91 protein-coding genes, 4 tRNA genes and 1 pseudogene are annotated in these 88,881 nt (G+C 29.7%); 42 read left to right on the top strand and 54 right to left on the bottom strand.

What is annotated here, in order from left to right; all coding sequences use genetic code 11:
- The 4 genes and pseudogenes from H2280_RS02460 to H2280_RS02445 form a co-directional block, all read right to left on the bottom strand.
- A pseudogene (locus tag H2280_RS02460) lies at positions 1-201 on the bottom strand (ankyrin repeat domain-containing protein); the annotation flags it as partial.
- 158 nt (positions 202-359) lie between these two features.
- A complete protein-coding gene (gene radA, locus H2280_RS02455) occupies positions 360-1,700 on the bottom strand; it encodes a DNA repair protein RadA (protein WP_337215570.1) in 1,341 nt (446 codons plus the stop codon).
- Positions 1,701-2,567, bottom strand: a complete 867-nt coding sequence (gene ftsY / locus H2280_RS02450; protein WP_137623999.1) for a signal recognition particle-docking protein FtsY — start codon at positions 2,565-2,567, stop codon at positions 1,701-1,703.
- Complete coding sequence (locus H2280_RS02445) at positions 2,567-3,118, bottom strand: TlpA family protein disulfide reductase (RefSeq protein WP_137623998.1); 552 nt, start codon at positions 3,116-3,118, stop codon at positions 2,567-2,569. The genes ftsY and H2280_RS02445 overlap by 1 nt, the downstream gene beginning before the upstream one ends.
- Before the next feature lie 82 nt (positions 3,119-3,200).
- Between H2280_RS02445 and H2280_RS02440 the strand changes: the two genes are divergently transcribed.
- Genes H2280_RS02440 through H2280_RS02425 form a run of 4 tightly spaced genes read left to right on the top strand, consistent with a single transcriptional unit; the run spans position 3,201 to position 7,127 of the window.
- Positions 3,201-3,815 (top strand): 5-formyltetrahydrofolate cyclo-ligase, encoded by a 615-nt coding sequence (locus H2280_RS02440; RefSeq protein WP_337215569.1) that lies wholly within the window; start codon positions 3,201-3,203, stop codon positions 3,813-3,815.
- On the top strand, positions 3,748-5,301 hold the full coding sequence (gene rny / locus H2280_RS02435; protein ID WP_337215568.1) for a ribonuclease Y: 1,554 nt from the start codon (positions 3,748-3,750) through the stop codon (positions 5,299-5,301). Before H2280_RS02440 ends, rny begins: the two co-directional genes overlap by 68 nt.
- 9 nt (positions 5,302-5,310) lie before the next feature.
- Positions 5,311-5,868, top strand: coding sequence for a DedA family protein (locus H2280_RS02430; RefSeq protein WP_337215567.1), 558 nt, complete (start codon positions 5,311-5,313; stop codon positions 5,866-5,868).
- Positions 5,865-7,127, top strand: a complete 1,263-nt coding sequence (locus H2280_RS02425; RefSeq protein WP_442862337.1) for a ComEC/Rec2 family competence protein — start codon at positions 5,865-5,867, stop codon at positions 7,125-7,127. Before H2280_RS02430 ends, H2280_RS02425 begins: the two co-directional genes overlap by 4 nt.
- Here H2280_RS02425 and H2280_RS02420 read toward each other — a convergent pair.
- Genes H2280_RS02420 through H2280_RS02410 form a run of 3 tightly spaced genes read right to left on the bottom strand, consistent with a single transcriptional unit; the run spans position 7,071 to position 10,003 of the window.
- Positions 7,071-7,877: a YihY/virulence factor BrkB family protein gene (locus tag H2280_RS02420; RefSeq protein WP_337215565.1), complete on the bottom strand. Its 807-nt coding sequence runs from the start codon at positions 7,875-7,877 to the stop codon at positions 7,071-7,073. The two genes, H2280_RS02425 and H2280_RS02420, sit on opposite strands and share 57 nt — an antisense overlap.
- Before the next feature lie 12 nt (positions 7,878-7,889).
- Positions 7,890-9,272 carry an FAD-linked oxidase C-terminal domain-containing protein gene (locus tag H2280_RS02415; RefSeq protein WP_337215564.1) on the bottom strand — a complete coding sequence of 461 codons (1,383 nt, stop codon included), beginning with the start codon at positions 9,270-9,272 and terminating at the stop codon, positions 7,890-7,892.
- Positions 9,272-10,003, bottom strand: a complete 732-nt coding sequence (locus tag H2280_RS02410) for a plasminogen-binding N-terminal domain-containing protein (RefSeq protein ID WP_337215563.1) — start codon at positions 10,001-10,003, stop codon at positions 9,272-9,274. Before H2280_RS02410 ends, H2280_RS02415 begins: the two co-directional genes overlap by 1 nt.
- A 121-nt stretch (positions 10,004-10,124) precedes the next feature.
- On the opposite strand from H2280_RS02410, the gene H2280_RS02405 reads away from it, so the two are divergent.
- Positions 10,125-11,285 carry a M23 family metallopeptidase gene (locus H2280_RS02405; protein WP_137623991.1) on the top strand — a complete coding sequence of 387 codons (1,161 nt, stop codon included), beginning with the start codon at positions 10,125-10,127 and terminating at the stop codon, positions 11,283-11,285.
- Here the strand turns inward: H2280_RS02405 and H2280_RS02400 are convergent.
- Genes H2280_RS02400 through H2280_RS02385 form a run of 4 tightly spaced genes read right to left on the bottom strand, consistent with a single transcriptional unit; the run spans position 11,282 to position 15,289 of the window.
- Positions 11,282-11,485: a hypothetical protein gene (locus H2280_RS02400; protein WP_137623990.1), complete on the bottom strand. Its 204-nt coding sequence runs from the start codon at positions 11,483-11,485 to the stop codon at positions 11,282-11,284. The genes H2280_RS02405 and H2280_RS02400 overlap by 4 nt on opposite strands.
- Before the next feature lie 4 nt (positions 11,486-11,489).
- Positions 11,490-12,170 carry a polyphenol oxidase family protein gene (locus tag H2280_RS02395; RefSeq protein ID WP_337215562.1) on the bottom strand — a complete coding sequence of 227 codons (681 nt, stop codon included), beginning with the start codon at positions 12,168-12,170 and terminating at the stop codon, positions 11,490-11,492.
- Positions 12,134-12,742 carry a riboflavin synthase gene (gene ribE / locus H2280_RS02390; protein WP_337215561.1) on the bottom strand — a complete coding sequence of 203 codons (609 nt, stop codon included), beginning with the start codon at positions 12,740-12,742 and terminating at the stop codon, positions 12,134-12,136. The genes H2280_RS02395 and ribE overlap by 37 nt, the downstream gene beginning before the upstream one ends.
- A gap of 9 nt (positions 12,743-12,751) precedes the next feature.
- Positions 12,752-15,289 (bottom strand): hypothetical protein, encoded by a 2,538-nt coding sequence (locus H2280_RS02385; RefSeq protein WP_337215560.1) that lies wholly within the window; start codon positions 15,287-15,289, stop codon positions 12,752-12,754.
- A 165-nt stretch (positions 15,290-15,454) separates the two neighbouring features.
- Here H2280_RS02385 and groES point away from each other — a divergent pair, with 165 nt between their 5' ends.
- Together groES and groL are read left to right on the top strand one after the other, a co-directional pair.
- A complete protein-coding gene (gene groES, locus H2280_RS02380; protein WP_137623986.1) occupies positions 15,455-15,715 on the top strand; it encodes a co-chaperone GroES in 261 nt (86 codons plus the stop codon).
- Positions 15,716-15,734: 19 nt separating this feature from the next.
- Positions 15,735-17,372, top strand: a complete 1,638-nt coding sequence (gene groL / locus H2280_RS02375) for a chaperonin GroEL (RefSeq protein WP_137623985.1) — start codon at positions 15,735-15,737, stop codon at positions 17,370-17,372.
- A 43-nt stretch (positions 17,373-17,415) separates the two neighbouring features.
- On the opposite strand, the gene dccS is transcribed toward groL, so the two are convergent.
- Both dccS and dccR read right to left on the bottom strand, forming a co-directional pair.
- Entirely contained in the window at positions 17,416-18,606 is a 1,191-nt protein-coding gene (gene dccS / locus H2280_RS02370; RefSeq protein ID WP_137623984.1) for a two-component system sensor histidine kinase DccS, read from the bottom strand.
- Positions 18,599-19,264, bottom strand: coding sequence for a two-component system response regulator DccR (dccR, locus tag H2280_RS02365; RefSeq protein WP_337215559.1), 666 nt, complete (start codon positions 19,262-19,264; stop codon positions 18,599-18,601). Before dccR ends, dccS begins: the two co-directional genes overlap by 8 nt.
- Before the next feature lie 143 nt (positions 19,265-19,407).
- Here dccR and H2280_RS02360 point away from each other — a divergent pair, with 143 nt between their 5' ends.
- Positions 19,408-20,004: a bacteriohemerythrin gene (locus H2280_RS02360; RefSeq protein ID WP_337215558.1), complete on the top strand. Its 597-nt coding sequence runs from the start codon at positions 19,408-19,410 to the stop codon at positions 20,002-20,004.
- Between the two features lie 151 nt (positions 20,005-20,155).
- On the opposite strand, the gene H2280_RS02355 is transcribed toward H2280_RS02360, so the two are convergent.
- From H2280_RS02355 to htrA, 4 genes are all read right to left on the bottom strand, one after another.
- Positions 20,156-20,230 (bottom strand) — tRNA-Asn (locus H2280_RS02355).
- Positions 20,231-20,308: 78 nt separating this feature from the next.
- On the bottom strand, positions 20,309-21,556 hold the full coding sequence (locus H2280_RS02350) for an ArsS family sensor histidine kinase (protein WP_337215557.1): 1,248 nt from the start codon (positions 21,554-21,556) through the stop codon (positions 20,309-20,311).
- On the bottom strand, positions 21,553-22,227 hold the full coding sequence (locus H2280_RS02345; RefSeq protein WP_137623981.1) for a response regulator transcription factor: 675 nt from the start codon (positions 22,225-22,227) through the stop codon (positions 21,553-21,555). The genes H2280_RS02350 and H2280_RS02345 overlap by 4 nt, the downstream gene beginning before the upstream one ends.
- Before the next feature lie 75 nt (positions 22,228-22,302).
- The gene (htrA, locus tag H2280_RS02340; protein WP_337215556.1) at positions 22,303-23,712 is read right to left on the bottom strand and encodes a serine protease HtrA; all 1,410 of its coding nucleotides are present in this window, start codon (positions 23,710-23,712) and stop codon (positions 22,303-22,305) included.
- Between the two features lie 231 nt (positions 23,713-23,943).
- On the opposite strand from htrA, the gene H2280_RS02335 reads away from it, so the two are divergent.
- The 8 genes from H2280_RS02335 to H2280_RS02300 are packed head-to-tail and all read left to right on the top strand — an operon-like array spanning position 23,944 to position 31,618.
- Positions 23,944-24,831, top strand: a complete 888-nt coding sequence (locus tag H2280_RS02335) for a J domain-containing protein (RefSeq protein WP_337215555.1) — start codon at positions 23,944-23,946, stop codon at positions 24,829-24,831.
- 10 nt (positions 24,832-24,841) lie between these two features.
- Positions 24,842-25,216 (top strand): heat shock protein transcriptional repressor HspR, encoded by a 375-nt coding sequence (locus H2280_RS02330; RefSeq protein WP_137623978.1) that lies wholly within the window; start codon positions 24,842-24,844, stop codon positions 25,214-25,216.
- A 6-nt stretch (positions 25,217-25,222) separates the two neighbouring features.
- Positions 25,223-26,845, top strand: a complete 1,623-nt coding sequence (locus tag H2280_RS02325) for a cation:proton antiporter domain-containing protein (protein WP_337215554.1) — start codon at positions 25,223-25,225, stop codon at positions 26,843-26,845.
- An 8-nt stretch (positions 26,846-26,853) separates the two neighbouring features.
- Complete coding sequence (locus H2280_RS02320; protein WP_337195428.1) at positions 26,854-27,186, top strand: hypothetical protein; 333 nt, start codon at positions 26,854-26,856, stop codon at positions 27,184-27,186.
- Positions 27,179-27,799, top strand: a complete 621-nt coding sequence (locus H2280_RS02315) for an HAD family hydrolase (protein ID WP_337215553.1) — start codon at positions 27,179-27,181, stop codon at positions 27,797-27,799. Before H2280_RS02320 ends, H2280_RS02315 begins: the two co-directional genes overlap by 8 nt.
- A gap of 60 nt (positions 27,800-27,859) precedes the next feature.
- Positions 27,860-29,851, top strand: a complete 1,992-nt coding sequence (gene glyS, locus H2280_RS02310; protein ID WP_337215552.1) for a glycine--tRNA ligase subunit beta — start codon at positions 27,860-27,862, stop codon at positions 29,849-29,851.
- Entirely contained in the window at positions 29,848-30,678 is an 831-nt protein-coding gene (locus H2280_RS02305) for a M23 family metallopeptidase (RefSeq protein WP_337215551.1), read from the top strand. The genes glyS and H2280_RS02305 overlap by 4 nt, the downstream gene beginning before the upstream one ends.
- Positions 30,668-31,618, top strand: coding sequence for an SAM-dependent methyltransferase (locus H2280_RS02300; RefSeq protein ID WP_337215550.1), 951 nt, complete (start codon positions 30,668-30,670; stop codon positions 31,616-31,618). The genes H2280_RS02305 and H2280_RS02300 overlap by 11 nt, the downstream gene beginning before the upstream one ends.
- On the opposite strand, the gene H2280_RS02295 is transcribed toward H2280_RS02300, so the two are convergent.
- Positions 31,613-32,572: a Ppx/GppA phosphatase family protein gene (locus H2280_RS02295; protein WP_337215549.1), complete on the bottom strand. Its 960-nt coding sequence runs from the start codon at positions 32,570-32,572 to the stop codon at positions 31,613-31,615. The genes H2280_RS02300 and H2280_RS02295 overlap by 6 nt on opposite strands.
- A gap of 56 nt (positions 32,573-32,628) precedes the next feature.
- Here H2280_RS02295 and H2280_RS02290 point away from each other — a divergent pair, with 56 nt between their 5' ends.
- From H2280_RS02290 to H2280_RS02260, 7 genes are all read left to right on the top strand, one after another.
- Positions 32,629-33,417, top strand: a complete 789-nt coding sequence (locus tag H2280_RS02290; RefSeq protein ID WP_337215548.1) for a pyridoxine 5'-phosphate synthase — start codon at positions 32,629-32,631, stop codon at positions 33,415-33,417.
- Complete coding sequence (pdxA, locus tag H2280_RS02285; RefSeq protein ID WP_337215547.1) at positions 33,395-34,522, top strand: 4-hydroxythreonine-4-phosphate dehydrogenase; 1,128 nt, start codon at positions 33,395-33,397, stop codon at positions 34,520-34,522. The genes H2280_RS02290 and pdxA overlap by 23 nt, the downstream gene beginning before the upstream one ends.
- The gene (locus H2280_RS02280) at positions 34,509-35,699 is read left to right on the top strand and encodes an MFS transporter (RefSeq protein WP_337215546.1); all 1,191 of its coding nucleotides are present in this window, start codon (positions 34,509-34,511) and stop codon (positions 35,697-35,699) included. Before pdxA ends, H2280_RS02280 begins: the two co-directional genes overlap by 14 nt.
- Positions 35,700-35,741: 42 nt before the next feature.
- Complete coding sequence (gene ciaC / locus H2280_RS02275; RefSeq protein WP_337215545.1) at positions 35,742-36,059, top strand: invasion antigen CiaC; 318 nt, start codon at positions 35,742-35,744, stop codon at positions 36,057-36,059.
- Between the two features lie 2 nt (positions 36,060-36,061).
- Positions 36,062-36,571 (top strand): hypothetical protein, encoded by a 510-nt coding sequence (locus tag H2280_RS02270; protein ID WP_337215544.1) that lies wholly within the window; start codon positions 36,062-36,064, stop codon positions 36,569-36,571.
- A 71-nt stretch (positions 36,572-36,642) separates the two neighbouring features.
- Positions 36,643-37,665 carry a uroporphyrinogen decarboxylase gene (gene hemE, locus H2280_RS02265; RefSeq protein ID WP_337215543.1) on the top strand — a complete coding sequence of 341 codons (1,023 nt, stop codon included), beginning with the start codon at positions 36,643-36,645 and terminating at the stop codon, positions 37,663-37,665.
- Positions 37,662-38,564 carry a radical SAM protein gene (locus H2280_RS02260; protein ID WP_337215542.1) on the top strand — a complete coding sequence of 301 codons (903 nt, stop codon included), beginning with the start codon at positions 37,662-37,664 and terminating at the stop codon, positions 38,562-38,564. The genes hemE and H2280_RS02260 overlap by 4 nt, the downstream gene beginning before the upstream one ends.
- Positions 38,565-38,566: 2 nt before the next feature.
- Here H2280_RS02260 and uvrC read toward each other — a convergent pair whose 3' ends face one another.
- Positions 38,567-40,384, bottom strand: coding sequence for an excinuclease ABC subunit UvrC (gene uvrC / locus H2280_RS02255; RefSeq protein ID WP_337215541.1), 1,818 nt, complete (start codon positions 40,382-40,384; stop codon positions 38,567-38,569).
- Positions 40,377-40,850, bottom strand: coding sequence for a hypothetical protein (locus H2280_RS02250; protein WP_337215540.1), 474 nt, complete (start codon positions 40,848-40,850; stop codon positions 40,377-40,379). Before H2280_RS02250 ends, uvrC begins: the two co-directional genes overlap by 8 nt.
- Before the next feature lie 139 nt (positions 40,851-40,989).
- On the opposite strand from H2280_RS02250, the gene guaA reads away from it, so the two are divergent.
- Positions 40,990-42,525 carry a glutamine-hydrolyzing GMP synthase gene (gene guaA, locus H2280_RS02245; protein WP_137623961.1) on the top strand — a complete coding sequence of 512 codons (1,536 nt, stop codon included), beginning with the start codon at positions 40,990-40,992 and terminating at the stop codon, positions 42,523-42,525.
- On the opposite strand, the gene H2280_RS02240 is transcribed toward guaA, so the two are convergent.
- Positions 42,526-43,083, bottom strand: a complete 558-nt coding sequence (locus H2280_RS02240) for a class I SAM-dependent methyltransferase (protein ID WP_137623960.1) — start codon at positions 43,081-43,083, stop codon at positions 42,526-42,528.
- A 160-nt stretch (positions 43,084-43,243) separates the two neighbouring features.
- On the opposite strand from H2280_RS02240, the gene H2280_RS02235 reads away from it, so the two are divergent.
- From H2280_RS02235 to H2280_RS02210, 6 genes are all read left to right on the top strand, one after another.
- Positions 43,244-44,704, top strand: a complete 1,461-nt coding sequence (locus tag H2280_RS02235) for a hypothetical protein (RefSeq protein WP_337215539.1) — start codon at positions 43,244-43,246, stop codon at positions 44,702-44,704.
- 235 nt (positions 44,705-44,939) lie between these two features.
- Complete coding sequence (gene purD, locus H2280_RS02230; RefSeq protein WP_337215538.1) at positions 44,940-46,190, top strand: phosphoribosylamine--glycine ligase; 1,251 nt, start codon at positions 44,940-44,942, stop codon at positions 46,188-46,190.
- On the top strand, positions 46,187-46,639 hold the full coding sequence (locus H2280_RS02225; protein WP_137623957.1) for an RDD family protein: 453 nt from the start codon (positions 46,187-46,189) through the stop codon (positions 46,637-46,639). Before purD ends, H2280_RS02225 begins: the two co-directional genes overlap by 4 nt.
- On the top strand, positions 46,629-48,680 hold the full coding sequence (locus tag H2280_RS02220) for an LPS-assembly protein LptD (protein WP_337215537.1): 2,052 nt from the start codon (positions 46,629-46,631) through the stop codon (positions 48,678-48,680). Before H2280_RS02225 ends, H2280_RS02220 begins: the two co-directional genes overlap by 11 nt.
- A 68-nt stretch (positions 48,681-48,748) precedes the next feature.
- Entirely contained in the window at positions 48,749-50,917 is a 2,169-nt protein-coding gene (locus tag H2280_RS02215) for a polyribonucleotide nucleotidyltransferase (RefSeq protein ID WP_337215536.1), read from the top strand.
- Positions 50,914-51,399, top strand: a complete 486-nt coding sequence (locus H2280_RS02210; RefSeq protein WP_337215535.1) for a DNA-deoxyinosine glycosylase — start codon at positions 50,914-50,916, stop codon at positions 51,397-51,399. Before H2280_RS02215 ends, H2280_RS02210 begins: the two co-directional genes overlap by 4 nt.
- Here the strand turns inward: H2280_RS02210 and H2280_RS02205 are convergent.
- Positions 51,396-52,559, bottom strand: a complete 1,164-nt coding sequence (locus tag H2280_RS02205; protein WP_337215534.1) for an MFS transporter — start codon at positions 52,557-52,559, stop codon at positions 51,396-51,398. The two genes, H2280_RS02210 and H2280_RS02205, sit on opposite strands and share 4 nt — an antisense overlap.
- Before the next feature lie 54 nt (positions 52,560-52,613).
- On the opposite strand from H2280_RS02205, the gene H2280_RS02200 reads away from it, so the two are divergent.
- Positions 52,614-53,069 carry a low molecular weight protein-tyrosine-phosphatase gene (locus H2280_RS02200; protein WP_337195446.1) on the top strand — a complete coding sequence of 152 codons (456 nt, stop codon included), beginning with the start codon at positions 52,614-52,616 and terminating at the stop codon, positions 53,067-53,069.
- A gap of 3 nt (positions 53,070-53,072) precedes the next feature.
- Here the strand turns inward: H2280_RS02200 and H2280_RS02195 are convergent, their stop codons facing one another.
- The 5 genes from H2280_RS02195 to H2280_RS02175 all read right to left on the bottom strand — a co-directional run bounded on the left by H2280_RS02195 (position 53,073) and on the right by H2280_RS02175 (position 58,286).
- Complete coding sequence (locus H2280_RS02195; RefSeq protein WP_337215533.1) at positions 53,073-53,930, bottom strand: 1-aminocyclopropane-1-carboxylate deaminase/D-cysteine desulfhydrase; 858 nt, start codon at positions 53,928-53,930, stop codon at positions 53,073-53,075.
- A gap of 11 nt (positions 53,931-53,941) precedes the next feature.
- A complete protein-coding gene (locus H2280_RS02190; RefSeq protein WP_337215532.1) occupies positions 53,942-54,895 on the bottom strand; it encodes an OmpA family protein in 954 nt (317 codons plus the stop codon).
- The gene (locus H2280_RS02185; RefSeq protein ID WP_137623949.1) at positions 54,885-56,309 is read right to left on the bottom strand and encodes a MotA/TolQ/ExbB proton channel family protein; all 1,425 of its coding nucleotides are present in this window, start codon (positions 56,307-56,309) and stop codon (positions 54,885-54,887) included. The genes H2280_RS02190 and H2280_RS02185 overlap by 11 nt, the downstream gene beginning before the upstream one ends.
- An 89-nt stretch (positions 56,310-56,398) precedes the next feature.
- Positions 56,399-57,463 (bottom strand): class II fructose-bisphosphate aldolase, encoded by a 1,065-nt coding sequence (fbaA, locus tag H2280_RS02180; protein WP_137623948.1) that lies wholly within the window; start codon positions 57,461-57,463, stop codon positions 56,399-56,401.
- Position 57,464: 1 nt separating this feature from the next.
- Complete coding sequence (locus H2280_RS02175) at positions 57,465-58,286, bottom strand: peptidylprolyl isomerase (protein ID WP_337195449.1); 822 nt, start codon at positions 58,284-58,286, stop codon at positions 57,465-57,467.
- A gap of 82 nt (positions 58,287-58,368) precedes the next feature.
- Between H2280_RS02175 and nth the strand changes: the two genes are divergently transcribed.
- From nth to H2280_RS02155, 4 genes are all read left to right on the top strand, one after another.
- Complete coding sequence (nth, locus tag H2280_RS02170) at positions 58,369-58,992, top strand: endonuclease III (protein WP_337215531.1); 624 nt, start codon at positions 58,369-58,371, stop codon at positions 58,990-58,992.
- Positions 58,992-59,642, top strand: coding sequence for a DNA/RNA non-specific endonuclease (locus H2280_RS02165; protein ID WP_337215530.1), 651 nt, complete (start codon positions 58,992-58,994; stop codon positions 59,640-59,642). Before nth ends, H2280_RS02165 begins: the two co-directional genes overlap by 1 nt.
- A 9-nt stretch (positions 59,643-59,651) precedes the next feature.
- Positions 59,652-60,293, top strand: coding sequence for a trimeric intracellular cation channel family protein (locus H2280_RS02160; RefSeq protein ID WP_337195452.1), 642 nt, complete (start codon positions 59,652-59,654; stop codon positions 60,291-60,293).
- A 64-nt stretch (positions 60,294-60,357) separates the two neighbouring features.
- The gene (locus H2280_RS02155; protein WP_137624005.1) at positions 60,358-60,564 is read left to right on the top strand and encodes an EexN family lipoprotein; all 207 of its coding nucleotides are present in this window, start codon (positions 60,358-60,360) and stop codon (positions 60,562-60,564) included.
- A 3-nt stretch (positions 60,565-60,567) separates the two neighbouring features.
- Here H2280_RS02155 and cmoA read toward each other — a convergent pair whose 3' ends face one another.
- From cmoA to H2280_RS02105, 10 genes are read right to left on the bottom strand one after another with little or no spacing between them, the layout of a single operon-like run.
- A complete protein-coding gene (cmoA, locus tag H2280_RS02150) occupies positions 60,568-61,272 on the bottom strand; it encodes a carboxy-S-adenosyl-L-methionine synthase CmoA (protein ID WP_337215529.1) in 705 nt (234 codons plus the stop codon).
- Positions 61,269-62,117: a bifunctional riboflavin kinase/FAD synthetase gene (locus H2280_RS02145; RefSeq protein WP_337215528.1), complete on the bottom strand. Its 849-nt coding sequence runs from the start codon at positions 62,115-62,117 to the stop codon at positions 61,269-61,271. Before H2280_RS02145 ends, cmoA begins: the two co-directional genes overlap by 4 nt.
- A complete protein-coding gene (tlyA, locus tag H2280_RS02140) occupies positions 62,083-62,829 on the bottom strand; it encodes a 23S rRNA (cytidine-2'-O)-methyltransferase TlyA (RefSeq protein WP_337215527.1) in 747 nt (248 codons plus the stop codon). The genes H2280_RS02145 and tlyA overlap by 35 nt, the downstream gene beginning before the upstream one ends.
- Complete coding sequence (locus H2280_RS02135) at positions 62,826-63,800, bottom strand: hypothetical protein (protein ID WP_337215526.1); 975 nt, start codon at positions 63,798-63,800, stop codon at positions 62,826-62,828. The genes tlyA and H2280_RS02135 overlap by 4 nt, the downstream gene beginning before the upstream one ends.
- Positions 63,797-65,737, bottom strand: coding sequence for an NAD-dependent DNA ligase LigA (ligA, locus tag H2280_RS02130; protein ID WP_337215525.1), 1,941 nt, complete (start codon positions 65,735-65,737; stop codon positions 63,797-63,799). Before ligA ends, H2280_RS02135 begins: the two co-directional genes overlap by 4 nt.
- Position 65,738: 1 nt before the next feature.
- Complete coding sequence (folP, locus tag H2280_RS02125; protein WP_337215524.1) at positions 65,739-66,881, bottom strand: dihydropteroate synthase; 1,143 nt, start codon at positions 66,879-66,881, stop codon at positions 65,739-65,741.
- Position 66,882: 1 nt separating this feature from the next.
- Positions 66,883-67,488, bottom strand: coding sequence for a DNA polymerase III subunit delta' (locus H2280_RS02120; protein WP_337215523.1), 606 nt, complete (start codon positions 67,486-67,488; stop codon positions 66,883-66,885).
- Positions 67,489-67,494: 6 nt separating this feature from the next.
- Positions 67,495-68,031, bottom strand: coding sequence for a HobA family DNA replication regulator (locus tag H2280_RS02115; protein ID WP_137623936.1), 537 nt, complete (start codon positions 68,029-68,031; stop codon positions 67,495-67,497).
- A complete protein-coding gene (locus tag H2280_RS02110) occupies positions 68,028-69,230 on the bottom strand; it encodes an aspartate kinase (protein ID WP_337215522.1) in 1,203 nt (400 codons plus the stop codon). Before H2280_RS02110 ends, H2280_RS02115 begins: the two co-directional genes overlap by 4 nt.
- Complete coding sequence (locus tag H2280_RS02105; RefSeq protein WP_337215521.1) at positions 69,230-69,700, bottom strand: RNA pyrophosphohydrolase; 471 nt, start codon at positions 69,698-69,700, stop codon at positions 69,230-69,232. The genes H2280_RS02110 and H2280_RS02105 overlap by 1 nt, the downstream gene beginning before the upstream one ends.
- A 98-nt stretch (positions 69,701-69,798) precedes the next feature.
- Here H2280_RS02105 and hemW point away from each other — a divergent pair, with 98 nt between their 5' ends.
- Complete coding sequence (hemW, locus tag H2280_RS02100; RefSeq protein ID WP_337215520.1) at positions 69,799-70,860, top strand: radical SAM family heme chaperone HemW; 1,062 nt, start codon at positions 69,799-69,801, stop codon at positions 70,858-70,860.
- Here hemW and H2280_RS02095 read toward each other — a convergent pair.
- Positions 70,849-71,412, bottom strand: a complete 564-nt coding sequence (locus tag H2280_RS02095; protein ID WP_137623932.1) for a GNAT family N-acetyltransferase — start codon at positions 71,410-71,412, stop codon at positions 70,849-70,851. The two genes, hemW and H2280_RS02095, sit on opposite strands and share 12 nt — an antisense overlap.
- 109 nt (positions 71,413-71,521) lie before the next feature.
- On the opposite strand from H2280_RS02095, the gene tatB reads away from it, so the two are divergent.
- Genes tatB through queA form a run of 3 tightly spaced genes read left to right on the top strand, consistent with a single transcriptional unit; the run spans position 71,522 to position 73,684 of the window.
- Positions 71,522-71,932: a Sec-independent protein translocase protein TatB gene (gene tatB, locus H2280_RS02090; RefSeq protein ID WP_137623931.1), complete on the top strand. Its 411-nt coding sequence runs from the start codon at positions 71,522-71,524 to the stop codon at positions 71,930-71,932.
- Positions 71,925-72,656: a twin-arginine translocase subunit TatC gene (gene tatC, locus H2280_RS02085; RefSeq protein WP_137623930.1), complete on the top strand. Its 732-nt coding sequence runs from the start codon at positions 71,925-71,927 to the stop codon at positions 72,654-72,656. The genes tatB and tatC overlap by 8 nt, the downstream gene beginning before the upstream one ends.
- Positions 72,656-73,684, top strand: a complete 1,029-nt coding sequence (gene queA, locus H2280_RS02080; RefSeq protein WP_337215571.1) for a tRNA preQ1(34) S-adenosylmethionine ribosyltransferase-isomerase QueA — start codon at positions 72,656-72,658, stop codon at positions 73,682-73,684. Before tatC ends, queA begins: the two co-directional genes overlap by 1 nt.
- On the opposite strand, the gene lpxD is transcribed toward queA, so the two are convergent.
- The 3 genes from lpxD to H2280_RS02065 form a co-directional block, all read right to left on the bottom strand.
- Positions 73,685-74,638, bottom strand: a complete 954-nt coding sequence (lpxD, locus tag H2280_RS02075) for a UDP-3-O-(3-hydroxymyristoyl)glucosamine N-acyltransferase (RefSeq protein WP_337195460.1) — start codon at positions 74,636-74,638, stop codon at positions 73,685-73,687.
- Positions 74,639-74,739: 101 nt separating this feature from the next.
- Positions 74,740-75,183: a GatB/YqeY domain-containing protein gene (locus H2280_RS02070; protein ID WP_337195461.1), complete on the bottom strand. Its 444-nt coding sequence runs from the start codon at positions 75,181-75,183 to the stop codon at positions 74,740-74,742.
- Between the two features lie 11 nt (positions 75,184-75,194).
- The gene (locus H2280_RS02065; protein WP_137623927.1) at positions 75,195-76,214 is read right to left on the bottom strand and encodes a bifunctional 3,4-dihydroxy-2-butanone 4-phosphate synthase/GTP cyclohydrolase II; all 1,020 of its coding nucleotides are present in this window, start codon (positions 76,212-76,214) and stop codon (positions 75,195-75,197) included.
- 120 nt (positions 76,215-76,334) lie between these two features.
- Between H2280_RS02065 and H2280_RS02060 the strand changes: the two genes are divergently transcribed.
- Both H2280_RS02060 and H2280_RS02055 read left to right on the top strand, forming a co-directional pair.
- Positions 76,335-76,410 (top strand) — tRNA-Gln (locus tag H2280_RS02060).
- Positions 76,411-76,422: 12 nt separating this feature from the next.
- Positions 76,423-76,498 (top strand) — tRNA-Met (locus H2280_RS02055).
- Positions 76,499-76,572: 74 nt separating this feature from the next.
- Here the strand turns inward: H2280_RS02055 and H2280_RS02050 are convergent.
- The 13 genes from H2280_RS02050 to H2280_RS01990 form a co-directional block, all read right to left on the bottom strand.
- Positions 76,573-76,649: transfer RNA gene (locus tag H2280_RS02050), tRNA-Arg, on the bottom strand.
- 33 nt (positions 76,650-76,682) lie between these two features.
- Positions 76,683-78,758 carry an elongation factor G gene (gene fusA / locus H2280_RS02045; RefSeq protein WP_137623926.1) on the bottom strand — a complete coding sequence of 692 codons (2,076 nt, stop codon included), beginning with the start codon at positions 78,756-78,758 and terminating at the stop codon, positions 76,683-76,685.
- A gap of 12 nt (positions 78,759-78,770) precedes the next feature.
- The gene (gene rpsG / locus H2280_RS02040) at positions 78,771-79,241 is read right to left on the bottom strand and encodes a 30S ribosomal protein S7 (RefSeq protein WP_137623925.1); all 471 of its coding nucleotides are present in this window, start codon (positions 79,239-79,241) and stop codon (positions 78,771-78,773) included.
- A gap of 69 nt (positions 79,242-79,310) precedes the next feature.
- A complete protein-coding gene (gene rpsL, locus H2280_RS02035) occupies positions 79,311-79,697 on the bottom strand; it encodes a 30S ribosomal protein S12 (RefSeq protein ID WP_002782934.1) in 387 nt (128 codons plus the stop codon).
- A gap of 212 nt (positions 79,698-79,909) precedes the next feature.
- Positions 79,910-81,349, bottom strand: a complete 1,440-nt coding sequence (aldA, locus tag H2280_RS02030; protein ID WP_337215519.1) for an aldehyde dehydrogenase — start codon at positions 81,347-81,349, stop codon at positions 79,910-79,912.
- A gap of 12 nt (positions 81,350-81,361) precedes the next feature.
- On the bottom strand, positions 81,362-81,679 hold the full coding sequence (locus tag H2280_RS02025) for an L-rhamnose mutarotase (RefSeq protein WP_137622512.1): 318 nt from the start codon (positions 81,677-81,679) through the stop codon (positions 81,362-81,364).
- Positions 81,680-82,450 carry an amidohydrolase family protein gene (locus tag H2280_RS02020; protein ID WP_337215518.1) on the bottom strand — a complete coding sequence of 257 codons (771 nt, stop codon included), beginning with the start codon at positions 82,448-82,450 and terminating at the stop codon, positions 81,680-81,682.
- A gap of 1 nt (position 82,451) precedes the next feature.
- On the bottom strand, positions 82,452-83,693 hold the full coding sequence (gene fucP, locus H2280_RS02015) for an L-fucose:H+ symporter permease (protein WP_337215517.1): 1,242 nt from the start codon (positions 83,691-83,693) through the stop codon (positions 82,452-82,454).
- Between the two features lie 16 nt (positions 83,694-83,709).
- A complete protein-coding gene (locus H2280_RS02010) occupies positions 83,710-84,498 on the bottom strand; it encodes an SDR family oxidoreductase (protein WP_337215516.1) in 789 nt (262 codons plus the stop codon).
- A 47-nt stretch (positions 84,499-84,545) separates the two neighbouring features.
- Complete coding sequence (locus H2280_RS02005) at positions 84,546-85,709, bottom strand: UxaA family hydrolase (RefSeq protein ID WP_337215515.1); 1,164 nt, start codon at positions 85,707-85,709, stop codon at positions 84,546-84,548.
- Between the two features lie 4 nt (positions 85,710-85,713).
- Positions 85,714-85,977 carry a UxaA family hydrolase gene (locus H2280_RS02000; RefSeq protein ID WP_137623919.1) on the bottom strand — a complete coding sequence of 88 codons (264 nt, stop codon included), beginning with the start codon at positions 85,975-85,977 and terminating at the stop codon, positions 85,714-85,716.
- A gap of 4 nt (positions 85,978-85,981) precedes the next feature.
- Positions 85,982-86,941 (bottom strand): 2-keto-3-deoxygluconate permease, encoded by a 960-nt coding sequence (locus tag H2280_RS01995; RefSeq protein ID WP_337215514.1) that lies wholly within the window; start codon positions 86,939-86,941, stop codon positions 85,982-85,984.
- Positions 86,942-86,951: 10 nt separating this feature from the next.
- The gene (locus H2280_RS01990; protein ID WP_137623917.1) at positions 86,952-87,860 is read right to left on the bottom strand and encodes a dihydrodipicolinate synthase family protein; all 909 of its coding nucleotides are present in this window, start codon (positions 87,858-87,860) and stop codon (positions 86,952-86,954) included.
- A gap of 240 nt (positions 87,861-88,100) precedes the next feature.
- Between H2280_RS01990 and H2280_RS01985 the strand changes: the two genes are divergently transcribed.
- The gene (locus H2280_RS01985) at positions 88,101-88,868 is read left to right on the top strand and encodes an IclR family transcriptional regulator (RefSeq protein WP_137623916.1); all 768 of its coding nucleotides are present in this window, start codon (positions 88,101-88,103) and stop codon (positions 88,866-88,868) included.
- Positions 88,869-88,881: the final 13 nt, after the last annotated feature.

The following is an 88,881-nucleotide window of genomic DNA, read 5'->3' as shown; positions in this document are numbered from 1 at the left end:
TCTTTGGTATGGAGATAAATCATAAACATCTTTACCTTTTGGATTTTCTATAATATACATTGTATTTAAATCTGTTTTTTTAACATATTCTTGCCATTCTTGATAATATTTATCTTTGACACTACATTCTTCATAAAAAAACCATTTAAGCATGGGATTTGCTTGAACTTCTTCATAAGAGATGAATTTTTCTTTAGTCATTTGTTTTCCTTTTTTTGTATATTTCATATTTATCATTGTATATTAATTTTATAATATTTCATTTTGATTCTTTATAAAATACTTTAATCACACTATTTTATTTTAATTATAGTTTTTTTAGAGAATGATAAAACATTAAAAATTGATAATATTTTATTTCACATCCATTCTAATACTTGACTAAGTTCCTTAGCCACAAAACATTTTAAACCCACATCTTCAATAGGTTTTGAAGGAATAATAGCATTTTTAAATTTTTGCATTTTTGCTTCTTTTAAACGAGTATCAAGGCTAAATACTTCTCTAATTTCACCATTTAAACTAAGCTCTCCGATAAAAACGCTATCTTTACTTAAAGGACGATTTTTAAAACTCGAAATTATAGCCGCAACCACAGCCAAATCAGCTGCAGTTTCACTTACCCTAACGCCACCGCTGATATTTACAAACACATCATAATGCCCTAATGGAATTTCAAGCTTTCTTTCAAGTAAAGCCAAAAGCATATCGAGACGATTTTTTTCATAGCCTGTAGCACTGCGTTTTGGATAAGCACTTTCACAAACTAGAGCTTGCACTTCCAAAACTAAGGCACGAGATCCTTCCATCACTACACCTAATGCACTTCCTGAAATAGCTCTTCCGCGAGTAAAAAAACGATTTGCGAGATCTTTTGCACTCACTAAACCCTTAGAAGTCATTTCAAAAATTCCCACTTCGCTTGTCCCACCAAAACGATTTTTAAAGCCTCTTAAAAGCCTGATTTCTTTTGTTGCATCGCCTTCAAAATAAAGCACCACATCCACCATATGTTCTAAAACTCTAGGACCTGCTATAGATCCCTCTTTGGTAATATGCCCTATAATAAAAGTACTTATATTAAAAGCCTTGCTCACTCTCATAAGTTCAAAAGTGATCTCACGCACCTGAGTAATGCTTCCTGCTGCGGAAGAAATTTTATTAGAATATAAAGTTTGTATGGAATCAATGATTAAAATTTCATAATCTTTTTTATGTAATTCTTCTAAGATATTTTCAAGGCATAATTCAGTCAATAAAAATAAATTTGAAGCATTTGCCTCAAGTCTATCTGCCCTTAGTTTAATCTGTGCTTTGCTTTCTTCACCACTTACATAAAGAACTTTTTTACCTTTTTTGGCTAAATTTGAAGCAATTTTTAACAAAAGTGTTGATTTGCCAACACCAGGACTTCCACCAATAAGAATCAAAGATCCCTCAACTAATCCTCCGCCTAAAACTAAATCAAGCTCATCATCTCCTGTACTTGATCTTGAAAAATATTCAAGCTCTACATCTTCAATACATACAGCTTCACTAGCTTTTGAACTTGCTTTAGCAATTTCTTTTAAGACTTGAATTTGTTCAGTTTTTAACTCTACAAAGCTATCCCAAGCTCCGCATTCTGGACATTTTCCCAACCATTTACTTTGTTGATTTCCACAAGCTTGGCATTCAAAAAGAATTTTATTTTTGGCCATTTACTCAAAAACGCCCTCTAATAAAATATCTAAAAAATTATCCGGATTAAATTCGATCAAATCTTCCATTTTTTCGCCCACTCCTATATATAAAATAGGAAGTTCAAGCTCTCTTGCTATACCCAAAAGTGCTCCACCTTTAGCTGTGCCATCTAGTTTGGTAATGATAACTCCATCAAGTTTAACAATTTCATTAAAAGCTTTAGCTTGTAAAATTCCCGCATTTCCTTGAGTACCATCAAGAACTAAAATTTTTCTATGAGGAGCCCCTTCTAAAGCTTTGTTTGAAATTCTTACAATTTTTTCAAGCTCATTAGCTAAATTTTTTTGATTTTGCAAACGACCTGCCGTATCTATAATAACTTGATCAAAATTTTTAGCCTTGGCTTTACTGATCGTATCAAATGCAACCGCTGAAGGATCGTGTCCTTGGCTAGTAAGCACGATATCCACTCCAATTTTTTCAGACCAAAGGCGTAATTGTTCGATCGCACCCGCTCTAAAAGTATCACAAGCACCTAGTATCACTTTTTGTTGTCTATTTTTATAAAGATAAGCAAGTTTAGCAATAGTTGTTGTTTTTCCTGCCCCATTAACCCCTAAAATCAATTCCACAAAAGGCTTAGAATTTACAATTTCAGGTTTATCATAAAGAAAATAAGAACTCATCACTCGTTTTAAATCTTCTTTTTTAACCTCATTGCTAGGCGGTAAATAATAAATAATTTCTTCAACGATTTCATAACTTACATCAGATTCTAATAAAATTTCCTCAAGTAAATCTTTAGTTATTTTTTTATTATCACCCTTAATACCAATAATTCCTTCAAGGGTTTTTGAAAGTCCTTTTTTTATAAAATCAAACATTAAAATACAGCCTTTTGAATATCAATTTCCAACATTTCTTGAGGAATAAGACCTAAATATTCATTGATTAATTTAGAATATTTATCATATAAAAACATGGTAGGAATGCCATTAACACCGCCTAATGATTTTGCTAAAAGATAATTATTTTCTCCATTAGCTATTTCATATACAATCTTATTTTTATCTTTAAATGCCTTGATATCTTCATCGCTTTTATCTTCGAGTAAAACACCTACTATATTGATTTGATCTTTGTATTTATTTTGAAGATTATTCAAATAAGGAATTTCTGCGACACAAGGGGTGCACCATGTAGTAAAAAACACAAATAAAGTTGCCTTATCAGTATCAAAAGTGATTTTTTCATTGCTTTTTTGAACCGAAATCGAATTTCCATCAATCAAATGAATATCGAAATTCACATCTTCACCTTGTTCCAAATTTGCTTCTATATTTACACTTGTATTTTCATCCTTATCTTTTTGTTTATCGTTGCTACAGCCTACAAAAAAACAAATCATCAAAGTCAATAAAAATATTTTTTTCATAATCTTTTATTTCCTTATTCTCATTTAAAAAATGGTAAAATTATAACACAACTAAGATAATAAGTTTTTAAAAAGGCATATGATGCAAAAAATCCATTTTAGAGCTTTGCAAAAAACTAAATTAAAACACCATCCAAATTTATATTTTAAACAAGATTTTCAAATATTTCAAGAATGCTTTCATATCATTAAAAAATTAAAGGCAAAAAGAATTCTTATTTTTATTCCTTTAGCTTATGAGCCAAATTTGGTTAAATTTCGTCATTTGCTTAGCAAAAAATGCATACTTTTTGTTCCATTTATGCAAGATAAAAGTTTAAAAATTGTAAAATTAAGGCTACCTTTTGTTAAAAAAAGGTTTGGAATATTAGAGCCTATGAATTCTTTTTTAGAAGCTAAAATTGATCTAGCTATTGTCCCTGTTATTGGGATAGATAAAAATTTAAAAAGAATAGGACATGGGCAAGGTTTTTATGATAGATTTTTCTCAAATTTACATTATAAGCCTAATATAATTTTTACTCAAAGTATCCATGCTTTGAGTGAGAAAGAAATCACTCAAGAACATGATATTATGGGTGAATTTTATATCAATCCTTATAGAAAATATTATAGGAAAGAAAGAAAAAATGATAGAGTCGATAATCGCATTTGTATCCGCTATAATAGGCATCGCAATCGGATACCTAATTGTTAAAAAAATTAACGATGCTAAATATGAAATTTTTGTTGAGCAAGCTAAAGCAAGAGCAAGAGCTATAGAGCACGAAGCTGAACTTACTCTTAAAGATGCTAAAAATTCTATACTCAATGCAGAACTTGAAGCAAAGAAAAAATATGAAGATAAAATTCATAAAATTCAAAGAGACTATAATCAAAAATTTGATGAGTTATCCAAAAAAGAACAAAAACTTCAAATTCAAGAAGAAAAAATAAAAGAAAATGAAGAAAAACTCACGCATACTAAAAGACAAATTCAAGATTTGCACCTAGATGCTGAAAAAGTAAAAACTCAATATGAGTCAAAACTTCATGATTTGCTTAATATTTTAGAATGTTCTGCAGGACTAACTCAAGATGAAGCACGTGAAATTATCCTTAAAAAAGTTGAAGAAACTTCACGTAGCCAAATCGCACACGTAGTAAGAAAATATGAAGAAGAAGCCAAAAATGAAGCCAAAAGAAGAGCTAATTATATCCTAGCTCAAGCGACTTCGCGTTTTGCAGGAGAATTTGCCGCTGAAAGACTTATCAATGTGATCAATATCAAAAGTGATGAGTTAAAAGGACGCATCATAGGCAAAGAAGGACGTAATGTAAAAACTTTAGAAATGGTTTTAGGGGTTGATATTATTATCGATGATACACCTGGAGCCATCATAGTAAGCTGCTTTAATCTTTATCGTCGTGCTATTGCTACAAAGGTGATAGAATTGCTTGTTCAAGATGGAAGAATTCAACCTGCACGTATAGAAGAAGTTCATGATAAAGTGTGTCAAGAATTTGACAATGCTATTTTAGAAGAAGGTCAAACCATCGTTATGGATTTGGGATTGAGTAAAGTTCATCCAGAGATTGTTAAATTGATTGGAAAACTTAAATATCGTGCAAGTTATGGACAAAATGCTTTGGCACATTCTTTAGAAGTCGCTCATTTAGCAGGAATTATTGCGGCTGAATGCGGGGGTGATGAAAATTTAGCTAGAAGGGCTGGAATTTTACACGATATTGGAAAAGCTTTAACGCATGATTATGAAGGCTCACACGTTGATTTAGGTGGAGAGCTTTGTAAGCGTTATCAAGAACACCCTGTGGTGATCAATGCGATTTATGCCCATCACGGACATGAAGAAGCAACAAGCATCGAAGCAGCTGCTGTGTGTGCGGCTGATACCTTAAGCGCAGCAAGACCTGGTGCAAGACGAGAAGTCTTAGAAGCCTTCTTAAAAAGAGTCACAGAACTAGAAGATATCGCTAAAAGTAAAGATGGGATTAAAAATGCTTATGCTATCAATGCAGGTAGAGAAATTCGCGTCATTGCTAATGCAAGATTGATCAATGATGATGAAAGTGCTTTACTGGCTAAAGAAATTGCCAATGAAATTCAAGAAAAAATGCAATATCCTGGAGAAATTAAAGTTAATGTCATACGGGAATTAAGATCTATAGAATACGCCAAATAAGGACTTATAATGCAAGATATGGTTGATACCTTGATCCAATATGGCTATATAGTCCTGTTTTTTTATTCTTTAGGTGGCGGTATGGTTGGAATTTTAGCCGCTGGAATACTTTGCTCTCAAGGAAAAATGGAAATTAGCCTATGTATTTTTCTAGCTTTTTTAGGAAATACCTTAGGTTCTACTTTATTATTTATACTTGGAAAATATTACAAAAAAGACATCATGCCCTATTTTAAAAACCATCGACGCAAACTTGCACTAGCAACAATAAAAATCAAACAATACGGCACGATTTTACTTATCGTGCAAAAATTTATTTATGGATTAAAAACTTTCATACCTATAGCGGCTGGAATAGCAAAATATAATTTTACAAAATTTGCATTCATTAACGCTTTTGCAAGTTTGATTTGGTCAATCATCTTAGGTTTAGCAGCATATATTTTTGGTCATATTATAGAAGAAATCTTTACTCAATTAGGAAAATATCCTTATATTGCTCCTCTTTTTTTATTAGCATTAGCTGGAATTATTTGGTTTTATTTGGCTAAATTTTCTAAAAAATAATGCTTTGGCGAAATTCTTTTTTTAATCATTTTAAAGAATTTCGCTATATATTTTTGTTTGGAATCATTATTTTTGCTTTCAACATAGCTTTACAATATTACAATTTTTCATTGTTTAAAAAAAATAAACACTATCTCATAGAAAACGCTATTCTTTTGCAAAATTATACAAAATACAACAAAAAGAATAAAAAATATTGGATTTTAAAAATACAAACAAAAGATTTTACTTTTTACACGACAAGTTTTAAAGATCTAAATTTAAGCAATAATCAACTTTTAAATTTAAAAATCATTGCTGAAAATGTCACTTTTAAAGATTATCTTAGTCAAATTTTTTATGTGCCTAGTTATGATCTTGAAAAGCTAAAAATAAAAGAACAAAATGCTATTATTTCTTATTTTTTAAATCAACATACAAATGAAAAAATTCGCGAATTTTATGGGGCTTTATTTTTTGCATTGCCTATATCTAAAGATTTAAGAAATGATGTTAATTATTATGGAATTGCTCATTTAATCGCCATTAGCGGATATCATATCGGTCTTATTTTTAGTTTGATATTTTTTATCCTAACTCCAATTTATAGCTTTTTTCAAAAAAAATATTTTCCTTATAGAAATCTGCGTTTTGATTTAAGTATTTTAATTTTTATTTTGCTTTTTTCTTATACCTATATTATAGGCTTTGTTCCTTCCTATGTGCGTTCTTTAACTATGGCTATTTTTGGATTTTATCTTATTTGTAAAAATATCAAAGTGCTTAATTTTTTCACACTTTTTGCCAGTGTTTTTATTTGTATTTGTTGCTATCCTAAGCTTTTATTTAGCGTGGGATTTTTATTTTCCATCATGGGAGTTTTTTATATTTTTTTATATTTACATCATTTTTCAAAATCTTTTAACGCTTTTTTCAATGTACTTTTTTTAAATATATGGACTTTTTTTGCTATGACTTTACCCGTTATTTATTTCTTTCCATTGATTAGTTATCAACAAATTTTATCCATATTTTTAAGCGCTATCTTTGTAATATTTTATCCCTTAAGTTTGATTTTACATTTTATTGGAATTGGAGATCTATTTGATTTTGCATTGAAAGAATTTTTTGATTTTAAATTTTATGCAAGCAATGTTCAAATTCCGTTTTGGATTTTTATCAGTTATCTTGGAGCTTCACTTTTGTCGATTCGTTTTAAATTATTAGCTCTTTTTTGTATTTTTTCTAACCTTCTTCCCTTCATTATCATTGTGATTTAGAAAAAAATAAACCTTAAGTCCAAAAAGGTAAATTATCCAGGAAATATAAATCCAAATAAAGAAAAAAAGTATAGTAGAAAAAGATCCATAAACACTTGCATAGGTTTTATTATAAACTACATAATAAACAAATAAATTCTTTCCGATATACCAAATAGCACTTGCACTAAAGGACACAAGAAATAAACTTTTCAAAGAACTTTTATGCACAGAACTTGAATAAGATATAAAAAACAAACCCCAAACAATCACAAAGGGTAGAATTTCAAAAAAATTAAATCCTATTTTATAATCATCCAAAGTTTGCTGAATAAAACCAGAAATATAAAAACTAAGCCCGAGTCCCAAAGGAACGAGAGTCAATAAAGTCCAATAAGAACTAATGCTTTGCCAAATTCCTTTAGGTTCGCTTTTAGTGATACGATTGATAACAAAATCATAACCAGAAAAAAACGCTAAGGAAGTAAAAGTCATCGCTATAAGACCCACTATGCCTAGATTAACACTATTTTTTAAAAAAGTATCTAAATAAGTAGCCACTATATCTTGTTGAGCAGGAATTAAAAAAGCAAAAATAACACGCTTAGCTTTTTCATAATATATTTTAAAACTTGAAATTTGAGTAAAAACAGAAAAACATATAAATAAAATCGGAATTAAAGACAATATAGTATAAAAACTAAGCGCAGCAGCATAATTTAAAATTTCTTTATCGCGAATACTCAATAAAATATTAAAAATTCTTTTCAAATTTTCATTCCTTTAAAGTCCCATTTTAAAAGGGTTAAGTATATTATTTGGATCAAAGGCTTTTTTTATATTTCTCATCAAATTCATTTCAGCATTAGAAAATGCCAAATTCATAAAAGACGCCTTTGAAATTCCTATACCATGCTCCCCACTTAAAGTCCCACCGAGTTTGATCGTGAGTTTAAAAAGCTCTTCTACAGCCAAATATCCTTTTTTAACCTGCTCTTGATCGTTTTTATCTTCAACCATAATATTAGTATGCACATTGCCATCACCTGCGTGACCGAAACAAGGAATTTTAAAACCATATTTTTTTGAAATTTCAGCAATGCCTTCTAACAAATCAGGAAGTTTTGATCGCGGAACGGTGATATCTTCATTTAGTTTTAATTTTCCATACATAGCAATACTTTGAGAGCAATTTTTTCTAGCAAACCATATATCTTTAGCCTCTTTTTCATCTCTAGCGATCTTAAATTCACTTGCATTTTCTTCTAAAAAATAATGCTTTATTATTTTCAAATCCTCATCGATAGACGCCTCAATATTGCCATCCACCTCAACAACCAAAATCGCTCCAGCTTTTATAGGCAATCCTATATTAAATTTAGTCTCCACTGCACAAATGCTAAGATTATCTAAAAATTCCATTGAAGCGGGAGTAACTCCACTTGCTAGAGTTTTAAAAACGGCATTCATAGCACTTTTTACATTTGGAAAAATTCCCATGGCTGTTTTTTTAAATTTAGGCAAAGCGGCCAATTTTAATGTCAGCTCACTAAACACCGCTAAAGAACCCTCACTAGCGATTAAGATTCCTGCTAAATTATAACCTGCAACGTCTTTTACAGTCCGTTTGCCTGCAGAAATTATCTCCCCATTAGGCAAAACCGCTCTTAAAGCTAAAACATAATCTTTTGTAATTCCATATTTTGTTGCACGCATTCCACCGGCATTTTCACTGACATTGCCACCTAAACTTGAATGCTCCATACTAGCAGGATCAGGCGGATAAAAAAGTCCGTATTTAGCAATTTCTTTTTGTAAATGCATATTTATAACGCCTGGTTGAACAACGGCAACTAAATTATCCAAATCGATTTCTAAAATTTTATTCATATGCTTTTCAAAGGCTAAAATTAAACCACCATTAACAGCCAAAGAACCCCCACTCATACCGGTTCCAGCACCGCGTGGGACTACGATGATATCTCTATTATTGCAAAATTTTAAAATATCGGAAATATCTTCTTCATTTCTTGGAAAAAGCACACCATCGGGTAGATAATGATTTTTAGTTGCATCATAACTATAAGCAATTTTGTGCATTTGATCAAAATAGGCATTTTCTTTGCCTAAAAGCTTGATAAAATATTGCTTAAACTCTTCTTTCATTAATCCGCTAAAACCTTAGAAAAATCAATCAAAGCATTATAATAACGGTAATAATCACTCATCTCTTGCGCATTAAAATCAAAAAAATTAGTCCTATATCCACTCACGCGAGAATAAAAAGGAATTTGCACACTAGATGCTTTTTCAATAGGAAATTCATAAAGTTCATTGAAATTTTGACAATCAATTATTTTAGCTTTATCTTCTAAGGCAAAAATTAAAATACCCACCGCATTATCCGCACAAAATTTTCTAAAATCACTACGCTTTGGCGCAACGGTAGAACTTCTAATCAATTGTGCTCCAAAGATATCTATATGGGTAAAATAAATTTGAGGAAAATCTGACACCAAATCATTATAAGTTTTTTCATCTGGAGCAACAATCACCCCTCTATCATAAAGAAAATTTAAAACCACCTCATCGCCACTTTTAGGTAAAACATTTGGTAATGGTAAAGCTTCTTGTTTCAAATCTGAAAAAACACTAAATTCTAATTTTGCAAGACCATTTTCTTTAGCGATCACACTTGCTCTAGCAATAATGCTTTTAGAATTTTTAAATTGCTGTAATACAACGCCACTAGAATTGATTTGAATTTCTGGACTATCTTTAATATAGCCATAGATATCATTCACTTTTAAAAGCTCGGTTTTAAAAGGTTTTAAGTCGAAATTTGCGGCAAATAAAGTGAGATTTAATGTTAGAAAAAGTGCTATAAATCTAAGCAAACTTTACTCCTTATAAAAATAATTTTGTATTATTATATTCCTTTTTTGTTAAGCAATTGTAAGAAAAATAAAGTAAAATATAGATTTTAAATTTTCAAATCTATAAAAATCAAGGTTTTTTATGAGAAAAATTTTACTTTTATTTATATTTGTTATTCAAAGTTTTGCCGCCTTAAGCGTTGAAGAATTAACTTGGGATAATGGAGATACTTTACTTAAATTTTTACAACGAAATTCTATTCCGATGTCGCTTTATTATGGACTTGATAAAGAAGATCAAGAGCTTGCTTCTGATATACTTTATAAAACAAGATATCAAATTTTAAAAGACGATAATAACAATATAGAGCAAGTTTTAATCCCGATAAGTGATGATTTGCAAATTCATATTTATAAAAATGAAAATAATCAATATGTACTAACCTTTACTCCAATTATTTATCAAATTGACAATAGAATTTTACATCTAACCATTAAAAATTCAGCCTATCAAGATGTTTATGAAGAAAGTGGAAGTAGCACTTTAGCTCGTGCAATGGTTCGAGCTTTTAAAGGGATCAATTTTAGAAATATCCAAAAAGGAGATGAAATAACGCTTTATTATGAGCAAAAAAGACGTATGGGAAAACTATGGGGGGATATTACAATTAAAATGGCCACGGTGGAAATTAATAAAAATATCCAAGAAGTTTTCTCCTACAATGATACTTTTTATGATCGACAAGGTAGAGAATTAGATAATTTTTTACTGACAAAACCTGTTAATTATATAAGAATTTCTTCTCCTTTTAGTACTGCAAGATATCATCCTATACTTAAACGTTACCGCGCACATCTTGGTATAGATTATGCTGCACCTACTGGCACACCTGTTAAAAGCGCTGGCAAGGGAACGATTATTTTTGTTGGAACAAAAGGAGGATATGGAAACGTTGTGCAGGTAAAGCATGAAGGAGGATATACAACTTTATATGCACATTTAAGTCGTTTTGCTAAAATAAAAACAGGTCAAAGAGTCAATCAAGGACAAATCATTGCCTATGTAGGATCAACAGGAATGAGTACAGGCCCTCATTTACATTTTGGAGTATATCTTAATAACAAAGCCATTAATCCAGCATCAGTTGTAAAAATTGCCAAGTCTGAATTAAAAGGAAAACAAAAAGAGGAATTTGAAAACACTATAGCCCAATATGAAAAAACTGTTCAAGAGGCTTTAAACAATCATCAACCAAATCCTCCAAAAGAAGAAGATTTTGAAAATTATATAGAATTAAATTAATTGCTAAGCAAAGCCTTGTCTTTAGCTTCTATTAAAGAATTTAAAAGAGCGATCAGCTCTTCTTTTTCTTTAGACTCTATTTCATTAAAAACTGAATTAACAAGCTGATGAACTAAAATTTCATTACATAGATCCAAATCACCAAATTCTCTAGCCTTTTGAATGATCTTTAAAACCCTTAAATCTTTTTTTTCATACATTAAATCAATCCTTTAAATAAATCACACTCACAAAACGTTTTTGTGTTTTATTTCTACGATAAGAAAAAAAATCTTTGTTTTCAAAGCTACAAATTTCAGAGTCTAAAATATGATTTATATTTAAATTTTTAGCTTGAAATTTGACTAAAGATTTCAAATCTAACCGATTATCTAATAAAAAATCTTTTAAATTTTGCTTTGCAAAATTTAAAATATCTCCACTAATTTCATAATTTTTCCAACAAATACTTGGCATAATAAAAAGATGAAATTTAGTTTTATCTAAATTTGGATTTTCTAAAATAATCTTATCTACACATTTTTTTAAAATATTTTCAAAACTTCCTTTTCTACCAGAATGTAAAGCCGCTATAATGCCATCTTCATGATACAATAACAAAGGTAAGCAATCAGCACTTAAAACACAAAGTGCGGTATTTATTTTCTTAGTGATTAAACCATCGCAGGTTAGATCTTTTAAATTTGTATCATAATTTTGTACCAAATCAGAATGAATTTGATCCATAAAAACACATTCTAAAATACCCTCAAAACCCAGATGGGAAAATAAATTTTGCTTAAAAGAGTTAGCTCTAAAAATATTATAATCTTGATCATAAGCACAAAAAACACTTACTTTTTCATTGTCTAATAAAGATAAGAAATTTTGTCTATTTCTTTCCATGATATTTCCTTAGTGTCTTTTAGTTGTGCGTGTATATATCTAGCAAGTAAATCAGTTTCGATATTGATTTTTCTACCTACTTTATATCCTTTAAAAAGAGTTTCTCTAAAAGTAATAGGAATAATAGTCAATCTGATCTGATTTTCAAAAACCTCATTCACAGTCAAACTCACCCCATCAATCCCTATACTACCCTTAGAGGCAACAAATTTCATCGCATCCTTAGGTAAGGAAATAAAAAAATCCACCCCATTTTCATCTTGATGAATTTTTTCTAGTGTTCCTATAAAATCAATATGTCCTTGCATTAAATGTCCATCGATTCTATCTCCAAACCTTAAAGCCGGCTCTATATGGACATTTTCTTTTAAATTTTGCACCGCTATATGCAAACGACTTTCATGAGAAAGCTCAACCTCAAAACCATCATGATGAATTTTTGTTACACTTAAACAAGCCCCATTAACGGCTATACTATCTCCTAAATTCGGTTTATAATGCGCTTTTAATCTTAAAATATTATTCTGATAAGATACAACCTGTGCAATTTCTCTTATAAGACCGTTAAACATTAAATTTCCTTAAAATATCTTGTTTATTATCTTATTAATTGCTTTATCCACTTTTTTATTTTTATCCGTAGCATCATTGTTTTTTACACCAAATATATTTTTTACAGAATCAACAACACTGCTTGCATCTAATTTTATTTTAGGATTATCAGTCGTTCCTGTAATATTTCCTTTAAAATCAACTTTATCGATTTTAGCATTAAAAGGAAGATTTAAAGAACCACTTTTTGAATTAAGCTCTCCTGAATTTATAAGAATACTAGCATTATCAGCTTGCATATTTAAATTCAGCTTTATATTTTCTTTATTGATTAATGCTTTTGCGTTTGCCGTATGAAAAACTTTTTGAGTAAAATCTTTAAAAGTTAAAACTTTTAACGCCGTAGTAATTGCATTTTGCTTAAGCTTTCCTTCTTTGATATCTAAATTGACCTCACCTTTTTCATTTGATATATCATAATTTGCTTTTACATTAGCCTTGCCTTGATAAACATCCATAACACCTATTCCTTGGGCTAAAGTATCCAAATCTACATTGTTTAAATCAGCATTAATAATATTATCTTTTAAAATTGCGTTTAAAGCTCCGTTGAATAAATTTTTACTCATGATATTAAAATTTAAAGTTTTATCATAGCTAACATCACCATTAAAACTCGCAGAACCTTTAAGTTTTCTATCTAGCAAAAATCCTAATTTAGAAAAATCATTAACGTCTAAAACAAAATTGGATTTTAAATTCATTTTATTGATATCAAAACTGCCTTTGAAATGTGTAAGATTGGCTAAGGTAGAATTTAAAGCATTGTCAAATTGAGCGATATTATTTTTTAAAACTATATTTGAATTTAGATCATAATTTACATTATTTGGAAATTTTTTATTTAAAATTTTACTTAAAATTACAGAATTTAAAATACCCTTGACTTTTAAATTCAAATTACCATTTAAATTTTTAAAATCAACATTATCCAAATGTGCTTTTGCATTAATATCTCCACTTGCATAATTTGGCATGCCTACAATCACCAAAAGCTTTGAAAGATCAAGTTTATTAATATCTAAATCCAATTTTTCACCATTAGAATTTGCTTTTATAATTCCATTAGCAATATTTGCATCCGCGCTTAAATTTTTTATCTTAGATCCTATAAGATGAGCTTTTGCGTTTAACTCTGCATTACCTTGTAGTTTTTGTCCTGCAATAGCACTAAATTGGGATAAATCATCGATAAAAGAATTTAAATCTGTATTGAGTTCTTTATTTTTTAGATTATAAGTTCCAGATAATTTTTTGATATTTAATAAATTAGAAGCCAAAATTGCATTGTAAGCAATATTGCTATTTTTACCAACCGCTTTTGCATTAAAACTAAAACTTGTATTTGGAAGTTCTATATGGGCGATTTTTTTAAGCTCCTCGGTGTTTATTTTTGCATTATTGACTTTTGCTTCAGCGTTAAAATTTGCAAAATCAAGCCCTATGCTGCTTAAATTAGCATTCAAACTACCATCAATCAAGCTGCCATACCCAGCAATGGCTAAAATTTTTCCTAAATCTGCATTATCAATTTGAGCGAGTAATTGATTGTTTTTAAAACCGGCCTTAATTTCACCGCCCAATCCTATAACATTGGCATTCAAAGTTTGTAAGGAATTGTTCGCCAAACTTAAGTCTCCTATGGTTTGTAAATTACCATTTAATTTTGTTTTTGTCAGTTTTTCAAGTTTAGCCAGACTAGGAATTTTTAAATCAAAATCAGTAAAAAGAGTATTATTAGATAAATTATATAAAGTTTTTTGAGTTTGCAAATTTAAATAATCATTATAAACCTTACTTATAGCATAAATTTTATCGTCTTTTATATTTGCCAAAATTTGAGCTTTTAAATTTGAATTTTCAGGCAAGTCTAATCCGAATTCTTTTTTAATCATGGCATAGTTTATATAACTATTATCAAGTTTTATTATAATATTCCCATCAGGTTTTAAATCTTTTGCACTGATTTTACTTGCTATATCTAAAGTTCCTTTTGCTAAATTTGCTCGACCAAAAAGCCCTAACAATTCTGAAATTTGCATATCTTGAGCACTTAAATTTAAAGCAATAGGAGAATAATCATAAATGCGTGCATTTAATAAAACATCAGATCCAAACAAATAACCCTTACCATTAGCAGTAAAATCACTTGCTTTTCCTTGAATTTTCCCTCCAAAAGCTAAATTTTCTTTTAAATTTAAACCTAAATTTTGAGCATAATTTTTATTTAATTTAACGATATAATCAAGATCAAAACCTAATTTAAAAAGATTTAATTTTCCATACAAATCAAGATTAACCATATTGGCCAAACTAAGCTGAAGATCAACACTAGAAAAACGAAGTTTAAAACGCGTAATATTTACATCAAGTCCAGAACTTTCTTTGATCTTATTTTGAGCTATATTGGCAACGATACCATTACCAAAGCCTGTAAATAATATCACATAAGAAGCTATTATAAGCACCGCAATTAAAGCAAATATTGTATAGAAAATTTTTTTCATTTTTTTATCCTTATAAGTTAATTTATAAAAAAACTTTAGTCAATTTAACTAAAGTTATATAAATATTTTTACTAAAAGTATTGACAAAATTCATTTTTTATAGTATGATTTTATCACTCTAAATTAAAGAGTGCTAGAAATCAATATTATATAAGGATGGACAAAATGAATTTTCAACCTTTAGGAAAACGTGTTTTAATCAAACGCGTAGAAGAAACTAAAACAACATCTTCAGGTATAATTATACCAGATAATGCTAAAGAAAAACCACTAATGGGAGAGGTAATTGCAGTAAGTAAAGAAATAAGTGATATATCAAGTGGTGATAAAATTATGTTTTCCAAATACGGCGGAACTGAAATTAAACTTGACAATGATGAGTATCTAGTACTAAATATAGATGATATTTTAGGAATTTTAAAATAATTTAAAAAAAGGATTAACGATGGCAAAAGAAATTATTTTTTCAGATGAAGCAAGAAATAAACTTTATGAGGGCGTTAAAAAATTAAATGACGCTGTAAAAGTAACTATGGGGCCAAGAGGTCGCAATGTTTTAATCCAAAAAAGCTTTGGTGCTCCAACAATCACAAAAGACGGTGTTAGTGTTGCTAAAGAAGTTGAATTAAAAGATTCTTTAGAAAATATGGGTGCTTCTTTAGTAAGAGAAGTTGCGAGCAAAACAGCTGATCAAGCAGGTGATGGAACAACAACGGCAACTGTTTTAGCTCATGCTATTTTCAAAGAAGGCTTAAGAAATATCACAGCAGGAGCTAATCCTATCGAAGTTAAACGCGGTATGGATAAAGCTTGTGAAGCTATCGTAGCTGAACTTAAAAAACTTTCTCGTGAAGTTAAAGATAAAAAAGAAATAGCTCAAGTTGCTACTATTTCAGCAAATTCTGATGAAAAAATCGGAAATTTAATCGCTGATGCTATGGAAAAAGTAGGCAAAGACGGCGTAATAACTGTTGAAGAAGCTAAGTCAATTAATGATGAATTAAATGTTGTTGAAGGTATGCAATTTGATAGAGGATATTTAAGCCCTTATTTTATCACAAATGCAGATAAAATGTTGGTAGAACTTTCAAATCCTTACATTTTACTTTATGATAAAAAAATATCAAGCTTAAAAGATTTATTGCCAATTTTAGAGCAAATTCAAAAAACAGGTAAACCTCTTTTAATCGTCGCTGAAGATATTGAAGGTGAAGCACTTGCAACTTTAGTTGTTAATAAATTAAGAGGTGTTTTAAATATTTCAGCTGTAAAAGCACCTGGTTTTGGCGATAGAAGAAAAGCTATGCTTGAAGATATTGCTATTTTAACAGGCGGAGAAGTGATTTCTGAAGAGCTTGGAAGAACTTTAGAAAGTGCAACTTTAGAAGATCTAGGACAAGCTTCAAGCGTGATCATCGATAAAGATAATACAACTATCGTAAATGGTGTAGGTGAAAAAGCAAATATTGATGCAAGAATCAATCAAATCAAAGCTCAAATCGCTGAAACAACAAGTGATTATGATAAAGAAAAATTACAAGAAAGACTTGCAAAATTAAGCGGTGGCGTAGCTTTAATCAAAGTTGGAGCTGCAACTGAAACTGAAATGAAAGAGAAAAAAGACCGCGTTGATGATGCTTTAAGCGCAACAAAAGCTGCTGTTGAAGAAGGTATAGTAATTGGTGGTGGCGCTGCACTTATTAAAGCAAAATCAAAAATCAAACTAGATCTTAAAGGCGATGAAGCTATCGGAGCTGCAATAGTAGAAAGAGCTTTAAGAGCACCTTTAAGACAAATTGCTGAAAATGCTGGTTTTGATGCAGGCGTTGTTGTTAATACTGTAGAAAATACAAAAGACGAAAATACAGGTTTTGATGCTGCTAAAGGCGAATATGTAGATATGTTTGCTTCTGGTATTATCGATCCTGTTAAAGTAGAAAGAGTTGCCTTACTTAATGCAGTATCTGTAGCAAGTATGCTTTTAACGACTGAAGCAACCATCAGCGAAATTAAAGAAGACAAACCTGCTATGCCTGATATGAGTGGCATGGGTGGAATGGGAGGCATGGGTGGAATGATGTAATTTCTACCTAAGCTAAAATCAAGTCAGCTTTCTGGCTTGATTTTCACCAACTTAATTTAAAAACACTTCCTTCATTCTCTATAGATTCACAAACAATCTTTATATTATTATCATGGCAAATCTTTTTTACTAACGATAAGCCTATACCAAAACCTCCTTGATCTTTGTTAAATCTTGCGTAGCGATCGAAAATAAATTTCAAATTCTCTTTTGAAATGCCACAACCCGTATCAGCGATACTTAAAAAATTATCTTTTAGTTTTATAAAAATAGTTCCATTTTTTTTATTGTATTTAATGGCATTGCTTAAAAGATTATCCAAAAGTTTTGAAATTTGATTTTTAGTAGCAAAAATCATAACTTCATTATCCAATTTAAGATCTAAATTGATCTTTTTTTGCTCAAAAAATAATTTAAAATATTCTATCCTTTCTTCAAGTAAATTTTTGAGATTAAATTCTTCTTTTTCACTTTCTAAAGTATTAGGAAAATTATAAAAAACCAAATCAGAATATACTTGAGATAAACTTTTTGCTGCAATTTTTATACGTTTAAATTTATTGTTATCTAAATTTTGCCGTTCGAGTTGCTCTATACTCATTAAAATAACACTTAAAGGCGTATTTAATTCGTGTGTAGAATCTTTGATAAATCGATTTAAAACAGTAATTTTATCCTCTAAAGGCCTTAAAGCAATTTTAACTAATATATAAGCAATGAGTCCTAAAACAAAAAAAGCTAAAAAAGAAAAACTAAAAACCTTAACTCTAATCCAAAAAAGTTCCTTGCTAACATCTTCTCCTTGAATTAAAACCTTTAAGCCATTTTCTTGGGTTAAATCCTCATTTCTTGAGTATTGCAAATAATACAAATCCGTACTCATAGGAAAAATAAAAAATACCTTTCCATCATAAATTCCCCTTCCTTTAAATTCAATTTTTGCTTTTCTAAAATCAAAATTTAGATTATTAAAAATCGTATGATTATTGTCAAAAATTGCAAAATTCAATCCTGAACTTTCTGCTATATTTTTAGCACTTGTAGCGATCGGGGTAAAGCGAGAATTGATAATATTAATCACGATATTTCTATGAATTTCTCTTAAAGAACCACTCCTTAAAATCACCAATTCTTCATACAATTTTTGATACCAAATGACAAAAAAGAAAGCTAAGAAAAAACCTGTTGTTGTAAGATAAATGAGTAAAATTTGCCTGATAACTTTTTTACTCATAACGATAACCTCGACCTCTTTGATTGATAATTTTTTCTTTGCCTAATAATTTTCTTAAATTTTTAATATAAGCTCTTAAACTAAGTTCGCTTGGCTCTTCATTGTAATCCCAAAGTTCTTCAAAAATCTTTTCTGCACTTAAAAAAATATTTTTATTTTTTAACAATAAAGATAAAAGTTTAATCTCTTTACTTGGCAAAGATAAGGGTTTATCAAAATGAAAAAGAATTTGAGATGTAAAATTAAATTTAAAACCATTGCCCAAATCTTCAAAATCTTCATTCTTATGAGAAAAAGATCTTTTCAACAAGGCTTTTATACGTATAGCAAGTTCGGCTAATTCAAAAGGCTTTTTTATATAATCATCACAACCTGAACTAAAGCCTTCTTTTAAATCATCTACTGTATCTAAGGAAGTCATAAAAATAGCGGGTGTTTCTTTTCCGCAACTGCGTAAATCTTTAAGCAAGGAAAAACCATCTCCTAATGGAACTTTAACATCTAAAATCCACAAATCAAAATACTTTTCATAGGCTAAATTTAAAGCTTCTTGGGCATCAGCACAAACACTAACTTCATATCCTTCATCGCTTAAAAATTCTTCTATAATTTCGCTTAAGCTTAAATCGTCTTCTAAAAGCAAAATTTTTGTTGCCATAATTTTAAATCTTTCCTAATAATTCTAAACTCTTTCATATATTAATTATAACAAAATGCTTATTAATTCTTTAAATAAATTTTTATTTAAATTTTTTTATAATGTTTATTACAAAAAAATAATTTTTTATTACTAGGATTAAAATGCTTCCAAAATGGATTAAGAAATATAGCGTCAATAATGCTAAAATTGATGACCAGCATAAAAAACTTTTTCAACTTGCAGCAAAAGTTGAGGCTATATCAGAAAAATCTGTAAGCAGAAATGATATAAAAGATCTTTTAACTGAATTTTTTAATTATATGAAAGATCATTTTAGCGATGAAGAAAAATATATGCAACTAATTGATTATCCGAATTTGGAAGAACATCGTAAAATACACAAAGTAATTATTCAAGATATGATAAAAGCAATTAAAAATATTAAATCAACTAACGATCTTAAGGAGAAACTTTACACAATCACCAAACAATGGCTTTTAGAGCATATATTATGTGAAGATATGAAAGTTAAACAATGGAGGAATTCTTTATTAGCTACAGATAATAATAAAGATGTTGATTTTAAAGCAGAAGATAAAGAAAACAAGCTTCCTCAGTTTTATCTTTATACTTGTAACTGCTTAGGTAAATTTCATGATGTTCCTTGTAATATTCATCAAGAAATAATATCACAAGGGCATAATTTTACTTGTAAAATTTGCAAACAATCTATAAAATTTTATAAAGAGTATTCTTAGTTTGTAAATTTAAAAATCTCAAAAACTAATTTTAAAATAAAAAATTTTAAAAAAATAATCTAAAATAATTGTTTTATTACTAATAATCAATAAATCTAAAAACACATAAAGAAAAAAAATAAATAGAATATTAATTAAGTTAAATAAAAAGTGGCTCCGGATGTAGGATTCGAACCTACGACCAATCGGTTAACAGCCGACTACTCTACCGCTGAGCTAATCCGGAACATCAAAGTTTTAAAAATGTAATTATATTTAAAATTAATGCCTTTGTCAAGATTTTTTGCAATTTTTTTTAAAAAAATTATTCTTTTACTATAATATTATCTAAACCGATAAAATAAAAATGATTCGCGCCATCTTTATAATCATAATCAAGTTTCATATCATGGGCTTCTAAAATCGTATTAACTATATAAAGCCCTAGCCCGAAACTTGATTTTTGCTTTGTGCCTTGAGTAAAAGCTTGAGTGTAATATTCTAAGGTATTATTAAGTTCAGGGCCACAATTTTTAAAACATATATAATTATCTTTAATGCAAATTTCCACAAAACCATCTTGAGAATGTTTGATGCCATTATCGATCATATTTTTAATCGCTGTTGTAAAAAGTTTAAAATCCACATTAACAAAAAAGCTTTCACTCATAAAAATACGAATATTATTATCATCACGCATCGCTATTTCTTTAGCCTCATCTAAAACATCTAAAATATTGTATTTTTTTCTATTGATGAAGGCGGCTCCTGAAGTTACCTGCTCTATCGCAGCAAATTCATTGATTAAAATTTCAAGTCGATTAAATATGCCATCCAATCTTTCCTTATATTTATTATCCTCTAGCATTTCAAGAGTAATAAGTCCTTTTGTAATTGGAGTTTTTAATTCATGCATAATATTTCTTAAAAAAAATTGGCGTGATTGATTGAGTTTTCGAATTTGCAAAATAGCTTGATAAAAAGCTTCACTTACTTGAGAAATTTCATCTGCTCCCGTGCTAACATCCTCAATATCACTAAGTCTTCCTTCTGCAAATTTATCAATTTGTTTTTTCAAAGCTTTTAAAGGTTTTAATTTTTTAAAAATAAAAATATAAAGCAAAATAAGTATGCAAATAACAGCTACTGCAATCGCTTTTATAATAAAATATCTATAAGTTTGATAATCTTGATCTTTATAAAGATTAATCTTTCCATCATAAATAATATTTAAATAAACTTGATTGTCATAAGAAATAATCTCTATTAAACCATTATTAACTTCAACCCGAGCAAGAACATCTCCGCTAAAAAGAATTTTTCGAATTTGCTTTGGCTCTTCAATTTGCTGCATTTTATTATAATTTTTTGTTTGCTCTTCAAATTCTTTTTCATTGATAACTCCAGCAAAATACAAAAGTCTAGCGTTAGCAATTAAAGAATATTTTGTATTTAACTCTCTTGTATAATTTTGCTGATCGTATTCAATTAGCCATAAAAATCCTAAAACAACACTCACTCCAGCAAAAATAAAAATAAAAGTGATGGTATAAAAAATCGAAGATTTATTCATTGAGTTAATTTATAACCTATCCCTCTGATAGAATGTATATATTTTGGCGTTTTTGGATCATCTCCCATTTTTTGACGAATTCGGCTAATGATAACATCTATACTTTTATTGCTAGAATCTTCACTGATAGAAGAACAATTATACACAAGCTCTTCCCTACTTACAACCCCGCCTTCTTTTTTGATCAAATAACTTAAAATATCAAATTCAGCATTGGTTAAAATGAGTTCTTGTCCCTTCATTGAAATTGTGTGTTTATATTGATCATAAACAAGATCTTTAACACTTTTAGCAAGAGTGCTTTTTGTATTTGAAATCCTTCTTAAATGACTTTTAATGCGTGCTTGAAGTTCTTTAGGATTATAAGGCTTTGGCAAATAATCATCCGCGCCAAGCTCTAAAGCATTGACTTTATCTGTAATATCATGTCTAGCACTTGAGATGATAATAGGAGTATCATACTTTTTACGAATTTCCTCGCACACTTCAAGTCCGTCAAGTCCTGGCAAAGAAAGATCTAAAATAATCAATTGATATTCTTTTAAAGCAAGTTTTGAAAGTCCTATATAAGGCTCATGAGCTATATCGACTTTCATATCAAATTTTTCTAAGTATTCAGCAGTAATTTCAGCTAATTCTAAATCATCTTCTATCATAAGAATATTTGTCATTATATTCCTTTTAATTAATCTTAAAATATAATTTTAAACTAAAATTTATAACGAAAGGAAAATCCTTTCGTAAAATTATCTTAGCACCAATAAAGTAGTAAAGCCGTTTCTATACACCCAAATTTTCATAAATTCTTTTTTATTGACTTGCTTTAAAGCTTGATCTAAATCTTTTAAATTTTTAATTTCATCTTGCCCTATACCTATAATCACATCTCCTTCTTTAAATCCAACCTCTTCTGCTTTACTTTTACTCTTAACCTTCTCTACCAAAACTCCGTTAATATCTCTTGGAAGTTGTAAACGATCTTTTAATCTAGGATCTAAATTCCTTAAACTCAATCCTTCGATTAAATTATTCTGCACCCCTTTATTTTCTTTTTCTCCCTTAAGAGTAAAGCTTGTTTGCTTATTGCTTCCATCTCTTTCATAATCAATTACTACTTTTTCTCCAATCTCAAGAGTTCCTATGTAATTTTTTAAATCAATTGGACTTTTAATAACCTTACCATTTACCTTGATCACCAAATCTCCTCGTTTCAATCCAGCTTCATCAGCACTAGATCCTTTTTGAACATCTGTGATTAAAGCACCTTCTTGATTTTTGTAAGCTTTTTTAGTTTCTCCTTGCAAGGCTGAAATGGTTACCCCTAAAAATCCTCTTTCAATTTTACCTTTTTCAATGAGTTTTTTCGCTATATCTTCAACCATATTGGAAGGAATAGCAAATCCTATACCATTATTGCCACCTCCACGAGAAAGTATAGCAGAGTTAATCCCTACTAAAAATCCACGACTATCAACTAAAGCACCACCTGAATTTCCTGGATTAATAGACGCATCTGTTTGTATGAAATTTTCATACTGATTAAGGCCGATATTATCTTTATTTAATGCTGAAATAATTCCACTTGTAACGCTAAAGCCAACCCCAAAAGGATTTCCCAAAGCAAAAACAACATCACCCTCCATTAAATTATCTGAATTAGCAAAAGTAATAGCTGAAAGATTTTTAGCTTCTATCTTAATCACCGCTAAGTCTGTTTTTGGATCTTTTCCTATTAATTTAGCTTTATATTCTGTATCACTTCCTGGTAAATTTACAGTGATTGTATCCGCATCTTCTACAACGTGATTATTAGTTACTATATAACCATCCTTTGAAATGATCACTCCAGAACCTAAAGAACTAATCACCTCTTTATCACTTTTGTTTTTTCTTTGAGGGATATCGAAAAATTGTTTAAAATAAGGATCATCAAAAAAATCATCCAAAGGACTAAAATTATTTGTTCTTGTTATGGTTTTTGAGGTTGAAATATTAACAACTGATTTTTTAGCATCCTTAATAGAATCATGATAACTCAATATAACCCCACCATCTGCTGGATTAACACGATTAGCTGATGAAGTTGATTCATTAAAATTGATACTTGCTGCAAATAAAGCACTTGCTAAACCTATTGATAAAAAAATCTTTTTCATAATTCTTCCTTTCTATATTAGAAAATTTACATGTTCTAATTATGATTTTATTTGTAAAAATATTTTTACATAAGTTATAGTATAAAATCAAAAATTTACAAAATTGTAAATAAAAAACTTGAGTGATAAAAATTGATAAAACTTGATTGACTTAGACTAAAGTTTTTGATATAATTTTTAATCCTAAAAATAAATTATTTTATTAACTAAACAACCAAAGGAAGATAAAAAATGAATAGTTTATATGAAACTCTTGGAGTATCTAAAAATGCAAGTTCTGATGAAATAAAAAAAGCCTATCGTCGCTTAGCAAGACAATATCATCCAGATATCAATAAAGAAAAAGGAGCTGAAGAAAAATTTAAAGAAATTAATGCCGCTTATGAAATTTTAAGCGATGAAAAAAAACGTGCTCAATATGATCAGTACGGAGATTCTATCTTTGGTGGGCAAAGTTTTCATGATTTTTCAAGAAATACGGGTGGCATCAATTTAGATGATATTTTAAAAGATTTATTTGGAGGAGGATTTGGAGGATCTTCTCGCGGAAGTCGTTTTGGCGGATTTTCTTCTAAAGGATTTGGAGGATTTGGAAATTTTGAAGAAGAAAATTTGGATACAACTATAGAATTAACCATTCCTTTTGAAAAAGCCATCACAGGTGGGGAACATCATTTTACCTTTCAAGGAGAAAATATCAAATTTAAAATTCCTCATGGAATCAAAGAAGGTGAAAAACTTAGAATTCGCGGCAAGGGAAAAAGTGCTTACAATAAGGCGCGTGGAGATCTTATCATCATCGTTAAACTTGAGGAAAGTAAGATATATCAAAGAGAAGATGATGACTTATATCAAAAAATAGATATTCCACTTAAAACCGCTTTATTTGGTGGAAAAATCACAATTAAAACATTTAAAGAAGATAAAAAAGAAGCAAAAATCACCATAGCTCCAAATTCAAAAAATGGACAAAAAATACGCCTAAAAGGATATGGAGTACAAAATAGAAAAAATAATATTTACGGGGATTTGTATTTAATTTTAAATGTTATTTTACCCAATACAGAAACATTGGATGAAAAATTTATCGAACTTTTAAAAGAAAAACTTCCAGAATAAGGAGAAAATGATGGATCACCATTATGACGAACCTGTATATTTAATAAGCGTTGTTGCTAAGGTTTTAAGCATACATCCGCAAACCTTAAGACAATACGAAAGAGAAGGATTAGTAGAACCAAGCCGGACTGATGGCAAAATAAGACTCTATTCTCAAAGAGATATTGATCGTATTAAATTGATTTTGCGTTTAACTCGCGATATGGGAGTTAATTTAGCAGGAGTTGATGTTATATTAAAATTAAAAAATCAAATCCATGAATTTGAAAATTTAATTGATGAATTGCGTTTAGAACTTAGCAAACAAAAAAATCCAGGTGCTGCCTCAAAGGCTGTCGTTAAACATAAAAATAGTTTTGATTTAATTTTTTATGAAAAAAAATAAAAAAATATGGATAATTTTCTAGAAATTTTTCTGATTGCAGCAGCAATAGCTATCGTCTTAAATGTCATTTTAAAAAAATTTGAAATTCCTACTATTATTGGCTATATAGCAGCAGGAGAAATTATTTCTGAAATTTATCATTTAAGCGGCAAAGGTGAAATAACTCATATTGCTGAATTTGGTATTGTTTTTTTGATGTTTACTATTGGACTTGAATTCTCTTTTAAGCATTTGATGGCTATGAAACAAGAAGTTTTTCTAAATGGATCTTTGCAAATGCTTACTTGTGGATTTGTATTTACTTTAATTGTTATGGGAATTTTTTCCCTTGAAGATAAAAGTGCAACAGTAGTAGGTTTTGCCTTAGCACTCTCTTCCACAGCTGTAGTTTTAAAAATTTTAAATGACAATGGGGATATCAATGAGCAATACGGAAGAAAAGCTTTAGGAATTTTACTTTTTCAAGATATAGCCGTTATCCCTTTGCTTTTGCTTGTTGATATACTCTCATCTAATAATCAAAATATAGAACAAGTTTTACTCACATCGCTTGTTTCTGCTATCCTTTTAATCGCTTTGCTTTTTCTCATAGGAAAATATTTAGTCGATCGAATTTTTAGACTTATTATTAGAACTTCTTCTCAAGAAATTTTCATAGGTACCATTTTATTTATGGTTATTGGAGCAAGTTTTTTAGCAAATTATTTTGGATTTTCCTATTCTTTGGGTGCTTTTATAGCTGGAGCATTGATCGCAGAAACAAAATATAAACATAAAATTGAAGCGGATTTGATTCCTTTTAGAGATTTGCTTTTAGGGCTTTTTTTTATGACAGTAGGTATGCAAATTCAACTCAATGTTATAGCGGAAAATTGGTTTTTAATTTGCATCTTGACCCTAATTGTTATGCTTATGAAATTTAGCATAATCTTTGGATTTTTATTTCTTTATACCAAAAAAAGAGTTGCTCTAAAAACCGCCTTTTCTATTGCACAAATTGGAGAATTTGCTTTAGCGATTTTTTCTCTTTTGCAGGCTAAAAATATGCTCGATGTTAAAACTTCACAAATTTTAATTGTAGTTTCCATAATCACGATGATTATTACACCTTTTATACTCAACAATATACGAAAAATTACCAATGTAGTTGAAGATATTACCCTAAATACAAACACAATCCAAAGCACCCATCAAAGCAATCTAAAAAATCATCTTGTCATTTTTGGATACGGTCGTTTAGGTCAAGAAATGGTACAAAGAATCAAAAATACTGGGGTGCCTTATTTGGTTTTAGAAAGTGATTTAAATCTAGTTGAATTAGGAATTAGTCGCGGAGAAAATGTGATTTTTGCAAATGCAGCCCAAGAAGAAACTCTAAAAATTGCCAATATTGAAGAATGTGCAGTCGCAATTATCACCATCACTAACGAAGCAAAACTTGAAATGCTCTGTCAACTTTTATCATCTTATCCAAAACCTATAGATACTATTATCCATGTTAATGGAAATCTTAAAAAAATGCTTTTTTCAAGCATTGATGATAATATTCGCATTGTAAGATCAGAAAAAATTCTAGCTAGAAATTTAGTTCAAGAAGCATTAGAATGCAGAATTCATAAAAACACCTAAGGATTATTTTGACAAAAATCAATGAAAAAACATTAAGAGTAAAATATCTAAGATTATTAGAAAAATTTGCTAATACAGCAAAATCTTGTCTAAAAAGAGAGGATTTTGATTTAGAAAAATTTCAAGAAAGAATGCAAAAAAACAAAAAAAACTTAGAAAAATGTCAAGCAGTGATTTTAAATTCAACCTATGGTAAAGCTTTGGAAAATTTTGTTAATGCTTGTCTTGATTTTTCACTAAAAAAAGAAGAACTCTTAAGCCTTGCAAATGCTTTAGATAAGCTAAAAAATCAAAATCATAAAGAAAAACACAAAAACTATTTAAAGGATTATAATGATTAATGTATTTTTTGATATGGATGGAACCTTAATTGATAGTGCAAATGCAATTTCTTGCGCCGTTAATGAAATTCGTGCAAATCTCAATCTAAGCGCCCTAAAAAAAGAAGAAATAATTAAGATCATTAATACTCCAAATATAGATTGGGGTAAAGAACTTTATAATATAGACAATTTCCATCATTCTAGCTTTAAAGATGGTTTTGAAAAATATTTTATCAAACACTATGAACAAAGCGTGATACTCTTTGAAGGAGTTATAGATCTTTTAAAATTTTTAAAAAGTAAAAATTGCTTTTTAGCCATCGCAACAAATGCGCCTCAAAGCTCGCTTACAAGCATTCTTAAAAAGCATGAAATCATTCCATATTTTGATAAAATTTTAGGTGTAAGCGTAGGCATAGAACCTAAGCCAAGCCCACAAATGCTTCAACTTCTTATGGATGAAGCCCCTTATCAAACTAGTATTTTTATAGGCGATAGTCAAAAAGACAAAGAATGTGCTAAAAATGCAAAAATTCCGTATTATCACGCTAAATGGTATCAAAAAAATTTACAAGAAAATGAATTTGGCGATGTGCAAACTTTAAAAGAATACTTATTAAAATATTTATGAGTTTTTTAAAAAAATATAGCTAAAATAACGCAAATTCAATAATATTAAAGAAAGTAAAATATGAGTGAATTATTAATCGAAATTGGCACAGAAGAATTACCGGCTATACCTTTATTAAAAGAACTTCCAAATATAGAAAAAAAATGGCAAAATATTTTAGATGAATATCATTTAATGAGCGAATTTGAATTTTATTACACTCCACGTCGTTTAGTATTTCTTCATAAAAATTTTCATCAAAAGCAAGAAGATACCACAGCTGAATTTATAGGAGCACCTAAAAACATAGCTTTTAAAGAAGGCAAATTAACTCCCGCGGGTGAAGCATTTTTAGAAAAAGCGGGTATTAAAGAAAATGAACTTGAATTCAAAGAAATCAAAGGAAAAGAGGTTTTATACTATCAAAAAACCTTGACAGGAAAAAATAGTGTTGAAATTTTAGGAGAAATGATCAATAAATTCCTCAAAAGCTTAAATTTTGGAAAAAGTATGCGTTGGGGGGATCATTCTTTTGAATTTATACGCGCTATTAGAAATATTGCTTGTGTTTTAGGCGATCAATTGGTTGAATTTGAAATTTTTGGAGTTAAAAGTTCTAAAAAAACCTTTGTTCATAGAAGCGTAAGTTATGATTTCTTTCCTTTTCAAAATATCAAAGAATATTTTCAAATTTTAGAAAATAACTTTATCATTCTTGATCCAAAAAAACGCGAAGAAAAAATTTTAAATGAATTTAAAGAACTCGAAATAAAACACAATATCACTATTAGTGAAGATAAAGAACTCTTAGCTGAAGTTGTAGCCATTACAGAATATCCAAAAGCTCTTTTTGGAAGTTTTGATAAAGCCTTTTTAGAAATTCCTAATGAAGTCATCATCACTTCAATGAGAGAAAATCAACGCTATTTCGCTGTTTTTAACAACAATGAATTAAGCAATCATTTTATAGTTGTTAGTAATGCGGTTTGTGAGGATTATTCTAAAATCATACATGGTAATGAAAGAGTTTTAAGAGCAAGATTAAGCGATGCAATGTTTTTTTATCAAAATGATTTACAAAAAGGCTTAGAACCTGAAAAGCTTAAAAAAATCGTTTATCTTGAAAATCTAGGAACAATGAGTGATAAAAGCTCAAGAGAAATTGAGCTGGCAAAAATTTTATGTGAATTTTTAAAAAATAATGATTTTGAAAAAATTTCTAAAGCTATTTACTATGCCAAAGCTGATTTAACCACTCAAATGGTTTATGAATTCACAGATTTACAAGGAATTATCGGGGGTTATTATGCTGCCAAAATGGGACTTGAACAAGAAATTTGCTTAGCTATAAAAGAGCAATACTTGCCAAATTCTGAAAAATCAGATCTTCCTAGCACAGAATTTTCAAGCATAGTTGCTTTAGCTAATAAATTTGATACTCTTTTAGGACTTTTTAGCATAGGTAAAATTCCAAGCGGGACAAAAGATCCTTATGCATTAAGACGTGCTGCTAATGGAATTTTAAAAATACTTTTAAAATTAAATAAAAATTTCGATATCAATGCGTTTTTAGAAAAAGCTTTAAAAAATTATCAAAATTTTAATTTGCAAATTTTAAAAGATTTTATTTTTGAAAGAATTTATACATTTTATGATTTAAATCCTAGCTTTATCAAAGCTGTTCTTGTTTCAAAAAATTCTGATATTATTTCCATTGATGAAAGCATTAAAGCTTTGGCAAAAATCAGTCAAAAAAGCAATTTTGGTGATTATTTTAGCACCTTTAAACGCCTTGCTAATATCGCTCAAAAAACTACAAATACCATCGATGAAAGTTTATTTGTAGAAGCAGAAAAAAAACTTTATATAGCATTTAAAGAAAGTTTAAAAGCTCTTACGATTGAAGAAAAACTTAACAAATTATTTGCTTTAAAACCTGAAATTGATGCCTTTTTTGAAGCTGTTATGATTAATGATAAAGATGAAAAACTTAAGAACAATCGCCAAGCTTTAGTATTTAGCATCTATCAAGAATTTCTTAAAATTGCAGACATTAAGGAACTTAGCTTATGAAAAAAATATTGACTTTACTTTTTTGTTTCTTTACTTGTGTTTTTGGAGCCCAAGAAATAAAACTTATCAAAGGGCAAGCTATATTTTTAGAGCTTGATAAAAATAATTTTATAGAATTAAAAAACCAAAATAAAACAATTCCAACCTTTAATCATCCAAAAAATAAAAATAAAATCCTTGCCATTTTTGCCCTACCCTATAAAAATCCTCCAAAAAGCACAAAATTAATCGCTATTTATAAAAACAAACAGCAAGAATTCATCATCAACACATTAGAAGGAAATTATAAAAGCGAACAAATACAAGTAGCAAAAAATAAAGTTTTTCCGCCTAAAAACGTTCAAGAACGCATTAAAAAAGAATTTCAAGAAGCGAATGAAATCTATACTTCCTACACTCCAAAACCTTTATACAATGGGACTTTTGCAATACCTCTTGCAAGTTTTATTACAAGTGATTTTGGTAAAGCTAGAATTTTTAATCACAAAGTCGCAAGTTACCATAGTGGGACAGATTTTAGAGCCTTAAGTGGAACTCCAATTTATGCTGCAAATTCGGGCATAGTAAAAATCGCTAAAAATAGATATTATGCGGGAAATTCTGTGGTTATTGATCATGGTTTAGGAATTTATTCTCAATATTATCATCTTTCAAAGATCAATGTAAAAAAGGGACAAAAAGTTAAAAAAGGAGAACTTATTGGGCTAAGTGGGGCTACTGGAAGGGTGAGTGGACCGCATTTGCATTTTGGAATACTTGTCGCACAAAAACAAGTGGATCCTTTGGATTTTATAAAAAAATTTAACGCACTGTTTGATGAAATTTAGTCAATTTTTTAACATCTGGCTTCATGAAAATTACTATAAAAATGTTAGCAAAATAGGTAAAAATGGAGATTTTTTCACCGCAGTAAGCGTGGGAAATCTCTTTGGAACCTTACTGGCAAAACATTTTTTAAAACTCATTGATGAAGGCGCATTAAAACTTCCTTTAGAAATCGTTGAAATTGGAGCCAATGAAGGCTATTTGAGTCGTGATTTTTTATCCGCTTTAGTTGAATTTAGGCCTGAAATTTTTTCTCAAATTTCTTTTTTTATCATAGAACCTCATGAAAAATTACAAATTTTACAAAAGAAAACCTTAGATGGCATAGATTTTATCCATAAAAATAATTTAGAAGAATGTCATTTTAAAAACGCTTTCTTTTTTTGTAATGAACTTTTTGATAGCTTTGCTTGTGAGCTTATAGACAATGATACAATGGCTTATGTAAAAGATTATCAAATCATTTTTAAGCCTATAGATGAAAGCTTACGGCAAAGATGTCAAAAACTTGGATTAAAAAAAGGAGAATTAAGCTTAGAGCTTGAAAATTTTCTTAAAAAACTCGATCAAATCAGTGAAAAATTTATCTTTGCGGGTTTTGATTATGGAACTTTCGATAATGATCGTTTCAGTATAAGAATTTATCAAAAACACGAAGTTTTTAATCCTTTTGAAATTTCTTTAAAAGATTTTTTTGGCAAAAGCGATATAACTTACAATGTGAATTTTAATCATCTAAAAACTACTATTGAAAATTTAAATTTCAAACTTTTACATTTAAAAAAACAAAGTCAAGCTTTAATCGATTTTGGTTTTGAAGAATTGTTAGAATATACTAAAAATAAAAATATAAAAAGTTATGAAAATTTACTCTCTCAAAGCAAAATTTTATTTTTTAATTTTGATGAAAAATTCCATTTTTTTGAATTTGCAAAATTATAAATTTGCTATGCAAAGCCCCTCTCTTAAACCCTCATCGATAACTATAAATTCTTCTTTATCAAAAATAGCAAAAAACAAAAAACAACCTGCGGCTAAATATTTTTTACGCGTTTTTCCAAGATAAAAATTAGCCTCTTTTTCACTCATGTTCCAAATTTTTAATGCATATTTGAAAAAATCTTGAGTGTGTAAAATTTGGCCATTAATTTTTTTATCGTCATATCTTTCATAATCTAAACCGCATTTTAAAGCAGCCAAGGCTGTAGGAACACCTGAATTTAAAACCACTTTTTTTATTTTACTTTTTTTAAAGACTTTTTTAAGCTCTTTAACCTCATCAAAAGCTTTAAACGCTATATTTTTTAAATTTCTATCTTGAATTAATAGGTGAATTTTTAATTTTTTATCTTTGATTTTATGAAAGAAATTAGGATATTTTTTCAATATTTTTTTAAAAGAAAAAGTAGAAAAATCATCTTTAAAATTACATTTTTCATAAAAACTTATAATCCCAAAATCAAAACTTTGAAAATGTTCATTAAAAGATAACTCGCAAGAAGCACCCCCTAAATCACAATAAGCAAAACGCCCTTTCATGCCCAAATTAGCAAGAGCATTTTTCATCCCTAAAACGCTGATTTTGGCTTCTGTTTTAGCATCAATAACCTTAAAATTGATCCCAAATTGCTCTTTTAAATCTTTAAAAATTTCATCCGTATTGCTTGCCTTTCTAAAAGCTGCCGTTGCAACAGCTTTTGCTTTGCATAAATTTTGCTCTTTAGATAAAACATTTAAAGCTTCTTTGATTTTTTCTATAGCCTCAGTTGAAATTTGCCCACTTTTAGATAAATTTTTTGCTGCACCTATGATAAATTCATACTCTTTTATTTTTTTAAAATTTTCATCCATTTCAACCACTCTTAAAGTATTTGATCCCAAATCAATACCTAACATTACTCTTCCTTTTAAATTTTGGAGTATAATAACAAAAACTTATTAAAGGAATTATTATGCTTTTGGGTGTAAATATCGATCATATTGCTGTTTTAAGACAAGCAAGAATGGTTAATGATCCTGATCTTTTAGAAGCAGCATTTATCGTAGCAAAATTTGGAGATCAAATCACTTTACATGTAAGAGAAGATCGTCGCCATACTCAAGATTTTGATTTGAAAAATCTTATCCATTTTTGCAAAAGCCCTATTAATCTAGAATGTGCCATTAATGAAGAAATTTTAAATTTAGCCCTTACTCTAAAACCCTCACGCGTTACTTTAGTGCCAGAAGAAAGAGAGGAACTTACCACAGAAGGAGGCTTAAATTTAAACCATCCCGATCTAAAAAAAAGCATCCAAAGACTCAAAAATGAAAATATAGAAGTTTCTCTTTTTATCAACCCAAAATTAAATGATATTGAAAAATCTTATGAATTAAATGCTGATTTTGTAGAACTTCATACAGGACTTTATGCGAATTTACATAATGCTCTTTTTACCAATATCTCACATACAGCTTTTGCACTTAAAGAATTGCAAATGGATAGAAAAAAACTTCAAAATCATTTAGAAGAAGAATTAAAAGAATTAAAACTTTGCGCTAAAAAAGGAGCAGAACTTGGCTTAAAAGTTGCTGCTGGACATGGACTTAACTATAAAAATGTAAAAGAAATCGTAAAGATGAATGAAATTTGTGAATTAAATATAGGCCAAAGCATCATAGCAAGATCCGTATTTGTGGGACTTAAAAAAGCCATTTTAGAAATGAAAGCTCTTATTGATGAAAACAAAAATTGCAATTAGCATTGGCGATCTTAATGGAATAGGTCCTGAAATTTTAATACGCTCTCATGAAAGCTTATGTGAAATTTGCGAACCTTATTATTTTATCCATGAAAAATTATTATATCAAGCTTTAAAGTTGCTCAATTTAAATATTTCAAATGCCAATATTGTTTATTTTAAAGAGAGTCAAGAATTTAGTTTTGAGTTAGTTAAAAGTCAAAATGGATTAAAAATTTATTGCTTTTCTTTGCCCTTAAATTTTCAAGTCAATGAAAATTTTACTATAAGCCCTGGAAAGATTGATGATAAAAGCGGACTTTATTCTTTCTTAAGTTTTAAAGCTGCAAGTTATTTCACTTTTAAAAAATATGCACATGCCCTATTAACCCTGCCCATACATAAAAAAGCTTGGGAATTAGCAAATATAAGCCATAAAGGACACACAGACGCTTTAAGATCTTTTTTCAAAAAAGATACTATTATGATGTTAGGTTGTGATAAACTCTTTGTGGGATTATTTACTGAACATATTCCACTAGCAAAGGTGAGTCAAAAAATCACTTTTAAAAAATTAAGTATCTTTTTAAAGAATTTTTATGAACAAACTCATTTTAAGAAAATAGGAATTTTAAGTTTTAACCCTCACGCTGGAGACTATGGAGTTATAGGTGGAAAAGAAGAAGAAATTATGATCAAAGCCATCAGTTTTGTCAATGCTTATTTGCACTCAAAACGAGATGAGAAATTTTTTTATCAAGCTTTAAAAGACGAAAATTTACAAAAAGAATTGACTCAAAATTTTAAAGGAAAAGAAATCTACCTACCTTATCCTTTAGTTGCTGATACCGCTTTTACTCGATCAAGTTTAAAAAAATGCAATCGTTTAATTGCCATGTATCACGATCTTGCCTTAGCTCCTTTAAAAGCTTTATATTTTGAAAAAAGTATCAATGTAAGTTTGAATTTACCTATCGTTCGCGTTAGTGTTGATCATGGAACCGCATTTGATAAAGCCTATAAAAATATGAAAATTAACACTCAAAGCTACTTTGAAGCTGCTAAATTTAGCATACGATACCACCAAATTAAACTTGATAAAGAGTCTAAAAATGCAAAATTATAAAAAAGCTTTATTTGCTTTAGCCTTAAGTGCTTTTTGTATGGGAGTAACTGAATTTGTTATGGCTGGAGTTTTAATTGATGTACAACATTATTTCAAAATCAATGCAAAAACTGCTGGTTATCTTACAACCTTATACGCTATAGGAGTTGTTATAGGAGCTCCTATTGTAAGTATTGCTTTAAGCCATTTTTATAGACATATACAACTTTTGATTAATCTTGGAATTTTTGCTTTAGCCAATTTAACAATCTTTTTTAGTAATAATTTTTATTTAACAGCTTTTGCTCGTTTTATTGCCGGAACTCAACACGGTGTATTTTTTGTTATTGCTACACTTGCTATTTCAAGCATAACTCCAAATGAAAAAAAATCTAGTGCCTTAGCTATTATGGTGACAGGGCTTACAGTTGCACTTGTTACAGGTGTCCCTTTAGGAACCTTCATAGGATATCATTTTGGCTTTAAACTTATTTTCTTATTGATCTTTATCATTACAGTTTTTGCCTCCTTAGGAGTTTGGCATATGATGCCTAAAAATTTATATCCTAATCCTACTAGTTTAAAAAACCTTGCACCAGCTTTTTCGCATCGTAATTTACTTAAAACTTACACTATCACCCTTTGTAGTTGCGGTGCGCAATTTATTCTTTATACCTATTTGCAAAAACTGCTCGTAGATATAAGTGGATTTAAAGAACAAAATACAACCTATATTCTACTCCTATATGGAATATGTGCTATTTTTGGAAATTTATGGGGTGGAAAAATGGTAGATAAAAAAGGTGCTATTTTTTCTTTGAGACTAATTTTAAGCATACAAATTTTTGTATTTTTAAACTTTTTATGGACGATTTATATTCCAATTTTAGTTATTTTAAATATCGCTTTGATGGGATTTTTTTCTTTTTCAACCATACCGGCTTTAAAAATGTTAAGCATTGCAAAAGCTAAACGACACACACATAAAATAATGGATAGCACCATCAGTGTGAATGAAGCAGCTTTTAATGTAGGTATAGCCTTAGCAAGTTTTATAGGAGGTCTTGTTTTAACAAATATAGGTATCGAATTTAACGCACTTTTTGCATCAATTTTTGTCTTACCTGCTTTGATTTTTACATCAGTATTTCCAAAAGATAAAATTAACTATAATCACTTTAAAAGAAAAGTGGAATAGAATTTGCTTGTATTTATAATGTATAAAAATTAAAGGAAAGCAATGACCATAGACAATACCAAACAAATATCCAACGCTGTTTTTAGCACAACTAAAATTAAAGAAAAAACTTCTTCAGCAGATGAATTTCAAGCTAATTTAAATGAAGTCAAAAATAAAGAAAAAAAGGAAGATAAAGAAAAAACAACTTCAAGTGAATTTAGCAATAAAGACCTAGATCTTGGAGCTATTAGAGAAGATTTTAGATCCTATGCGTGGCAAAAAATGAGAGAAGATCAATATAAAAAAAATGAAGAAACCTTACTCAATAAACTTTTTGCAACCATAGACGCAGGAAATGCTGCAAGTAAAAAGATTTAAGTGTGAAAATAAATTCAAATTATATAAACGAGAATTTCAATAATTCTCGTCAAAATTCCAAAACTACTAAGCAAGATAAAAATTCTTTATGGGATGTTTCGTTTAAAACTTTACTTAAAGAAGTAGAGGAATTTGTTGAGTCTAAAATGAAAAAATATAAAGAAGAGCTTGTCCTAAATAAAAAAACTGGAGAATATGAAAAGAAAAAAGTTCTAGATGAAGAAGCATATAAAGAACATTTAAGATTAAAACTTGAAGAACAAACTAAAGAAAAAATAAGCACTCAAATAAATGAAAAGATAGAGCAAAAGCTTAATTCCAATCTAGAAAAACAAGCCTCAATAAATAATAATCTAAATCTTAAAACTAAAGAAAATATAAGCTATATGCAAATACAAGCTCAAGAAAAATATCATGCAAAAAATAGTCCCACCGTATTTAGTAAAAAACAAGAAAAGAATAATAAAAATTTATTCAATACTTTTTCAGCTCCTGTAGGATCTTCTGTATAAAGTAGATATAAAAATTAGTGATTTAATTTTCAATAATTTTTGTTATAATTTTACAAAAATAAAGGAAAATTATGATTTTCATTGATGCTTGTTTTAAAAAACCAACACCCTATACTCCTATTTGGATGATGCGTCAAGCCGGACGCTATTTACCTGAATATATGCAAGTCCGTGAGCAAGCAGGAGATTTTCTTTCTTTATGTAAAGATTACAAAAAAGCATCTGAAGTGAGTTTGCAACCTGTAGAAATTTTAGGAGTGGATGCAGCGATTATTTTTTCAGATATTTTAGTCGTTCCTCTTGAAATGGGAATGAATTTGCGTTTTGAAAAAGGAGAGGGGCCTGTATTTGATGATCCAATTTCTAGCATAGAAGATTTAAAAAAACTAGATACTCAAAAAGCTCATCAAAAATTAAATTATGTTTATGATGCCTTAAAACTTACTCGAGAAAAACTTCCAAAAGATAAAGCACTTATAGGATTTTGTGGAAGTCCTTGGACTATAGCCACTTATATGATAGAAGGTGGCGGAAGCAAAAACTACGCAAAATGTAAAAAAATGCTTTATCAAAACCCCGAACTTTTGCATTTGATTTTATCAAATCTTACAGAAGTTTTAAAACTATATTTAGAAGAACAAATCAAAGCAGGAGCTAATGCTGTGCAAATTTTTGATAGTTGGGCAAGTGCTTTAGAATATAGTGAATTTTTTAATTTCTCTTTTAAATATATGCTTGAAATTTCTAATTTTATTAAAAATAAATATCCTAATATACCTATTATTTTATTCCCTAAAGGAATCAGTGGCTATTTAGATAAAATCGATGGAAATTTTGATGTTTTTGGGGTTGATTGGAGCACTCCTTTAGAATTAGCACGAGATAAATTATCACACAAATATACTCTTCAAGGCAATATGGAACCTTGCAGATTATACAATAAAAACTCCATTAAAGAAAGTGTGGGGCAAATTCTGCAAACTATGAAAAATAAAGCCCATATTTTCAATTTAGGACATGGAATTTTACCGGATATCCCTGTTGAAAATGCTAAATATTTTATCAAGCTCGTTCAAGAAAGCTCGGCCAAATGAAAGTTGTTTTCGGACCTGTAAGTTCTAGACGCTTTGGGCGATCTTTAGGAATTGATTTAAGCCCGAGTAAAAAACAGTGTAATTTTGATTGCGTCTATTGCGAACTTGAAGCTAAAAAAGCGCAAGAAAAACAAGATGAAATTATAGAAGTTGCACAAATCATTTCAGAAGTTCAAATGACTATGGATAAAGGTATCGAATTTGACTTTCTTACACTAACTGCTAATGGTGAACCAAGTCTTTATCCTCATTTGGATGAATTAATTAATTCTTTGCGTCAAATCGTTAAGAATAAAAAACTTCTTATTTTAAGCAACGGCACGGCCGTACTTGATCAAAATAAATTTCAAAGTTTATTGAAACTTGATGTGGTTAAATTCAGTCTAGATAGTGCCATTTCTAAAACTTTTTATCGTATAGATAGAGCTTTAAAAAATATCAATTTAGAATTAATGATACAAAAAATGGCAGAATTTAAAACAAAATTTCAAGGCGATCTTATAATGGAAATTTTAGCAGTTAAAGATCTAAATGACAATGAAGAAGAATTTATAGCTCTTAATAACGCTTTAACTACAATATCACCAACAAGAATTGATCTAAGCACTATTGATCGGCCTCCATCTTATCCAGTCAAATCAATTGGTGAAGAAAAACTTTATGAGCTTTCAAAATTAATCACCTGCGCGCCAGTTTTTTTAGCAAAAAGAAATTATAAAGAACAAAAACTTGATTTAAATAAAGAAGAATTGCTAAAATTTCTTCATTTAAGAGCACAAAGTCAAATCGATGTAGAACACACTTTTAATGAAAGTTCTAAAATTCTTTTGCAAGAATTAATCCAAAAAAATGAAGTAAAAATCATTAATCTTGCAGGTATCCGATTTTACAAAGCTTGATTTCATTTTATATCTTTTAATTTTTGCGCTGCCTTTTTACCTATAAGAGTGCAAAGTTCATCAAAATTTGCTTTATAGATAGATTCAAAATTCCCATAATAAGCTAAAAGTTTATGTATTACTCCTACGTTTAAGCCCAATTTAACCAATTTGGAACTTTCTAAATCTTGTTTTTTCTTTGTTTTTTGATGAAAACTTATAGCAAAACGATGTGCCTCATCTCTTAATTTTTGCAAAAATTGCAATTTTTTATCATCCACACTCAAAGAAAACTCGCCACTAAAAGAATGAATTTTATCTTTAGCGCCTCCTTTAGCTCTATGCGCTTTTGCATCAATTTTTTCTTTAGAAATGGCTAAAATATCTATATTGGCACCACTACTTAAAACAATATCTTTTGCTAGTTCCAATAAAACTTTTCCACCATCTATAAGCCATAAATCAGGTGGGGTGTTGTTTTGAAAATCCAAAGCCCTACGCGTTAAAACTTCTCGCATCTGCTCATAATCATTTTTATATTCAAGATGAAATTTTCTATATGAATTTTTATCCCATGCTCCAAATTTATAAACCACCATAGCTCCGACATTTGCAATCCCTTGTAAATGAGAATTATCAAAAATTTCAATATGATTTGGAAAATTTTCAAGTTCAAAATATTCTTGAATCTCTTTTTGTATTTTAAAATTGCTATTTTTTTGTTCTTTTTCTATATTTAAAAGTGCATTTTCAAAAGCAAGATCACAAATTTTTCTTTTTTCCCCTATTTTTGGCATCTTGATACTGATTTTTTTCTCAAAGCGTTTGCTTAAAATTTCCTCTAAAAGCTCTCTATCGTCAAATTCTTCATAAGTATAAATAGTATTAGCTATTAAAGGCGTATCGGTATTAAAATTCTCTAAAATAAGTTGTTTATAAATTTCATTTTTTTCAAAACTTAAAGCATTTTTTAAAAGAGTTGTTTTAGAATTTACACTGATAATCTTTCCATTTTGCACCACAAAACGAATCGTTGAAAGCATAGAATCTTTAAAAGCAACCGCAAAAATCTCAAAATCCTCCAATTTAGCAATATCAATTTGGATTTTTACCTCCAAATCTTTAATGGTAGCAATTTGATCTCTTACCTTAGCTGCTTCTTCATAATTTTCATTTTGAGCTAGACTAAGCATTTGTTTTTCTAAATTTTTAATTAAAATACTAGGATTTAAAAGCGCATTAATAGCGTTATCTAGGATTTTTTTATATTCTTCTTGAGTAACTCCATTATCACAAGGTGCTAAACAACGATGAATTTGATAAAAAATACAAGGATTTTTACAATTTGCTTTTTGTTTCAAAGGATAATACAAATAAAGGGCATTTAAAAGCTCTTTAGCTCCTTTAAAAAAGGGGCCAAAATATCTAATTTTAGTTTTTTTTATAAGTTTTCTTGTGCTTTGAAAACGTGGAAAATCTTCATTAAAATCAACATAGATATAAGGGTAAGTTTTATCATCTCTTAAAAGTATATTGTATTTTGGATGTAATTGCTTGATAAAAGAATTTTCCAAAATTAAAGCATCAGCTTCTGAATTGGTTGTGATAAATTCTAAATGAACTGCCTCTTCTATCATTTTTTGTATTCTTAAAGAATTTTTACTATTTGCACACAATTTAGGACGAAAGATAAAATAACTCCTAACTCTATTTTTTAAATTCTTCGCCTTGCCCACATACAAAAGTTTTCCATTTTGATCAAAATACTGATAAACACCTGGTTTTTGAGGTAAGGTTTGCAATTCTTTTTCTAAAATATTTTTGGATGATTTTTCAAGCATTTTTTATAATTTGCCTTAATTCTTCAAATTTATTTGCTAACACTTTATTTTCTAAAGTATTTTTAAAACAGCCTAAACTTAATTCTATGTATGGATTTTTTTTGATATTTTCTTCCTTTTTAACACTAAAGCTATATTTTTGCGTCATCACTCTGATATCTTTTATGTTTGAAAAACCACTTAAAGGATACACTTGGGCGTATTTTTTTATGAGAATTTTAATATAAATTTTGCTATTATCATGATTTAATTCTTGAAAGCCTGCAGGATGCGAAGTAATGATATTTAAAATATCATTTTTTATATAAATCCTAGCTATTAAACGTTGCTTTGCGGGTGGTAAAGAATTTAAAAAATCCTTACAAAAAAACAAGGTTTTTAAAGGTTTATAATGAGATTTACTCATCAAATCATTAACAATAGCGCTAACATTTCTAATCGTTTTTTGATTTTGAATTTTTACCATAAAATAATTTTATCATTTTTTTTCTTAATTTTTTTGTGCTCTTGTGGATATAAAGGCGATCCACAATACACGACTTATGAACAAAATGGCTCTATAAAAAGCATTAAAAAATATGAACAACTCAATAGGTGGTGATATAATGAAAAAAGCAGATATTTTAGTTTTAGATTTTGGCTCTCAATACACACAATTAATCGCTAGAAGATTAAGAGAACAAGGGGTTTATGCGGAAATTTTACCCTTTAATGTAAGCTTAGCTGATATTAAAGCAAAAGAACCTAAAGGCATTATATTAAGCGGTGGTCCAGCAAGTGTTTATGCAACCGATGCTTATTTTTGCGACAAAGGTGTTTTTGATTTGGGCTTACCTATTCTTGGAATTTGTTATGGTATGCAACTAATGGCACATCATTTTAGCGCTAGTGTTGCTCCAGCAGGACACAAAGAATATGGAAAAGCAACCATAGAAATTCAAAAAGATAGTGCATTATTTAAAAATTTACCTAAAAAACAAACCGTATGGATGAGTCATTCTGATAAAGTAGAAAATTTACCTCAAGGCTTTGAAGTTTTAGCAACGAGTGAAAATAGTCCTTTTTGCGTCTTTGCTAATGAAGAAAAGAAATTCTTTGCTTTACAATTTCACCCAGAAGTTCAGCACAGCGAATTTGGTAAAAACATTTTGAAAAATTTTGCCAAATACGCTTGTAATTGCGAAAGTGTTTGGAATATGGGCTCTTTTGCTAAAACTCAAACAGAAAAAATTCGCGAAGAAGTTGGAAATGATAAAGTTTTATGTGCTGTAAGTGGTGGGGTTGATAGTAGTGTTGTGGCAGCACTTTTATCAAGTGCGATTAAAAAACAAGTCATCGTTGTTTTTGTAGATAATGGCTTATTACGCGCTAACGAACGTGAACAAGTAGAATTTATGTTTAAAAACACACTAAAAACAGATCTTATAAGCATTGATGCGAGTGAAATTTTTCTAAGTCGTTTAGCCGGAGTAATCGATCCTGAACAAAAAAGAAAAATCATAGGAAACACCTTTATAGAAGTTTTTGAACAAGAAGCAAAAAAACATAGCGATGTTAAATATCTCGCTCAAGGCACTCTTTATACCGATATCATTGAAAGTTCAGTCATCGGCGCTAGCAAGACTATTAAAAGTCATCACAACGTCGGAGGCTTACCTGAAAAAATGAATCTAAAACTTATCGAACCTTTGAAAGAAATTTTTAAAGATGAAGTAAGAACCTTAGGTTTGGAACTAGGTTTAAGTAAAGAAGTTGTCTATCGTCATCCTTTTCCTGGACCTGGCCTTGCCATACGCATTATGGGTGAAGTTAATCGCCCTAGTTTAAATCTACTTAGACAAGCAGATGTTATTTTACTTGAAGAATTAAAAAGTACTGGTTGGTATGATAAAACATGGCAAGCATTTTGTGTGCTCTTAAATGTAAAAAGTGTCGGCGTTATGGGAGATAATCGCACTTATGACAATACTATTTGTGTGCGTATTGTAGATGCAAGTGATGGAATGACCGCAACTTTTTCACATCTACCTTATGAAATTTTAGAAAATATCAGTCGTCGTATTATCAATGAAGTAAAAGGAATCAATCGCGTAGTTTATGATATATCAAGCAAGCCACCCGCAACAATAGAATGGGAGTGATTATTTCTTACAATAATACACTATAGCCGGTGGGATATTTTGCCACACTATTTTTGAAATTTTAACTTCACTAAAAAGTTCAAATATTTTTAAACGAAAAGCCCTACTCGAAGGGCTTGGAATTATATAAGCAAAAGTGGTAAAATATCCACCTTTGGATAAATTTTTATAAATTGCGTTTAAAAGCTTTTCTTGTTCATGATTTTTTAATAAAGCCCAAGGAATTCCAGAAACTACAACATCTACATTTGACATAGATCTTTGATATAAAAAATACTCTAAATTCTCGGCATTTCCAATTTGCAAATCTAAATTTTCATATTTTTTAGAAAGTTTTTGTGCCATTTGATCATTAATTTCTATCGCAAAAAATTTAGCATCCTTATGTTTTCTTTGAAGTATGGCTTCTGTAAATGCTCCTGTTCCTGGTCCTATTTCAACTATATTTTTAACACTTTCTAAACCTATATTTTGAGTGATTGCTTTTCTTAATTTTTTAGAACTAGGACACAAAGCTCCCACTTGTTTAGGATTTTTTAAATAATAATAAAAAAACATAATTATCCTTTAAAAAAATAAAATATCCTAAAAAAAATAATAATTATAAAAAAATATGTGAAATTAATGTGAATTTTAATAATAAAAATCTTAAATCTATTATTAAAATTTTATAAAAATAAGGTTAAAATATCCTTTTAAAACATTTCAAGGATGAAATATGCACGGAAAGATAGCTATCTATATGGACTCTACAGGACGAGGGACTGTTACAAATTCAGCAAATACCTTTTTTGATTTTAATCGTCAAATTTGGAATGATAAGAAAAGTATGCCTACAGTTGGAATGTTTGTGGAGTTTAGAACTCTTTCAGCTGAAAATAAAAATGCAAATGGAGCACCTGCACCTGTTAATAAAACAATTACAAGTATAAGACCTTCTAAATTTCAAGAATTTAAAGAAGGAGATTTTATTACAGAAAATGATTTTTGGAAAACAAATGATGATGATGAATTGGAAGATTTGCAAAATTCAAGAAGAAGTGCTTATGTTACAGAACTTTATAGAACCATAGATTTTGATTCTATTGAGAAAATTCCTTTATCTTTTACCATTCCTCAAGCTATACAAAAATATTTTGCTCACGAAATTTTATCTGTAGAAACTTTACAAACAAATTTAGAAGATGAAAAAGATATTCCATGTATTTTAGATTATGTAATCATTAAAAGATTTTTATTTAAGGCTTATGATACCCTTATTTTCATGGATAATTCTATTGACCAAACTCAATTTAATGCCTTAAAAAGCATTATGATGCACCTAGAAAATTCTTATAAACAAATAATTGCAGATCGTAAGCCTAATATAACTAAAATTTTTAACGAAACTTTTTTATCTTTACAGTGTCATTATCAAGCTCTTATAGCAACTATAGACACCAAAAAGAATAGACTCGCATCCATTGAAGCTCAAATGAAAACCTTACAATCTGAAATTAATCTTAAATCTAAAGCGGCCAATCCCGATCAAGAAAAAATTAAAGCACGTCAAGAAAGATTAGAAAATCTTCAAAAAGAATCAGAAGGCTATAAAACCTCACTTAAAAGATTACAAGCTCTTCAGGAAGACTTTTATAAAAAAAATTATAATATTTTTGAAAATGCTTTTAAACTTTCTCGTGAAAAACTTTTTAAAAAAATAGTTACAGGGCTTAATCTATGTGCTACAATTATGGATATTAAAATTTGGCATTTATCAATAAAATCTTCAGGGGTAAAAAATTCTTATTTTTCAATGGCTAATATAGAAAATTCTTTTTGTTCTCTTTCTTTTGCAGAGCATTATTTAAGCAGGTTAAATAAATCAACTCTTAATCCATTCGATCAAAAACTTTTAATTTATATTCAAAAAATCGCAAAGGAACAAAGGAGAAAATTTTTAGTTGTCACTTCAGATTTGGATTTGCTTTGCAAATTAAAAATTGAAAATTTTGCTCAAAATCCTTATTATATCGTAAAATATGCTCCTAAAAAAGTTAATTATCAATCCTTAATGCGTGATAATACTTTTGATATTGTTTATATTGACGAAAAGCACGTTTGGGAAAGTGTGGCAGATATTATATTACAAGGAAAACATTTTGATAAAACAGGAAAAACCAAATTTAAGCTTATTTAAAACGTAAGTTTAAGCTAAATTAAGCTATAATTTCATGCCTAAACGGTACGCGAATTTTTAGTGATCCAACACATTTTTAATTACTGTGAGTGTGCGGTTTACCGTGTCTGTGGCGTCGTTTGAATTTCGAAAGAAGTGAGAAGTTGCAGCCTTTAAAAATCGCCTAACGGTTTTCTTTTGACTTTTTGGGGTCAACTTTAATAGCGGCTGTTTGGGTTTTATTAAAGGAGAATAAATGAAAATAATGATTTTAGGCAGCGGTGCTAGAGAATATTCTATCGCTTTAGCTTTAAAAAATATAGATCAAAATTTAGATTTTTTCTTCTCTCCTGGAAATGGTGCAACCAAAAGTCTTGGCACAAATATCAATCTTGAAAAACCTTTAGAATTAGCAAATTACGCAAAAGAAAATGAAATTGATCTTTGTATAGTAGGAAGTGAAAATTTTTTAGCCCAAGGGATTGTAGATATTTTTAAACAACATAATCTTGCTATATTTGGACCAAGCAAAGCTGCTGCTATGCTTGAAACATCAAAATCCTTTATGAAAAATTTTCTTCAAAAATATCAAATTAAAACGGCTAAATTTTTAAACACCAATAATTTAGAAAAAGCCAAAGAATTTATTTCAACCTTAACACCACCTATAGTTGTAAAAGCAGATGGGTTGTGTGCTGGAAAAGGAGTGATTATCGCACAAACTCATGAAGAAGCTATTGACTCAGCTTCTAAAATGCTTAGTGGCGAAAGTTTTGGAGATGCTGGAAAATTCATAGTAATAGAAGAATTTTTAGATGGATTTGAACTTAGTATTTTTGCAGTCTGTGATGGGGATGATTTTGTTTTATTACCTGCAGCTCAAGATCATAAAAAACTTCTTGATCAAGATAAAGGTCCAAACACCGGTGGAATGGGAGCTTATGCACCTAGTTCTTTAGCCAGTGAAGATTTGCTTGAAAAAATCAAAAAAGATATCATTATTCCTACTTTAGCTGGAATGAAAAAAGAAGGTAGTGAATTTAGTGGGGTTTTATTTATAGGAATTATGGTTGTCAATCAAGAACCTTATGTTTTAGAATTTAATGTGCGTTTTGGCGATCCAGAATGCGAAGTTTTAATGCCTTTAATTGAAAATCCTTTGGAATTAATTTTAGCCACAACCCAAAAACGTTTAAAAAATACAAAAATCAATATAAAAAAAGAATACGCCGTCGGAGTTGTTTGTGCTAGTGAAAATTACCCATATAAAAGTTCTAAAAAAACAGAAATCTCTATAAAAAATATTCCAGAAAATACCCATATTTCTTATGCTGGAGTTAGCTTAGATAATGATAAATTAATGGCCGATGGAGGGCGTGTTTTAGTCTGCGTTGGTGTAGGAAAAGATATAAAAGAAGCACAAAAAAAGGCTTATGAGCTTTGTGAAAATGTTGAATTTAAAGGAAAACAATTTAGAAAAGATATTGCTTATCAGGTTATCCAATGAAAGAAGATTTAGCCACTCGTTTAGAACGTGAAAATTTAAGTATTGCTAGTTTTAAAAAAAGAGTTTTAGCTTATTTTATAGATAATTTTATCCTTTCTTTTATTATTTATATCATCTTTTATACTCCTTTATCTCAAGCAAAAGATTTAATGGAAATGATTGAAGTATCACGTAATTTCAGCTTTAGCTTTATTTTAATTCACTTGATATATCAAATCATTTTTACCTATTTATACGGTGCAAGTTTAGGAAAAATGATATGTAAGATAATCATTTTAGATGAAGATCTTTTAGATAAACCCAACTTAATTCAAAGTTGCATAAGAGCTAGTGTTAGTGAGCTTAGCAATAGCGCATTTTTTTTAGGATTTGCATGGGCTTTAGGCAATGATTTGCGTAAAACATGGGAAGATTATGCAGCAAAAACAGTAGTGGTCAATGTGGCGTAAATTTTTATTTTTATGTTTTACAAATATTGCTTTAAATGCAGCACAAGTTGATATTTATGCGCTAAATGCAAAGAAAGAAGGAGATATACTCACAGCAAAAAATGATGTAGTTATCTTTTCAGATTTTTATTTCATCACTGCAAATAAAGCAATATATAACGAAAAAAGTGGAGATATAGAGCTTTTTGGTGATGTTAATATTTTAAGAGGACAAAATGAACGATCGCATTCAAATTATGCAAAAATAAATTTAAACTCCAATGAAGCACATTTTGACAATTTTTTCTTTTCTAATAACAATTTAGAAGTTTGGTTTCAAAGCAAACAAAGTTATTTAAATGATAAAGTTTTTGAAAGCAAAATTTCTTCAGTTTCTAGTTGTAATGTTGAAGATCCAGATTGGGAAATTCGATTTTCCAAAGGCTGGTTAAATAGAAAAAATAATTTTGTTCATCTATATAATGCAAGATTATATGTTAAAGATATACCTATATTTTATTTGCCTTATTTTGGATTTAGTGCTGATACACACAGACAAAGCGGACTTTTAATCCCTAAAATTGTTCTAAAAAGAGGCGAAGGTCTATACTATGAACAACCTATTTATATAGCAACAGATGAAAATTGGGACTTACAATTTAACCCTCAAATTAGAACCAATAGAGGTTTTGGACTTTACTCTACTTTAAGATTTGTAGATTCGCCTTATTCCATGGGAGAACTTAATTTCGGAGGTTTTAGAGAAAAATCTTCTTATTATCACAAAGAAAATTTAAAAAATAAAACTCATGCTGGTATTGAACTAAAATATACTAGGGATGATTTAGTTAAATCTTTATTGGGGGATAATTTTCAAGAAGGGCTATGGATTGATGGAATTTATATTAATGATATAGATTATTTTAATCTTAGCTCAAAAGATACTTACGATCTTAATTCATTAGTCACCTCTAGAGTCAATTATTTTTTAGCTGATGAAAATAATTATTATGGAGCTTATGGAAAATACTATATTGATACCTCTAAATTAAACAATAAATCAACCTTGCAAGAATATCCAAGCTTTCAGTATCACCGATTTTTAAATAATTTATTTGATGAGCGTTTGCGTTATTCTTTTGACGCAAGCTTTCATAATTTTTATCGCCAAGTAGGTCCTTATGCTAATCAAATTAATTTAGAATTGCCAATTTCATACCATAATGCTTTTTTTAATGACTTACTTCATTTCACTTTTACAGAGCATCTTTTTGCCTCTTTTGTTAATTACACCCATGATCCTAGAAAAGATCATGAACACTATTTTCAAAATACCCATAGCTTTAATTTTTATACAGATCTTTCAAAAAATTATGGATATTTTTTTCATACTTTAAATTTTGGCTTAGAATATTCACTGCTTGGGGCAAAATCTGGAAATATTAGCGAAAATTATCTTGAAGAATCCACCACTCAAAAAGACGATCAGATCAATTTTTATACAGTTCAATATTTCTACAATGATTTGGGTCAAAAAAAATTAAAACATAAATTCAATCTCGAATACTTAAGCAAACAACACCACTTTGATCAATTAAAAAATTTAATAACTTATTACTATAATGATTATATCAATTTAAGCAATGAAACATTTTATTCTTATGAAGAGCAAAGATTTACCAATGTTATCAATCAAATCGAATTTAGCACTAATTTTGATTTTAATTGGAATTTTTCTCATGCTTATCAAAATAACGAATATGGTAAATATAATTTCATAGGAACTCACGCAAATTATATCATAACACCAAATTACAATTTATTTGGAGGAATTTGGCTTGACACTCAAAGAGCACATGCAAATATGTGGGAATTTGGATATACTTTCCAAAGAAAATGTTGGAATTATTCTTTGATGTATAGAGAAAGAATTGATCCACAGCTTACAAGTGCTGGAATTACTGCTAAAAATCAAAGCGGAGTTTATTTTGTATTTAATTTTTACCCAATAGGTGGAATTAAATATGATTTTTCATTAGCTGAAACTGAAAATAAAATTTAAAGGAAAGATACTTGCTGAATATTTTTAAAAATTTAACCCATTTATTATCTGGAAAAAAAGGACAAACAATGCAATACGAAATTCAAGTGAATAAAAATATAGAAATCTTTGATATAGATAAAGTGGCAAAACAAGCCTCCGGTGCTGTTTTAATGAGACAAGGAAAAAGTGTTATATTAGCAACAGTTGCAAGAGAAGAAAAACCAGTTGAAGAGGATTTTTTACCCTTAACCGTTCAATACGTAGAAAAAGCTTATGCCGCAGGTAAAATTCCAGGAGGTTATGTCAAAAGAGAAACTAAGCCAACTGATGCTGAAACTCTTACAGCTAGAATCATAGACAGATCTTTGCGCCCACTTTTTCCAAAAGGATATGCCTATCCAACTCAAATTGTCGTTATGGTTCTTTCAGTCGATCCCCAAACAGACTTACAAGTAATGAGTTTAAATGCTGCTAGTGCGGCACTTTATTTGAGTGATATTCCTATAAAAGCTCCAGTTTGTGGGGTTCGTATAGGACGCATAGATGGTAACTTTATCTTAAATCCTAGCCATGAAGAACTAAAAAAAAGCACTTTAGATCTTTATGTTTCTGGAGTAAAAGATGAACTTTTAATGATAGAAATGAGAGCTTTACCAAGTGATGAATTTGCAATGATAGAAATCAAATTTCCAGATAATCAACCACCTATTCAAATCGTACCAGAAAATACTCAAGTTATGAATGAGCTAAGTGAAGATGAAACTTTAGAAGCTTTAAATTTGGCTCAAAAAGCCATCTTAGAAGGATCAAGTATTTATGAAAAAACTTTCATGAAACACAAAAAAAATAATCCTATAGAATTAAAAGATGAAATCGAATATCCAGAAATTTTCACCTTTTTAGAAAATAATTTTTATAATGATATCAAACAAGCTATCAATCAAATGGCGAAAAGTGAAAGAGCCGGCGAATTAAATAAAATTGCTAAAGAAATTATGAAATTAGATATCGCCAAAGATTGGGACGAAGAAAGCGTGCTTAGTACTTTAAATAAAGTCAAACGCAATATTATACGCTCTCAAATTCTAAATGAGGGAAAAAGAGCTGATGGTAGAGGTTTAAAAGAAGTAAGACCTATTAGTATAGAAACAAATATACTCCCTAACGCCCATGGATCTTGTCTTTTTACACGGGGTCAAACTCAAGCTTTAGTTGTAGCAACTTTAGGCGGGGATAATGACGCCCAAATGATAGATTTACTCAATGAAAAAAATCCTGTAAGCGAGCGTTTTATGGTAAATTATAATTTTCCAGGTTTTTCAGTGGGCGAAGCTAGTCCTATTAAAGCACCAAGCAGAAGAGAATTAGGACATGGAAATTTAGGAAAAAGAGCTCTATATCCAAGTGTGCCACAAGATTATCCTTATGTTATCCGCTTAGTCAGTGAAATTTTAGAAAGCAATGGATCAAGCTCTATGGCTACAGTCTGTGGAGGTTCTTTAGCCTTGCGTGCTACAGGAGTTCCTAGCTTAGATCTGATTGCTGGAGTTGCAATGGGCTTGATTTTTGAAAACGATCAATTTGCAGTTTTAACCGATATCATGGGGCTTGAAGATCACGATGGGGATATGGATTTTAAAGTTGCTGGAAATAAAAATGGTATCACTGCTTTACAAATGGATATTAAGCTTGGTGGAATAGATCAAGAAAAATTAAAAATCGCTCTTTATCAAGCCAAAGAAGGAAGACTCCATATTTTAGATATTATGGAAAAAGCGGCAAAAGAAATTGTTGTTAATGAAGAAATTTTACCAAAAATAGAACTGTTTAATATTGAGCCATCTAAAATTGTAGATATTATAGGTCAAGGTGGCAAAACCATCAAAGAAATTATAGAGAAATTTAATGTATCCATTGATCTTGACCGAGATAAAGGTGAGGTAAAAATTTCAGGCTGCGATAATGAACAAATTATGGCTGCTAAAAATTATATTCTAAATATCACAACGTCTCATAAAACTCATAAAAAATCACTAAAAGAAAAGAAAATATCAGAATTTGAAATCGGCCAAGAATTTGAAGGAATGGTTAAAAAAATCACTCAATTTGGAGCTTTTGTAGAGCTTAAAGACGATATAGATGGTTTGCTTCATCATTCTAAAATAAAACATTTAAATATCAAAGAACAAGATATTTTAAAAGTAAAAGTAAGTGAAATCAAAAATGGCAAAATTTCTGTGGATTTATGCGAATGAGTGATTTTCTCACTCATCCTTTAAAACCTTTTTTTGATAAAAATTCTAAAATTTTAATCCTAGGATCTTTTCCTTCAATCCAATCTAGAAAAGATGGCTTTTACTATCAACATCCAAGAAATAGATTTTGGCCTATTTTTGAAATTTTATTCTCGGTAAAATTATCAAGCATAAAAGAACAAAAAATATTTTTAAAAAATCAGAAAATAGCCCTTTGGGATATACTTCAAAGTTGTAAAATAAAAAATTCCGATGATAAAACCATAAGTTATGCTAAGGCTAATGATTTAAATATTATTTTTAATCATGCCCAAATAGAACACATCTTTACTACAGGAAAAAGTGCTTATCATTTTTTTAAAAAATTCTATCCCAAATTAGATGCTATTGCTTTACCATCCACTTCCCCTGCAAATTTAAATTTTTCCCTTGAACAGCTTATAGCTGAATATGAAAAAATCAAAGAAATTTTAAAAAATTAAATATGCCTTCTAAATAATAAAAAAATTAAAGCATTGAGTATAAAAATAAAACACATGAGAATAAAAACCATTTCTATTTTAAAATAAGCTGTTATTACTCCTCCTCCAAAGGCTCCGCAAAAATTGCCTAAAAATTGAAATGTTTGATTAAGGCCGAAAATAACACTCAAATTTTTTGCACTCACGCTTTTTTTAAGCAGAGCATTCACACAAGGTAAAAGACCGCCAAGTGCTACCCCTATTAATAATCTTATAAAAATCAACATATAAACATTTGTGGCTAAAGACTGCAAATAAAAACAAATTCCACAAAATATCAAAGAAGAAAAAATTATCTTAACCGGATTTATTTTATCCGCAAAACTACCAATTCTCGGTGCAAAAAACAAATTACTCACACCACTTGAAGCCACAACAATTCCAGCCCAAAGAGCTAAATTACCCCCTTGGTGAATTTTTTCTACAAAAATACTTAAAATAGGCATAACCCCAAAAGTTCCAAACTGAATGATAAAAGTTGTGATAAAAAGGATAACAATAAGAGTTTTATTTTCTTTTTTCTTATGAGTGTATTGCTGAATTTCTTTGTTTTTCTTATCCTCATGGATGAAAAAATAAATTGTCACAAAAGAACAAGCGATCAAAAATGCTATCAGATCAAAAACAGTGCTGATGCTTAAAAACTCAGCGACAAACCCACCAAACAAAGGTCCTATCAAACTACCACTAACCGAAGCAGTAGAAAGAGTGCCCAAAGCGTAAGCTACTTTTTCTTTAGGTGCAATCACTGCTATAAAAACAACACATGCGGATGTAAAACCAGAAACAATTCCCGTTAAAGCACGTATTAAAACTACTTCTGTAGCACTATGAGCAAAGCTAAGCCATAAGGTTAAAATTGACATCCCTAAACTCGCACGAAGCAACATATTTTTATAACCATATTTTGCACCTAAAAAAGCCCAAAGAGGTGAAAAAATAGCCATTCCAAGCGGAGTTACGCCAAAAGCAAGTCCTGAATAAAATGCAATATCATTGGGATTAATATGCCCTAATTCTTTTATATATAAAGGCAAAATAGGAGCAATTTGACTTAGCCCCATGCTTGTAGTAAAAACTCCAAACCAACATATCCACAAAGTTTTATTGAATTTTTCCATAGTTTTATTGTATGATACTTTTTATAATTTTTGATTAAAACACAAGGAAAAAATGTGAAAAAAATAACCTTTATATGTTTAGGAAATATATGTCGCTCTCCTATGGCTGAATTTGTCATGAAAGATTTAATCAAAAAAAATAAATTAGAAGAACTTTTTTTCATTACCAGTGCAGGCACTTCAGGAGAACACGATGGTGAAGGGATGCATTTTGGTACAAAAACCAAACTTCAAAGTCTTAATATCGAGCATCCAAATTTCAAGAGTAAAAAACTCACGCAAAAACTCTGTGACGAAAGTGATTTTTTAATCACTATGGATAATTCTAATTTTAACAATGTTTTAAAAAAATTTAATAATACTCAAAATAAACTTTTAAAAATGACTGATTTTGCTTCTGATTTGGGTTATGATGAAGTTCCTGATCCCTGGTATAGTGGAAATTTTGATGAAACATATAAAATCATTTCTCTAGCTTGTAAAAACCTATTGGTATATCTAAGAAAATAAAAACTATTTAAAACCCCTAAAAGCATATCTTTGCAGCATGGAAGCATTGCCCAAAATGCCTCCTTGATGTATATAAAGCAAAGGCTTTTCCCATTTTCTTTTTAACGCAACGCTTAGGCCTATCATATCATAAAGCAAGTCAAATTCTATAGAACATTCTTGTTTTAATTCTTTATAAAGTTGGTAAATTTCTTTATAAGGCTTTCCAAAATGGTATTTTTGATTTTTTTGCAAAATTTGTAAATTTTTAAAATCATAATCTTGCATTAGCTCTATAATTTGTTTTTTTAAATAATCCTCATCGCCAACACACGCACAAGTAAAAACTTTAAATTGAGAATGTTTAGCCAAAAAAGCGGCAGAAGTTCCTGTGCCAGATGGCAAAAAAATATCAAATTCTAAATTCAATTCTAAACTTTGTTCTTTAATTTCACTTGCTAATTCTTTATAGCCTTGCTCTGCATTTAAATTAGCCACACCTTGTTCTATAAAAATATCATCTTTATTACACAAAGACAGGGCATATTCTTTTAGATTATCATCAGTTTCTATGATTTCAGTCTTATTTTTTAAAGCTAAAGCATAGTTGCCGCATGGATTTTCTTTAAGATAGGATGGAATTTTTTTACAGATAAAAATAAATTTTATATTTCTTTGAAAACAAAAAAAACTAAGCGCAGCCATTGCATTACTCTGAATGCCACCATAACTAATAAAACGCTGATGTTTGGTATAGGTTTTAGAAGAATAAAAAGCAAGTTTTCTAGCCTTATTACCATTGATTTCACCTAATAAATCATCACGCTTTACATAAAATTCAAAACCTTTAAAACAAATTTTATCAATGGTAGATTTTAGCATCTCATGAAATTTTAATGGAATTCAAAAAAATTTTCTACATCTTTTAAGGCATTATCATTTTTAATACTAAATTTGATTTCTATACGGCGACTTTTGTCTTTATCTTCTACTCCATTGATCATAATAGGATCAGAAAAAGAACGCCCACTTGCCATCAAAAGTTTTTGCAATCTTGGATCTTTATAGAAACTATAAATAAAATTCATCACTTCATAAGCTCGTTTTTGAGATAAATCTAAATTATAAATATAAGAACCATCACTATCTGTATGCCCTTCGATAATAATATTTTCAATATTAGATAAAATTTTTGGATCATTCATAATCGCATCAAAATATTCACTTAAAATTTTTCTCAATCTTGCCTTTGCTTCATTTTTTAAAACATAAGAATCCTTATCAAACAAAACCTCAGCAGGTAAAGAAATTGCTCCTGTTTTATCATTGATCGTAATATTACTATCAAGCTTTTTTTGTAATTCTTTGCTCAAATTCTCACGCATAAGTCCTAAATTTTGAATTTTTTCCTTAGCTTGTTTAAATTCTTCTTGCAAATTGGATAATTCTTCATCTTTTTTTTCAAGCTGTCCAAGCAAAATAAGAATTTGCTTGTCTTGATTGTCAAGAGTTGAATTTAAGTCTTGACTTAATTGTTTATAGTTAGTTATATTTGCTTCAAGTTCTGCTTTTTGTAAATTTGCAAGATCTAAAGCACTTGAAGCATTGTTTAAATCAGAACTCAATTTAAAAACAATTGCTTCTTTATTTTTTAATTCTTGTTTATTTTCTTCCAAACGTGCTTCTTGTTTAGTCAGACTATCTTTAATCTCTCTTAGATCGCTTTGAGTTAAAACATATTTAACCACAATAGCACCTATTAGTAAAATAAAAACAAAAAGTAAGCCTGCCATTAAATCAGCATAGGCTATCCAAAAATTATTATCTTCTTTAAAATCATTTTTCATGATTTTTTTCTTCACTTGTTTTTTCTAGATCCGATTCTTTTTCTTGCTCATCTTCTTTAGCAAGATCTAATTGCTCTGTATTTTTATTTTCTTCAATATTAACTTCTTTTTCTTCTACTTCTTTACCAATTTTTTTCATCACTTCATTGGTTTCTTCATTGAGATCTTGAATTTCTTTCTTAAATTCTCCCATCATTTTAATTTTTTCATCAATATTTTTTTCTTCTTCATACACTTCTTTAAATTTATGCATTCCCTCAAAAAGACTTGTTTTAAATCCTTCAAAGATCTTCTCTTGACTTTGAAGCATTTCTTGCTCATAAAGTTTAAAATTATGACTGAAACGCTCTACTTCCTCTGTAAAAACACCTAAAGTTTTATCAAAATGTTGAATTTTTTCATTGCTAATATCCAATAAACGATTATATTGTTCTGACATACGCATATTAACTTCTTTAAGATTTTGATTAAGTATGCCAATACCATTAAGCATTTCACTATATAATTTACCGAGATCTCTTTGATCTCTTTGTGCTCTACTTAATTCTCCCATAGTCTGTTTAATATGTTCACCACTTAATCTTATGGCTTTTTCTTCAACATTGATCATATCTTGAAAAATTTTAAATTTTCTATCGATAGCATGATCAAGCTCTGCAAAAAAATCCTGATTACTCACTTGTTTAAAAATAGCACCGATCTTTTCAAAATGCTGCAAACTTTCACTCAAATATCTTTGATCAAGTTCCTCTTTAGTCCAAAAAAATCCACTTGTAGAATTTTTTTGACGATTTAACAAACGCTCGATTTTGCTCTTACCAAATTTTTCAAAAAAAATCCACCAAAGAGCTAAAAAAATACCATAAATTGAAACATAAAAAGCAGTTCCTACTCCGCTTAATAAATTTGCAATTTCTTGCTCTAAAGCCGCTGTATTACTAGAACTAAAATCTGGCATGGAAATTGCAATACTGATAAAAGTTCCTAAAATTCCCATCATAGGAAAAATTGCTGAACCTATACTTGCAAAGTTTTCATTTCTAGTTTCTCTAATATAACTATAAGCAAAATCATCAAAATTAGCATTTGATTTTGTGTCTTTTCCTATGGCAAGAAAATGTTTCATAATATGTCGTTTTAGAGCTTGTTTAAATTCATCTTTTTGTTGTTCAAAAATACTATAGGCGTATTCAGAATTATGACGTGCAAAAATAAGCGCTACAAAGAAAATAATCCCTGTCATAACAACTGTATGTAATTCAACTTCAAAATTTATAACATGAAAATAACCCAGCAAAATCAAAAAATAAAGCAAAGCAGGAATAAAAATAATCTTTAAATAAACAAAATATCCTTTTCTTTCTTTACTTTCAGGCAAAATAAGTTCCGCAATTTCATCCGATTTTACTTCCATATAAACAATCCCTAATCAATAATAAAATTTTACTTTAAAAATTATTTAAAAAACAATCTTTAAACTAAAATAAAAACTAAGCACAAGGCTTAGTTTTTATTAATACAATTTAAATTCTCAAAAGCAATTTCTAAACGCTTAATCATACTTTCCTCGCCTGATCTTAACCATACGCGTGGATCGTAGTATTTTTTATTTGGTTTATCATCGCCTTCTGGATTTCCAATTTGGCCTTGTAAATAAGCATGATTTTTAGCTTCATACTCGCGAACTCCATCCCAAAAAGCCCATTGAGTATCTGTGTCGATATTCATTTTAATCACACCATAGCTTACCGCATCTTTAATATCTTTTAATTCACTTCCGCTTCCACCATGGAAAACAAAATTAATTGGCTTATCACTACTTAGTCCAAATTTTTCTTTTATGAATTTTTGAGAATTTTTGAGAATTTCAGGCTGTAAGCTTACATTGCCAGGTTTATAGACTCCATGCACATTGCCAAAACTTGCTGCGATTGAAAATTTATCACTGATTTTTCCAAGTCTTTCATAAGCAAGAGCTACATCTTCAGGCTGAGTATAGAGTCTAGCATTGTCAATACCCGTATTATCAACGCCATCTTCTTCACCACCTGTGCAACCAAGTTCTAATTCAAGACAAATCCCCAAAGTATCAAGTTTTTTCAAATACTCTTCACAAGTTTTTAAATTCTCTTCTAAACTTTCTTCGCTAAGATCAAGCATATGAGAACTAAATAACGCTTGTCCGTGATTTTTCTTAAATTCTTCATTTGCTGCGATCAAGCCATCTATCCAAGGCAAAAGCTTTCTAGCAGCATGATCGGTATGTAAAATAACTGGAATTCCATAAGCCTTAGAAAGCAAATGAACATGTTGAGCCCCACTAACAGCACCCAAAACATCTCCATTAGAACAATTTTTACCGGCGTAAAATTTGGCACCCCCGTTGGAAAACTGAATAATTACGGGAGAATTGACTTTTTTGGCAACTTCTAAAACCGCATTAATAGAATTTGTTCCAACAACATTCACAGCAGGGATTGCAAATCCCTCTGCTTTAGCATACTCATAAACTTTATTAAGCTCGTTACCGCTTATAACCCCTGGTTTAACAATATCTAAGACACCCATTTTATTTGTACTCAACTTTAGCGTTATTTAAAAGTTCTTGACCTTTTTGATTCATTACCTTCTTAAATTCTTCAAATTTAAGCCCGTTTTCAATACCTTGTTTTACATCTTCAAATTTGATTTGCTCTCTTGGATGTGAATTTTCTTTTAAGATAATATGATATCCAAAATTTGTTTTTACTGGAGTGGTTGTAATTGTACCATTTTTAAGTGCAAAAGCTGCATCTGTAAAAGGTTTTACCATAGTTGATTGATCAAACCAGCCAAGCTCTCCACCTTGATTTTTTGAACCTGGATCTATAGATTTTTCTTTAGCAATTTGACTGAATTTATCTTCTAAAGCTTTACCTTTTAATTTTTTAAGCTCATTGATAATTTCTTTAGCTTCTTTTTCGCTAGAAACTAAAATATGTCTTGCCTGAACTGAAGCAGGTTTTACATATTTATCTTTATTTTGATCATAAAAAGCTTTAGCTTTAGCTGGATCTACTTTAATAGAATTTAAAATTTTTTCTTGATACACATTGACTAAGATACTTTCTTTTGCACGATCAAGCTCTTTTGTATAGAGTGGATCTTTTTCTAAATTTTGTTTTTTAGCATCTTGCAAAACTAAATCTTGAATGATATATTGTTGCAAAAGAATCTTTTTTTGATTATCAGGTAAAGTTTTAAAATCTTGACCTCTAAGCATAGGAGCAAAAAAATCATTTACCTCAGTATCGCTAATATTTTTACCATTTACAGTAGCTACTGTAGCTGCATTTGCACTTAAAGCTACACCAAAAATCAAAGTTGCCGCGACTAGAGAAATTTTTTTCATCGAGTTTCCTTTTTAATATAAAATATAAGATAAATCTATTATATCTCAACTTGGTTTAAAGCAAATTAACTAAAATAAAAAAATGAAAAGAAATTTACAAATCAAAGAACTTTTTTTAAAAAATTTTGACAAACCTGTAACAGAATTGAAATTTAAAAACCTTTATGAACTTATAGTTTGTGTGATGCTTTCTGCTCAATGTACCGATAAAAGAGTGAATTTAATCACTCCGGATCTTTTTAAAGCTTATCCGGACATTAAAAGCTTAGCAAATGCCAATCTAGCAAGTTTAAAAAGTTATATTCAAAGCTGTTCTTTTTTTAATAATAAAGCGCAAAATCTTATTAAAATGGCAAAGGCTGTTTGTGAAAATTTTGACGGAAAAATTCCTTTAAACGAAAAAGATTTAAAATCTTTAGCAGGAGTGGGACAAAAAACTGCCCACGTTGTTTTAATCGAATGGTGCGGAGCTAATTTTATGGCTGTAGATACTCACGTTTTTAGAGTTTCTCATCGCCTAAATCTTAGCAAGGCAAAAACTCCAGAGGCTACAGAAGAAGATTTAACGCGTATTTTTAAAGACAATCTTAATTATCTTCATCAAGCCATGGTGCTTTTTGGAAGATACACCTGTAAAGCAAAAAAACCTCTATGCAAAGAATGCTTTTTAAATCACCTTTGCACAAGTAAAGATAAGGAAATTTAATGAAAAAACTCATTTTAATATTTTTATGCTTTCTTAACGCATTTGCCCTTGAATCTTACATGCCAAACAAAGATTTTTCTTCCTATTTTAATTCTTTTAATTGTTCTCAAGTTTTAAATAAATTTTTTTATATCAATTGCTATGATTACTCTTTAAAGGGCACAAAGGCAGTTGCTTACAAAGTTGAAGCCTCTAATTTAAAAATGAAACAAATTAAAAAACGACCACGTTTTGAAGATGATACCAATATTCCTAAAAAATATCGCACCACTTGGAGTGATTATAAACACAGTGGATATACTCGTGGGCATACAGCTTCAAATGCTTCATTTCGTTTTAGTAAAGCTGCTCAAAATTCCGTTTTTTTAATGAGTAATATGACTCCGCAAAATGAGCAAATCAATGCTAAGGTTTGGAACGAAATTGAGCAAAGAGAAAGAAAGTTGGCTTTAAAATTTCAAAGCGTGGAGGTTTTAAATCTTATTCTTTATGATAAAAATCCAAAACGCATAAAAAACAATATTGCAATACCTAGTTTTTATGTTAAAATCATCCAAACTCCAAAATTCAAAGAATGCTACCAAGTGCCAAATCATGAAGTGGATGATGAAAAAATCAATCATTATAAAGTCTCTTGTGATCAATTTTAAAGGATAAAGATGGATCTGAGTGAATTAACCATAACTGTGCTTTATATTGTAGGAATTTCAGCAGAAGGAATGACAGGAGCCCTAGCAGCAGGAAAACACAAAATGGATCTTTTTGGGGTTATGTTTATAGCCTTGGTTACTGCTATAGGTGGCGGAAGCATACGCGATGTTCTTTTAGGGCATTATCCACTCACTTGGGTAAAACATCCAGAATATATACTCTTAGTTTGTTTTTTTGCTCTTGCTGCAACTAGAATTCCTAGTATAGTAACAAGATTGGAAGCTTTATTTTTAACACTCGATGCCATAGGACTTGTTGTTTTTAGCATTCTTGGAGCACAAATTGCTATGAAATTAAATTATGGCTTTATTATTGCTATCGTAGCGGCTGCAATTACAGGTGTCTTTGGTGGAATTTTAAGAGATATTTTTTGTATGAGAATTCCACTTGTGTTCCAAAAAGAAATTTATGCTGGCATTGCTATTATAACGGGTGCGCTTTACTATCTTTTGACAATGTGGCTACAAATTCACACTCTTCTTTGCACTTTAGTTACTTTATTTATAGGAGTTATTCTAAGACTTTTAGCCATTAAATATCGATGGGCTTTACCTGTATTTTCCTATAATGAAAAAGAAATTAATCATTAAATATAGTTAAAATTTTATTGTTATAATAATTAAAAAGGATAATTTAATGAAATTTTTTACTCAAATGCTGTTTTTATTAACTATAGGTATGATATTTATCGCTTGTGAGCAAACAAAAAGTGTGGAATACTATAAAACTCATCCGCAAGAAGCCAAAGAAAGAAGTGATGAATGCAGGCTTAAATCCATCATCAGTCAAGATTGTGTCAATGCTTTTAGTGTGGCTATTCCTAAAGAAGATTGGGAGGATAATGAAAGCTTGAAAAATTAAATTTTATTTAAAAGCTATAAAGCTTTCAAAATTTGCCCATTTAAAAATACTTTCTATTTTTTTAAATCCGGCATTTTTAAGCATAGAAATATTTTCTTTTTCGCTATAAGGGATTAAAACATTCTCTAAAGCCTCTCTTTTAGCAGCTATCTCAAATTTAGAATATCCTTGACTTTGCTTATAATCAGCATAAATTTCAATCACATTTTTAGATAAAAATGCATCCTCAAAAAGTATTTTTTCACTCATAATAAAAATACCATTTTCATTTAGGTTTTTATGAATTTGATTTACAAGCTCTTGCCTCTTTGGAGGTCTTATAAATTGTAAAGTATAATTTGCAATAAAAACATCGCTACTAAAAAAATCAAATTCGCATAAATTACCTTCAATAAATTCTATATTTAAGCCGTATGCACTGGCTTTTGATTTTGCTATTTCAAGCATAGGTAAAGAATTATCCACTCCAAAAAAGCTAAAATCCTTTCTTAAACTAGCCAAAAAAATCAAAAAATTAGCACTAGAACAACCCAAATCGCAAACTTTAGCACCATCATTTGCAATCTTAGCGATCAACTTAGCACAAAGTTCTAAATTTTCTTTATAAAAAGGCACAGAACGATTAATCATATCATCAAAAACACTGGCTACATTTTTATCAAATTCAAACTGTTTTTTTGGACTTTCTTTAAAAATTTCATCTTTCATTTCAAATCCTTTAAACGATCTTGAGCTAATTGTATATCTTGAGAAATTTGCTTTTTTAATTGTGTCAAATCTTCAAATTTGTGATTTTCTCTTAAAAAAGATATAAATTGAATTTCTATCATATCTTTGCAATTTATATCTTGATCAAATTTTTCTAAAATATGGCTTTCTATGGCAAATTTTCCATCACTAGAACGCAATCCTAAAAAACTCACACTTTTATAAATTGCATCTTTTATTTGGGTTAAAGTGGCATAAACACCTTCTTTGGGTAAAACATAATCATCGCATTGTAAATTTAAAGTTGCATAAAGCTCTTTTGATCCAAGCCCCTGTCCTTTAACATGTTTGCCTTTTATAGAATAATTTCTTCCTAAAAGAAGATTTGCTTTTTCAATTTCACCTTTGGCTAAAAATTCCTTAATCAAGCTTGTATGCACACTCATTCCATTGATACAAAACTCATCCACTATGATTGTTTTTATCCCGCTTAGATTTTCTATATCTTTGGCTTTATAAGCTTTATTTTTACCGAAACAAAAATCATAACCGACAATAATGCATTCTAAAGAAACAAATTCTTTTTTTAAAAAATCTAAAAATTCTTTTCCGTCTAAATTTTTAATACTTTCAAAATCAAGTTCTATGATTTGTTTATTTGATAGAATTTGCTTTTCTTTATGAGTGCAAAGTTTTCTACCTTGAAATTTATCCACGATTAAAATCGCACCAAAGTCGTCTAATAAATTAATAAGCTTTTGATGTCCTAAGTGCAAACCATCAAAAGAACCAATGGCTAAAGATTTGATTTTATTTTTTGCTATAGTGGTAAAAATATTCAACATTGCCCTCTTTTCCTTTTATCTTAGACTCTTCGCAAATTTTTAAAATCCACCCCAAACGAATACAAGCTTTTTCAAATTCTTTTCTTGCTTTTTGAATTTCTTTTTCATCTTTAACAACACCTTTTTTATTTCTTTTTGCATTTTTTCCAACCTCAAACTGAGGCTTAAAAAGTAAGATTATATCCTTTAAGGCTAACTGATCAATATAAAATATCAAGTGATGTAAAGAAATAAAACTCACATCACAAGTGATAATTTCAAATTTTTCTTCACTTTTAAATACTCTTAGATCCATATTTTCAACGATTTTTATTTTAGCATTATCTCGCAAACTTGGATGAAGTTGATTATCTCCCACATCCAAAGCAACGATTTTTAAAGCTTGTTTTTCTAATAAAATTTGCACAAATCCACCCGTACTAGAACCTACGTCTAAACAAATTTTATTTGATATATTTATATCTTTATCCTCTAAAAAACTCTTTAATTTAAAAGCAGCCCTTGAAACATAAGTTTTATTTAAAAGTTCTAAATTCAATTCTTTAGAAAATAAAATTTCTTCTTGAGTTAATTCTTGATTAAGTAAATTTTTAACATCAAAAGAGGGTTTAAATTTTTTAAAATTGAGCAAAATTTCTTCATTTTCTATAAGCTCTAAAGCTTTATTTCTACTGATATTTAATCGCTTTGCTACAAAAAGATCGTATCTCATTTTAAGCTTTCATTGAGAGATTTCTGTAAATCTTCTTTTTCTTTGGAAAACCACCATATACCAATTTCAAAAGCATTTTTATTTAAAATTTCCCTGACTTGTTTTAAATTTTTATCCCATTTGATTTTATCTTCTTTTAAAGTGCTTAAATTTTGTTCCTTTAGTAAAGAAAAATTATCCATCATCGTTAAAATTTCTTTATGGTAAAGTTTTATGTTTTGGTTTTTACTTTCTTTGGAAAGAAATAAAGCAATTAAAATTATAAAAGAACTGGCAAAAATATAAATTTTGTTTCTTTTAAAAGCAAAATTATAAAGATAAGCAACAAAAAAAGAAAATACAAAAAAATTAAAAAAATCAAAAACAAAGTTAAAAATTCTAAACCAAAAAATTCCAAAATAGGATAAAAAGTATTCTTTCAAAGCATTTATAATTGCTAAAAATTGAGAAATTAAGTCAAAAAATAAAAAACTTGAATTTTTATAATAAACTATATTTTGATGAAAATCATATAAATTAAATATAGTTTTAACATTAAAAAAAAGATCAAAAATGCTATAAAAAAGTGCCGTAAAAAAACTCGATATAAGGATGATAATAAAATCAGTATAAGCATTATTGACTAGTTGAAAATAAAGTTTTTTTTTGAAAAAAACCAACAATAAAGGTAAAATTATAAATAAAAAAATATAATCTTGCCTTTGAGAGGCTAATAAATTTAAAGATAAAGAAAAAATAGCGAATAAAGCTACAAAAAAACTCACAATATAAATGTATAAATTTCTAGAAGTGATTTTATAGGCTAAACTATTTTTAACCAATACTGCCTCTTTTATGATACTTTTTCTAAAATTTAAAAAACCAAAAAATTCCTTTAAAAAAGCATAAAAAATAAAAATTAAAAAAATAAAAGCATAGCTAAAAAACTGCCATGTTAAAATAAAAGCAAATAAAGCCAATAAAGCGATCATTTTATCAACTCTTGAAAATCACTTTCATTGATACATTTAACACCAAGTTCCTTTGCTTTGTTTAGTTTAGAACCTGCTTCTTCTCCAAAGAGCACAAAATCTGTTTTTTTAGAAACCGAGCCACTGACCTTTCCACCTAATTTTTCTATTAAGGTCTTAAAATGATCTCTTGGCTTAGAAAGTGTTCCAGTAATTACAAAAGTTTTTCCTAAAATAGAACTATCACTTTTAATCTCTAAACGCTCCACTTTTAATTTTAAAATATGATAAAACTCACAAATTCGGCTTTCATTCACACGAGTAAATTCACATAAACTAGTCGCCATTTGCTCACCAAAACCCTCTAAATTCGCATAAGATTCAAAATTTTGCTTATACCAATCTAGGCCAAAACTTGAACTTAGTTTTTTAGCTGCTACCTCTCCGATATGCTCAATTCCTAAAGCTGTGATGAAACGAAATAATTCGCATTCTCTTGCATTTTCTATAGCATTTAAAATATTATTGATTTTCTTTTCCTTAAAGCCTTCTAAACCTTCAAAATCTTCATATTTTAAAGAAAAAATACTCTCAATTGTATTAATTTTTTTATTTTTATATAAAAGCTCAACTATATTTTCACCAAGTCCATCTATATTTAAACACTTTTTAGAAACAAAATGTATGATTGAATTTAAAAGCCTATCAGTGCAATCTATATTTTGACATTTTATAAGCGTTCCTTCATCTAAAAGCTCACCTTGACAAGTAGGACAAAACTTAGGACGCAAGATATCAAATTCTAAGCCATCGCGTCTTTCCTTAAACACTTTAGTGATTTTGGGTATCACATCTCCACTTCTTATAACGCTAACAAAATCATTGATTTTTACATCCAATCTTTCAATTTCATCAAAATTATGCAAAGTAGCAGATTTTACCACAACCCCATCTAAATTTACAGGTTCTAAAACAGCAACAGGAGTGATCACTCCACTTCTTCCCACTTGTAAATTCACCCCAATTAAACGTGTCGTTTTCTCAAGCGCTGGAAATTTAAAAGCCGCCATGAATTTTGGAAATTTAACCGTATGACCAAGCTCCTTACAAAGCGTTAGATCATCAACTCTAACTACCATACCATCCATCATCATAGGCTTTTGATCTCTTAAAGATAAAAGCTCCTTATAGGATAATAAAACCTCATCTAAGTCTTTACAAAGTTTTACAAAATCATCTTTTAAAAAACCGAGCTCTCTGATAAAATTCATTACCTCACTATGTTTTTTAAAATTTAAAGAATTTTCTCCAACCCCCCAAGGATAAAATTTTAAATTCCTTTCTTTGGTAATTCTTGTGTCAAGTTGTCTCAGGCTTCCGCTGGCTGCATTTCTTGGATTAGCAAATAAACTTTGATTTAACTGTGCTCTTTTTTCATTGATTTTTTCAAAATCATCTTTTAAAATCACAACTTCACCACGGATCTCGATTTTTTCTTTATAAGAAATGGTTTTTGGAATATTATCAATCTCGAAAACATTTAATGTAATATCCTCACCTACCTCGCCATCACCTCTTGTAGCGCCACTGATTAATTTACCATTTTCATAAAGCAAATTTAAACTCGCTCCATCAAATTTTGGCTCTATAAAAAAATTATTTTCACACTTTGCACGTTTTGCCCAAGCTCTTAATTCCTCCTCATCAAAAACATCTTCCATAGACCACATGCGACTTAGGTGAGTGATTTTTTTAAACTCACTCTGTATAGTAGGAGCTATTTTTTGCGTTGGTGAATTAGGTGAAATGTCATTTTCATTTTGACTTTCAAAGGCTCTTAATTCTCTAATCAAAGCATCATATTCCTCATCACTTGCTAAAGGCTCATCTTTTTCATAATATGCCCTCATCCACTCATTAGCTAAAGCTACCTTGCTTAAATATTCTTCTTTAGTCATCTTAAACTCCTATATTTTTCATAGCATTTGCTAAGGCAAAAAGCTGTTGGTGTTCATACAGATCATGTACCCTTATAATACTTGCTCCATTTTCAAAAGCTTTTAAATGTAAATACAAAGTCCCTGCTAAACGATCCTTAATCTCACTTGGAAAATAAGCATTTATCATACTTTTTCGACTTGCCCCTATAAGCAAAGGTTTTTTAAATTGCAAAAAATGCTCCAAATGCTTGATTAAAATCATATTATGCTCCGCACTTTTTCCAAAACCAATACCTACATCCAAAATACTTTCTTTTACTCCATATTTATCTAAAATCTCAAGTTTTTCCTCAAAAAACAAACTGATTTCATCAAGCACATCTTCATAATAAGGATTATCCTGCATAATACTTGGATCTTTTTGTATATGCATCAAACAATATTTTGCCTTATATTCACTTGCAAGTTTGGCTAAATTTTCATTTTTTAAGCCCGTGATATCATTGATCAATTTAAAACCTCTATCTAAAGCATATTTTAAACAATACTCATCAAAGCTATCCAAGCTAAAAATACTTTTTTCATAATATTTTTTTGCATGAATTAAATCAAGAATATTTTTAAGCCTTTTAAATTCTTCCTCTTTGCCACAATAATAACTCCCAGGTCTTGAACTCACCGCACCAATATCTATATAATCAGGACTTAAAGCTAAAATTTCATTGAGTTTTTTTTCAAATTCATCTTCACTGACGCGACTATTAGCATGAAAGCTATCTTCATTGATATTCATAACCGCCATGAGTTCTACTTTTTTAGGCTTTAAAAAGTCTTTTTCCAAAAAAAGAGCTAATTTTTTAAGTCCGAAATCTTGCAGTTTTTCTTTTGATATTAATTTTTGAATTTGTTCTTTTGTAGCCATTAAAAGGGCATTAGAATGAGTTATATTGGCTGTAATAACCTCTTTGTGGGTTATTAATTCAGCTCCTACTCTTAAAGCATCTTGTTTTAAAATATTTGCAGCTGCCGTGTTTAAATTTTTAATCAAAACAAAATGAATTTGTGTCTTTTGACTCATGATTTTTTGCCCAAATTGATGAGGGTTAATAAAAGAACAAATTATCTTAAAATCTGTATCAGGATTGATTTTATAAAATTTCATTTTATTTCTTTGTATAAAAATTAAGCAAAAGAGTGGTTAAAATCAAAGAACTTTTAGCATTAAGCTTTGCTAACTCATAAGCTTCATAAAAAAATTCAAGTTCTTGTGCATTAAAATCTTTTATTTTGACCATTTGTTCTGCTAAAAGAGTGATTTTTTCCATAAGTTCATTTTTGTCTAAATTTTCATTTTCTTGTAAAAATTCAAACATTATTTTCAAATCCATTTTATCCAAATCTAAATTTAAATGATTCTTTGTTTTTTTTACATCACGCTTTTCACATATAAGACGCGATTTTATCGTGGGCAAAAGTAAATTTTTAGAAGGGACAACTATAAGAAATTTAATATTTTTAGGAGGCTCCTCAAGGAGCTTTAATAAAAAATTTTGTGCTTCTATTCTAAAATTATGTGCCATTAGAACAATAATTTTTTCATCAACTTCTGCTATATAACTTTCTTTTTCAACCAATCTTGCATCATCAAGTAAAAAATCATTTGCAGGAGTTTTAGGAATAAATCTTAAACAATTATATCCATATTTTTCAATCATTTCTTCTTTGATACGCTCAAAATCTTCACTGATTAAAATCTTACTCGCAAACACAAAAAATTATCCCAAACTAACTTTAGAAAACAAAATCGCATCTAAACTTAAATCCAAAAGTTTATAAAGACTGATAAGCTTAACATCAAGATCTTTATCTTTAGAGTTAAGAAAAAAGCTATTTTGTAATTGTTCATCAAAAAGCCATAATAAACTATCATTTTTAGATTTAGCGATTAAAGCTTTTTCATCCATAGTAGAACCTATATAAAAATACACATAACCATTAGGAAAAGTGATATCAAGTAAATCATTAAGCAAGGCAATTTCTTCTACTTTTTGTATCTTTTTTTTGCATAAAGAATTTAAAGAAACAAAAGGCAGCATAGGACGATTTGCTTTTGCATTGATATTTTTTAAAAAATATTCCTCATACCAAGATCTTTGCTCATCACACATCAATACAAAAGTACGCCCTTCAAGCAAATATTTAAGCTTAACTTGCATCAAAGGCGCCCATTCTAAACGACGAGACTCCATCCACGCCATAAAAGTTCCGCCATTGCGTATATTTTCAAGCGTGAAACTTAAAAAATCACTCATTTATCAAGCTCATAACATTCATGAAGTGCCCTTACAGCAAGTTCTCCGTATTTTTCATGCACTATCATAGAAATTTTTATTTCACTGGTAGAAATCATACCTATATTGATATTTTCATCTGCCAAAGCTTTAAAAGCTCGACTTGCCACACCAGAATGAGACTTCATCCCAACACCCACTATAGACACTTTTACCACAGCACTATCACTTTCTACTATAGTATCTGCATGTAAAATTTTCTTCATAGCATTTTTGACTAATTCTAATTCATTTTGAGGCACAGTAAAACCTAAATTAGTCGCTCCATCTACTCCTACATTTTGAATAATCATATCCACATTGATATTTTCATCCGCTAAAACGGAAAAAATTTCAGCCGCAATTCCTGGCTTATCTTCTACATTTCTTAAAGTTACTCTTGCTTGATTTTTATCCAAAGCAATACCACTAACTAAAGCTTTTTCCATTCCATCCTCTTTTGTTATATTTGTTCCTTGATTATTATTAAAACTACTTCTTGTGACTAAATTTACATTTAATTTTTTAGCAAGCTCAACTGAACGATTTTGCAACACTTTAGCCCCTAAACTTGCAAGCTCAAGCATTTCTTCATAAGAAATTTTATCAAGCTTTTTAGCCTTGGGTTCTATACGTGGATCGGTTGTATATACTCCATCAACATCGGTATAAATTTCACACAAATCCGCATTTAAAGCTCCCGCCACAGCAACAGCACTCAAATCACTTCCACCACGTCCTAAAGTCGTCACATTGCCTTCTTCATCTACACCTTGAAATCCAGCAATAACGACAATTTTTCCTTCATTTAAGGCTTCTTTTATAGCTCTAGAATCAATATAAGAAATCCTAGCTTTCGTAAAAACACTATCTGTGATAATACCTGCTTTTCTTCCTGAAAAAGAAATAGCATTAAATCCTTTTTCATTTAAAGCGATAGAAAGTAAAGCACTCGTAACACGCTCTCCGCTACTTAAAAGCATATCCATATCTTTACCATTAGGATTTGGACTAAAATATTGTGCTTGCTCTATGAGAGTATTAGTAACTCCACTCATAGCAGAAACCACAACGACTAATTGATGTCCTTGTTTTGCACTCTCTATAACACGATTTGCAACCGCTTCAATACGTTCTAAGCTACCAACACTCGTTCCACCATATTTTTGAACTATAAGCATCAGATATAACCTTTCTCTTCAAAATACTTTATCACCTTGACATAAATATTTTTTTTAAAATGATGAATTATCTCAAAAACTTGTTTCACCTCAACAAATTGATAAGCACTAAATTCGGGATGTTTTGTTTGTATATTGATCTTAGAATTATCCTTTAGACGCACCAAAAAATATTTTTGAATTTGTCCATCATAAGGATACATTTTTTGGGCAACTCTTTCGGGAAAATCATAGCTTAGCCATTCTGGGTATTCAGCGATGATTTCAACCTCATCAGTGCCAATTTCCTCTTTAAGCTCTCTTAATAAAGCATTTTTTGTTTCTTCGCCCTCATCAATACCACCCTGTGGAAATTGCCAAACATTATCCATATCGCTTCTTTTGGCTATAAAAATTTTACATTCCAAAGGATAGGAACTTGATAAAACAATAGCCGCGACATTTGGTCTATATTTTTTTTCTTTTTCCACTTTTCTTCCTTAACCATCTTAAGGAATTATTTTAACTTAAATCAAATCAAAATTTGATTAAAATTAGCTAATTTTAATTAAAATTATTTGGGTTATTTATGCATTTTTATATTCATATTCCTTTTTGCGAAAGCAAATGTCATTACTGTGCTTTTACGAGTTTAAAAAAAGAAAATTATGAAAAATCTTATTTTAAAGCTCTAAGCAATGACATTGATTTTCATCTTAAAAAATTTAACATCCATCACAATCAAATAAAAACGCTTTTTATAGGTGGTGGAACGCCAAGTTGTATTGATGCAAACAATTATGAATATATCTTTGAAATTTTACATCCTTATTTAGCTAAAAATGCTGAAATTTCATGCGAGGCTAATCCAAATTCAGCGACTTTAAATTGGCTTAAAGCTATGAAAAATATAGGGATTAATCGCATTTCTTTTGGAGCACAAAGTTTTCATTCTGAAAAATTAAAATTTCTTGGAAGAATTCACAATCAAGAAATGATTTTTAAAGCTTTAGAGAACTCACATAAAGTAGGATTTGCTAATATCAATTTAGATTTGATCTATGATACTAAAATGGATAATAAAAAAATGCTTGAATTTGAACTTTTAAATTTAGAAAAAATCAAACCCTTAATCACTCATTTAAGCGCTTATAATCTAACTATAGAATCAAAAACTGCTTTTGCTAAAAAAGAAAATTTTAAAAAAAATGCTCCTAATCTAATGAAATTTTTTATCCAAGAAATAACAAAACTTGGCTTTTTTCAATATGAAATCAGTAATTTCTCCAAAAATAAAAACTCAATATGCAAACACAATCTTGGATATTGGAAAGGTAAAGATTATATAGGATGTGGCTTAAGTGCAGTAGGATTTTATAAAAATCAACGTTTTTATACGGCTAAAAATTTAAAATCCTATATAAAAGATCCTACTTTTAGAAATATAGAAAAACTAAGTCCTCAAGATTTAAATTTAGAACATCTATTTTTAGGACTTAGAAGCATAGTAGGCATCCAAGAAAAAAAATTAAATTTAAAACAAAAAGAAAAAGCTAATTTGCTCGTAAAAGAAAAAAAACTTGAATTAAAAAAAGGGATTTATTACAATCTTAATTTTTTAATCAGCGACGAACTTGCTTTATACTTTTAAATTTTCATAGAAATGTTTATGTTTCTCTTTATAAACCTCGTAAATTTTTTGTCCTTCTTTAAAATTAAATTGATACATTCTAAAAACCACTTCTATGTTTTTAGGAGTCCAAAACTCATAATAGCTATATTGGTAAGTCATACCTATTTTTTGCATTACTCTACCACTAGCAATATTATTTACATCATGTGTTGCCGTTATGTAGTCAATTTCACCCTCTTTTTTTAGATATTCTAAAAACATTTTACACGCAGAGGTTATAATACCTTGATTATGAAATTTTTCTCTCAAAGCATAACCTAAATCATTTGCTTTGTTTTCAAGATTTAAATGAATATAGCCTAACATTTCGTCATTTTCTTGAGAACATATTGCAAAACGATATTTTGATTTTTGATCACTTGCTTTAAGATAAAATTGCTCTAAATGATTACGAGTTTGTTCTACAGTCTGAAAAACAAACCAAGGTAGATATTTATTAACTTTTTCATTGCTTAATAAATCATGCAGATAATATAAATCTTTAAGCTCAAAAGGTCTTAAAATAATCACAACAAATAGTCCTTTATTAATTTCTAAAATATTTTAACACAATTAATTTTAAAGTAATTAAAATTAATGTAAAATTATTCTTTATTCCTTAAAATCAAAGAAGTTATAAATGAGTTTTGGTGAAATTATAATTATTTTAGTGGTAGCGATTTTAGTTTTAGGGCCTGATAAACTTCCAGAAGCTATTGTACAAGTAGCTAAAATTTTAAAGGCTTTAAAGAAAAATATAGATGATGCAAAATCAAGCATAGAAAAAGAAATTCGTATCAATGAACTTAAAGAAGAAGCTAAAAAATACAAAGATGAATTTTCTTCAACCAATCAAAATATAAGAAAAAAACTCAGCTTTGAAGAATTTGATGATCTTAAAAAAGATATTTTAGAAAAAACTAAAGTGGATTTAACTTTTGATAGCAGAGAAAACAATACATCTCAAAACCTTAGCGGACAAAATTTAACTCCAAATGAAAAACCTAAACTTACCTCATTAGATGAAAAAGTGGAAAAACAAGATGTTTGAAGAATTAAGACCCCATTTAATCGAACTTAGAAAGCGTCTTTTTATCAGTGTTGTTGCTGTTATTGTATTATTCTTAATATGCTTTGGCTTTCGTAATTATATTTTAGAAATTTTAAAAGCTCCTCTTGTAGAAGTTTTACCTGAATTTTCAAAACACATCAATGTTATTGAAATGCAAGAAGGACTCTTTACCACCATTAAAGTAAGTTTTTTTGCTGCCTTTGTTTTTGGCATCCCTATTATTTTTTGGCAATTTTGGAAATTTGTCTCTCCAGGACTTTACGACAATGAAAAACGTCTTGTAATCCCTTTTGTAAGTTTTGCAAGCGTTATGTTTGCCTTAGGAGCTTGTTTTTGTTATTTTATTGTTGTGCCTTTGGCTTTTAAATTTTTAATCAATTTTAGTGTTAATGAAGGTTTTAATCCTGTCATTACTTTAGGAACTTATGTCGATTTTTTCATTAAGGTTATTATAGCTTTTGGTTTGGCTTTTGAAATGCCTGTTATTGCATTTTTCTTTGCAAAAATAGGTTTAATTGATGATTCTTTTTTGAAGCGTCATTTTCGCATCGCTGTTTTAGTTATTTTTATTTTTTCCGCTTTCATGACGCCACCTGATTTCTTATCTCAATTTTTAATGGCAGGGCCTCTTTGCGGACTTTATGGACTCTCTATTTTAATTGTTCAAAAAGTCAATCCAGCCTCTAAAGAAGATGCAGAGTGATCGAGCAAGATTTATTTCTCTCATCTTATGATTATCATTTACCACAAGAACTTATAGCAAATTATCCAATAATCCCTAAAGAAAATGCTAAACTTTTGGTTTATGAAAGAAAAAATCAAAAAATTTTCCATACCACTTTTGCTAATTTAAAAGATATTTTACCCGATTGTACGATATTTTTTAACGATACAAAGGTTATTAAAGCAAGAATTTATGGAAAAAAATTAAGCGGTGGCAAAATAGAACTTTTTTTACATCAACCTTTTTTAAATTCAAAAAAACCAAGCTTTATAGTTCAAATTAAAGGACGTGTAAAAATCAATGAAATTTTGCATTTTGAAAAAAACTTAACAGCAGAAGTTATTGAAATTCTAGAAGATGGAATGCGTAAAGTTTGTTTTTATCAAAATGATAAAATCTTAAACACAAATGAACTTTATGAACTTCTTGATAAAATAGGACATATTCCCTTACCTCCTTATATCAAAAGAGCAGATAATGTCGATGATATTAAGGATTATCAAAGCATATTTGCTAAAAATTTAGGTGCGGTGGCTGCTCCTACGGCAAGTTTGCATTTTAGCGAAGATATGATTAATGATCTAAATAAAAAGCATGAAATTTATCATCTGACTTTGCATGTAGGCGCAGGCACTTTTAAAAATGTAGAATGCGAAAACATACAAGAACATAAAATGCATAGCGAATTTTTTAGTATCCCAAAACAAGCTTGCAAAATTATTGACTCAAAAAAACCTATTTTAGGTATTGGAACCACGGTAACAAGAAGTATAGAATATTACGCAAGAACGCATAAAGAAAATGGATTTTGTGATTTATTTTTACACCCAAATAATCCACCTATAAGACAAAATTATCTTTTAACTAATTTTCACTTGCCTAAATCAACTCTTATTATGCTTGTTTCATCTTTTATAGGCAGAGAACAATGCTTAAAACTTTATGAGTTAGCCATAAAAGAAAAATACCGATTTTACTCTTATGGCGATGCTATGCTTATTTTATAATCATTCTTTAAATTTTATAGCAATTTTGGCTTGAAGCTTAAGCCAATCTTTTTGAAGCATGATAGGAAAACCTCCATAAACTCTACCTCCTTCAAGGTTTTTGCTTACTCCACCTCGTGCGGCTATTGTACTAAAATCTCCTATTTTTAAATGCCCACTTGTAGCACTTTGACCACCCATAACCACATTTCTTCCTAATTGACTTGAACCTGAAATACCTGTTTGTGCCACAATGATACAATTTTGTCCAATATCACAATTATGCCCTATTTGAACAAGATTATCTACTTTAGTTCCTGCTTTAATAATTGTACTATCAAATACAGCTCTATCAATTGTCGTACAAGCTCCAATTTCTACAAAATCTTCCAAAACAACATTACCATTATGATAAATTTTATAATGCTCTCCATTTTTATTGTGCGCATAACCAAAGCCATCACTTCCTATAACGCAATTTGCTAAAAGATGACATTTTTTTCCAATTTTAGTATCATTATAAATCACTACATTAGGATGGATGATACTCTCATCTCCTATGCTGACATTATCCCCGATATAAGCACCAGCCATAATGACTACATTTTCTCCAATATCAACATTATTACCTATATAAACATTAGGCATAATTTTAGCACTCTTGGCAATATTTTGCTTTTTTTCTTTAACTTGCTCAAACAAAGGTTTTGCAAAAAGCTTACTTAAAAAAGCGAAACTTAAATGTGGATTTTGAGTGATCAATACTTTCGTATCTTTTGGAACCAAATTTTCATATTCTTTAGTTACCAATATCGCAGCAGCTCCGGTATTAGGAATATCTTTAGCATTTTTTTCTCCATCGCAATACGTTAGCTCTGTAAAATTTGCCCTTAATAGAGAATTTAAAGCAGTGATTTCAATATCTTCATCATAATATTCCAAACTTAAAAATTCCGCTATTTCTTTTAATTTCATTTTATTCCTCTAAAAAATACAATCATCTAAAAAAATATTTGTTACAATCATAGCACGATAATCTTTCTAAATACTAACTTTTTACACAATCTTAAAAAAAATTAATTTAAAATTTCTCTTAATACTTCATTTAATCTTTTTCCATCAACCCTTGCCCCAAATTCTTCCTTAGCTTCTTTCATAACAAGCCCTTGCTCCTTTAAAGAACTTACCCCTAATTTTTCTATTATTTTTTTTAATGCTGATTTTAATTCTTCATCGCTTAATTGTTTTGGTAGATAAATTTCAAGAATGGCAATTTCATCATTTTCTTTTTGAGCCAAATCTTCTCTTCCGCCTTTAGTATAAAGTTCTACCGCATCTTTTCTCTTTTTTATCTCGCCAATTATGATCTTAAATATTTTTTCATCATCAAGAGTGATTCTTTGATCGATCTCAAATTGCTTTAAAGCCGCATTTAAAGTCCTTAAAACATCACGTTTGAAATCATTTTTTTGCTTCATCGCTTCTTTAATATCATTTAAAATTTGCTCTTTGAGTGTCATTTTTATCCTTTCTAATTAAAATTACAGACTTTAAGATTTAACCCAAAACCCTCTAAGCCTATATAGTCCTTATCGCAACTTTGAGATAAAAGCTTAATCTCTTCTATTTTAAAATATCTTAAAATTTGCGCCCCTATACCATAATTTTTAAATTGAGTTGCACTTGATTTTTCTCCTTGCATGAAAACAATCACTCCACTATTTTCATGTAAAAATTTAATCTGTTCTAAAAGTTTTGAAAATTTATCCGACGTTAAAAGCTCAAAATCGCTTCCGCTGATATGAAATTTCACATTGGTGCATTTTTGAATTTCTCCAAAAGAAAATACAATATGTTGCATATGATTATGATCAGTAAAAACAAATTTTTCAGCTTTAAAACCCGCTAAAAAGCTATCACTTTTTTCTTTTAAGGTAATAAGGCTTTCATGTTTTAATCTGTATTCTATAATATCAGAAACCGCAATCATATTAAGATTATGTTTTTCGCAAAATTTTTCTAAATCTTCTCTGCGAGCCATATCTCCATCATCTTTAACAATTTCACAAATCACACAAGCTTCTTTTAATCCCGCTAAACGACAAAGATCCACAGTCCCTTCTGTATGCCCTGTCCTTTCTAACACTCCTCCACTTTTAGCGATTAAAGGATTAATATGACCAGGTCGAACAAAATCTTCTGCTTTTGCCTCATCATCTGCAAAAATTTTTATAGTCATATCACGTTCATAAGCACTTACACCCGTTTTAGCCTCTTTAGCATCTACTGTAATTGTAAAAGCAGTTTCGTGATTGGAGGTATTTTGTGGCACCATTAAAGGAAGGTTAAATTTTTTAGCGATTTTCTCTCCAAGTGCTACACAAACAACACCCCTAGCCTCTTTGATCATAAAATTAACCTTTTCTTTTGTGCTAAATTGGGCAGGAAAAATCAAATCTCCTTCATTTTCTCTATCTTCTGCATCAACCATTACAAGCATTTTGCCTTGTTTTAAGTCCTCAATAGCTTGCTCAATGCTTACAAATTTCATTTATTATTCCTCAATTTTTATAATTTTATAAAAATTATAGCTTTATTTGCTTGACAAATAAATTAAATTTTAATATAATTTCCTCTCTTAAAAAATATTACACAAAATACTTATTTAAATTGGGGTATCGCCAAGCGGTAAGGCAACAGGTTTTGGTCCTGTCATTTCAGGGGTTCGAATCCCTTTACCCCATCCAAAAATATCTTATCGCGAAGTAGAGCAGTGGTTAGCTCGTCGGGCTCATAACCCGAAGGTCGGGAGTTCAAATCTCCCCTTCGCAACCAATCATACCTAATTAAAACTTCTACTAAAAATTTGATTAAAAGCTAAAGAAAGAAAATAATAGATTTATTTAAAATGGTGTCCACGGCGAGATTCGAACTCACGGCCTCAAAATTAGGAATTTTGCGCTCTATCCAGCTGAGCTACGAGGACAAAAAAGCGGAAGAAAAACTTCCGCTTTAATTTTTAACCATTTCTCTTTTTGATAATTTCTTCAGAAACATTTTTTGGAACTTCATCATAATGATCAAATTCCATAGAATAAGTTGCACGACCTTGAGTCTGACTTCTAAGATCTGTTGAGTAGCCAAACATTTCAGCTAAAGGACAAAATGCTGTGATGATTTTATTTCCGCCTCTTTCATCCATAGAATTTACTTGACCACGACGCTTATTTAAATCGCCTATTACATCACCCATATATTCTTCTGGAGTTTCAACTTCAACCTTCATCATAGGTTCTAAAATAACAGCTCCTGCTTTTCTAGCTCCTTCTTTAAAACCCATAGAAGCAGCAAGTTTAAATGCCATTTCAGATGAATCCACTTCGTGGTAACTTCCATCATAAACAGTCACTTTTACATCCTCAACAGGATATCCCGCTAAAACACCATTTTGTAAAGCTTCTTGAATACCTTTATCTACAGCTGGAATATATTCTTTAGGAATCACCCCACCTTTGATATCATTAACAAATTCATATCCACTTCCTGGCTCAAGTGGTTCAAGACGTAAAAATACATGTCCATATTGACCACGACCACCTGATTGTTTAGCGTATTTGTATTCTTGTTCAACTGTTTTTCTAATTGTCTCTCTATAAGCGACTTGAGGTTGGCCTACTTCAGCTTCAACTTTAAATTCACGAAGCATACGATCAACGATAATTTCTAAGTGAAGTTCACCCATACCTGAAATAATAGTTTGACCACTTTCTTCATCAGTAGAAACTCTAAAGCTTGGATCTTCTTGTGCAAGTTTATTTAAAGCTATAGACATTTTTTCTTGATCTGCTTTGGTTTTTGGCTCAACGGCAACAGAAATAACAGGATCTGGAAAATCCATTCTCTCTAGAATAACTTTATCTTTTTCGCTAGCTAAGGTATCACCTGTTAAAGTGTCTTTAAGCCCTACAACAGCACCAATCTCTCCTGCGTAAAGAACTTTAATTTCTTCTCTTTTATTTGAGTGCATCTTTAATAAACGACCGATTCTTTCTTTTTTATCTTTTGTAGAGTTATAAGCATAAGAACCACTTTCTAAGCTACCACGATAAACACGCACGAAAGTAAGTTGTCCCACAAATGGATCGGTCATAATTTTAAAAGCAAGTCCCGCAAATTCACCATCATCAGTTGATTTTACAGAAACTTCTGTACCATCTTCATATTCACCTCTGATATTTGCTACCTCATCAGGAGCTGGTAAATAAGCTACAACCGCATCAAGTAAAGGCTGAACACCTTTGTTTTTAAAAGCCGTTCCGCAAAGCATAGGAACGATGGCAAGGCTTAAACATCCAGCTTTAATTCCTGATTTGATTTCTTCAAGAGTTAATTCTTCTCCGCCGAGATATTTTTCCATCAATTCATCAGAAGTTTCAGAAACTGCCTCTATCATCTTAGTGCGATATTCTTCAGCTTTTTCTTTTAATTCTGCTGGAATTTCTTTTTCAACATAATCTGTTGGTTTTGTGTCATCTTCCCAAACCAAAGCTTTCATTGTTACAAGGTCGATAACACCTTTAAAATTATCTTCAGCACCAATTGGAATTTGAAGTGGAACTGGATTTGCTTTTAAACGGTTGCGAATTTGATCTTCTACATTGTAGAAATTAGCACCGATTCTGTCCATTTTATTAACAAAAACAATTCTTGGAACCCCATACTTATTTGCTTGTCTCCACACAGTTTCTGATTGAGGTTGAACCCCGCCAACTGAACAAAAAACAGCTACAGCGCCATCTAAAACACGCATTGATCTTTCAACTTCAATGGTAAAATCCACGTGGCCTGGAGTGTCAATAAGATTGATTTGATGATCTTTCCAAAAACAAGTTGTCGCAGCAGAAGTAATTGTAATACCTCTTTCTTTCTCTTGCTCCATCCAGTCCATAGTCGCAGCACCATCATGCACTTCGCCGATTTTATGACTCATCCCAGTGAAGAAAAGAATTCTTTCGCTTGTTGTTGTTTTTCCAGCATCGATATGTGCTGCAATCCCTATATTTCTAACTTTTTTTAAAGGAGTAGTTCTTGACATCTTATCCCTCTCTTACCAACGATAGTGAGCAAATGCTTTATTTGCTTCAGCCATTTTATAAGTATCTTCTTTTTTCTTAAAGGAAGCGCCTTTGCTGTTAGCAGCATCTAAAAGCTCTCCTGCAAGTTTTTCTATCATTGTTCTTTCACTTCTTTTTCTTGCAAAAGAAATGATCCAACGAATAGCTAAAGCTTGCTGTCTAGCAGGTCTTACTTCAACTGGAACTTGATAAGTAGCACCACCTACGCGACGAGATTTAACTTCTAAAAGAGGTTTGATATTTTCAATAGCTTCATTAAAAATATCGATTCCTTTCTTTTCGCCACCTTTTTTATCAATAGCTTCTAAAGCACCATACATTATAGTTGTTGCAACACTCTTTTTTCCATCATACATTAAAGAATTAATAAATTTTGTGATTACTTTATTACCATAAATCGGATCAGGTAAAACTTCTCTTACCGGAGCTTTTCTTCTTCTCATTATTATTCCTTCAAATTTTTAATTTTACTCAAACAAAATCAAATCAAACGGATTTGTCTGTCTTTAATTTTACTTAGCAGCACCTGCTTTAGGACGCTTAGCACCATATTTAGAACGAGAAACTGTTCTTTTTGCAACACCTGCTGTATCAAGCGCACCACGTACAATGTGATATTTCACACCTGGTAAGTCTTTAACCCTACCACCACGCACTAAAACAATACTATGTTCTTGAAGATTGTGACCTTCACCGCCGATATAGCTAATCACTTCAAAGCCACTAGTAAGTCTTACTTTGGCAACTTTTCTTAACGCTGAGTTTGGCTTTTTAGGAGTTGTTGTATAAACCCTAGTGCAAACTCCCCTTCTTTGTGGACAATTTTTAAGCGCTGGAGATTTAGATTTTTCTAAAACTTTTTTACGCTCTTTTCTAACCAATTGATTTATGGTTGGCACAATAATTCCTTTCTTTAAAATAATGTAATAAACCTTGAATAGTATCTAAAATTTGCTTAGTTTTTATTAAAATTATCTTTTATTTTATTTACTAAGGTATTTTCTCTGTTTTAGTGTCAAATAAAATAAAGTTGTAGCTATAAATCAAAATTTTTCAATTTCAAAAAACCTTAATCCAAAAATATACAATTAGATTAAGGTAAAAAAATAAATTATTGTTTTTCTGTGTTATATTGTAAATAAACTACATGAGTAGCTAAATACTCTTCAAGACCATGTTTGCCATCAGCCCCTCCTATTCCACTTTTTCTAAATCCTGCATGAAAACCCTGCATTGCTTCAAAATTTTCACGATTGATATAAGTTTCTCCGAATTTAATTTCTCTGCTTGCCCTCATTGCTATATCTAAATTTTGGGTATAAATAGAACTTGTAAGCCCATATTCACAATCATTTGCCATATCAATCGCTTCATCTAATGTGTCAAATTTTGCAATAGGTAAAATAGGAGCAAAAATTTCTTTTTGCATAATCTCATCCTCGTGCTTAACATTTGTAAGTACAGTAGCTGGAAAATAATATCCACTTGTATCAGTTATTTTTCCACCACACTCTAAGGTGGCACCTTTAGCTTTTGCACGTTCAAGCATTCCCAATGCATTATCCACGCCCGCTTGATTGACAAGTGGACCCATATCAAAATTTCCTTTGAGTGTATTTCCTACACTCACCTTACTCATAGCTTTTACAAATTTATCTACAAATTCATCATATACATCTTTATGGATATAGGCTCTTTCAGCACAATTGCAAACTTGACCATTGTTACAAATTCTACTTGCTTTTATTGCCTCTACAGCCAAATCAATATCTGCATCCTTGCATACTATAGCAGGTGCTTTTCCTCCAAGCTCTAAAGAAACTTTTATAATATTTTTTGCCGCTGCTTCCATAACCCTAACTCCAGCCTCAACGCTTCCTGTAAGACTTACCATGCCTATATCTTTATTGCTTGATAATTCGTGTCCTACTATACTACCCTTTCCAGCCACCAAATTAAACACTCCTTTAGGTAAAGAACTTTGTGAAACAAGCTTTGCAAATTCAAAAGCATTGTTTGGAGTTTCACTGCTTGGTTTTATAACAATAGTATTTCCCGTTAATAAGGCTGGAGCCATTTTTCTCGCTATTAGAAAAAATGGGAAATTCCAAGGTAAAATTCCACCAACAACCCCAATAGCACTTTTGTACAGATATATATGTTCATTAGCTCTATCACTTTGTATGATTTCACCTTCATATCTTCTAGCCCATTCAGCTGTATAATCTATATAATCGGCTGTGAAATGAATTTCTATACTAGCCAAATCTTTAGTTTTTCCCTGTTCTTGCATTAAGATATGGGTTAAAAAATCGGCATTTTTTCGTATCAAATTCGCTAATTCTTTTAAATGATTTGCTCTTTGTATAGCTGGTTTCGCCTCCCAAGACTTTTGAGCTTTTTTAGCTGCTTCAATCGCTCTTTGAGTATCTTCTAAACTTGCACTAGCAACTTTTGAAATTACTTCTTTAGTTGCTGGATTTAAAACTTCAAAAAATTCACCCTCATGAGGAATAAATTCCCCATTAATAAAATTATAATAAGTTGTCATTATCTCTCCTTTTTAATCCAAATGAAACACTTCTTCCATGTTAAGCCATTTTTGTCCCGCATAGCCTAAAGATATTTGGCAAGGATCTGTTACTTTCCACCATTTTTGTGTATTTTCATCCCTTGCCATTTTAGCCATATCCGCTTCAAAATCAGCTCCTATATACTCAAAATATGCAAACAAATACTCTCCAAAAAGATAAATGGAATAATTTTGTATATTGCACTCCTTAATCATTTCACAAACTCCTTTGTAAGGATTTTTATGGAGATCTTTATATTCTTGAATTTTCTCCTTTTTAATTTTTATGATTTGACCATACCTTTGCATTTAACCTCCTTTATAAATTTTTAAAGCATTTTGATAAAAAATTGCATCTAAATTTTCAAAAACTTCACTTTTTAAAATCAAATTTGCCCATTTATTTGGATTTAATTTTGATACTGGGTAGTTGCTGCCAAATAAAAATCTATCTTCACTAAAATTTTCTTTCAAAAATGAGAAAAGCTCAAACATAAATTCTTGAGAAGTTTGCATCGAAAAATGATCTGGCGATGAAAGCTTGATATAGAAATTTGAAAATTTTTTTAATCTTTGTAAATCTTTTTTATAACCATCAAAACAATTAATATCAGGATTCCCCATATGATCTAAAACCACTTTTAAATTTGAATTTTCTCTTAAAAATTTCTCTAAAAATGTTAATTCGCTATTTTTTAAACAAGCTTCAAAAACTATTTGTGCTTTTTCTAAAATTTTCATAAACTCTTTAAAATCAACTTCAAATAATCTTTTGGCACCTTTAAAACTCGTGTGCATAACCTCTCTAAAAGCACAAATTTCTTCTTTATGTTTCAAATCTGCTAAGCAAAGTTTTAACCCATAAATCTTTTTTAATTTTAAAGCAAATAAAGCTTCTTTGTCCTTATTATCACTATTTGTCTCAACATACATAGCACCGAGAAACTCAAAATCTTTATATTCTTTTATTGCTTGATTAAAATCAAAATTTTGATTCAATTCTTTGTATGAATTAACCCAAGAAATAGGACATTCTTGCAAATTCCAAAGATGTAAATGAGTATCAAAAATCTTTTGCATTTTAAACCTTTATTTTAGAACCAAAAAATCCGTACCAAGCAACATATAAAAATAAAGGCGCCATTGCCAAATATCCCATACTTGTATTATAATGATCATTAATTAAACCCACAATGCTAGGCATAATCGCTCCTCCAACTACACTCATTACAAGCAAAGATCCGCCTAATTTTACTTGATTAAAAGGTAAATTTTTTGTCGCTATAGCAAAAATCGTTGGAAAAGAAATAGACATGAAAAAAAATACGGCTATAAGTAAAACTATACTTAAAAAACCATGGACAAAATAAAGTCCTATACATAAAACGGTATTTATTAAAGAATATATACCTAAAATATTTTCTCCTTTAATTTTTTTCATTAAAGGTGTAGAGACGATACGTCCTATCATAAATGCCACTAAGGCTATAGAAAAATAATAAGCACCTTGCTCATCCTTTAAATTTTCATTATGTTCAACTACATAATTGATAAAAAATGCTCCAGCAGCAACTTGATTTGCTATATATAAAAATTGCGCTAAAAGCCCTAAATTAAAATGTCTATGTTTAAAAACCTCTATAGATTTAGAATAATCTTTTTGTTTATAATCACTATTTACAGCCGAACCTTCAGGAATTTTATTTAAGGCAAAAGCGATTAAGATTAAAATCACAATAGCAGCAATTCCAACATACACAAGCTGAACATTTCCCATATTTTCCACTAATGCGGTTTCAATTTGTTCTTTACTGGCACTTTGTCCTTGCTTAGTGATAGATAAAAATAAAGCTCCACCGATAATAGGTCCTAAAAATTGTCCAAAACCATTAAAACTTTGAGCAGCATTGATTCTAAAACTTGCATTTTTTTCATCTCCAAGTTTTACCATATAGGGATTTGCACTAGCTTCTAAAGATCCTATACCGCAAGCTAAGATAAAAAATGCAAATAAAAACAAATGGAAAGAAGCTAAATTAGTCGCAGGTATAATCATCAAAGATCCTATAGCATACAATGCCAAACCAAACATAATTCCTACCTTGTAAGAATATTTATTAGCTATATAGCCTGCAGGTAAAGCGATAATAAAATAAGCTCCAAAATAAGCCAATTGTAAAAACCCACTCTCATGCTGAGTGATATGAAGGTGATTTTGAAAATTTTTATTCATCACATCTATAAGTCCATAACTTACACCCCATAAAAAGAAAAGTGAAGTTACCAAAATGATTGCGATTTTAATATTTTTTGAATCAGTCATTTGATATCCTTATATCTTAGTCTTCATCCCAATTTAAAGCTCTATCTAAATGAATATAACCTCCATCTGGAATTAAAATCTGTCCCGTAGTATGTGAAGCTAATGGACTTAGGGTAAAAACAGCTGTATTTGCAATTTCTTCTACAGTAGTGAAACGGTGTCCTAAGGGAATAGCTTTTGCAATTTTTTTATATTGTGCTTTGGGATTAGGGAAATTTTGTAACCATTTTTCATAAAGTGGAGTCATCACTTCAGCAGGAGCAATAGCATTTACTCTAACATTATCCTTAGCAAAGGCACAAGCCCATTCTCTAGTAAATCCAATTTGTGCAGCCTTAGCTGATGCATAAGCACTAGTTCTACCTTGACCCGTAATACCTGTTTTACTAACTATATTTAAAATACTTCCTTGCTCTTTTTTAATATAAGGCAAACACTCTTTAGCCATTGCATAATAGTGAAAAAGATTGTTTTCATAAGATTTGATTAAATCTTGAACACTTGTATTCTCAATATGTAAGTTATCATTTGCTCCTGCGTTATTTACAAGAGCGTAAATTCCATTATATTTTGCAGCAACCTTCTTTACAAGCTCTTCAATTTGATCATAATTTTTTAAGTCAATTTCAAAAAATTCATAACTTTTACATAAATTTTTTAATTCCTCATCATGCTCTTTTGGCATAGATCTTGAAAAAACGACAGAAATTCCACCCTCTTGGGCCCATAATTTAGCAATTGCATAGCCGATGCCTTTAGCACCCCCTGTTATAATGCAAACTTTATTTTTAATTTTTAAATCCATTTTCTTCTCCTTATTATTAATCAAAAACCATGCCAAAATAATATTTATTAGCAAGTTGTAGCAAGTCTCCAAACAGAAAAATCATTTTGTTCATTAATTTCTGCCTTTACTAATTCTCCATTAGAAATCCGTATGATTAAATTTATCAATTCATCTCGCACCTCTTCTTTAGTTTTTTTACCATCTATAATATCCCCTGCATTAATATCGATAGCGTCATTCATATTGTTATAGCAAAAAGTATTTGAACTCATTTTAATCGTAGGAGTAATAGCAGAACCTGTAGGTGTTCCACGACCCGTAGTAAATACACAAATATTTGCTCCTCCAGCTACCATAGCGCTTAATTGCTCAATATCATTTCCAGGAGTATTCATAAAAGTAAGCCCCTTAGAAACTACAGGTTTTGCATAATCAATCACATCCATTAAAGTTCGAGTTCCTGCTTTATAAACACAACCTAAAGATTTTTCTTCTATAGTGCTTAGCCCACCTGCTATATTTCCTGGACTTGGATTTGCTCCACGAATATCAGCATGAAAAGATTTAACTAAATTTTCATAACCCAAGATTTTCTCATATACTTTTTTTGCTATTTCATCATTTTTAGCTCTTTTTGCCAATATAGCTTCACATCCTATAAGCTCAGTTGTCTCGGCTAAAATTACAGCACCACCTTGATCAATAATAAAATCGCTTAAACTACCTAAAGCAGGATTAGCACTAAGCCCGCTATAACTATCGCTCCCTCCACATTCTGTTCCCAAAATTAAATCACTAAAATCACCTTCACTTTTTTGCAAATTTGAAGCAGCTTTAAACATATCATTAACTATTTTTACACCTTTGTCTATCGTATTTTTGCTACCGCCACATTCTTGTATTACTAAATACTCAACCTTTTTATAAGGAGTTGTTTGTTTAATTTTTTCAGCCACTACTTTAGCTTGTATCACTTCACAACCAAGTCCAACAATTAAAACTCCAAAAACATTAGCATTTGTACCATGACCTATTAAAACGTCTCTAGTTTGCAAAGCATCAAATTCAAGCTGAGAACAACCATGCTGATGATTAATATAAACTGATCCTTGACATTGTTTAGCTATATTTTCACACACTTTATTAGCACAATGCACACTAGGTATAATCATAACTTTATTCCTCAATCCTAATTTACCATCTTCTCTTCTATAACCCATAATTTTCATTGCTTTACTCCTTATCGCCACGTCCTCGGATACCAGATATATTATGAATATGCACCCATTCTCCAGCCTTAATATCACAATTTGCACTTGCAATAATCTCTGCATACTTAACAACCGCTTCATTAGCTTTGATATCTTTAAGTGCAAATTTGTGCCCACTAGCAATATCATTCTTAAGTCTTACATTTGCCACCTCTTCTCCTTTTTTAAAATTGCGTAAAGCAGTGGCTACATTATCTTTTTCACTCACTATAATAAAGCTTTTCATAAATTTATCTCCTTATATGTGTTTTGGCCCATTTAGCATAATATGAAGTTAAAATTGGCACTATAAAAGCAGTGATTACTACACAAGTGCTCACAAGCACTGTTGCGTATTTTGCTTGTTCTTTAAGTTCAGGATAAAGTTGTGCTATAAGCATAGGAGTTGCTGCTGCTGCACCTGCTGTACTAGATGCAGCAATTCCGGCTGTTCCATTTCCTTTAGCTAAAAATATGTCTGATAAAATCAGAAAAAAACCCGTAAAAATAATGACAGAAAAAGCTAAAATAATCCCAGCTATTCCAGCTTCATAAATAGAATGAAGGTTAATGGTACTTCCTAAAGAAAAGCCTAAAAATATGATCATAGGCTCATTTAATTTAGTCAAAAATACCCTAAAATCTTCATCCAAATTTCCTAAAATAAACCCTAATAAAAATGGTAAAACCAAGCCTATAAAATTTTGTATAGGAAAGCTAGCAAGCCCTGTTGTACCTAAAACTACCATAGTAAATAAAGGACCACTTTCTATCATCAAAAGCAAACTTGCCCCAGCTTCTTCTGTTGTTCCGTATTGTTTAGTTAAAGCCGTATATAATCCTGCATTAGTCATATCCATAGCTGCCACAACAGCTAAAGCACTAAAACCTATAAATAAACCTTCAGTGATCATACCTTGTGGGATTAATCTTTGAACAATCATACAAGCTATATACGCTGCAAACATTTTAGTTACCAATAAAACTCCAGATTTTTTAAGTACTTTTGGAGTAGCTTTTAATTTTATACTCGCTCCAATACCGACAAACCAAACTGCTATAATTACCGTAGATCCAGCTCCTAAAGCATTAGTAAAAGGGCCAAAATAAGCTAAAATATCTGGCCAAAAAGTATGAATAATAGCACCAATAAGCATAGGTATAAGCATCATTCCACCTGGTGTTTTTTCAAGAAAACTTTTTATTTTCATATCAAACCTTTTATAGCCTTATATCTGTTTCTTTTTCCAAAGTTTTAATCAATTCTTTAGCTTTATCAAAACACATATCTAATTTTTCTTTAGTTGAAGATGATAAAGGGTGTATGGTTGCATTTGAAAATTCAAATCCTCTAGCCTTTAGCAATAAAGCAAATCCCATAGGAAAAGAGATACTCATCCCAAATCTTATAACCTTTAAAAGACTCTTTTGTATCAACAGTGCTCTTTCATATTTTTTGTCATTCATTGTTTTATAAATTTCACTCATAAGTTCTGGAAAAATTCCTCCGATACTTGTCATAGAACCTTTAGCTCCTAAAAATAAGGCTTCTGCATAAATTTCTTCTCTTCCTACAAAAACATCGAAATTTTTGGGCACCATATCCAGAATGTGATTTAAAAGCAAAGCATCTCCACTACTATCTTTAATACCTGCTATATTGTTAAGTTTTGAAATTTTTTCTATAAGGTTTAAACTTAAAGCGGGTGCAAAAAGCGGAATATTATAAATATACAAAGGAAGTTTGACTTTTAAGGCTAAATCTTTGATATATTCAAAAAGAGTCTCTTCATCAAATTTGTAATAATAAGGCATAGCGAGCAAAAGCGCATCAAGTCCTAACCTATAAGCTTCCTCTGATAAAACAATGGTATTTTTATAAACACTTGAAGTAATACCTGTAATAATAGGTACTCTACCCTTAGAAGCATCTTTGCTAAGTTTCATTAATTGAACCTGTGCCTCAATACTTAAGGCTTGAGAGTCACCTGCACTACCATTACAAAATAATCCATCTAAACCTTTATCAATTCCAAATTCACAATAGCGAATAAATTCTTTTTCATTAATCATTCCATCACTAGAATAAGGCGTAAGCAGAGCTGGTAATGTCCCTTTTAAAATTCCCATTTTATCTCCTTATATTTTTTGTATATACAAAAATTTATTTATATACAAAAAATATAACAAAATTATTTAAAAAAAATCAAGGGATAAAAAACATAATTATTTTATATTTATCTCTTAAAATAGGCTTTTGTCTTGGAAATACAAATTGTAAAATAAATCAAAAAAAATGTTTTGTGTTACCAAAAGTAAAAAATGTGATAAAATTTATAAATAAAATGCAATCGTTAAAAGGATAATTTTATGCATCAACCTACTCTTAGAGTTATAAAAATTTTAGAATTAATTGCCAACTCAAAAGAACAGCTTACATTAAGTCTAATAGCTAAAAAATTAAATATTCCAGCGGGAACACTCTCGCCTATTTTGCAAACTTTACAAAAACAAAAATATATAAAATGCAATTTAAGCAATAAAAGTTATTCTTTAGATTTTAAAATTTTAGAGTTAAGCTGTAATATGAAATATAAAAATAGCATCTTTGAACTCATTAAAAAACATATGAAAAATATTAGAGATTTAACAAATTTAACTTGTCAAATGGGTATTTTAAAGGAAAATAACGTTCTTTACTTAGAAAAGTTAGATGCTAATGATCAAATACAACTAAAATCTTTTATAGGAACTTCATATCCCGCTTATGCAACTTCTCTAGGTAAAGCTTTATTATCAAATAAAACAAAAAATGAATTAACAATGCTTTATCCTAAAAATTTTGAAAAAATAACTCAAAATACCTTAAAAAATATAGATGAATTATATGAACAAATAAAAAAAATTAAAAAAGAAAAAGTGGCGTTGGAAAGTGGAGAAATGAATCCTCAAATTGAATGCATGGCTATAAATATAGAACACAATCATAAAATCATTGCTGCAATAAGTATATCTTATCCTATTTTTTATTCAAATAAAGAATTTAGAGAAAAAAATAAAAAAATATTAATCGAAGAGAAAAACAAAATAGAAAAAGAAATTAATTTATTTTTTTCAGATTTGGAGAGCATCTATTAAAATAGCCAAAAAA

The sequence above is a fragment of the Campylobacter sp. 2457A genome (assembly GCF_020135895.1).
In the GTDB taxonomy this organism is placed as follows: domain Bacteria; phylum Campylobacterota; class Campylobacteria; order Campylobacterales; family Campylobacteraceae; genus Campylobacter_D; species Campylobacter_D taeniopygiae.
The sequence above is the reverse complement of the archived record's forward strand: the minus strand, read 5'-3'. Positions and strand labels throughout refer to the sequence as shown.

Bases quoted from the DNA above. Each gene is read 5' to 3' on its own strand.
- H2280_RS02160 (WP_337195452.1), top strand. From the start codon at position 59,652: ATGGATCTGAGTGAATTAACCATAACTGTGCTTTATATTGTAGGAATT.
- aldA (WP_337215519.1), bottom strand. From the start codon at position 81,349: ATGACAACTTATTATAATTTTATTAATGGGGAATTTATTCCTCATGAG.
- H2280_RS02335 (WP_337215555.1), top strand. From the start codon at position 23,944: ATGAATAGTTTATATGAAACTCTTGGAGTATCTAAAAATGCAAGTTCT.
- H2280_RS02165 (WP_337215530.1), top strand. From the start codon at position 58,992: ATGAAAAAACTCATTTTAATATTTTTATGCTTTCTTAACGCATTTGCC.
- H2280_RS02315 (WP_337215553.1), top strand. From the start codon at position 27,179: ATGATTAATGTATTTTTTGATATGGATGGAACCTTAATTGATAGTGCA.
- groL (WP_137623985.1), top strand. From the start codon at position 15,735: ATGGCAAAAGAAATTATTTTTTCAGATGAAGCAAGAAATAAACTTTAT.
- H2280_RS02145 (WP_337215528.1), bottom strand. From the start codon at position 62,117: ATGTTGAATATTTTTACCACTATAGCAAAAAATAAAATCAAATCTTTA.
- H2280_RS02135 (WP_337215526.1), bottom strand. From the start codon at position 63,800: ATGATCGCTTTATTGGCTTTATTTGCTTTTATTTTAACATGGCAGTTT.
- purD (WP_337215538.1), top strand. From the start codon at position 44,940: ATGAAAATAATGATTTTAGGCAGCGGTGCTAGAGAATATTCTATCGCT.
- H2280_RS02295 (WP_337215549.1), bottom strand. From the start codon at position 32,572: ATGTTAGGTATTGATTTGGGATCAAATACTTTAAGAGTGGTTGAAATG.
- H2280_RS02405 (WP_137623991.1), top strand. From the start codon at position 10,125: ATGAGAAAAATTTTACTTTTATTTATATTTGTTATTCAAAGTTTTGCC.
- pdxA (WP_337215547.1), top strand. From the start codon at position 33,395: ATGAAAACAAAAATTGCAATTAGCATTGGCGATCTTAATGGAATAGGT.
- H2280_RS02190 (WP_337215532.1), bottom strand. From the start codon at position 54,895: ATGAAAAATGATTTTAAAGAAGATAATAATTTTTGGATAGCCTATGCT.
- fusA (WP_137623926.1), bottom strand. From the start codon at position 78,758: ATGTCAAGAACTACTCCTTTAAAAAAAGTTAGAAATATAGGGATTGCA.
- groES (WP_137623986.1), top strand. From the start codon at position 15,455: ATGAATTTTCAACCTTTAGGAAAACGTGTTTTAATCAAACGCGTAGAA.
- H2280_RS02305 (WP_337215551.1), top strand. From the start codon at position 29,848: ATGAAAAAAATATTGACTTTACTTTTTTGTTTCTTTACTTGTGTTTTT.
- H2280_RS02235 (WP_337215539.1), top strand. From the start codon at position 43,244: ATGCACGGAAAGATAGCTATCTATATGGACTCTACAGGACGAGGGACT.
- H2280_RS01995 (WP_337215514.1), bottom strand. From the start codon at position 86,941: ATGAAAATAAAAAGTTTTCTTGAAAAAACACCAGGTGGAATGATGCTT.
- H2280_RS02260 (WP_337215542.1), top strand. From the start codon at position 37,662: ATGAAAGTTGTTTTCGGACCTGTAAGTTCTAGACGCTTTGGGCGATCT.
- H2280_RS02210 (WP_337215535.1), top strand. From the start codon at position 50,914: ATGAGTGATTTTCTCACTCATCCTTTAAAACCTTTTTTTGATAAAAAT.
- H2280_RS02225 (WP_137623957.1), top strand. From the start codon at position 46,187: ATGAAAGAAGATTTAGCCACTCGTTTAGAACGTGAAAATTTAAGTATT.
- H2280_RS02290 (WP_337215548.1), top strand. From the start codon at position 32,629: ATGCTTTTGGGTGTAAATATCGATCATATTGCTGTTTTAAGACAAGCA.
- htrA (WP_337215556.1), bottom strand. From the start codon at position 23,712: ATGAAAAAGATTTTTTTATCAATAGGTTTAGCAAGTGCTTTATTTGCA.
- H2280_RS02195 (WP_337215533.1), bottom strand. From the start codon at position 53,930: ATGCTAAAATCTACCATTGATAAAATTTGTTTTAAAGGTTTTGAATTT.
- H2280_RS02070 (WP_337195461.1), bottom strand. From the start codon at position 75,183: ATGACACTCAAAGAGCAAATTTTAAATGATATTAAAGAAGCGATGAAG.
- H2280_RS02010 (WP_337215516.1), bottom strand. From the start codon at position 84,498: ATGGATTTAAAAATTAAAAATAAAGTTTGCATTATAACAGGGGGTGCT.
- ftsY (WP_137623999.1), bottom strand. From the start codon at position 2,567: ATGTTTGATTTTATAAAAAAAGGACTTTCAAAAACCCTTGAAGGAATT.
- glyS (WP_337215552.1), top strand. From the start codon at position 27,860: ATGAGTGAATTATTAATCGAAATTGGCACAGAAGAATTACCGGCTATA.
- lpxD (WP_337195460.1), bottom strand. From the start codon at position 74,638: ATGAAATTAAAAGAAATAGCGGAATTTTTAAGTTTGGAATATTATGAT.
- H2280_RS02330 (WP_137623978.1), top strand. From the start codon at position 24,842: ATGGATCACCATTATGACGAACCTGTATATTTAATAAGCGTTGTTGCT.
- ciaC (WP_337215545.1), top strand. From the start codon at position 35,742: ATGACCATAGACAATACCAAACAAATATCCAACGCTGTTTTTAGCACA.
- H2280_RS02325 (WP_337215554.1), top strand. From the start codon at position 25,223: ATGGATAATTTTCTAGAAATTTTTCTGATTGCAGCAGCAATAGCTATC.
- H2280_RS02385 (WP_337215560.1), bottom strand. From the start codon at position 15,289: ATGAAAAAAATTTTCTATACAATATTTGCTTTAATTGCGGTGCTTATA.
- H2280_RS02350 (WP_337215557.1), bottom strand. From the start codon at position 21,556: ATGAATAAATCTTCGATTTTTTATACCATCACTTTTATTTTTATTTTT.
- H2280_RS02110 (WP_337215522.1), bottom strand. From the start codon at position 69,230: ATGCTTATAGTTCAAAAATATGGTGGAACGAGTGTTGGTAGCTTAGAA.
- tatC (WP_137623930.1), top strand. From the start codon at position 71,925: ATGTTTGAAGAATTAAGACCCCATTTAATCGAACTTAGAAAGCGTCTT.
- nth (WP_337215531.1), top strand. From the start codon at position 58,369: ATGAAAAGAAATTTACAAATCAAAGAACTTTTTTTAAAAAATTTTGAC.
- dccS (WP_137623984.1), bottom strand. From the start codon at position 18,606: ATGAGTAAAAAAGTTATCAGGCAAATTTTACTCATTTATCTTACAACA.
- H2280_RS02155 (WP_137624005.1), top strand. From the start codon at position 60,358: ATGCTGTTTTTATTAACTATAGGTATGATATTTATCGCTTGTGAGCAA.
- hemE (WP_337215543.1), top strand. From the start codon at position 36,643: ATGATTTTCATTGATGCTTGTTTTAAAAAACCAACACCCTATACTCCT.
- H2280_RS02445 (WP_137623998.1), bottom strand. From the start codon at position 3,118: ATGAAAAAAATATTTTTATTGACTTTGATGATTTGTTTTTTTGTAGGC.
- H2280_RS02005 (WP_337215515.1), bottom strand. From the start codon at position 85,709: ATGAAAATTATGGGTTATAGAAGAGAAGATGGTAAATTAGGATTGAGG.
- H2280_RS02345 (WP_137623981.1), bottom strand. From the start codon at position 22,227: ATGACAAATATTCTTATGATAGAAGATGATTTAGAATTAGCTGAAATT.
- folP (WP_337215524.1), bottom strand. From the start codon at position 66,881: ATGAAATTTTATAAAATCAATCCTGATACAGATTTTAAGATAATTTGT.
- ligA (WP_337215525.1), bottom strand. From the start codon at position 65,737: ATGACTAAAGAAGAATATTTAAGCAAGGTAGCTTTAGCTAATGAGTGG.
- H2280_RS02220 (WP_337215537.1), top strand. From the start codon at position 46,629: ATGTGGCGTAAATTTTTATTTTTATGTTTTACAAATATTGCTTTAAAT.
- cmoA (WP_337215529.1), bottom strand. From the start codon at position 61,272: ATGAAAGATGAAATTTTTAAAGAAAGTCCAAAAAAACAGTTTGAATTT.
- radA (WP_337215570.1), bottom strand. From the start codon at position 1,700: ATGGCCAAAAATAAAATTCTTTTTGAATGCCAAGCTTGTGGAAATCAA.
- H2280_RS02175 (WP_337195449.1), bottom strand. From the start codon at position 58,286: ATGAAAAAAATTTCTCTAGTCGCGGCAACTTTGATTTTTGGTGTAGCT.
- H2280_RS02025 (WP_137622512.1), bottom strand. From the start codon at position 81,679: ATGCAAAGGTATGGTCAAATCATAAAAATTAAAAAGGAGAAAATTCAA.
- H2280_RS02415 (WP_337215564.1), bottom strand. From the start codon at position 9,272: ATGAAAGAAGAGTTTAAGCAATATTTTATCAAGCTTTTAGGCAAAGAA.
- fbaA (WP_137623948.1), bottom strand. From the start codon at position 57,463: ATGGGTGTCTTAGATATTGTTAAACCAGGGGTTATAAGCGGTAACGAG.
- H2280_RS02360 (WP_337215558.1), top strand. From the start codon at position 19,408: ATGCTTCCAAAATGGATTAAGAAATATAGCGTCAATAATGCTAAAATT.
- H2280_RS02280 (WP_337215546.1), top strand. From the start codon at position 34,509: ATGCAAAATTATAAAAAAGCTTTATTTGCTTTAGCCTTAAGTGCTTTT.
- tatB (WP_137623931.1), top strand. From the start codon at position 71,522: ATGAGTTTTGGTGAAATTATAATTATTTTAGTGGTAGCGATTTTAGTT.
- H2280_RS02400 (WP_137623990.1), bottom strand. From the start codon at position 11,485: ATGTATGAAAAAAAAGATTTAAGGGTTTTAAAGATCATTCAAAAGGCT.
- H2280_RS02205 (WP_337215534.1), bottom strand. From the start codon at position 52,559: ATGGAAAAATTCAATAAAACTTTGTGGATATGTTGGTTTGGAGTTTTT.
- rny (WP_337215568.1), top strand. From the start codon at position 3,748: ATGATAGAGTCGATAATCGCATTTGTATCCGCTATAATAGGCATCGCA.
- H2280_RS02215 (WP_337215536.1), top strand. From the start codon at position 48,749: ATGCAATACGAAATTCAAGTGAATAAAAATATAGAAATCTTTGATATA.
- ribE (WP_337215561.1), bottom strand. From the start codon at position 12,742: ATGTTTAACGGTCTTATAAGAGAAATTGCACAGGTTGTATCTTATCAG.
- fucP (WP_337215517.1), bottom strand. From the start codon at position 83,693: ATGACTGATTCAAAAAATATTAAAATCGCAATCATTTTGGTAACTTCA.
- H2280_RS02065 (WP_137623927.1), bottom strand. From the start codon at position 76,214: ATGAAATTTGTAAGCATTGAGCAAGCTATTGAGGACTTAAAACAAGGC.
- tlyA (WP_337215527.1), bottom strand. From the start codon at position 62,829: ATGAGATACGATCTTTTTGTAGCAAAGCGATTAAATATCAGTAGAAAT.
- H2280_RS01985 (WP_137623916.1), top strand. From the start codon at position 88,101: ATGCATCAACCTACTCTTAGAGTTATAAAAATTTTAGAATTAATTGCC.
- hemW (WP_337215520.1), top strand. From the start codon at position 69,799: ATGCATTTTTATATTCATATTCCTTTTTGCGAAAGCAAATGTCATTAC.
- uvrC (WP_337215541.1), bottom strand. From the start codon at position 40,384: ATGCTTGAAAAATCATCCAAAAATATTTTAGAAAAAGAATTGCAAACC.
- guaA (WP_137623961.1), top strand. From the start codon at position 40,990: ATGAAAAAAGCAGATATTTTAGTTTTAGATTTTGGCTCTCAATACACA.
- H2280_RS02440 (WP_337215569.1), top strand. From the start codon at position 3,201: ATGCAAAAAATCCATTTTAGAGCTTTGCAAAAAACTAAATTAAAACAC.
- H2280_RS02430 (WP_337215567.1), top strand. From the start codon at position 5,311: ATGCAAGATATGGTTGATACCTTGATCCAATATGGCTATATAGTCCTG.
- H2280_RS02000 (WP_137623919.1), bottom strand. From the start codon at position 85,977: ATGAAAAGCTTTATTATAGTGAGTGAAAAAGATAATGTAGCCACTGCT.
- H2280_RS02115 (WP_137623936.1), bottom strand. From the start codon at position 68,031: ATGAGTGATTTTTTAAGTTTCACGCTTGAAAATATACGCAATGGCGGA.
- H2280_RS01990 (WP_137623917.1), bottom strand. From the start codon at position 87,860: ATGGGAATTTTAAAAGGGACATTACCAGCTCTGCTTACGCCTTATTCT.
- H2280_RS02395 (WP_337215562.1), bottom strand. From the start codon at position 12,170: ATGGAAAGAAATAGACAAAATTTCTTATCTTTATTAGACAATGAAAAA.
- dccR (WP_337215559.1), bottom strand. From the start codon at position 19,264: ATGGCAACAAAAATTTTGCTTTTAGAAGACGATTTAAGCTTAAGCGAA.
- H2280_RS02020 (WP_337215518.1), bottom strand. From the start codon at position 82,450: ATGCAAAAGATTTTTGATACTCATTTACATCTTTGGAATTTGCAAGAA.
- H2280_RS02300 (WP_337215550.1), top strand. From the start codon at position 30,668: ATGAAATTTAGTCAATTTTTTAACATCTGGCTTCATGAAAATTACTAT.
- H2280_RS02250 (WP_337215540.1), bottom strand. From the start codon at position 40,850: ATGGTAAAAATTCAAAATCAAAAAACGATTAGAAATGTTAGCGCTATT.
- rpsG (WP_137623925.1), bottom strand. From the start codon at position 79,241: ATGAGAAGAAGAAAAGCTCCGGTAAGAGAAGTTTTACCTGATCCGATT.
- H2280_RS02240 (WP_137623960.1), bottom strand. From the start codon at position 43,083: ATGTTTTTTTATTATTATTTAAAAAATCCTAAACAAGTGGGAGCTTTG.
- H2280_RS02185 (WP_137623949.1), bottom strand. From the start codon at position 56,309: ATGGAAGTAAAATCGGATGAAATTGCGGAACTTATTTTGCCTGAAAGT.